Raw genomic sequence first — 110,311 nt, 5'->3', positions numbered from 1 at the left:
GGCTCGGTCAAGCTGGTCAACATCGCCAATGCCACCGTGCTGCAGTCGGGCCCGGGCAGCATGGAGTTCTCCTCCGAGGCGGATATCGATGGCCGGGCGCTCATGGTCACCGCTGCCGCCACCCGCGATACGACCTCCCTGCGGGTCACTGCGTTGAATGCGGCCATCGACATGGCGGCCATTCCACAGACAACGCCAGAGGCAGGCGGGAAAACCGGCGCGATCGCTTTGAAGCTGACGGGGACCGAAGGCTCGGGCGAAAGCGATTCCCGGCTGACGGCCTCGCTGTCGCTAACCGGCTCGGTGCTCGACCTCGGCACACGCGGGCTGTTGCCGGCCGATGTCGATGTCGACGCCACGCTTGTCTCCGGATCCAACAAGATAGATGTCGGCAGGCTGGTTTTGAAGACCGGCCGTTCGACGTTCAATTTCGCCGGTTCGATCGGGCCCAAGCCGGCGACCGGCGCAGCCGGTGAGGAGCCTTCCTACCGCTACGACCTGACCAGCGACGGCTCGACGCTGGCGCCGACGGAATCGCCCGAGCCGGCACTGAATTTCTTCGCCCGCATCGCCGGCGTCTATCAGATCAAAAGCCGCAAGCTCGTCGCCGAGCAGATCGGCATCAGGTCGGGATCGGGCAGCGAGGTGCTGGGCACAGCCGCACTTGCCTTCATCGACAACGGGCCGCCGGGCATTTCGCTGTCGCTCAACGTCCACGACATGCCGGTCTCGCATGTCAAGCAATTGTGGCCCTGGTTTTCAGCCAAGAATGCCCGGCTGTGGGTGCTGCAGAATCTGTTTGGCGGCCGTGTCGTCGACGCCAACCTGCAGTTCCAGGTCGTGCCGGGGCGGCTCGGCAACGGCGTGCCGCTTTCGGCTGACGAGGTGTTCGGCCGGTTCCAGGTCGAGGGCTCGCGCTTCGACACCGCCGGCCGCATCCCGCCGATCCGCGATGCCATTGGCGTGGTTTCCTTCCACGGCAACGATGTCGACATAGCTCTGTCTTCGGGCAGCGTCTATATGCCGAGTGGCCGCGCCGTGGCGGCAAGCAATGGCACGCTGTCGGTGAAGGCGGCGAACCGCCCGCCGGTGATAGGCGCGCTCGACATCGACGTCGCCGGCGAGGCGCCGGCCATCGCCGAACTCGCTTCCTACGAACCGATCAACGCAATGCGACATGTCGGTATTGCGCCGGACGACCTGTCCGGCACGGTGACGGGTCACGTCAAGGCCGACATTCCGCTGCAGTCCGGTGTCGACACCTCGAAGCTCGATTGGCTGGTGACGCTCGACTACAAGGACCTGTCGCTCGCCAAGCCGTTCGAAGACCAGACGATAACCGAGGCCGATGGTTCGATCGAAGTCGGGCCCGACAAGGCGGTGATCTCGGCCGACGCGAAGCTGAACGGCATTCCGGCTGAACTCGATCTGATCGAGCCGCTCGGGGATGACGGACCGCCGCGCAGCCGCAAGGTGGCGCTTGTGCTCGACGACAAGACACGCGCCACCACCATGCCTGGCCTGTCGCCGCTGATTTCGGGAACCATCAAGGTGGCGATCGACAAGAGCGGCGACGGCAGCCAGAACGTCGCGGTCGACCTGACCAGCGCCAGGCTGGACATTCCCTGGGCCGGCTGGAGCAAGGGGCCGGGCATTCCCGCCCATGCCACTTTCACCATGGCTAAGTCGGGCGATACGACAACGCTGTCCGATTTCGACCTTGATGGAAAGAGCTTTTCCGTCGAAGGCGATGTCGTGCTGGTCAAGGGCGCGCTGTCTTCGGCGCGCTTCAGCAAAGTCGCTTTGAACAGGGGCGACGACGTCGCGGTGACGGTGAAGCGGTCGGGCAAGGGCTTTGCGGTCGATGTCAGCGGCAATGCGCTCGATGCCCGCTCGCTGATCAAGCAGTTCACCTCCGACGTCGATACCGCCACCAAGACAACCGGCACGGATGCGGTTTCGGTCAGCGCCGATGTCACTTCGCTGACCGGGTTCCACGACGAGGTCCTGTCCAATCTGAAGCTCGACTACAGCGCCGCCGGCTCCAAGGTGAACGGGCTCAAGGTCAGCGCCACGGCAAGTTCAGGCGCCGCGATCACCATCAGCAACACCGCAGGCAATGGCGCGCGCGCGCTCAACATGAAGTCGGCCGACGCCGGGGCCATATTGCGCTTCCTCAACATCTACGAGCACATGGAAGGCGGCTCGATCACGCTGGCGCTCAGCGGCGCGGCCGACGGGCCGATGCGGGGTCAGGTCGACTCAAGCAACTTCTTCATCGTCAATGAACCGAAGCTCGCTTCGATCGTATCGACCACGCCGGTGGGCGACAGCCGCAGCCTGAACGAAGCGGTCAAAGGCAAGATCGACACTTCGCGGGTAAAGTTCGAGCGCGGCTACTCCGAGATCGACAAGGGTTCAGGCTATCTGAAGCTGGCCAATGGCGTCCTGCGCGGCCCGCGCATCGGCACCACCTTCCAGGGCACGCTCTACGACCAGAACAACAATATGGACATGACCGGCACATTCATGCCGGCCTATGGCCTCAACCGCATCTTCGGCGAATTGCCGCTGGTCGGCGCGCTGCTCGGCAACGGTCGCGACCGCGGCCTGATCGGCGTCACCTACCGGCTCAAGGGCAACGCCAACAAGCCGGTGCTGGACATAAACCCGCTATCGGTGATCGCGCCGGGCATTTTCCGCTCGATCTTCGAATATCGCTAGCACGAACAGTCGCCGAAAGGCCGAATTCGATTCTAGGCGGGTGCACGTTCGCCCTGACCACGTTCACGCCCAAGGCCTGGTGCGGATTTTCGCGCAGTCATCCGTCCGTCTATCGGGCGACGTTCCAGGATCACCAGTTGTTGCATCGGTCGCCGCTTGAAGAAGGAGATGATGCGCGCCATGCTTCCCATCAGATGGTTGCGCCGTACTTTTGCTGGGGCCGCCCGTACCTGGATTTGCTCGAAGCCCCATCGTGAATAGGCGTTGGCATTGGGCACGGCCGTGATCAGCCAAATGGGCTCTTGATCGTCGGCAAGCATCGTATCGATCAGCCTCGAAGCGATTCCATGGCTTCGCGCTTCCTTGGTGACGACGAGCGAGCCGAGTTCGCGCGAGCCATCACTATGTTTGCGGATTTGCACCGCACCGATGACGCGGCCCTTGGCTACCGCAACCATAAAGTTGGGCCAATTGATGCCCGTTGGGTTCAGGCGCTCAGAACGCACCAATGCGCGAATCGCCTGGTGGTCCCGCTCCGTCGCGCGACGAACGACAACAGCCAATTGATCCATGGATTCGCCTCCTGTACCGCGCTCCGGTCGCGCTCGGCGGCAGGAAGTAGCAAGAGGTGTGTTTCAGCCGAATGTCGTTACGGCCGCGCTTGTGTTTCCTCCTGATGCCGTCCGGTCACACCGGCCGCACCAGAACGTGTTTTTTCTTGCCCAATGAAAGCTTTGCGACGTTTTCCGGACTGAGATCCCGAGGTGTCACCATCCTGCGGTCATCCGATATTGACTGGTCGTTGAGGCGCACGGCGCCGCCCTGGATGTGACGCCGCGCCTCGCCGTTGGACCCGGCAAGGCCCGCGGTGACCAACAGCGACAGGATGCCGATGCCGGCTTCGAGCGCTGCGCCGTCGACCTCGACGGTCGGCAGGGTTTCGGCCGTCACGCCTTCCTCAAAAGTCTTGCGAGCCGTCTCGCTGGCCTTTTCCGCCGCCTCACGGCCGTGCAGCGTGGCGGTGATCTCGGTGGCGAGAACTTTCTTCGCCTCGTTGATCTCGGAACCACCCAGCGCTGCCAGGCGCGCGACCTCATCCAGGGCCAGCGTCGTATACAGCTTGAGGAAGCGGCCGACATCGGCGTCCTCGGTGTTGCGCCAGTATTGCCAGAATTCGTAGGGGCTCAGCATCTCGGCATCGAGCCAGACCGCGCCTGACGCCGATTTGCCCATCTTGGCGCCGGACGAGGTGGTGAGCAGCGGCGTGGTCAGCGCGTAAAGCTGCGCATTTTCCATGCGATGGCCAAGATCGATACCGTTGACGATGTTGCCCCACTGGTCGGAGCCGCCCATCTGCAGCCGGCAGCCCTGACGCTTGTAGAGCTCGACGAAGTCGTAGGCCTGCAGGATCATGTAGTTGAATTCGAGGAACGACAGCGACTGCTCGCGGTCGAGCCTGAGCTTGACCGAATCGAAGGCGAGCATGCGGTTGACGGAAAAATGCCGGCCGACATCACGCAGGAAGTTGACGTAGTTGATCTCCATCAGCCAGTCGGCGTTGTTGACCATGATGGCGTCGTTGGGTCCGCTGCCGAATGTGAGGTAAGGCGCAAAGTTGCGGCGGATGCCGGCCAGATTGTCCTCGATATCCGCTGGCGTCAGCAGCTTGCGCGCCTCGTCCTTGAAGGACGGATCGCCGATCATCGAAGTGCCGCCGCCCATCAGCGCGATCGGCCGGTGGCCGGTCTGCTGCAGCCAGTGCAACATCATGATCTGGATCAGCGACCCGGCATGCAGGCTTTTTGCGGTTGCGTCGAAGCCGATATAGGCGGTCACCGTTTCCTTCGCGAAAAGTTGATCCAGCCCGGTCTCATCCGAGATCTGATGGATGAAACCGCGCTCGCTCATGACGCGCAGGAAATCGGATTTGAAGGCAGACATTGTTTCTTCCTGAAAGCGCCGGACCCCAACTGCCCGGCGTGATACGAACGCGGGCGTTTAGCATCCAAGCGGCCGAAGCAAAAGTGGTTTCCGGTTTGCGTCCGCAGAGACGGCATATGCTGGGCTGCCGCGCGCGCTTGCTTCATCTTGCCGGCTGGCGTAATGAGGCGCCGCGCCAACGGGTTCATGCAACCTTCGATCCGCTGGAACGGCACCGCACGGCATCCGCCAAAATGCCATATCCTGTGACAGAGCCCGACGCGACATATGCCGGACGCATTGATATCCATCGTCATTCCTTGCCGCAACGAGGCGGCGAACCTGCCGCTTCTGATCGATGAGATCGAGGCCGCGATGACCGGACGCGACTTCGAAATCATCGTCGTCAATGACGGTTCGACCGACGATACGGCTTCCGTGCTTGCCGCCGAGGCAGCCAGACGCCCGTTTCCGCTTCGTCAGCTGCGCCACGAAAAATCCGCCGGCCAGTCGCTTTCGGTGCGCTCGGGCGCCTGGGCGGCGCGCGGCGCCATCGTCGCAACCATCGATGGTGATGGCCAGAACGATCCCCAATATATCCCCGTGCTGGTCGACGCGCTGCGCAAGGCCGGGCCTGATTTCGGCGCCGCGCAAGGGCAGCGGCTGAAGCGCCGCGACAGCAAGATCAAGCAACTGGCGTCGCGCTTCGCCAACTGGCTGCGTGGCGCGATCCTGCATGACGACACCCGCGACACCGGCTGTGGCCTGAAGGCGATCCACACCGATATTCTGCGCAAACTGCCGTTCTTCGACGGCACGCATCGTTTTGTTCCGGCGCTGGTCATCCAGGAAGGTTACCGCGTCGTGCACTGCGACGTCGTCGACCGCTCGCGGCGCCACGGCAAGTCGAATTACGGCATCTTCGACCGCGGCCTGCAGGGCGTGCTCGATCTCGCCGGCGTCTGGTGGCTTCGGCGCCGGCGCCGCAGGATGCCAACGGTAGAGGAAATCACGCATGGCTAACGTGTTTCAGGAACTGGCGACCTGGCTGCACCAGGTTTTCATCAAGCAGTTCGACGCCTGGATCCTGCTCGGCTTCGTCGCCCAGTTCTTCTTCACCATGCGCTTCGTCGTGCAGTGGCTCGCCTCGGAAAAGGCCAAGCGCAGCGTCGTGCCGGTCGCTTTCTGGTTCTTTTCGCTGTTCGGCGGCGGCCTGTTGCTGATCTATGCCATCGTGCGCCAGGATCCGGTGTTCATCGCCGGCCAGGCGATGGGCATGTTCATCTATGTCAGAAATCTTTGGCTCATCGCCAATGAGCGCAAAGCGGCGGCGATGACAAAGGTCGATTGAAGAAAGTCTGGGGTCGACTGAGGAAAGTCTGGTCAAGGCAGGATCCGGTGGTTGCAATGAACAGGAACTACGTCCTGCTTTTCCTGTTCAGCCTGCTGCTGACGGCCAGTGGGCTGGCTTCGCTGCCGCCGATCGACCGCGATGAATCGCGTTTCGTCCAGGCCACCAAGCAGATGGTCGAAACCGGCGATTATGTCGACATCCGCTTCCAGGACATGTCGCGCTATCAGAAGCCGGTCGGCATCTACTGGCTGCAATCGGCGGCCGTGACGCTGAGCGGCGAGGGGGCCGGGGCGCCGATCTGGATCTATCGCCTGGTCTCGGCGCTGGGCATCGCCATTGCCGTGGTGGCGATCGCCTGGACAGGCGCCAGTCTTTTCGGCGCCAATGCCGGCCTCGCGGCCGGACTGATCATGGCAGCGATCTTCGCCACCGCCTTCGAAGGCCGCGACGCCAAGACGGACGCCATGCTTCTGGCCTGCTGCGTTGCGGCGCAAGGCGCCCTGGCGCGGATCTACACCGCCTCGCGCCGCAACCAACCGGTGGCCGGCCATCTCTGGTGGATATTCTGGGTGGCGCAAGGCATTGCGATCCTGATCAAGGGACCGATCGCGCCTCTGTTGTCGGCGCTGACAGTTGCGGCACTGTTTGCTTTCGAGCGCGATGGGCGCTGGTTGAAAAACCTGAAAGTCGGCCGCGGCCTTTTGATCGTGCTCTTGATCGCACTGCCCTGGCTCGCGCTGATCACCTGGAAGAGCCATGGCGCCTTCCTGCAGCAAGCGGTCGGCAAGGACATGCTGGGCAAGGTCGCCTCAGGCGAGGAATCGCACGGCATTCCGCCCGGCTTCTATGTGCTGACCTATTCGCTGTTCATGTGGCCGTTCGGGCTGATCGCCGTCGGCGCCGGGCTGCAGGCGCTCAACCGCCTGCGCGACGATCCGCGCCTGCGCTTTTGCCTCGCGTGGTACATCCCGTTCTGGCTGGTATTCGAGCTGATCCCGACCAAGCTGCCGCATTATGTGCTGCCGGCCTATCCTGGCATGGCGCTGCTGGTCGGCTGGCTTCTGACCCTGCAGCCGGAGGACGCCAATGCGCCGCTCAAGCGCTGGCAGTCATGGCTTTGGTGGTCGACCGCCTTCGGTCTTGGCCTGGTCAGCATCGGCCTGGCCGTTGTCTCGGTTGGCGCGCCGATCTATCTCGCCAAGGCATTCTCGTGGTGGAGCATTCCGGCCGCACTTGCCGCGCTCGTCACCGGCTATCTCGCCTTTCCCCGCCGTTTGCAGGTGTCGCTTCCCCGCATCGGTGCGATCGCGGCCGGCGCCGGCATCACTCTTGGCTTGCTGTTCGGGATGATCGCCCCGTCACTGAAGCCGATCTGGCTGAGCCCGGCGATCAAGGCTGCGGTCGACGTGAACCGTCCCTGCGACACGACCGTGCTTGCCTCGGCGCCATATCACGAACCGAGCCTTGTCTTCCTGGTCGGAACCAAGACGATCCTGACCGATGTCGACGGCGTCGCCGCACACCTGCTCGGCGATTCGGCCTGCGCGCTCGGGCTGGCGCCTGTCGCCGACGAGAAGAAGCTGAGCGATATGCTGGCCGCGCAAGGCAAGACGGCCAACCGCCTCACCGAGATCGACGGCCTCAATTATTCCTCGGGCGACAGGCTGTCGCTTGGCCTCTACCGGGTGGCCAAGTGAAAACCCCCGTGACGCCATCTGTGGTGTTTCGTCGGTCGCGCGACAATCTCCTCGACACGATGCGCATCGTGCGGCGGCGCCTGGCGACGCGCCCGGCCCGCTACCCGAAAATCCTGTGGTCGGTCTGGGCTGTGGCCTGGCTTTTGCTGACGATCGCGGTCTCGATCCGTTTTGACGACGCAGCAGGGGCGATGGTGAGGCAGTGGCCGCCCGGCTTCAAACGCTTCACGGAGTTTTTCACCGTCTTCGGCCTGGGCGGCTGGTATCTCATCCCGTCGGCACTGGTGCTGCTTGCCGCGAATCTGACGGATTGGCGCAGTCTTTCCAGGCGCGCGCGGATGACCCTCTACAACTGGACCTCTTTTGCTTTCATGGTGGTGGGTTCGATCGCGGCGTCCGCTCTGGTCGTCAATGTGCTGAAATATGGCGTCGGAAGAGCCAGGCCGATGAATTTCAGCAAGCTCGGCGATCTGTCGCTGCATCCTTTTGCCATGGAGGCGAGCTTTGCCAGTTTCCCGTCGGGCCATGCCACAACGATGGGCGTCATTTTCGGACTGGCGTTGCTGATGTTACCACAGCGCAAATGGATGCTGCTGGCCGTGACCCTGGCCATCGCGTCGACCCGGATTTTTGTCGGCGCACACTATCCGAGCGACACCGTCGCCGGCTTCGGTCTCGGTTGTGCCGTTGCCATCGCTAGCGCGCTGGTCTTTACACGGCTGGGGTTTATCTTCCGCCACACGACAAACGGATTGCCGGTTCCTAAAACGACGTTCCGGCTGTTCCGGCGGGCTCGCAAACCAGACCGCAACGGTGCATCGCGGCAAACGAATCTCGGCATTGGGGCAACCCGGGCAAACCCCTGAATTGCCTGCGCCCTTGCGTCCAGCGATATATAGCCGCTGCGGCTATTGGCTGTCGATGCCGCCCCAGCTCCGCACCAGCCGGGCCATGTCGGGCGCGCCGGCGGCTTCCTTCTCCAGCCCTTCGGCGACACCGACCCGATCGGCGACAGGGCGGTTCTGGCTGACCTTCCATTTGCCGCTGATCTCGGCGATCTCGATCTCCAGCCCGATAATGCCCTTGATCTGCGACTGGATGTAGCTTGGCGGCGCATCGGTCACCGCCCAGGGTGTCTCACGCGCGCCTTCCTGCGACAGCGTCAGATCGGAAATCTGCTGTGCGATCCACTTTGCATCGTCGATCACTCTGACCATCCCGCGCACCTGGACGATGGCATAGTTCCAGGTCGGCACCACCTTGCCGGTTTCGCGCTTGGTCTCGTACCAGGACGGCGTCACATAGGCGTCGGCGCCCTGGAACACGACCAGCACGGGCGATGCCGGATTGTCGGCCAGCAGCCGCCATTGCGGGTTGGCCTTGGCAAGGTGCGCGCGCAGTTTGCCGTTCGGCCCGGCCTCGGCATCGAGCAGGAACGGAATGGCGTTGGCGATGGGGCCGTCCTGTCCATTTGAAATCAGCAGCCCAAGCGGGTGCGAGCGGATCAGGCCGTGCAGGACGTCTTGGCGCGTCTCTGCGAAATGAGGAGGTTGGTACATGATCGGTCACGCCTTCTTCGGCTGGCTGAATCGGCATTCTGCACCGTTCAGGCAGGCCGCGCCACATGTCAGGCGTGCCAGATCACATGGATCAGCGTAAAACGGCATTCGCGCCCGTCACGGGCACGAAGTGAACGATGCCGGATCCGGGGACCTTAGCGCAGCCGCTTCGGCCGCGGATCCGACAATTCGCCGGCCAGGCGCCGGTCGAGATAGTCGGCGCATTCCTCGAGCAGCAGCTCGGAATCGTTGGCGAAGAAATGGTTGGCGCCGGGCAACGTCTTCTGCGTGATGGTGATGCCCTTTTGCGTGTGCAGCTTGTCGACCAGGCCCTGCACATCCTTGGGCGGCGCCACCTTGTCGGCATCGCCATGGATGATCAGGCCCGATGACGGGCAGGGCGCCAGGAACGAGAAATCATAAGTGTTGGGCTGCGGCGCGATCGAAATGAAACCCTCGATCTCGGGACGGCGCATCAGAAGCTGCATGCCGATCCACGAGCCGAAGGAATAGCCGGCGACCCAGCAGCTCTTGGAATCCGGATGCAGCGACTGCACCCAGTCGAGCGCTGCGGCCGCATCCGACAATTCGCCGGTGCCGTGGTCGAATTCGCCCTGGCTGCGGCCGATGCCGCGGAAATTGAAGCGAAGCGTGGTGAAATCGCGCTTCTGGAACATGTAGAAGAGGTCGTAGACGATCTTGTTGTTCATCGTGCCGCCGAACTGCGGGTGCGGATGCAACACGATGGCGATCGGCGCGCTCTTTTCCTTGGAAGGCTGGTAGCGGCCCTCCAGGCGGCCGGCCGGACCGGTGAAAATGACCTCAGGCATAAAATACTCCACGTGGCATAAGAATGCGCGGCGCCCGGAACAACTCTTTCCTCTGGCCTTGACGCAGGGCGAGCGTCTTCTTAGAAGCTAGTTTAGAATTGTTCAAAACTGGATAGCCAGCCGTAACGGCTCGGCCATCCCCACCGCAAGCCGCGTAAATAGGACGTCTTGCCTTGCAATTTCAAGGAAATAACGCGCTATCCCTGCGGAATGGGTTTTGACGGGATCGATTGAGCGAAAATGGCCGCAGCACGCGCCTATCTTGACTACAATGCCAGCGCGCCGCTCGTCACCGAGGCGCGTGAGGTGATGATTGCGGCGCTCGATCTCGTCGCCAATCCGTCGTCGGTGCATGCCGAGGGCCGCGCGGCGCGCCGGCTGATCGAGAACGCCAGGCGCGACGTGGCGGTGCTGGTCAATGCGAAACCCGAACATGTCGTGTTCACCTCCGGCGCGACCGAGGCTGCCTCGACGCTTTTGACGCCGGATTGGCAGATGGGCCGCGGCACTGTGCGCATGAGCCGTCTCTATGTCTGCGAAGCCGATCATCCTAGCCTGCTCAATGGCGGCCGTTTTCCGGCCGCGCAGGTGACGCGGATCGGCGTCGATGCCAACGGCATCGCCAATCTCGCTCACCTGACAGCCGCGCTGGCCTCGCATGACAAGGCCGACGGCCTGCCGCTGGTCGCCATCCATGCCGCCAACAACGAGACCGGCGTCATCCAGCCGGTCGAGGCCATCGCCGCAATCGTCAAGGCGGCTGGCGGCATTCTGGTCGTCGACGCGGTGCAGGCAGCAGGCCGCGTTTCCATCGATATTTCAGCGGGTTACGTCGACTATCTGATTCTGTCTTCGCATAAGATTGGTGGTCCCAAAGGCGTCGGCGCGATTGTTGCCGCGGCCGATCTGATGATGCCGAAGCCGCTGATCAATGGCGGCGGCCAGGAAAAGGGCCATCGCGGCGGCACCGAAAACCTGGCGGCCATCGCCGGCTTCGGCGCCGCTGCACGGCAGGCTCTGGCCGGATTGCAGACCATGGACGGGGTGCGGGTTCGCCGCGACGAGGTCGAAACCATCATCAAAACACTGGTGCCGGACGCGGAAATCTTCGGAACCGGCGCGCCAAGGCTTGCCAACACGACATTCTTCGCTATTCCCGGCACCAAGGCCGAGACGGCGCAGATCGCTTTCGATCTGGCCGGCGTGGCGCTATCGGCAGGATCTGCCTGTTCGTCGGGTAAGGTCGGGCCGAGCCATGTGCTGAAGGCCATGGGTTACGGTGACAGCCTCGGTGCTTTGCGCGTGTCCATCGGCCACGCAACGAGTGCCGGCGATATCGAACTGTTCCATACTGCGCTGGCGGGAATAGCCCAGCGCCGGGCGGGCAGGGAACAAGCTGCCTGAGGCGGCGGGAGCATCGGACCGAAAAGTGCGCAAGCGGTTTTCGGATAATCCGATGCTCAAAGTAAAGACCAATTCAGGCCTCGTGGCCTGGTAGAGCCGTGCGTTGAGAAGTGGCCGGGTGAATTCCGGGTCGAAACGCACTATATGGAACTTACGCCGCTTCCGGTGCCTCCAGGGGCAGCCGTTGGCGATGCCATAGTTTGAAAACTGTCGGGCCTTGACCCCGGCGTGGATGGAGAACGCTTATGCCTGCTGTGCAGGACACGATCGATCGGGTCCGAAAGATCGACGTCGACCAGTACAAATACGGATTCCAGACAGAGATCGCGATGGACAAGGCCCCCAAGGGCCTGAGCGAAGACATTATTCGCTTCATCTCGGCCAAGAAGGATGAACCGTCCTGGATGCTGGAATGGCGTCTGGAAGCCTATCGGCGCTGGCTGACGCTGGAAGAGCCGACCTGGGCGCGCGTCCACTATCCGAAGATTGACTTCCAGGACCTCCATTACTACGCGGCGCCCAAGAGCACGCCCGGCCCGACATCGCTCAGCGACGTCGATCCCGAGCTGTTGAAGGTCTACGAGAAGCTCGGCATTCCGCTCAGGGAACAGGAAATCCTGGCCGGCGTGCAGAAGACCGACGCGTCCGAACTCGAGGAGCCCAGCGACAACGTCTACAAATCGGGCCGTGTCGCCGTTGACGCGGTGTTCGATTCCGTCTCCGTCGTCACAACCTTCAAGAAGGAGCTGGCGCAGGCCGGCGTCATCTTCTGCTCGATCTCGGAAGCCATTCGCGAGCATCCGGAACTGGTGCAGAAATATCTGGGCTCGGTCGTGCCGACCTCGGACAATTTCTACGCCACGCTGAATTCGGCCGTGTTCACCGACGGCTCGTTCGTCTTCGTGCCCAAGGGCGTGCGCTGCCCGATGGAGCTGTCGACCTATTTCCGCATGAACGAGAAGAACACCGGCCAGTTCGAACGCACGCTGATCATCGCCGAGGAGGGGGCTTACGTCTCCTATCTCGAAGGCTGTACGGCGCCGCAGCGCGACGAGAACCAGTTGCATGCCGCTGTCGTCGAGCTGGTGGCGCTCGACGATGCCGAGATCAAATATTCGACGGTGCAGAACTGGTACCCCGGCGACGCCGAGGGCAAGGGCGGCATCTACAATTTCGTCACCAAGCGCGGCGACTGCCGTGGCGACCGTTCGAAGATCTCGTGGACGCAGGTCGAAACCGGTTCGGCCATCACCTGGAAATATCCAAGCTGCATCCTGCGCGGCGACGATTCCTCGGGCGAGTTCTATTCGATCGCGGTGTCGAACGGCTACCAGCAGGTCGATAGCGGCACCAAGATGATCCATCTCGGCAAGAACACGTCGAGCCGCATCATCTCCAAGGGCATTGCCGCCGGCTTCTCGCAGAACACCTATCGCGGCCAGGTCTCGGCGCATCGCAAGGCGACCAACGCCCGCAACTTCACCAACTGCGATAGTCTCCTGATCGGTGACCAGTGCGGCGCGCACACCGTGCCATACATGGAAGCCAAGAACTCGACGGCGCAGTTCGAGCATGAGGCGACGACCTCGAAGATTTCCGAGGACCAGAAGTTCTACGTCATGCAGCGCGGCATTCCCGAAGAGGAAGCGATCGCGCTCATCGTCAACGGCTTCGTCAAGGACGTCATCCAGCAGCTGCCGATGGAGTTCGCGGTCGAAGCGCAGAAGCTGATCGGCATCAGCCTCGAGGGCTCGGTCGGCTGACCGGACAAGATATTCAGGAAAGAAAAGAATGCTTGAGATCAAGAACCTGCATGCCCGCATCGTCGATGACGGCACCGAGATCATCCGCGGCCTCAACCTGACGGTGAAAGCCGGCGAGGTCGCTGCCATCATGGGCCCCAATGGCTCGGGCAAGTCGACGCTGTCCTACATCCTCGCCGGCCGCGAGGACTATGAGGTCACCGAAGGTGACATCCTCTACAACGGCCAGTCGATCCTCGAAATGGATCCGGCCGAGCGCGCCACCGCGGGCATATTCCTCGCCTTCCAGTATCCTATGGAGATACCGGGCGTCGCGACCATGGAATTCCTGAAAGTGGCGATGAACGAGCAGCGCAAGGCGCGCGGCGAAGAACCGCTGAAAATCCCGGAATTTTTGAAGCGGGTGAAGGAAGCGGCCGCCTCGCTCAACATGGACATGGCGATGCTGAAGCGGCCGCTCAATGTCGGCTTCTCCGGCGGCGAGAAGAAGCGCGCCGAAATCCTGCAGATGAAGCTCCTGGAGCCGAGACTCTGCGTGCTCGACGAGACCGATTCCGGCCTCGACATTGATGCGCTGAAGATCGTCTCGGACGGCGTCAACGCGCTGCGTTCGCCGGACCGCGCCATCGTCGTCATCACCCACTACCAGCGCCTGCTCGAGCACATCGTGCCGGATAGCGTGCACGTCCTCTACAAAGGTCAGGTGATCAAGTCCGGCGACAAGTCGCTGGCGCTCGATCTCGAAGCCAATGGCTATGCCGGCGTGATCGGCGAAGCCGCGTGAGATGCCAGAGGCGAAGCTGATGAACATGCACTCGATACCCCAGCGTACCCAGGCCGAGACGGCGCTGATCGACGCCTTCGGCGAGCGGCTGTCGCTGCTGCCCGGCGACGGCGCGGTGACGCTGAAGCGCGACGACGCCATCGAGGCGATCAAGCACGGCTTGCCGACCCGGCGCATCGAATCCTGGCACTACACGGATCTGCGCCGACTGCTGACGTCGGTGCCGGCATTCGATTCTACGGCCGCCACCAAAGCGTTGCCGCCCATCGTCGAAGGCTCCGCCATCCTGGCCGTGCTGAACGGCGTCTCCGGCGCGAAATTCCCCGCGATCGAAGGCGTGACCGTCCAGCGCCTGTCGGAAAAGCTGACCGACGGCTCGATTGCGCCGGGCCTCGACTCCTATGGCAGCGATGACGCCATCGGCGCGCTGAACACCGCCTTTGTCGCCGACGGCTATTTCGTCGACATCGCCGATGGCGCCCAACTGGAAAAGCCCATCGAATTGCAGAACCTGCAGGCCGGCGGCCAGGTGCATGTGCGCTTTCCCGTGCGTGTCGGCGCAGGCGCCAAGGCGGCTATCGTCGAGCGTCAGGCCGGCGAGGGCGCGGCACTGGGCAGCTCGGTCAGCCAGCTCGTCCTGGGCGAGGGCGCCGAGGTGACCTGGCTGATCGTCCAGGAACAGCCGGAAACGGCCACGCATCTTGCGCAGTTCAAGGCGCATCTCGGCAAGAATTCGAAGTTGACCGTGTTCTTCATGAATGCCGGCGGCAAGCTCGTACGCCAGGAGATCGTGGTCAGGACGACCGGCGAAGGCGCCGACTTCAAATTGCGCGGCATCAACCTTTTGGCCGGCGACACCCATACCGACGTGACCATGGTGCTCGACCATGCCGTGCCGCACACGACCTCGACGGAAGTGATCCGCAATGTCGTGACCGGCAAGGCGCGCGGCGTCTTCCAGGGCCGCATTAACGTCCATCAATATGCGCAGAAGACCAACGCCAAGATGGCCTGCAACACGCTGCTTCTGTCCGACGACGGCGAGTTCTCGACCAAGCCGGAGCTGGAAATCTTCGCCGACGACGTCGTCTGCGGCCACGGCGCGACTGTCACCGAAATCGACCACAACCACCTGTTCTATCTGATGGCGCGCGGCATCGACGAGAAGAGCGCGCGGGGGCTTCTGGTGAAAGCGTTCGTCGCCGAAGTGATCGAGGAACTGGACGACGAGGCGATCGTCGAAGCCTTGGAAACAAGGCTGGACGACTGGTTCGTGACGCACGGGTAATTGGATGTGGCCTGGCCAAGCCACCCCTCATCCGTCTTGGCGCTAACGCGCCAAGCCACCTTCTCCCACAAGGGGAGAAGGTGAAGCGCTAGACCTTCTCCCCTTGTGGGAGAAGGTGGCCGAGCGAAGCTCGGTCGGATGAGGGGTGCGTGACGGAGTGAGGCGGCGGTGCCTCAAGAGAGCTTGTAATGGACCAGAAAATCGAAACCACCCCTTACGACGTCGAGGCGATCCGCCGCGACTTCCCGATCCTGTCGCGCGAAGTCTACGGCAAACCGCTCGTCTATCTCGACAATGGCGCCTCGGCGCAGAAGCCGCAGGTGGTGCTGGATACAATCCAGCACGCCTATTCCCAGGAATACGCCAACGTTCATCGCGGCCTGCATTTCCTGTCCAACGCGGCGACCGACGCCTATGAAAAGGCACGGGAGACGGTGCGCCGCTTCCTCAATGCGCCGAGCACCGACAACATCGTCTTCACCTCGAACACGACCGCGGCGATCAACACCGTCGCTTACGGCTATGGCATGCCCAATATCGGCGAGGGCGACGAGATCGTGCTGTCGATCATGGAGCACCACTCCAACATCGTGCCGTGGCATTTCATCCGCGAACGCCAGGGCGCCAAGCTGGTCTGGGTGCCGGTCGACGATCTCGGCGTCTTCCACATCGAGGAATTCGAAAAGCGCCTGACCGACCGCACCAAGCTTGTCGCGATCACCCAGATGTCGAACGCGCTGGGCACGGTGACGCCGATCAAGGAGATCGTGCGCATCGCGCATGCCCGCGGCATTCCGGTGCTCGTCGACGGCAGCCAGAGCGCCGTGCATATGCCGATCGACGTCCAGGATCTCGACTGCGACTTCTTCGTCTTTACCGGCCACAAGGTCTACGGCCCCTCGGGCATCGGCGTGCTCTACGGCAAGAAGGACATTCTGCAGGGCATGCGCCCCTTCATGGGCGGCGGCGAGATGATCGAGGAGGTGACGGAAGACATCGTCACCTATAACGAGCCGCCGCATCGCTTCGAGGCCGGCACGCCGCCGATCGTGCAGGCGATCGGTCTCGGTGCAGCACTGGAGTACATGGAAAAAATCGGCCGCGAGCGCATCGCCGCCCACGAGGCCGATCTCAAGACCTATGCGCATGAACGGCTGCGCGCCATCAATTCACTGCGCATCTTCGGCGATGCTCCCGGCAAGGGCGCCATCATCTCGTTCGAATTGCAGGGCATTCACGCCCATGACGTGTCGATGGTGATAGACAGGCAAGGTGTAGCGGTCCGCGCCGGCACCCATTGCGCCCAGCCGCTGTTGAAACGCTTTGGCGTAACCTCCACATGCAGGGCATCGTTCGGCATGTATAATACAAGGGCCGAAGTCGACGCTTTGGCCGAAGCGCTTGAAAAAGCGCGCAAGTTCTTTGGATGATGACCATGGATGATGCGAGCCACACCACAGAGACCGCGCCGGAAGCGGCCATCAATCCGCTGGTTTCAGCTTCGACCATTCCGGCCGATGAACTGGCGCGGCTGACCGACGATATCGTCTCGGCGCTGAAGACGGTCTACGACCCGGAAATCCCGGCCGACATCTACGAGCTCGGCCTGATCTACAGGATCGACATCGAGGACGACCGCTCGGTCAAGATCGACATGACGCTGACCGCGCCCGGCTGCCCGGTGGCCGGCGAAATGCCGGGCTGGGTCGAAAACGCCGTCGGCGCCGTCGAAGGCGTCTCCGGCGTCGAGGTCAACATGACCTTCGACCCGCCCTGGTCGCCTGATCGCATGTCGGAAGAAGCGCAGGTCGCGGTCGGTTGGTACTAGGCTGGCAGAGGCTGGCGTACTTGCGCCGGTGGTAAAACTTCACCATTTTAGGTGAGGAATCATTCGGCGGGCCTTGAACCTGCATGGAATGGAAGAGGAAAAAGAATGGGACGCTTCGCCGTCATCACGATGACCGAAAAGGCCGCCGACCGGGTGCGCGAGATCGTCGCCACCCGCGACAACGCGCATGGCATTCGCCTTGGCATCAAGAAGGGCGGCTGCGCCGGCATGGAATACACGGTCGACCTGGTGACCGAGCCCAACACCAAGGACGACCACATCGAGCGCGACGGCGCCCATGTCTATGTCGCGCCTGAAGCAGCCCTTTTCCTGTTTGGCACCGAGATGGATTTCGAGCAGACGACGCTGCGCACCGGCTTCACCTTCCACAACCCGAACCAGAGTTCGGCCTGCGGCTGCGGCGAATCGGTCGAATTGAAGCCCGCAGACCTGAAGGCGCTCGCCGAAGCACGCGCATCGGCTTGAGCTTCTTCCTTCTCCCCGTCACTATACGGGGAGAAGGTGTCACGAAGTGACGGATGAGGGGCAGCGCCAGCCTCTCCAAAGTTCGCGCCGCCCCTCATCTGCCTGCCGGCATCTTCTCCCCGTATAGTGACGGGGAGAAGAGAGCTACTTCACCCACATCTTTGTCCGCTTGTGCCAGTCGGCAATCGATTCCTCGGGATAGACGTCGAACACCTTGTCCCTTTTTCCGATCTCCGGCTCGACCCAACTCGCCTTGTATTTCAGCATCAGGTGGACCTTTTCCGGCGGCTTCGGCAGATCGCTGTCGATCGCCGAGGCGAAAGGGTGCACCAGATCCGGCCAGGTCGGATCGTAGAGCCACAGCGCCGAACCGCATTTCCTGCAGAAATTGCGCTCGCCCGACGAGATCTCGCATGTGGGATGCTCGTCATCCTCGATCTCGGCGCGAAAGACGCCAAGGCTGCGCTTGCCCGTGATTTTCAGCGTCTTGTAGTCGGCGCCGAGATTGATGGCGAAACCGCCGCCGCCTTGCTGCTTGCGGCAGATCGAGCAGTAGCAGAGCATGAACGGCACCGGTGTGTGGCTTTCCACCTCGAAGTGGACGGCATCGCAGCGGCAGGATCCTTTGAGCAGAAGCGGCATGGCAAAACTCCGACGGATGGCTCTCAACTTGTCAGCATGGTTTTGGTTGCGGCAATGACAAGGCAAGATCGCGATGACATGATTGGGCATGGACAATGAACGCATAGCCGAACTGTTCGAAGGCCTCGGCCCAGTCTCGATCCGAAAACTGTTCGGCGGCAAGGGCATCTATTTCGATGGCGTCATCGTCGCCATCGTGCTGCGCGGCGAATTGCTGCTCAAGGCCGACGAACAAAGCGCGCCCGACTTCGAAGCCGCCGGCTGCAAGCAATGGACCTACACCGGCTCGCGCCACGGCAAACTGGTTGCCATGCCGTATTGGAGCATCCCCGACAGCGCCTTTGACGATCCCGACGAGATGATTGTCTGGGCGCGCCGGGCCTATGAGGCGGGGCGGCGAGCGGGGAAGTGATTTGACTGCTGCGAGGCTCACGTCGAGGCCGCCCCCTCATCCGGCCGCTTCGCGGCCACCTTCTCCCCGCTGGGGAGAAGAGGCTTAAGTTAACGCTGGCCCGCTCCTCTCCCCTCGGGGAGAGGTCGGATTGCCCCGAATTGTTCTTTGCAATTCGGTCTCGGCAATCCGGGTGAGGGGGCCTTGGCCGCGTGAACCTACAATGCCCTGGCGATCCTCGCCGCCAGCCGCGCATTGTTCTCGACCAGCGCAATATTCGTCTTCAAACTCCGGCCGCCGGTCAGCTCAAGGATTTTTCCCAGCAGGAACGGCGTCACCGCCTTGCCGGTCACGCTCTGCGCCTCCGCCGCCTTCTGCGCGGCCTCGATGTAGCCGGCCATCTCGTCGGCCGGGATTTCGTCATCCTGCGGCACCGGGTTGGCGATCAGCATGCCGCCGCCGAGGCCCAGCGCAACCCGCGTTTTGTAGAAATGCGCGATCTCTTCGGGCTTGTGCAGGGTCAGCGGTGCGCGGAAGCGCGATTGGCGCGACCAGAAGGCCGGCATCGTCTCGCAGCCATGGCCGATCACCGGCACGCCGCGCGTCTCCAGCACCTCTAGCGTCTTTTCGATGTCGAGGATTGCCTTGGCGCCGGCCGAGACGACGATGACCGGCGTGCGCGCCAGTTCGTCGAGATCGGCGGATATGTCGAAGCTTTTCTCCGCGCCCTTGTGCACGCCGCCAATGCCGCCGGTGGCGAACACCTTTATCCCGACCATGTCGGCCGCGATCATGGTGGCGGCGACCGTGGTGCCGCCGGTGCGGCCTTGCGCCACCGCAAAGCCGAGATCGGCGCGCGACAGTTTCATGGCGTCGCCGGTCATCGCCAGCGACTCGCGCTCGCCGTCGGACAGACCGATCTTGATGCGGCCGGCAACCACGGCGATCGTCGCCGGCACCGCGCCATTGTCCAAAATGATCTTCTCGACATTGGCCGCCATGGCGCCATTGTCGGGGTAGGGCATGCCATGGGTGATGATGGTGCTTTCCAGCGCCACCACCGGCCGTCCGGCGGCGAGCGCCTCGGCCACCGGCGGGTGGATGTCGATGAAGGGGCGGGCGCTTTGCGGGGTCATGACGGTCTCCGATCCGGAGCAAGAAAGCTCCGGCTATGGCAATTGGCCGCCCTCATGCCATTTCCTGCGCCTCCGGCACAAGAGCCAGCGCCTCGGCAAAGGTCGCGGCGGTGAAGGCCGGCACGGCATCCGCACTCTCGATAGCAAGCGTTGCGGCGGCCACGCCTTCGCGCAGGGCCTGTCGCAATGCCAGGCCGCGCAGCAGGGCAGCGATGGTAGCGCCGGCCAGCGCATCGCCGGCGCCGGTGACGTCGGCAATTTTTCTCGGCGCCGGCGGCAGGATGGAGAAGGCGCCGGCTTCGTCAAAGCCGAGCACCGGGCCGTCGCCCGCCGTCACCACGCCACTGGTGAGGCCGCTGCAGCGCAAGCCGTCGACGGTCTCGCGCTCGGTGGCATTGGCGCCGACGCCGGCCAGCACCATGGCCTCACGCCGGTTCATGAAGACCTGCGCGAGCTCCTTCAGCACCGGGATCAGCCGCACCACTTTGGCCGGCGAAATGGCGATGGCGTAGACCGGCTTGCCGGCGGCGAGCGCCACCAGCCGTTCGAGTGCCGAAGACGGGAGATTGGCGTCGCACAGCACCGCATCGGCCTCGGCGACCGCCTCGCGCACCTTGGAGCGGCGGAGCTGCTTGGGAAACGCCAGGTCGTAGAGCGCCATGTCGGCAAAGCCGGTGATCAGCTCGCCGTCGCGGTCGATCAGGGCGGTGTAGCTCGGCGTCGTGCGGTCGAGGAACACCGCCGACAGGTCGGCAATGCCGGCCTCAGCGATGGCGCGCGACACCGTCTCGCCCGCCGCATCGCCGCCGCGCATTGACATGAGCGAGGCCGAAACACCAAGCCGCGCGAGGCTGCGCAGCGCATTGAAGACGCCGCCGCCGACATCCTCGCGCATCGTCCCGGGGTTGGACGCTGCCGGCACGTAGGCGCCGGACACCTGGCCGCGCCGGTCGATATGGGCGCCGCCCACCGCCAGGATTCTTGCTGATTTCACCATGCCGGCGATATGACCTTTGTTATTTGAGCCGCACAAGCGCTACGCTGTGCGGCGGAGCTTCGCAGGCAAGCCAGCGATTCGGGCGGGGCCAAACCGCCGGACCGTCTGGCCCCATGCGGAAAGCGTCCGAAAACCAAACCACGAGACAAAAAAAGAACAAATCAGGATAAAGATTGTTTTTCAGATATTTGACCCCTCTTGCCAAACGAGAACAAAAAAGGTACAAACTGGGCAGGGATTACGGATTGTCCGGCCTTCATTGACGACCAAGGGGTGATGTATCATGGCTCAGAATTCTTTGCGGCTTGTAGAGGACAAAGCGGTGGACAAATCAAAGGCTCTGGACGCGGCGCTGTCGCAAATCGAGCGCGCCTTCGGCAAGGGCTCGATCATGCGGCTGGGTGCCAATGAGCAGGTCGTCGAGATCGAAACCGTGCCGACCGGATCGCTTGGCCTCGACATCGCGCTTGGCGTCGGCGGCCTGCCGCGCGGCCGCATCGTCGAGATCTATGGGCCGGAAAGCTCGGGCAAGACCACGCTGGCGCTGCACACGGTTGCCGAAGCCCAGAAGAAGGGCGGCATCTGCGCCTTTGTCGATGCCGAACACGCGCTCGACCCGGTCTATGCCCGCAAGCTCGGCGTCGATCTCGAAAATCTGCTGATCTCGCAGCCCGACACCGGCGAGCAGGCGCTGGAGATTTGCGACACGCTGGTGCGTTCCGGCGCCATCGACGTGCTGGTGGTCGATTCGGTTGCGGCACTGACGCCGCGCGCTGAAATCGAGGGCGAAATGGGCGATTCGCTCCCCGGCCTGCAGGCGCGTTTGATGAGCCAGGCGCTGCGCAAGCTGACCGCGTCGATCTCGCGCTCCAACACCATGGTCATCTTCATCAACCAGATCCGCATGAAGATCGGCGTCATGTTCGGTTCGCCAGAAACCACCACCGGCGGCAATGCGCTGAAATTCTACGCTTCGGTGCGCCTCGACATCCGCCGCATCGGCTCGGTCAAGGACCGCGACGAGGTCGTCGGCAACCAGACCCGCGTCAAGGTGGTCAAGAACAAGCTGGCGCCGCCCTTCAAGGTGGTCGAGTTCGACATCATGTATGGCGAAGGCGTCTCCAAGACCGGCGAACTGGTCGACCTCGGCGTCAAGGCCGGCGTGGTCGAAAAGTCGGGCGCCTGGTTCTCCTACAATTCGCAGCGCCTCGGCCAAGGCCGCGAGAACGCCAAACTGTTCCTGCGCGACAATCCCGACACGGCGCGCGAGATCGAACTGGCGCTCAGGCAGAATGCCGGGCTGATCGCCGAAAAGTTCCTTGAAAATGGCGGCCCTGAGCGCGGCGAAGACGACGGCTTCGAGGAAGAATCCGGCGCCATGTAGGGCAATGGTCAGAGTTCGGCCATAAATCCAGTCTATTATCCGATGCTTAAGTACTGAGTTCTTTGGTATCGCGTTCCAAACCGCCGGCCTTCGCGCCGGCGGTTTTCGTTTTTGGATGGTCGACGCGCTGCTCGATTGGCCCAATTCCGTGTTTCTGGACAGGGTGGGGCGTGCCCGCTAAAAGGCCAAGTCGATCTTCTAAAAGCAGAGACCAGTTTCCGCCGGCCGTGCCGGCGGTTTTCGCGAAAAGGCAGCAGTGATGAGTGGCGTGAACGAGATCCGGTCGACATTCCTCGACTATTTCCGCAAGGAGGGCCATGAGGTCGTGGCCTCGAGCCCGCTGGTGCCGCGCAACGACCCGACATTGATGTTCACCAATGCCGGCATGGTGCAGTTCAAGAACGTCTTCACCGGCCTGGAGAAGCGCCCTTATTCGCGCGCCACGACCGCGCAGAAGAGCGTGCGCGCCGGCGGCAAGCACAACGACCTCGACAATGTCGGCTACACCGCGCGCCACCTGACTTTCTTCGAAATGCTCGGCAACTTCTCCTTCGGCGACTATTTCAAGGAGCGTGCCATCGAGCTTGCCTGGAACCTGATCACGAAAGAATTCGGGTTGAACAAGGACAAGCTGCTGGTCACCGTCTACCACACCGATGATGAGGCGGCTGGTTTCTGGAAGAAAATCGCTGGTTTTTCCGACGACCGCATCATTCGAATCCCGACCTCGGACAATTTCTGGGCAATGGGCGACACCGGACCGTGCGGTCCGTGCTCGGAGATATTCATCGACCGAGGCGAACACATCTGGGGCGGCCCTCCCGGCAGCCCGGAAGAGGATGGCGACCGCTTCCTCGAATTCTGGAACCTGGTGTTCATGCAGTATGAGCAGGTCACCAAGGAAGAGCGCATCGATCTGCCGCGCCCATCGATCGACACCGGCATGGGCCTGGAACGTATGGCCTCGATCCTACAGGGCGTGGAAAGCGTCTTTGAAACCGATCTGTTCCGCCACCTGATCGATGCGGCGTCGTCGGCGCTCGGGCAGGGGCCTGACAAGGAGACGGTCGCGTCCTTCCGCGTCATTGCCGACCATCTGCGCTCGTCCTCCTTCCTGGTGGCGGATGGCGTGCTGCCGTCGAACGAGGGCCGTGGCTACGTGCTGCGCCGCATCATGCGCCGCGCCATGCGCCATGCGCAGCTGCTCGGCGCCAAGGAGCCGTTGATGTGGAAGCTGGTGCCGGCGCTGGTGCGCGAGATGGGCCAGGCCTATCCCGAACTGCTGCGCGGCGAACAGCTGATCACCGAGACGCTGAAGCTCGAGGAAACCAGGTTCCGCAAGACGCTGGTGCGCGGCCTCGGCCTGCTCTCGGAAGCGACTGAAACGCTTCATGCCGGCGACATGCTGGATGGCGAGACCGCCTTCAAGCTCTACGACACCTACGGCTTCCCGCTCGATTTGACGCAGGATGCGCTGCGCCAGCGCAACATCTCGGTCGATCTTGCCGGCTTCACCCATGCGATGGAGCAGCAGAAAGCCGAGGCGCGCAAGCATTGGACCGGCTCCGGGGAGGCCGCCACCGAAACCGTGTGGTTCGCCGTGCGCGAACAGACCGGGGCCACCGAATTCCTCGGCTACGAGACTGAAGCTGCGGAAGGCCTCATCCAGGCGCTGGTCAAGGACGGCAAGACCGTCGACAGCGCCGGCAAGGGCGATGCGGTGGCGGTGGTCGTCAACCAGACGCCGTTCTATGGCGAATCCGGTGGCCAGATGGGCGACACCGGCGTCATCTCCGGCGAAGGTTTCGCGATCCAGGTTTCCGACACGCAGAAGAAGGCCGACGGTCTGTTCGTGCATCTGGGCAAGGTGGCAAGCGGCACCGTAAAAACGGGTGCCGCCGTCGAGCTGAAGGTTGATCATGCGCGCCGCACCAGGCTGCGCGCCAACCATTCCGCGACGCATCTGATCCACGAGGCTTTGCGCGAGGTGCTGGGCACCCATGTCGCGCAGAAAGGCTCGCTGGTCGCGCCGGAGCGGCTGCGTTTCGACATCTCGCACAACAAACCGATCTCGGCGGAAGACCTCGAAGAGGTCGAACGCATGGCCAACGAAATCGTCGTCCAGAACAGCCCGGTGACGACCCGCCTGATGTCGGTCGACGATGCCATTGCCGAAGGCGCCATGGCGCTGTTCGGCGAGAAATATGGTGACGAGGTGCGTGTCGTGTCGATGGGCACCGGCCTGCACGGCGCCAAGGCCAACCGGCCCTATTCGGTTGAGCTCTGCGGCGGCACCCATGTCCGGGCAACCGGCGATATCGGTCTGATCCGCGTCGTCTCCGACAGCGCGGTCGCCGCCGGCGTGCGCCGCATCGAGGCGCTGACCGGCGAAGCCGCGCGCAAACATCTCGACGAGCAGGACAGGCGTCTGAAGGCCGTCGCCTCGACATTGAAGATCTCGCCCGCCGACGTGCCGGCGCGCGTCGAGACGCTGCTCGACGAACGCAAGAAGCTCGAGAAGGAACTGAGCGAAGCGCGCAAGAAACTGGCGCTCGGCGGCGGCGCCGCGGCCGGCGCGCCCTCGGAGAACGAGACCGTCGCCGGTGTCGGCTTCCTCGGCAAAGCGGTTTCCGGCGTGTCGCCTAAGGATTTGAAGCCGCTGGCCGATGCGGGAAAAACCTCGCTCGGCTCGGGCGTCGTCGTCTTCGTCGGCGCCGGTGAGGACAACAAGGCAAGCGTCGTCGTCGCCGTCACCGACGACCTTGTCGGCCGCTTCAGCGCCGTCGATCTGGTGCGCGTGGCGTCCGCCGCTTTGGGCGGGCAGGGTGGTGGCGGGCGGCCCGACATGGCGCAGGCCGGCGGCCCGGATGCCTCGAAGGCCAATGATGCGATCGCCGCGGTCAAGGCGGCGCTGGAGGCAGCCTGAAAGCCATCCTATGCCCAATAGCCCCGGCAAGAAGGTGCTCGTCCTCGGCGGCTACGGACTGATCGGCGAAGCTGTCGTCGCCCGCCTGGTTGGCAACGGGCATCAGGTGGTCGGCCTCGGCCGTGACATCAGGGATGCCGAGCGGCGCTGGCCGGCTGTGCAGTGGATTGCGGCCGACATGGCGCTGCTGCTTGCCGCTGAAGACTGGCTGCCGATGGTCGCCGGCATGGATGCGGTGGTTAATGCGGCCGGCGCTTTGCAGAATGGCCCGCGCGACCGCCTCGACGCCATCCATCGCGGCGCGGTCGTGGCGCTGGTCGCCGCCTGCGAACAGGCCGGTATCAGCCGTTTCGTACAGATCTCCGCCATCGGTGCCGATCCCACCTCATCAGATGTTTTCTTCAGCACCAAAGGTGAGGGCGACAAGGCCGTCACAAATTCATCGCTCGAATGGACGATCCTGCGCCCGGGCCTGGTGATCGCGCCTGCCGCCTATGGCGGGACGGCACTTTTGCGCGCGCTTGCCGCCTTTCCCAGTTTCATCCCTGCCGTGATGGCGCGCCGGCCCATCCAGACCGTGGCGGTCACGGACGTCACTGAGGCCGTGTCGCGTGCGGTTGCCGGATCTCTGCCGCCGCGCCTTTCCGTCGATCTCGTCGAAGCCGAGCCGCGCCCGCTCGCCGATGTGCTGTTTGCCTTCCGGGCATGGCTTGGACTGCCGCCGGCCCGCGTCGTCCCGATGCCGGCCTTTCTCGGGCGGATCGTGGCTGTTGTTGCCGACAGCCTCGGCCTGCTTGGCTGGCGATCGCCCTTGCGCAGCGCCGCCCTTGCCGCGCTGGCACGCGGCGTGACCGGCAACGCCGCGTCCTGGAGCGAGATTTCAGATCACAAATTGCAGCCGCTGGAAGCAACGCTGGCCGCCATGCCGGCTCACGTCCAGGAGCGGTGGTTCGCCCGGCTCTGGTTGCTGAAACCGGTCGTATTCGGAGTGCTGTCGCTGTTCTGGCTGGTGTCCGGAATTGTCGGCTTTATCAAACAGGATGTGGCCGCCGACATTCTGGTCTCGCATGGCCTGTCGCCGGCGCTCGCGCTCGGGATGGTCCTTGCCGGGAGCGTGGCCGACATCGCTGTCGGGGCCGCTGTTCTCGTGCGGTCCTTGGCGCGCCTCGCACTGATGGGGATGATTGCCATCACGCTGGTCTATCTTGGCGCAGCAACCGCGCTTGCGCCCGATCTGTGGCTTGATCCTTTGGGGGCGATGGTCAAGGCTGTTCCAGCACTTTGCCTTGCTCTGGTGGCGCTGGCGATTTTGGACGAGCGATGAGCCTATGGGTCGACCTTTTGCGCTGGGCGCATATCATCGGCGCCACGGTGTTGTTCGGCACCGGTGCCGGCATCGCTTTCTTCATGCTGATGGCGCAGCGCACCGGTCGCGCCGAACTCGTTGCCCATGTCGCGGACGCCGTCGTCATCGCCGACACGATTTTCACCGCAACAGCCGTCATCGTGCAGCCGATCACCGGCGCGCTGCTGGCGCAGGCCGTGGGCTGGCCGCTTTCCGAAGGCTGGATCGTGCTGTCCCTGCTGCTTTATGTCGTGACCGGCCTGTTCTGGCTACCGGTGGTCTGGATCCAGATCCGCATCCGCCACCTGGCGCGGCAGGCAGCCAGCGAAAACGCGCCGCTGCCGCCTGAGGAAAAGCGCCTGTTTCGCATATGGTTTGCTTGCGGCTTTCCGGCCTTCGCCGCCGTGCTCGGCATTCTCTGGCTGATGGTCACAAGGCCGGCAATCGGCCTTTAAAACCTTAGCTCTGCTTCGCCGCCTTCAGCGCGCGCGTCATTCTGCTGGAGTCGCCCCAGGTGGACAGCCAGATCAGCACGTCGGTGGCGACTGAAATCAGCGACCGCAGAAGGTTCATAGCCGGACCGGGTGATTTCAGCTGCGCTTCGGCATGATGGAGGTGGGCAAGCTCTTCCTCGCGGATGGCCAGGATGATGCCGTGCAAGTCCGGGTCGCAGTTGGCCAGAAAGAAAAGCTGGTCGTCGAGATGGCGATGTACCGTCGCTTCGACAGCTGCCGTGCAAGCCCAGATGCCTTGCGGGCCGAGCAGGGCGGTCACAAAACCCAGCAGCCAGCCGCCCCAGCTCCAGAATTGCATCACCCGGCACGGTCGCGACTGCCGCTCCGGCATGGTGGAGCGGAACGCTGCGCAATGCGTGCGCTCGTGCCCGAGCATCTCCGACAAGGATGGCACGCAACCCGGCCAGAAGCGTTTGGCGACCAGAATCTGGGCCGAATAGATCCTGATCGCACCGAACTCACCGGCGTGGTTGACCCTGACTATTCTGGCAATGGTGAGCGCGTCCTGGCGAGAAAGGTCAGCCATGGGCGCCCGCTAATCTCATGTCAGCCCGCCGCCAGGCTCGGACGTTTTGCAATTCCGTCCCACCAGGCCTGGATGTCGGCGAACGCGGCAAGCAGCTTTTGCCCCTCGGGGACCTTGAGGAAATAGGCGATGATGGATGCCGCATGCAGGTCGGCCAGCGTCAGCTGATCGCCGAGCAGCCACGGCCCGGGCGCTTTGAGGGAGGTAAGCACCCTGAGCACCGTTTCGGCCTGGCGCAGTCCGTTGGCGATCAGCGCCTCGTCGGGCGCTTCCTTCTCCAGCCGCTCGACAGCGACGTCCCAGACCATCGACCTGTAGGCATAGGCGTCGAGCATGCCGATGATCTGGTTCATCCGCGCGCGGCCGTGCGGGTCGTTCGGCTGCAGCGCCGGGCCGTCGAACGCCTCATCGACATAGCGGGCGATTGCGCTGGTCTCGAACAGTCGAAAGCCGTTGTGCTCGAAGGCAGGGATGCGGCCGAACGGGTGGTGCTCCAGATACCAGGCCGGAATGCCCTCGGCCGCGAAGATATCGAGAGGCACGAGTTGGTAGCCGACGCCTTTTTCCGCCAACACGAGGCGGACGATGCGGACATAGACGCTGTAATCAGCGCCGTAGAGGGTCGGCTTGGTCATCGCTCAGCCCTTCGCTCCTGCTCGCATTGCTCGTCCAAAAAGCGAAGGCTCCTCTCGGAGCCTTCGTTGTCGGCTTATGCCATCGCCTTTTGCAGATTCTCGTCGATCTTGTCGAGGAAGCCGGTGGTCGACAGCCAGGGCTGGTCGGGGCCGATCAACAGCGACAGGTCCTTGGTCATGAAGCCGCTCTCGACCGTCTGGATGCAGACCTTTTCCAGCGTCTCGGCAAAACGCTTCAGTTCGGCATTGTCGTCGAGCTTGGCCCGGTGGGCGAGCCCGCGCGTCCAGGCGAAGATCGAGGCGATCGAATTGGTCGAGGTTTCCTCGCCCTTCTGGTGCTGGCGGTAGTGGCGCGTCACGGTGCCGTGCGCTGCTTCCGCTTCCACCGTCTTGCCGTCCGGCGTCATCAGCACCGAAGTCATCAGGCCGAGCGAACCAAAACCTTGCGCCACCGTGTCGGATTGCACGTCGCCATCATAGTTCTTGCAGGCCCAGACATAACCGCCCGACCATTTCAGGCTCGACGCCACCATGTCGTCAATCAGGCGATGCTCGTACCAAAGCTTCTTCGCCTTGAACTCGGCTTCGAATTCGGCCTCGTAGACTTCCTGGAAAATGTCCTTGAAGCGGCCGTCATAGGCTTTCAGGATGGTGTTCTTGGTCGAGAGATAGACCGGATAGTTGCGCAGCAGGCCGTAATTCAGCGAAGCGCGGGCGAATTCGCGGATCGAATCGTCGAGATTGTACATGGCCATGGCGACACCGGCGCCGGGCGCGTCGAACACATCATGCTCGATCACCTTGCCGTCCTCGCCGACGAACTTGATGGTCAGCTTGCCCTTGCCGGGGAAACGAAAATCGGTGGCGCGGTACTGGTCGCCGAAGGCGTGACGGCCGACGATGATCGGCTTGGTCCAGCCGGGCACCAGGCGCGGCACATTCTTCATGATGATCGGCTCGCGGAAGATGGTGCCGCCGAGGATGTTGCGGATGGTGCCGTTCGGCGACTTCCACATCTTCTTCAGCTTGAATTCCTCGACGCGCTGCTCGTCGGGGGTGATCGTCGCGCATTTAACCCCGACGCCCCATTTCTTGATGGCGTTGGCCGAATCGATGGTCACCTGGTCGTTGGTCGCGTCGCGGTGCTCGATGCCGAGGTCGTAATATTCAAGCTTGAGGTCGAGATAAGGGTGGATCAGCTTGTCCTTGATGAACTGCCAGATGATGCGGGTCATCTCGTCGCCGTCGAGTTCGACGACCGGGTTCGCCACCTTGATCTTCGCCATGGAAAGAATGCCTCGCTTTTGGGGAACAAAACGGCCTTGCCCGCATGGCTTTCGGCCGAGGATGCGGCCCGTATATCAAAGCCTATTTGGCGGCGCAAACGCCGATCGGCGCTGAATGGGCCGTCCGTGCGACGACCTGGTTTTTTTGCAAACGCTTCATTTTGGCGGGTGGATGTGGCAGGGAACGCTGAAAATGCCGCAAACAGCAGTTCATTGAGATCATGTCCGCCGCGCAACCTCCTGAAAACGTCTCCGCCGCCGGCCCGGCGATCATCCTCGTCGAGCCGCAGCTCGGCGAGAATATCGGCATGGTCGCGCGCGCCATGGCCAATTTCGGTCTGTCGGAACTCAGGCTCGTCAATCCGCGCGATGGCTGGCCAAGCGAGAAGGCGCGCGCTGCCGCCAGCCGCGCCGACCATGTCATCGATGCCGTCACCGTGTTTGGCGATCTGGCGTCCGCGGTGGCGGATCTCAATTTCGTCTTCGCCACCACGGCGCGTGAGCGCGACGGCTTCAAGCCGGTGCGCGGACCGGTCGAGGCGGGCAGGGCGCTGAGGGCTCGTCAGATAGCTGGCCAGCGCACCGGCATCCTGTTCGGCCGCGAGCGGTTCGGCCTCTACAATGATGAGGTCGGGCTCGCCGACGAGATCGTCACTTTTCCAGTCGATCCCGGCTTTTCGTCGCTGAACATCGCCCAGGCCGTGCTGTTGATGTCCTATGAGTGGATGAAGTCGGGCCTGGAGGACGAGACGGCGACCAATTTCTCCAGCCCGGAAATGAAGCCGGCGAGCAAGGAAGAGTTGCACGGCCTGTTTGCCTATCTCGAAGGCGCGCTCGAAGCGCGCGGCTATTTCCGCCCGGCGCCGAAGAAGCCGAAGATGGTCGACAACCTGCGCGCTGTCCTGACGCGCGCCGGGTTTGCCGAGCCGGAACTGAAGGTGCTGCGCGGCATCATTTCGTCGCTGGACCGGTTTTCGCCGGCCAGGCCGCGCGGCGACGGCTCGCCCGGAGACGATCCGAGACGGCTTCCGGCCGCCGCGCGAAACCGGAAGACAGACCAAGAAGGTTAAGCTCTGTAAGCTTCGAACGTCCGGCGTAACCGAATATTACCTGGTGCTGATCTATTGTTGTGAAAACGGTGGGTCGCTCATGTTCACCTCCAATATCGGCCGCATGCGCTTCTTCTTCTATTCCCTTGGGGTAGCTTTCCTCGAGGTTACGGCTGCTCTGGTGTGCATTGTCGGCACGATGGGCTTTGAGGGCTTCATCAACTCCGCGCCTGGTCCGTCGCGGCAAGGAATGGCCGGCGCGGTCCTCATCGTTTCGCTGCTGGCTGTGGTTATGCGCGGCAACATCGCCTGGCGGCGCAGCCGCGACGCCAACGGGAAGGGCTGGATCCTGTGGTCCTACATCGTGTTCTGCGCCATCTACGCCTTCCTGCAGGCCGGCACGCTGCTGGTCATCGATTTCAACAATCCGGAAAGCACGCCCAGTGGTTTGAACCTGCTTGCGCTGTCGATCTTTGGCCTTTGGTGCACGATCCTGGTGGCGAAACCGGTGTCGGGCAGCAATATCGATGAGCTGACATCGGTTTTCGATTTCGAGGGCGCTGTTCCGTCGGCCAGCGGCCGGATGGCCAACAGCGCTGCGCCATCCACTGCGCACGCCGCCGCACCGGCCACACGCTCGGTGCCATCCGTCCAACCGGTGGGTCGGCCAAAGCCCGCGGGCTTCGGCAAGCGTGGGCTGTAGAGCAATCGGAAAGCGGTCTTCGCCGGCTTTGCGCAAAACTTGGGTGAATTCGCCACTTCAAGACCATGATCGTTGCAGATAGAACGGCATCGGCCACATCACCGGCCAGCCCTTCTGATCTCCAGCCCCTTTCCATGGTCCGACATCAATGAGCGATCGATCAAGCCACCGCCCGATCCTGATGTTCGATTCCGGCGTTGGCGGATTGACGGTGTTGCGCGAAGCCCGCGTGCTGATGCCCGACCGGCGCTTCGTCTACGTCGCCGATGACAAGGCCTTTCCTTACGGCGCCTGGGAAGAGCCGGCGCTGCAGGCTCACATACTCGATCTCTTCGCCAGGCTGCTCGACCGTTTTCAGCCGGCGATTTCGGTCATCGCCTGCAACACCGCCTCGACGCTGGTGATCGACGCGCTGCGCGAAGCATTCCCCGGCCATCCCTTTGTCGGCACGGTGCCGGCGATCAAGCCGGCAGCCGAGCGCACCCGCTCCGGGCTGGTCTCGGTGCTGGCGACGCCGGGCACGGTGAAGCGCCAGTACACGCGCGACCTGATCGGCAAATGGGCGCAGAAATGCCATGTCCGCCTGGTCGGCAGCAACAATCTGGCCGGATTGGCCGAGGCCTACATGCGCGAGGGCTTTGTCGACGAAGAGGCCGTGCGCGCCGAGATCGCACCGTGCTTCGTCCAGCATGACGATTTGCGCACCGATATCGTCGTGCTCGCCTGCACGCACTACCCGTTCCTGGCCAACCGCATGCGCAAGACAGCACCCTGGCCGGTCGACTGGATAGACCCGGCCGAGGCGATTGCCCGCCGTGCCTTGTCGCTGCTGCCGGCGGTCGACGGGGCGTTGCCGCAAGGCGAGCCCGACATCGCCGTCTTTACCTCGGGAAAGCCGGATTTCGCCATCAGCCGGCTGATGCAGGGCTTTGGGTTGAGCGCACGCTAGGCTGGTTGGAAAACAATGAGGCGTTGATCCGGATCGGCCGAAACAAGCCTTAGCGTCAGGCTGTCGCCCTGCCTGAACCCGGAGGCCTTCACATTCGCAACGACAGGCATGTTCGAGAGCTGTACGCGCATACGCTGGTCGGCGACGTCGGTGACGACGGCCTTGAACATTTCACCCTGGCGTCCCTTCAGCATCACCGCCTCGGCAAGGTCGATGGCCGCGTGGTTGATCTGCGAGGCGCGGGCATCCGCCCGCCCCATAACCGTGGGCAGCCTGGCGAACGCATCGGTAACGGCCTGCGGCACCGGCTGGCCGTTGGCGATTGCCAGCGCGCAACGCACGACGTAGCGGTCTGCAAGCCGCCTCAGCGGCGCGGTGGCATGGGCATAGGTCGCAGCCATGGCCTCGTGCCACGGCACAACGCCTTCCTCATAGGGTTGGTAGGACGCACCGGAACCGGCACGGCGGATTTCCAGCATCAGCGCTGCCTGTTGCCTGTTGCCCGGATCAAGGGTTCGCTGATAGTCGCGCAGACTGGTCGAAGCCGGCCAGGACAGGCCGAGAGCCAGTGCCGCGTTGCGCAGTCTTTGCACCTTGGACGCATCCGGCGGCGCCATCACCCGAAACAGTCCGGTCCGGTGTGCCAGCATGGCGTCGGCAATCGCCATGTTGGCGGCGAGCGAAAGCGCGGCGTTGTCTTGTTCGGATTGCTGCAGCGGTCTGAACGAAAGCTGGAATGTGCCATCGGCAAGCTGTTCCACCTCCTGCTCGGGCGGATCGACGCGGGAAGCGCCACGGCGCTCTTCGTTTGCCGCCATCCGCCGCGCAATTTCGGCAAAGCCGGCCGGAACGTCGGCGGCCCGCACGCTGTCATAGGCGAGCTTGGCGCGGCTCTGGATGATGGCCCGCTCCGCGCCATCCAGTCTTACCTCGCCGTCCGCGGCGATCCGAATCGTGAAGACAACTGCCGCACGCGGTCCGCTGGGCAGCAAGCTCGCGGCACTCTCGGCAAGCACCTGGGGATAGAGCCCGGCCTTACCGTCCGGCAAGTAAAGCGTCTCGCCCCGCGCCCAGGCTTCCAGATCCACCGCGTCTCCGTCCTCGACGAACCAGGCCACGTCGGCAATGGCATAGTGCAACAGAAGGTCGCTGCCGCTCGCCTCGATCGAAAAAGCCTGATCGAGATCGGTGGAAGTCGCCGGATCGAGTGTCACGAAAGGCATCGCCGTTCGGTCGGCATGCTGGCTGGGCACCCGTCTGGCCGCCCTCTGTGCCAGGGCCATCACGTTGGGCGGAAACCCGTCCGGCACATGGAACTCAGTGCGGATTTTTGAAAGGCCGTTAGCGAGGGCTTGCGAGGGATCGGTCAATGATTTCATGGCGCTGTCCTACACTGGCGTTCCGGACACGGGAATGCCGATTTGCCGGCAGGCGGGCCGGCCATGGGGAGACATAAGCGCGGACCGGGAGTTGGCCGCCAGAGCTGGAACTCTCGCCGAAGCGCAACGTTTCTCCTTCTGGCAGCAAAGGAGGAACCGATATGCCTGCAAAATCACAAGCCCAGCAAAAGGCCGCCGGCGCCGCGCTTTCGGCCAAACGCGGCGAAACCAAGAAAGGCGAACTCATAGGCGCCGCACGCGAAATGTATGAATCGATGAGCGAAAAGCAGCTTGAGGAATTCGCCGAGACCAAGCGCAAGGGGCTGCCCGAGAAGAAATCGGCGGACTGAGGCCTAGATACTGTGCCGTCAAAAACAAAGCCCGCGGCCCAGACCGCGGGCTCTTCACTTCAGGCCGAAGCCGAACCTACCAGCGCCACCAGCAGCGCTTCACCTTGTAGCTGATGACCTTCTTGTGGCCGTGCCGCCAGACGACCTTCTTCTTCACCACGATGCGGCAGACCTGATGGTGCCTGTGACCCGTGCCAATGCCTGGCCATCGCCGGCTCGGGGACGGCAATCGACATCGATCCTGCCAGGACGGCTGCACTTACCAACGAAAGGAAGAATTTTTCATACGACTTTTGGCTCCTCTAGCTCCAGTCCCTTCCTTCCGCATCGACCCGAAAATCGATCGATTTTCGGAAAGTACGATGCGAAACCCAAAAAGCGTTTTGAGCGTACTTTGTGCGTCCGAATGGACGCACGTCGCTCAAATGCCGTTGGCAACGACCCCGCCACATTCGGCACCGCACTTAACACCAGAAAAGCTATAGGGTTGCCGCAGCCGGTGCCAGCCGCGAGCTTGACACCGGTTAAATCTCCGTTTAACGAGCCCACCAACACCGGGCCGCAATGCCCGGTGGTTTCTTTTGCATGGCAAGAACCCAGGAAAAACAGGTTTATCGTTTCCTTGGCCTTGTTAAACTGACGTGTCCCGTGGGTTTTCCACCGCATTGCGTGGAAAACCCTGTCAGGTCTCGAAAACGGAGGCCAGAGGAGGGCGCGTTTCCTTCACCCGGACCATGAGGTTCCGGGTGGTTTGTTTTGAAAGGGAATGCGATGAGCAAGCGCGAATCCGCGAAGTACAAGATCGACCGCCGTCTCGGCGAAAACATCTGGGGCCGCCCGAAGTCCCCGGTCAACAAGCGTGAATACGGCCCCGGCCAGCACGGCCAGCGCCGCAAGGGCAAGCTTTCCGACTTCGGCCTGCAGCTGCGCGCCAAGCAGAAGCTGAAGGGTCACTATGGCGACGTTTCGGAAAAGCAGTTCCGCAAAGTCTATGAAGAGGCCGACCGCCGCAAGGGCGACACCTCCGAGAACCTGATCGGCCTGCTCGAGTCGCGGCTGGACGCGGTCGTCTACCGCTCCAAGTTCGTGCCGACCATTTTCGCCGCCCGCCAGTTCGTCAACCACGGCCACGTCAACGTCAACGGCAAGCGCGTCAACATCGGCTCGTACCGCTGCAAGCCGGGCGACGTCATCGAAGTGCGCGAAAAGTCGAAGCAGTTGGTGATCGTTCTGGAATCGGTCGGCCTCGCCGAGCGCGACGTGCCGGACTACATTGAAGCCGATCACAACAAGATGGTCGCGACCTTCTCGCGCATCCCCGGCCTGGCGGACGTTCCGTTCGCCGTGCAGATGGAACCGAACCTGGTCGTCGAATTCTATTCGCGCTGATAGGCCTCTTTGCCGCAGATATCGAAGGCCGCCTCTCGAGGCGGCCTTTTTCTTTGTCCATCGCGCTTTGCGAAGCATCGACCAAAAACCGATTTCGATTTTCGAGCCAATGCGCTAATCCGGGCGCAACAGGGATTGGGCCGACGCGCCATGAACATGTTGCCAAACGCCGATCTGCTTGAACCGGTTGCCGATGCCGAAGGTGGCTTCCATCCGCTGTTCGCCGACGTGCCGTCCTCGGTCGAATTCAACAAACTGCGCAAGCGGCTGTTGCGGCTGACCCGCCAGGCGATCGAGGACTTCGCCATGGTCAGGCCAGGCGACCGCTGGCTGGTGGCGCTGTCCGGCGGCAAGGATTCCTACGGACTGCTCGCCGTGCTGCTCGATCTCAAATGGCGCGGCCTGCTGCCGGTCGAGCTGCTCGCCTGCAATCTCGACCAGGGCCAGCCGAATTTCCCGAAACACATCTTGCCGGATTATCTCGACGCGTACGGCATTTCCCATCGCATCGAGTACCAGGACACCTATTCGGTGGTCACCGACAAGTTGCCCCAGGGCAGCACCTATTGTTCGCTGTGCTCGCGGCTCAGGCGCGGCCATCTCTACCGCATCGCGCGCGAAGAGGGCTGTTCGGCTCTGGTGCTCGGCCACCACCGCGAAGACATTCTTGAAACCTTCTTCATGAACCTGTTCCATGGCGGCCGCCTTGCAGCCATGCCGGCAAAGCTGCTCAACGATGACGGCGACGTCATGGTGCTGAGGCCGCTGAGCTACTGCGCCGAGATAGATCTGGAAAAATTCGCCGCCGCGATGAAATTCCCGATCATTCCCTGCGATCTCTGCGGCAGCCAGGAAGGCCTGCAGCGCAACGCCATGAACGCGATGCTGGACGATCTGGAAAAGCGCATGCCGGGCCGCAAGGACACGATGCTGCGCGCGCTGTCCAACACCAGGCCGTCGCATCTGCTCGACCGCAAACTGTTCGATTTCACAGCCCTCAACGGCAGCCTTACCGCAGGACAAGACCTTTCCGATGACATTTGACGACCGTGCGATCGACTGGCTGGCCGAGCTTCTCGCCGATGCAGCCAGGGCCGAGATCATGCCGCGCTTTCGCCGGCTGGGCGAGGGAGACGTACGCCAGAAGACCTCGGCCGCCGACCTGGTGACCGAGGCCGACGTCAATGCCGAACGGCTGATCACGGCAAGGCTGCGCGAGCGCTACCCCCAGGCGATGATCGTCGGCGAGGAGGCTTGTTCCGACAATCCGGCGTTGCTCCAGGGGCTCGGCGACGCCGATCTCGCCTTCGTCGTCGATCCGGTCGACGGCACCTTCAACTTCGCCTCCGGCGTGCCGCTGTTCGGCGTCATGCTGAGCGCCGTGGTCAAGGGCGAGACCGTGGCCGGCATCATCCATGATCCCGTAGGCAAGGACTGGCTGATCGGCGCCAAGGGCGCCGGCAGCCATATCCGCCATGCGCATGGCGCGTTGGAGAAGGTGCACGTAGCGGATGCCGTGCCCGTCTCGCAGATGACCGGTTCGGTTTCCTGGCAATATCTGGCCGAGCCGCAACGCTCGCTTCTGGCGCGCAACCAGACCAAGACGCTGTCGCAGTTCGGCTATCGCTGCGCGGCGCATGAATACCGGCTGCTGGCCAGCGGCCACGCCCATTTCGTCGTCTACAACAAGCTGATGCCGTGGGACCATCTGGCCGGCGTGCTGATCCATGGCGAGGCCGGCGGTCACACCGCGCGCATCGACGGCAGCGCCTATTTGCCGTCGCATGTCGACGGCGGCATCCTGGTCGCGCCCGACAGGGAAAGCTGGCAGGAATTGCGCCGGGAGCTGTGGGCTGAGTAGGACCAATTCCTGCTCTGGCCTTTAAGTCCCAGGCGTCCGGCCTCCAGATCAAAATCAATGCAGGTCGGTGACGTGCCCTGAAATGGGTGGGTTGTGTGGCTGAAACATCTTGCCGCGCTCGGCAATCAGGATCATCAGCAACGCTGCAACCGAGACGCTGCAAAAGCCGGCGGCCAGCGGCGTCACCGTCCCATTGAAAGCTTGACCGATCAGCGCGCCGATGATGGCGCCGAGAAAGGTCTGCATGAAGCCCAGAATGGATGCGGCCGTGCCGGCGAGCTGGCCAAGCGGCTCCATGGCCAGCGCGTTGAAATTGGCGCCAAGCCCGCCGAAAGGCAGCATCGCTGAGGCAAAGAAGGTGATGAACAGCCAGAGTGGCATGTTCATCTCGAGCGAAACCACCAGCCACGCAAGGCTGATGCAAAGAAAGAGAAGCAGTGCGCCCTGCGACAGGCGGCGCATGCCAACCCGGCCGACCAGCCGCGAGTTGAGGTAGTTCGAGAAGGCGAGCACGCCCGCAACGCCGGCAAAGATCACCGGGAACAGCTCGCCGACATGGAAGATGTCGATATAGATCTGCTGCGCGGAGATGATGAAGCCGAACATCGCGGCGAAGATGAAGGTGCTGGCAAAGGCGTAGCAGAGCGTGAGGCGGTTGGTGAGCACGATGCGGAACCCACCGACGACGGAAGAGACCGTCAACGGCCGTCTATATTCTGGACGCAGTGTTTCCGGCAGCCGCAGCAGCGACCACGCCGATACGATCAGCGCTCCGACCGCCATGGTGATGAAAATCCAGTGCCAGCTTGCAAACAGCATGATGAACTGGCCGATGCCCGGAGCAATCACCGGGATAGCCATGAACACCATGAAGATCAGCGACATAACCTCGGCCATGCGCCGGCCGTCGAACGTGTCGCGCACGATCGACACCGCGATGACGCGCGTGGCCGCCGCTCCGATGCCTTGCACCAGTCGGCACAGCAGCAGGATGGCGAATGACGGGGCGATGGCGGCGGCCGCCGCCGCCACGACATAGATCGCCAGCCCGACGACCAGCGGCGCGCGGCGTCCGAACCGGTCCGAAATCGGCCCGAACAAAAGCTGCCCGCCGCCGAAGCCGAGCATGTAGGCGGTGATGACATATTGGCGGTGGTTTTCATTTTCGACGCCAAGCGTGGCGCCGATTTGTTGCAGCGCCGGCAGCATGATGTCGATGGCCAGCGAGTTCAGCGCCATCAGCGCCGCGCACAGCGCGATGAATTCCCAGCGCGGAATAGGCAAGTTGCTTGCCTGTTGCGGCGCGTCTGACTGCTGGTCCACGGCGGGTCCGATCTTCAAAACGAATATGCGCCGGCATGCCGGCGCATCGGTTCGCCCTCACCCACCAAGGGGAGGTAACATTTTGCCGGGGCGGGGCTGCCCCAGTCTCAAGCCAGAATCAGGCGCCCCAGAATCAGGCGGGAGCTTTGACGCTAATGCCCTTTTCGACGAGGAACGTCTGCAGTTCGCCCGCCTGGAACATTTCGCGGATGATGTCGCAACCACCGACGAATTCGCCCTTGACGTAGAGCTGCGGGATCGTCGGCCAGTTCGAGTATTCCTTGATGCCTTGGCGCAGTTCGGCCGAGGTCAGCACGTCGACGCCCTTATAGTCGGCGCCGATGTAATCGAGGATCTGGACAACCTGGCCGGAAAACCCGCACTGCGGAAAACCGGGCGTGCCCTTCATGAAAAGGACGACGTCATTGCCCTTCACTTCGCTGTCGATGTAGTCGTTGATGCCGCTCATGGAATATCCTTTCACGCCTGTGGGAGTCAGGCTCGAAGCATAGCCATCAAATAAACCCATAGATGGGCCGAAACAAGATGTTTGCGCCGTAGCCGCGGAAATGGCGCAAAGGATCGCCTGTCTTGGGCCAAGCATCCCGCCCGATTGCAGCCTCCGGAAGATGATGAAAAGACGATACGGCGCAGCCCTTCTGATCGCCATCCTGCTGGTGGCAATTGCCATTATCTGGTGGCCGAGACGTCCCGCGCCGCCGCCTTTGGTCATCGGTGGTGAACTGCCCGCGCCCTGCCGGAGTGTCGCCTTCGAGGCTGTGACTTATGTCGTCTGCGAGATCGATCTTCGCGCCAACAGCATTGGAGTTTTCTATGCCGGTGCCGACGGCAAGCCCTTCGGCTCGCTGGAGGCCTTTGACAAGGCGGTTGCCGGCGAGGGCAGGCCGGTGCTGCTCGCCATGAATGGCGGCATGTATCACCAGGATTTGTCGCCGGTCGGCCTGCTGGTCGAGAACGGCAGCGAAAAATCGCCGCTCAACCTTGCCGACGGCGAAGGCAATTTCTTCCTGAAACCGAACGGCGTCTTTTTGTTGGGCAAGGACGGCAAGGCCGCGGTCATGGAGAGCGCCGCCTATGCCGCCGCGAAGCCCGACGTCGCTTTCGCCACCCAGTCCGGCCCGATGCTGGTGATCGACGGCGCACTTCATCCGCGCTTCGAGGCCAATGGCACCTCCCGCTACATCCGCAATGGCGTCGGCGTGCGCGACGAAAACACCGTGGTGCTGGCTATTTCGCGCTCGGAAGTGAGTCTCGGCAGCTTCGCGCGGCTGTTCCGCGACGCGCTTGGCTGCCGCAACGCGCTGTTTCTCGACGGCGCGGTCTCGGCGCTGTCGGACGGCGAGAGGATGATCGTCGGCGGGAAATATCCGGCGGGGCCGATCATCTCAGTCTCGGCGAAGAAGCCTGCAACCGAGTAGCTTCCCAAAGAAGACCTTCGCCTACCTGTTCGTCATCGATCGGCCGCTCTCCGGAATATAGCTATAGCTAAATCTTGAAGCATACGCTATTCTCGCTGGCATATGGAGGGTGCAGGCATGAGCGAGACGAAATCCTTGCTGGAGCGAAAGCTCGATCGAAGGCTGCTTCTGGCCGGTGGCCTTATGGCTGCCGGCGGCACTGCGGTCGCGGCAAGTGCCGCTCGCGGGCAGACAAGCCACGCCGGCCACGAGATGCCTCAGGCAGCCGCTGAAGCGCCGCCAGCGCATCTGTCGGCCCATGGCGCGATGATCACGGTCGGCGAGGTCGACGACGCGCGCAACGGCTTCGATCCATCCAAACTGCTCACCGATTGGGACACCGGGACGGTGTCGACGCTGCCGGACGGGCGGACGCTTCGCACTTTCGAGGTCACGGCCGAGGACAAGGAGATCGAGATCGCGCCCGGCATCATGTTTCCAGCATGGACCTACAATGGTCGCGTGCCGGGACCGACCTTACGCGCGACCGAAGGCGAGCGCCTGAAGATCGTCTTCCGCAACCAGGGCTCGCACCCGCATTCGATGCATTTTCACGGCATTCATGCCGCGCGCATGGATGGCGTCCCCGGCGCCGGCCTGATCGGGCCAGGCGAGGAGTTCGTCTACGAGTTCGATGCCAGGCCGTTCGGCTGTCATCTCTACCACTGCCACGCGCTGCCGCTGAAGCGGCACATCCAGAAGGGCATGTACGGCGCCTTCGTGATCGATCCCGATCCGGCCCGGCATCCGGAGCACGAGGCGGTCGCCCGCTCGCGCCTGCTCGGCACGCCCGAGAATGCCGGCTGGCAGGAATTCGTCATGGTCATGAATGCCTTCGACACCAACTTCGACAACGAGAACGAGGTCTACGCCGTCAACACCGTCGCCCACGCCTATGCGAAAAAGCCGATCCGGGTGCTGAAGGACACGCCCGTCCGCATCTATCTCGTCAACGTCGTCGAGTTCGATCCGATCAATTCCTTCCACCTGCATGCCAATTTCTTCGACTACTACAATCAGGGCACGACGCTCACCCCCACGCTCAAGACCGTCGACCTGATCACCCAGTGCCAGGCTGAGCGCGGCATCCTCGAATTCCATTTCCGGGAGCACGAACCGGGCCTCTACATGTTCCATCCCCACCAGTCGGAATTTACCGAACTCGGTTGGTCCGGCATGTTCGACGTCGTGGAGGCCGTGTCGTGACCGATCTGAGCCAGCCTTCCGCCGAAACACGCGCCAACCGCTCAAGCTGGGCCTATCTGGCCTGGATCGCGTTGCCGCTGGCCGTGCTTGGGCTGGCGATCGTCTGGCTGGTCTCCTCGGACCTGCTGTCGAACTTCCGCAACGGTGCGCCGCCGGTCGAGAACCTCACCTTCGAGCGGACGATCCTGGGGGCCGACGGCATCCGGGTTCTCGTCCGGGCCGGCGGGTCGGAACCGATGACCGTCGCGCAGGTCCAGGTCGACGATGCCTACTGGCAGTTCACGCAGGATCCGCCGGGTCCGATCGCGCGCGGCGCCACGGCGTGGATCAGTCTGCCGTATCCCTGGGTGCTGGGGGAGGCCCATGCGATCAACGTCGTGACCAGCACCGGCACGACGTTCGGGCACGAGATCGCCGTCGCCGTGCCGACGCCGACGCGCGATTCGCTGAGCTTCGTCGCGCAGGCGGTGCTTGGCGCCTTCGTCGGCATCCTGCCCGTGGCGATCGGCCTCATGTTCTACCCAGCGCTTCGTGGCGTGGGGCAGGCCGGCATGGACTTTCTGCTGTCGCTGACCGTCGGGCTGCTCGCCTTCCTGTTCGTCGATGCGCTGGAGGACGCGTTCGAACTGGCCGGCGAGGCAGCCGCCCTGTTCCAGGGATCGACAATGATCGTGCTTGCCGCCGCCGCCAGTTTTCTGCTGCTGATGGCGGCGGGCCGGCGGAGCGGGACACCAACCGGTCTGGCTCTCGCCACCTTCATCGCGCTCGGCATCGGCCTGCACAATCTGGGCGAAGGGCTGGCCATCGGCGCCGCCTTTGCTTCGGGTGCGGCGGGGCTGGGCACCTTCCTCGTGCTCGGCTTCACATTGCACAACATCACCGAGGGCATAGGCATTGCCGCCCCGATCCTGAAGCAGCGCCCGCCATTGCGGACCTTCGCCGCGCTGACGCTGCTCGCGGGCGGGCCAGCGGTCGTCGGCCTATGGATCGGCAGCCTTGCTTATGCCCCGCAATGGTCGGCGCTGGCGCTGGCGGTCGGCGCGGGAGCAATCCTGCAAGTGATCGTCGAACTCGTGTCGATGCAGATGCGTCAGCGAGCCGACGGCACACGCGCAGTGTTCGCGCCGGGTGCGATGGCCGGATTGGCGACCGGTGTTGGCTTCATGTACCTCACGGCGATGCTGGTGAAGATCTGAGCCGCGCCGGCCGGGATGTTCAGTCCGGCACGCTGGTCTGCAGGGCCAGCGCGTGCAGCACGCCGCCCATATTGCCCTTCAGCGCGTCATAGACCATCTGGTGCTGCTGGACGCGACTCTTTCCCCGGAAGCTCTCGGCCACCACTTCGGCCGCATAGTGATCGCCGTCGCCGGCGAGGTCGCGGATCGTCACCTTGGCGTCCGGAATGCCGGCCTTGATCAGTTTTTCGATGTCGTGGGCATCCATTGCCATGGCAAAATCCTGTTCTGGGCGGCGGCTAGGCAGCTTGTACGATGTGACTCGGGCGTAAGCCTAAAGCCTTTCCGGCTCGGATTGAAGCCGTCCTGTCCATCAACACAGGACCTACGGGCCATCCTGCCGCGGGTGGACCACACCATCCTCGGTGATGTCGTCGCGGGTCGAGAACCCCCGGCCAAGGCTGAAGGTCAGGACATAGAGCGGAATGTTGATCACCAGGCTGACGAGGGGAAGATAGCTGGTCATCTGCCACAATGGCGAGAAGAATGGCTGGCCGTAGCCGTCGCAGGCCAGCGACGAGCCATATTCCCACAGCGCCCCTATGACCACTGCAACAATAAAAAGCTTGATGCAGGTGACGACATGTCTTGCCCGCGCCGGGTCCGGCAAAAGCCGGATCCAAAGCACCAGGCAGATGATCGGAACCGCATAAAGGAGGTTCTGCAGGACCAGCATCGGAAGCGCGCCGTTGGCCGCCTCAAGGAATTGCTCGCGCCTTTCCAGCAGCGGACAGACCTCGCTTGAGGTCGTCGACAGCAGGAAAAAGACGAACGGGCCGAGGAACCAGAAGAAGAACAGCGACGGCCAGAAGACGACAGCGATCAGCGTCCGGGCAGCCAGTCTGCTCAACTGGCGTTGTCCATGAAGCGCGGGAACCAGCCTTCATGGGCGGCGGTCAATTCGCTGACCGCGATCGCCCTGGCATCGCCGAGTTTAAGCTCGTGCCCGCCGGTCGAGCCGATCCATGGCGCAAAAATGCCGAGCTTGCTCTGCTCCTCGCGGATGGCGTCCCATTCCTTGCTCTGCGGATCGACCGACAGCGTCAGGAGGTAGCGGCCCTGGTCCTCGCCGAACCAGACCGGGATCGGGTCGGTGCCGGCAAGGCCCGGAATGGTGGCGCCGATGCCGGATGCCATCGCCATTTCGGCCAGCGCCACGGCAAGGCCGCCATCGGAAAGGTCATGCGCGGCAGTCACCACGCCCGACGCGATCAGCGCGCGCACATGGTCGCCGACGCGCTTCTCATGCGCGAGGTCGACCGGCGGCGGTGAGCCGTCGGTACGGCCATGAATGTCCCTGAAATAGGCGGACTGGCCGAGATGGCTGCCCCATGTCGCCGGCGCGCCGACCAGCACGATCATCTGGCCCTCGGCGGCAAAGCCGATGCGCGTCATCTTCGACCAGTCGGCGATCAGCCCGACGCCGCCTATGGTCGGTGTCGGCAGGATGCCCTGGCCGTTGGTCTCGTTGTAGAGCGAGACATTGCCGGACACGATCGGGAAGCCGAGCGCGCGGCAGGCATCGCCAATGCCTTTCACCGCGCCGACCAGCTGACCCATGATCTCCGGCCGCTCCGGATTGCCGAAATTGAGGTTGTCGGTCGCCCCCAGCGGCAGCGCGCCGGTGGCGGTCAGGTTGCGCCAGCATTCGGCCACCGCCTGCTTGCCGCCCTCATAGGGGTCGGCCTCGCAATAGCGCGGTGTGACGTCGGAGGAGAAGGCGAGCGCCTTGGTCGGATGGCCTTCGACGCGCACCACGCCGGCGTCGCCGCCGGGCAGCTGCAGCGAATTGCCCTGGATCAGCGTGTCATACTGCTCCCACACCCAGCGCCGCGACGACAAATCCGGCCCGCCGAGCAGCTTTAGCAGCGCATCGGCGACATCGGCCTTTGGTGCATCGCCAGCCGCCAGCGCCGCCGGCTTCTTCGGCTCGACCCACGGGCGATCATATTCCGGCGCCTTGTCGCCAAGGTCCTTGATCGGCAGATTGGCGACCTCGTCGCCCTGATGGATGACGCGGAAACGCAGATCGTCTGTGGTCCTGCCGACGATGGCGAAGTCGAGGCCCCATTTGTGGAAGATCGCCTCGGCTTCCTTTTCCTTCTCGGGGCGCAGCACCATCAGCATGCGCTCCTGGCTTTCCGAGAGCATCATCTCATAGGCGCTCATGCGCTCTTCGCGCACCGGCACCTGGTCGAGCTGAAGTTCGATGCCGAGGTCGCCCTTGGCGCCCATCTCGACCGCCGAGCAGGTGAGGCCGGCCGCACCCATGTCCTGGATGGCGATGACGGCACCCGATGCCATCAGCTCCAGGCAGGCCTCGAGCAGGCATTTTTCGGTGAAGGGATCGCCGACCTGCACGGTCGGGCGCTTCTCGTCGATCTTGTCGTCGAACTCGGCCGAGGCCATGGTGGCGCCGCCGACGCCGTCGCGGCCGGTCTTGGCGCCGAGATAGACGACCGGCAGGCCGACGCCCTTGGCTTCCGACAGGAAGATCGCATCGGTCTTGGCAAGGCCGGCGGCAAAGGCGTTGACCAGGATGTTGCCGTTGTAGCGAGCGTCGAAATTGACCTCGCCGCCAACCGTCGGGACGCCGAAGGCATTGCCGTAGCCGCCGACGCCGGAAACCACGCCGGAGACCAGATGTCGCGTCTTGGGATGGTCCGGCGCGCCGAAGCGCAGTGCGTTCATCGCCGCGATCGGCCGCGCGCCCATGGTGAAGACGTCGCGCAGAATGCCGCCGACGCCGGTCGCAGCACCCTGATAGGGCTCGATGTAGGAGGGGTGGTTATGGCTCTCCATCTTGAAGACGACGCAGTCGCCGTCGCCGATATCGACTACGCCGGCATTCTCGCCCGGACCCTGGATGACCTGCGGCCCGGTGGTGGGCAGCGTGCGCAGCCATTTCTTCGAGGATTTATAGGAGCAGTGTTCGTTCCACATCGCCGAGAAGATGCCGAGTTCGGTAAAGCTCGGCTCGCGCCCGACCAGATCGAGGATGCGCTGGTATTCGTCGGGCTTCAGCCCGTGCGCGGCAATGAGTTCCGGAGTAATTGGCACGGAATTGGAAATGGTCATGGGCAGCGATTGGTATCCATGGGAGAGGGGGATTTCTGAGTCCCCTCTTATCGCAAGCTTTGGCGTGATACACCCCATCCGCTGACGAAAAACGCCGGAAAGCCACAAGGCGAGGGGCAACGGAGCCCGTCGGGGAACGCTATGGCATTCCGGCCGTTAGGTCTCCAATCAATCAGGAGATCTGGATATGGCCACCAAGCAAGGCAAGAAAGACAATCGCCTCTCGGACAAGGAAGCTATGCATCTTGCCGAGATCACCGACGTTTCGCCGCAACAAGCCAAGGACCTGGCCGAGAAGCACGGCAAGGAAAAGGGTGCGAAGGAAGCCAAAAACTTCAAGGCAGAGGGCTGACCGAGGCCAGGGCCGCGAGCACCAATTAAGCCTCAACGGGGTTCAGGAAGACCTATCGTAGCCGGCGCGGCCTTCCTCCAGCAGCCGCCGGATCACCGCGACGCCGCCGGCAATGTCCTCGCGCCGCCTTGGCTGCGAAACGCCGAAACGAACACCGTGGAAAACCTGCTCGGAGCGCCCCGCCTTGAACTCGTCCTCGTCGTCGAGGAGCACGCCATTTTCGAGGCATGCACTACGGAAGGTGCCGGACAGCCAGGGGTCGGGCAAGGTGAGCCAGACGAAGGGCACGCTGTCGTGTGACTTGAAGGCGAAGCCGGCCAGAGTCTCGCGCACGATGGCGATGCGGGCGGCGATTTCGGCGATGCTGCGCCGGCGGATATCGCCGGCCTGCCGGGACAGCACCAGCCGCGCATTCACCTCCGCCAGCAGGAACGGCATGCCGCCGGTCATCATCTTGTGGGCGACGCGGATGCGATGGCGATAGGCGGGCGGGCAGGAGAGCCAGCCGCCGCGGACGCCGGCGGCGACCGATTTCGACAGGCCACCGGCAACGATGGTGCGCTCGGGCGCATATTCGGCGATGAGCGGCGTCGGGTCCTCGGTCAGACCGCCATAGAGATCGTCCTCGATGAGGATGACATTGTACTCGCGCGCGACGCGCGCGATCGCCTCGCGACGCGAAACCGACAGGATCGCCAGTGTCGGGTTCTGCACCGTCGGCATCAGGAAGATCATTTTCGGGTGCTTTTGCGCGCAGACACGCTCAAAATCCTCGGGATCGAGACCTTCTTCGTCCGATGCCACCAGTGCAACACGCCTCCCGATCAGCCCGGCGCTGCGGGCGATCTGCGAATAGGTGAGGTGCTCGAAGGCGACATAGTCGCCGGGCGTGGTCAGCGCCGCGATTGCTCCCATGACAGCGGCATGGGTGCCCAGCGTGGGAACGATGGTCTCGGCCGCCGGGCGGAACGAATTGCGCGACAGCCAGCGGGCGCCGGCCTCGAACCAGCGCTCCGGAAAATCCCTGGTGTAGCTGGAAATCTCATGCGGGTGATCCTGCACCGTGCGCTGCAGCATGTCGGCGACAATGGCGCCCTGGCCGATATCGGGCGCGGCCGTGCTGTCGAAGCGCAATTTGCCGGGCGGCGCATCGACATAGCGCGTGCCTTGCACGGCGGGCTCGGCGAATTCGGGGCTCGCCGCTTCCGATTGCTGGGCCAGAACATAGGTTCCGCGTCCGACCTCGCCGCTCACCAGCCCTCGCTCGCGCAGCAACTGATAGGCCCGGCCGATCGTGCCGACCGTGGTGCCGATGTCATAGGCGAGATCGCGCTGCGGCGGCAATTTTGCTCCGGCGTCGATGATGCCCTTGTCGATATCCGCCTCAATGCTGTCGGCAAGGCGCTGATAGAGCGGGCCGGAACCGGTGGTGAGGTCAGGAAGCCAATTTGTCATGGTGACAATTTTGTATATTGCACCGAATTAGGAGTCAATACATATCAGCGCCGTACCGAAATGGGTACAATTTGCAACCTTGGCAGAAAGACAATGGATACCTCAGAGACAATCCGCTGCGCGGGCATTGAACTGGTCGGGCCGCGCCCGTCGGGCCGGCGAGGCTTTGTCAGCCGCATCGTGCAGGTGGTCAGGTCGCTGGCGCATCAGATCGACGCGCTGATCGAGCGCCGTCGCGGCCGCTTGGTCCTGCTGGAAATGACCGACGAGCAGCTTAAAGATATCGGTGTATCGCGTTCCGACGCCTACCGCGAAGGGATCCGGCGCTTCTGGGACTGACCCGGGACCGTCCAGTCAGCGACGGACGCCCGGTGCCCTGAGGCGTGAGACGCCCTTGTCGGCAAGCACGGCGAGAATGCACAGCACCAGAAAAACCCCGGTGACGACCAGCGCCGCAAGCGCGACGCTGGTCACGCCGTTTTTCGCAACGTCCAGGAACGGGTAGGGCACTTCGCCCGCGATCGGCGCCCGCGCCAGCGCATAGGCGAGATAGGCGATCGGATAGGTCATCCACCAGGAGATGTCGCTCCAGTGTGTCCTGCCGTCGGCGCCCGCCACCAGCCACCACAGCACGAACAGCACCGGCGTCACATAGTGCAGCAGCACGTCGCAGAATAGAAACAGGCCCTGCGGCTGCCAGAGCTGGGCCAGAACCGTGGCATAGACAATGAAGACCAGCGCAATGGAAACCGCGACGCCTGCGCGCATCCGCGGTCCGGCAAAGGCGGGCAGCCAGGCATAGCCGCTGGGTGACAGCAGCGAGGTGTGGACCAGCACTGCGCCGATGTTGGTCAGGATGGTGAAGAAGCCGAACAGAAAGATGATCGAGCCGAGAAAACTGCGGCCAGCTTCCATCGACGCCGGGATGGTGATGCAGGCTTGCAGGACAAGCCCGGCCAGACCAATGACCAATCCCGCAATCTGCAGGAAGCGGCCCATGGCGTCAGGCGGCCGCGTTACACGAGGGATTGCCCGTCTGCCAGCGCGCAATGTCGGAGCCGATGCGAGCGCCGAGCGGATCGTCCATCAGCGGACCGAACACGTCGATGCGGCTGGAATTGCCTTGCGCCTGGACGACCAGCAAGGGCTTGCCGCCATAATGCTTGGCAGGAACCAGCAGGAAGCGTGGCGTGCCGCTGAACGAATTCAGCTCATTGGCCATCTGGTACGACTTGAAGGCCGGATCCTTGCTGGCGATCCAGCATTTGTGGGCTGATATCGCCACCTGTTCCATGGCGAGCAGCGAAGCGCTCTTGCCCGCAGGCGCCGGCGCGCTCTTCGGGCTGGACTGGCAGGACGCCAACGCCAAGCCGGCGGCGGTCAGGAGAGCCATCCGGGCAATCGTCAGTCTCATGGTCAGCCGCCCCCGCGCTTTGAAAGGAATTTCGAAAAAGGATATCAGGCGGCGATGCCGAGCGCGCCTTCGAACAGCGCGCGGCCATCGCTTCCGCCATGCGCGGCCTCGATCAGGTTCTCCGGATGCGGCATCAGGCCGAGCACATTGCCTTTTTCGCTGATGATACCGGCAATGTCGTTGATCGAGCCATTGGGGTTGGTGCCTTCGGCATAACGAAACACCACCTGTCCTTCGCCTTCGAGGCGGGCAAGCGTGTCGGCATCGGCAAAATAGTTGCCGTCATGATGCGCCACCGGCGTGCGGATGATCTGACCCGGCTGGTAGCGGCGGGTGAACATGGTGTTGGCGTTGGCGATCTCGAGCTTCACCTGCCGGCAGACGAATTTCAGGGACGCATTGCGCATCAGCGCACCGGGCAGCAGGCCGGCCTCGACCAGGATCTGGAACCCGTTGCAGACGCCAATGACCATGACGCCCTTGGCCGCCTTTTCCGCCACCGCCCGCATCACCGGCATGCGCGCGGCAATGGCGCCGCAGCGCAGATAGTCGCCGAAAGAGAAGCCGCCGGGAATGGCGATCAGATCGACATCAGGGATTTCGGTGTCGGTCTGCCAGACGGTCGCCGGCGCTGTTCCGGAAATCTTGGTCAGCGCCGCAATCATGTCGCGGTCGCGGTTGAGGCCGGGCAAGAGGACGACTGCGGATTTCATTTTGGTTCCTAGGGCCTTTGGTTCTCAGGGAATTGGTGCGGATCAAGACGTCGTTCTATGCGTTCCAGACTCGCATCTTGACGAGTCAGCACGCCACAAATGTTCTTCAAATCGGCCTCCGTGGCAATGAGGTGCCCACGAATCGAACCGAGCTCGGACGTCATTTCGGAAAAGTCCTGAGAAAGCTCACCGATTTGTTGATCTATGCTTCTGAGAAGCTCGAGCATCAGCTCGTTCGTGACTTCCGCCATAGTGCCTCCGCTACAACCTCAGGTAAGCGTCACACTATAGTTCTCAATCACCGTGTTCGCCAGCAGCTTGTCGCACATGGCTTTCAGATCTGCCTCGGCCTTGGCCTTGTCGGTCTCGGCAAGCTCGAGATCGAACACCTTCCCCTGCCGTACCTGGCCGACGCCACCGAAGCCCAATCCGGACAGGGCGTGCTCTATGGCTTTTCCCTGGGGGTCGAGCACGCCGTTCTTGAGGGTGACGGTGATGCGGGCCTTGATCATGCTGGACAGGTTCCTGTTCGAGTATGGGTTTAGTGCGGCTTGCCTTTGATGCCTTCGGTCGAGGCGACAAGCACCGGGCCGGTCGGGCGCGGCGGCTCGTTCTCGTTCATGATGCCGAGGCGGCGGGCGACTTCCTGATAGGCTTCGACGAGGCCGCCCATATCGCGGCGGAAACGGTCCTTGTCGAGCTTGTCCTGCGTTGCCACGTCCCACAGCCGGCACGAATCGGGCGAAATCTCGTCGGCAACGACGATGCGCATCATGTCGCCCTCGAACAGGCGGCCGCATTCGATCTTGAAGTCGACGAGCTGGATGCCGACTCCCATGAACAGGCCGGAGAGGAAGTCGTTGACGCGGATGGCGAGCGCCATGACGTCGTCGATCTCCTGCGGGCTCGCCCAGCCGAAGGCGGTGATGTGCTCTTCCGACACCATCGGGTCGTCGAGTGCATCGGCCTTGTAATAGAATTCGATGATCGAGCGCGGCAGAACGGTGCCTTCCTCGATGCCGAGACGCTTGGACAGCGAACCGGCGGCGACATTGCGCACCACCACTTCGAGCGGAATGATCTCGACTTCCTTGATCAATTGCTCGCGCATGTTGAGCCGACGGATGAAATGGGTCGGAATGCCCATGCGGTTCAGATGATTGAAAATGTACTCGGAAATGCGGTTGTTGAGCACACCCTTGCCGTCGATGACCTCGTGTTTCTTCTTGTTGAACGCAGTGGCATCATCCTTGAAGAACTGGATCAGCGTGCCCGGTTCTGGTCCCTCATAGAGGATCTTGGCCTTGCCTTCATAAATGCGGCGGCGATTTTTCATCTGATTTTTTCTCTGGATTTGCGGGCAGGCGGCGAGCGACCAGTTCCTGTCCGTCTGCCTAAATTAGTGCGGCGACGGGTGGGTTCAATGCCGGGTCTATCCCAATCACGGCGTTTGCTCAATCGGCAAATCCTTCTCGTTGACCGCTTTCAGGAATGAAATGCCGCAGCGCAGCAAGTGATGTAGCATATTGACCGACCCGCGCCCTTTTGGTTTGTGCTGCGGCAACACACATATCCACCGCCAACGCGAATCGATTTCACCGGAGGGAAGCCATGAGCAGCATGAAAGACCGCGAAGAGGGTTTTGAGCGCAAATTCGCCTTCGACGAAGAACTTCGCTTCAAGGCCTCCGCACGCCGCAACAAGGCCCTTGGCCTGTGGGCCGCCGAAAAGCTGGGCAAGTCCGGCGCTGACGCTGACGCCTATGCCAAGGAAGTGGTTGTTTCCGACATTGAGGAAGCCGGCGATCACGACGTGTTCCGCAAGATCCGCAAGGATTTCGACGCCGCCGGCGTCGACCAGTCCGACCATCAGATCCGTCGCACCATGGATGAATTGATGGCGGAGGCGATCGAGCAGATCAAAAACACCTGATTCCAGCCACTTCTGGACCAATCGACCGCCCGGCCCAGCCGGGCGGTTTTTCTTTGCCTTTTCAGCCTTTTCCGGCTGAAACTGTGCGCAGGCCTGCTGAAGGGCCCGTGCCAACAAGGAAAAGCGCCGATGTCCCTGAAATCACGCCTGGCGGCGGATGAAACGCTGTTCACCGCCTGGTCCGGGGTTCCGGACGCCTTGACGGTCGAAATCATCGCCAAGCAGGGTTTTGATGCCGTCACGCTCGACATGCAGCATGGCGGACACCACGAAGACTCGGTCTTGCGCGGCCTGGTGCCGGTGCTCGCCGCCAACAAGCCCGCGCTGGTGCGCATTCCGGTTGGCCGCTTCGACATGGCCAGTCGTGCGCTCGATTTCGGCGCCGAGGCGGTGATTGCGCCGATGGTGAACTCGGTGGCCGATGCAAAGCTGTTCGCCGCCGCGATGAAATACCCGCCGCTCGGCGAACGCTCCTGGGGTCCGACCTATGCCTTTCCGCGCCACGGCAAGGGCGACCATGCCGAGTGGCTGCGCGACACCAATCAGCGCACCATGGCCTTCGCCATGGTCGAAACGCGCGCCGCGCTCGATGCGCTGGACGGCATTCTCGATACGCCCGGCATTGACGGCATCTTCCTCGGTCCATCGGATTTCTCGATCGCCTGGTCGAACGGTGCCACCATCAACTCGACGCTGGAAAGCATGATGGAAACCGTCGCCTCCATCGCGGAGCGGACACGCAAGGCTGGCAAGCATGCCGCCATCTACGTCGTCGAGCCGGCGATAGCCGGCCGCGTCGTGGCGATGGGCTACCGGCTGCTGGCGATGGGCTCGGACCACGCGCTGATTTCACTCGGCGCAAAAACCCTGATCAAGAGCATGAACGATTCGATCAAGGGCTAAGGCTTAGTGCCTTGCCTCTGAGCCGGTCAGGCCTTGAGGTCGGTCAGGAACTTGGCGAAGGTCATCGATCCCTCGGGCCACGGGCCGAAGCCGGCGTCCTCATTGAGGTGACCGGTTTCGCCGGCATCGATGAACAGAGAACCCCAGGCGCCGGCAATGTCCTCGGCAACCTCGAAGGCGCAGAACGGATCGTTGCGGCTGGCGATCACGATGGACCGGAAGGGCAGCGGCTCGCGCGAATAGGGGCCGAAGGTCATCAGGTGCCTCGGCCTTATCTCCGGATTGGCGACATCGGGAGGCGCGACAAAAAATGCGCCGGCGACCGGCTTCCTGAATTGCGGAATGGCCTGCACCGCGGCTGCCACGCCCAGCGAATGGGCAACGATCACCACCGGCCGCTCGGCTTCGTTGACGGCGTTCGCCACGCTCGCTGTCCAGTCCTCGCGCACCGGCTTCGACCATTCGGCCTGCTCGACCCGGCGCGCCGTCGACAGTTTGGACTGCCAGCGTGTCTGCCAGTGTTCCGGGCCTGAATTGGTGTAGCCCGGCACGATCAAGATATCTGCGTCTTTGACTTTCATGCCGCTGAGATAGCGAGCGGCTCCGTCTCGTGCAACCATGTCGATGCAATGCGATGCATCACAATTGTGAACAACCTGTTCGATTCTTTCCGTCTTGTGTGAACGATCGGGATAGACGATCTCAGATGTCAGATCTGGACCATCGACAGAATTGCTGAGGCGCCTTGGACAGTGCGCCGAATGGAGAGTTTTATGAGCGAACTGCCTTTTGCTGCGACTACCCCCGTCAGTGTGTCACGCGTTGGCCTGAAGGCGCGCGACGCCGAGGGCCTCGCCGCCTATTACCGTGCCGTTGTCGGCCTGCAGGAGTTGAGCCGTGCCGACGGCGCGATCACGCTGGGCGCCGCCGATCGCCCGTTGCTGGTCATCGAGCCTGACGCGGCGGCCAAGCCAGACGACCAGCGCAGCGCCGGCCTGTTCCACACCGCTTTCCTGCTGCCCAGCCGCGCCGATCTCGGCCGCTGGATCAACCACGCCGCCGCCAACAAGATCCGCATCGAGGGCGCCTCCGACCATCTGGTCAGCGAGGCGCTGTACCTGACTGACTCCGAAGGCAACGGCATTGAAATCTATAGAGACCGCCTGCCGGAGGAGTGGAAGTGGAACGGCGACAAGATCGCCATGGCGACCGAGCGGCTGAATCTGGCCGCCGTGGCCGCCAGCGTGCCGGCCGGCGACGCCGGCTGGCAGGGCGCGCCGCAAAACAGCATAGTCGGCCATGTCCACCTGCGCGTCGGCAGGCCGGAGGACGCCGAGGCCTGGTGGCACCAGGAATTCGGCTTCGACACGGTCGCCAAATATGGCGGTCAGGCCGTGTTCCTGTCGTCCGGCGGCTACCACCATCATATCGGGGCCAATGCCTGGCACAGTTCAGGTGCCGGCCGCCGCGACCCGTCTCGCTCGGGCCTGGCCTGGGTCGAGATGCGGTCGGACAATGTGACCAAGGAAACGAGCCGCGAGGATCCGTGGGGCACGGTGATCAGGACGGTTCCCGGCAAGGCGTGATTAGACAACGTTGGCGGTTGGCGAAAGCGGCGGTGAAATCGTCTTTCTCCCCGTCACTATACGGGGAGTTGAGGAATGGTCCGCGAAGCGGACGAAAAGCCAATTGCTTGGCTTTTCGAATGACGAACGTCCGGCAGGGCAATGAGGGGCAGCGCAAACGTTCTGAGGTTGTCACGCGTGAGCGGTTTCGATCATCGCAAAAGTTCGCGCGCCCTCATCCGCCTGCCGGCACCTTCTCCCCGTATAGTGACGGGGAGAAGGAAGCTAAGCTTCCCCAAAAACCCGCTTGAAGATCGTGTCGACATGCTTGGTGTGATAGCCGAGGTCGAATTTCTCGCGGATCTCGGCTTCGGGGAGCGCTGCGGTGACCTCCTGGTCGGCCAACAGTTCCTCAAGGAAATCAGCGCCTTGTTCCCACACCTTCATGGCGTTGCGCTGTACCAGACGGTAGGCGTCCTCGCGTGATACGCCGGCCTGCGTCAGCGCCAAAAGCACGCGCTGCGAATGCACCAGGCCGCGGAACTTGTTCATGTTCTTCAGCATGTTGTCGGGATAGACCAGCAATTTGTCGACGACGCCGGTCAGCCGCGACAGCGCGAAATCCAGCGTCACCGTGGCGTCCGGTCCGATCATGCGCTCGACCGACGAGTGCGAGATATCACGCTCGTGCCAGAGCGCCACATTCTCCATCGCCGGCAGCGCCATGGAGCGCACCATGCGGGCAAGGCCGGTGAGGTTTTCGGTCAGCACCGGGTTGCGCTTGTGCGGCATGGCCGACGAGCCTTTTTGACCCGGCGAAAAATACTCTTCCGCTTCCAGCACCTCGGTGCGCTGCAGATGGCGGATCTCGGTCGCCAGCCGCTCGACCGACGAGGCGATGACGCCAAGCGTGGCGAAGAACGTGGCGTGGCGGTCGCGCGGGATGACCTGCGTCGACACCGGTTCCGGCTTCAGCCCCAGCTTTTTAGCCACATGCTCTTCGACATAGGGGTCGATGTTGGCAAAGGTGCCGATCGCGCCCGATATGGCGCAGGTCGCGATATCCTCCCGCGCGTGCACCAGTCGCTCGCGGCAGCGCGAGAACTCGGCATAGGCTTGCGCCAGCTTGATGCCGAAGGTGGTCGGCTCGGCGTGAATGCCGTGGCTGCGGCCGATGGTGACGGTGTCCTTGTGCTCGAAGGCGCGGCGCTTCAGCGCGGCGAGCAGGCCATCCAGATCGGCGAGCAATATGTCGCTGGCGCGGCTGAGCTGCACCGCAAGGCAAGTGTCGAGAACGTCCGACGAGGTCATGCCCTGGTGGATGAAACGCGCATCCGGCCCGACGAATTCGGCGAGATGGGTCAGGAAGGCGATGACGTCATGCTTGGTGACGGCCTCGATCTCGTCGATCTTGCCGACATCGAATTTGGCCGCATTGCCCTTTTCCCAGATGGTCTTGGCAGCTTCCTTGGGGATGACGCCCAACTCAGCCAGCGCATCGCAGGCATGGGCCTCGATTTCGAACCAGATGCGGAAGCGGGTTTCCGGCGACCAGATGGCGACCATTTCCGGCCGGGAATAGCGAGGGATCATCCGTCAGTCCTGATATGTCGGTGGTTAAGTCCGCCTCCTAACAGAGGCGGACCAAATGCTCAACGCTGCTGGTGCGCAAACCACACGCTGGCGACGGCAAGCGCGATGAATCCGAGTGGAAAATAGAGCCGCACGCCCAGCACCACGAACTGATAGAGCGCCGTCAGTGAGGTGAACACCAGTTCGAACGCCCAGAGGACGGTGAAAGCCTCGGCGTGCCATTCGGCGTAGTAGGAGCGGTATTGCAGGGCAAACAGCCCGCCAGTGAAGGCGAGTGTCGTGGCAAGCAGGCAGATGAAGGCGGCGGCAAACGCCACTTCCGACGGCCGGCCGAGCGAGAGCAGCCGCGCCGCAAACAGGCCGAAGGGGAAGGCAAGTGCTGCGCCCATGGCATAGAGCAGGACGACGAAGCGGATCTTTTCCGGCGTTTCCCAATTGTCGAGCCAAAGCCCGGTCAGTGCGCTAGCGCCCATCGCCACGGCCCACAGCAAGGCGCCGAGAAGCGCTGCGACCGTCGACGGCACCGCGCGGCGGAGGCGATTGCCGGCGCGCTGGCGCCAGCCGGGTTGATCGAGCGCTGTCACAGGCGGCCGGTCACGGCGATCCAGCGGAAATCCGGCCCCTCGAAGCCGTATTGGCGCACCGCGATCAGCACCGCATAGGCGCTGATGCTGTCCAAGGAGAATGTCTGAACCGCGCCGATCCGGTAGCCGTTCGGGCAACCGCGGCTTTTCGGGATCGATTTGTCCTCATGCAGAAGATGCGTCTGGCCGCCATCCCGGGCTTCGATACGCAGCAGGCGAAAGCCGTTGATCTCGCCCTGGCTCTCACAGCCCGCGGTATTGTTCATGCCGATCTCGTCGAGCCGGAATTCCAGCGGCGGGTCGACCGGCGAGAAGATCGGCCGCGGGTTGACCACCATGCGGAACGGGTCGGCCGACAATTCGGTCACCGGGTTGAAGCCGGCGGTGATGCCGCGGTTCGCGGCAAGTTCTGCCTGGGCAATGATGACTTCGCCCTTCTGCCTTGCCTGGAGGCGGGCCGCGTCCAGCGAGGTGTTCTCGTCCTCCAGCCGGACACGAATCGGCGTGCCTTTCAGGAAGGTGTCGTCGGCGGTGTCGATGTAGTAGCGGTTGGCATAGGGAAAGCCCGATCCATCCGCGACGCCGTATTCCTCGAAGGCGAAGACACCGCCATCCTTGGTAAAACCGAGGATCTCGAGTTCGGCGACATCGCCCGCCCGGGCGGCGATGCCAGATGCCAGCTGCACCAGCAGGCAAACGCCAATCAGGACAAGATTTCGCATCGGGGTTCCGCTCCGGCCGCCATGGTTCGATCGTTCCCTATCATGAGACAGTCAAAACATCGTGCTATGCAAAAGGCGATGCATCCAATTGCGCCTCTGTTTGTTATCGTCGATCGCTTTCAAAAGGAGAACTCCCCATGACCGAGGCCAGCAAGATTCGCGAACATATGGAAGTGGTCGGCGCCGACGGCGTTCATCTCGGCACCGTCGACAAGGTCGAGGGCGACCGGATCAAGCTGACCAAGGCCGACAGCGGCATGGGTCGGCACAAAGGCCACCACCACTACATTCCCCTGAGTCTGCTGGCCGAGGTCGATGGCCAAAAAGTTTGGCTGTCGGCGAATTCGGACGTTGCGGTCAGCTTCGAGGAAGAAAAATCCGACCCGACCTGATCTGCGGTACCTGATCGGCAATTCAGCGCGAGGACCACACCGGAAACAGATCGCCATCGGCCGGCGTCGCGGCATGGATGCCGCGGCTGATGGCACGCGCCATGGTGGCGCCGGCGGCGGCAAAGAAGTCGACGGCATCGTCGGCGCCAAGCTCGATACCACTCTTGCCGGTTGCCAGCGCGAACACCAGGTCGCCGTCGGCCGGCGTGTGCACCGGCCAGATGGCGCGCACGAAGCCGTCATGCGCCGATATGGCCAGCCGTTTGGCCGCCGCCTTGGTCAGCACGGCGTCGGTGGCAATGACGGCGATGGTGGTGTTGCCGCCGGCCTCGCCGGTCCCACCCACACGCCTGTCGCGGTATTTCAAAAGGATCCGCCTGGCGTCGCCCGGCATTGGCGAGGGATAGCCAAGTCCGCCGAACTCATCGCCGATCTCGAACGGTGCGGCCCAGAAATAACGCGTCCGCGCTATCGTCACCGAGCCGGTCGGGTTCGCGGCGGCCAGCGCGCCGATGGTGACGCCGCTGTCGAGCACGGTCGAGGCCGAGCCCAGGCCGCCCTTCAGCCCGGAACTGAGCGCGCCGGTACCGGCGCCGACGGTGCCGAGCGGAAAGTCGGTGACAGCATTTTGCGCCGCCTCATAGCCGAGGTCGCGGTAGGGCGGATAGCGACCCCAATCCTTGTCGCCGCCATTGCGCAGGTCGAACAGGATCGCCGCCGGCACGATCGGCACGCGAAAACCGCCGACATCGACGCCGATGCCCTTTTCGCGCAACGCCGCCTGCACGCCCGAGGCGGCGTCGAGGCCGAAGGCCGAGCCACCCGAAAGCACCACGGCATGCACCGCCTCGATGGAATTATGCGGCTCGAGCAAATCGGTCTCGCGCGTGCCGGGCGCGCCGCCGAGGATCTGCACGCCTCCGACCGCCGGGTCGTCGCACAGCACGGTCGTAACGCCCGATTTCAGCCTGGCATCGCTGGCGTTGCCGACCCGCAGGCCGGAGACATCGGTGATCAGATTGCGCGGCCCGGTGCGGAACATCAATTTGTCTCCGCCGGCACGAAACGCGTCCCGTCGAAGCGGAAGGCGCGATAGAGGTTTCGGGTCAGATCGCCTTTGTCGTCGAACCGCAGCGGACCGATCGCTGTGGTGAAATCATGCGCGGTCAGCGCGTCGGCCAGCGGCTTGCCAGAGGTCTCGGAGGCTGCCAAGGCTGCTTTGGCGATCTCCACCGCAGCGTAGGCTGGTAGCGTATAGCCTTCCGGCGCAAGGTTTTTGGCGGCAAAGGCGGCCAACACCTTGGGATCGGCGACATCGGCCCATTCCGGCGGCGCGATCATCAGCGTGCCGACGGCGTAAGGCACGTCACCGGGTGGCGTGCGCAAGTTCTCGCCGCCGGCAAAGGTGACGCCGGCCTCGAGCTGGCCGGCGTCACGGCCCATAATCGCGATGTCGTCGCCGTCGCCGCCGGCAAAGACATGCGTCGCGCCCGCCTTCTTCAGGCGTCCGATCAGCCCGATCTGGTTGTCGAGTTGCGGCCGGAACGTGTCGGTGAAGACCGGCTTCAGCGCCGCCTGCTCGGCTGCTGCCCGCAATGTCTCGGCGATTTCGCGGCCATAGATGGTGCCGTCATCGACGATGGCGAACAGTTCGTTCTGCCACAGCCGGGTGAGGATGGCGGCCACCGCATTGCGTTCGTCGTCGCCCCGCGGCCCCAGCCGATAGACCGGCCAGCCGGTCTTGGCGCGGCGATCGGTCAGGCTTTCGGTGCGCACGCCGACAGTGACGACTGGTATGTTGGCGTCCTTCAGGATCGGCAGCGCCGCCTGGATTGCCTCGGTGCAGAGGAAGCCGACGATGATGTTGACCTTCGCAGCGGCGAATTCCCTGGCGGCGGCAGCGCCGCCATCGGCGGTGCAGGCATCATCAACCGTCTTGATCTCGGCGCCGTTGGCTTCAGCTGCCAGGCCAGCGCCGGCCTCTATCTGCTTGCCGAGGATCGCCGACGGACCGGACAGGGGCGCGGCGACGCCGACTAGCAGCGTCTCAGCGCCTGCGCTTGCCGGCAACAGCCAGAGCAGTGCCGCTATTACAGCTGTTAGGGGTCGCATTCCTACGAGAATTCCTCCGTGCCGGTCGCATGCTTCCAGCGTCTCTTGCGCCAAGACCTAAAGGCTGCCCGCCCCAGGCGCAACACGCGAATTTGCGGATTGGCGTCAAGCACTTCGCTTGTGGCCTATTGTGTGCCGCCATATATAACGCTTGGGTTTCTGCTTATGGAAAATCATCGGTGCTGAAGTTGAACGACATAGGGCCGCAGGCCTATCGCGACGCGATGGCGCATTTTGCCGGTCACGTCCATGTGGTGACCACCGACGGTCCCGCCGGCAAGCGCGGCACGACGGTGATCGCCGCCTGCTCGGTGTCGGACACGCCGCCGACGGTTCTCGTCTGTCTCAACCGCGAAAATGCCAAGAACGAGCTCTTCGTGCAAAACGGCCGGTTTGCGCTGAACACACTGGCTTCGCACCAGCAGCCGCTATCGGTGGCGTTTTCAGGCCTGACCGGCCTGTCGTCCGGTGCGCGTTTTGCGCTCGGCGAGTGGGACGTCATATCGACCGGTGCGCCGACGCTTAAAGGCGCTCTCGCCGTTTTCGACTGCGAATTGATCGACACCAAGGATCTCGCCACCCATCGTGTGCTTTTTGGCAAGGTGACAGGTCTGCGCATGGGCGATAATTTGCGGCCGCTGATCTACCACGCCCGCGACTACCACGTGCTGGAAAACGGAGCAGAGGCGTCAACGGAGAAAGAATGACCGAGCTGAAACCGCGCCCCGCGCCGCGGACGATCGACGAAACGCTCGATCTCCTGACCGGTGCGGACTATGTCGCGGACCGCTCGCTGGCAACGGTCCTGTTCCTTTCGCTGCGTATGCAGCGGCCGCTGTTCCTCGAAGGTGAGGCCGGCGTCGGCAAGACCGAGATCGCCAAGGTGCTGGCGCAGGCGCTCGGCCGCCGGCTGATCCGCCTGCAATGCTATGAAGGCCTCGACGTCTCCTCCGCTGTCTACGAGTGGAACTACGCCGCGCAGATGATCGAGATTCGTATGGAGGAGGCGGCAGGCTCGGTCGACCGCTCCGACATGGAGCGCAATGTCTTCTCCGAAAAATACCTGATCCGCCGCCCGGTGCTCGATGCGCTGACCGGCAAGGCCGGTGCTGCCCCGGTGTTCCTGATCGACGAGCTCGACCGCACCGACGAGGCTTTCGAGGCGTTCCTGCTCGAGATCCTGTCCGACTTCCAGGTGACGGTGCCCGAGCTCGGCACGATCAAGGCGGAGGAACCGCCGATCGTCATCATCACCACCAACCGCACCCGCGAAATCCATGACGCGCTGAAGCGGCGCTGCCTCTATCATTGGGTCGACTATCCCAACGCCGAGCGCGAGCTGGAGATCGTGCGCCGCAAGGTGCCGCAAGCCAACAGCCGGCTTTCAGCCGAAGTGGTGTCGTTCATCCAGAAATTGCGCCAGGTCGAGCTGTTCAAGGCGCCGGGTGTTGCCGAAACCATCGACTGGGCCGGCGCGCTGACCGAACTCGACAAGGTGGCGCTAGACCCCGAGACCGTATCCGACACAATCGGCGTTTTGCTGAAATACCAGGACGACATTGCCCGCATCGGCGCGGGCGAGGGCCGGCGCATCCTCGACGAGGTCAAGGCCGAGCTTGCGGCGGCGGAGTAGGATAGTGAAGGCGCCGGGTGCCTACCCCAAAGTGGCCGACCCCAGAGAGGCGACGGAAGACGGGCGCATAGCCGACAACATCGTCTATTTCGCCCGCACCTTGCGCAAATCAGGCATGCGCGTCGGGCCGGCCTCGGTCAAGGATGCGATCGAGGCGGTGCTCGCCGCCGGCATCGGCTCTCGCGACGATTTCTACTGGACGCTGCATGCCGTGCTGGTGTCCAGGCACGAGGATCATCCTGTCTTCGACGAAGCCTTCCGGCTGTTCTGGAAATCGCGCGAACTGATCGAAAAGCTGCTGGCGATGTTTTCGCCGGTGGCGCCCGACACCAGGGAGAAGCAAAAACCCCGCGCGGCCGAGAACCGCGTCAGCCAGGCGATGTTCGAAGGCCATCATAAGAACCGGCCGGTCAAGGAAATCCCTGAGTTCGAAGTCGACGCTCGCTTCAGCTTCTCCGGCAACGAGGTGCTGCGCGGCAAGGACTTTGCCCAGATGGACGCCGCCGAGATGGCCGAAGCCAAGAAGGCTATCGCCCAGCTGCGACTGCCCTTCGACATGGTGCGGACGCGGCGGTTCAAGGCCGACCCGCATGGCCGCCGCATTGATCCGCGCGCCATGATGCGGTCGGCCGCGCGCACTGGTGGCGACTTGATCCTGCCGAAATTCCGCTCGGCCCGTGAGGTGCATCCGCCGCTGGTCGTGCTCGCCGATATTTCCGGGTCGATGAGCCAGTACACGCGCATCTTCCTGCATTTCCTGCATGCGCTGACCGACAAGCGCCGGCGCGTGCACACCTTCGTCTTCGGCACGCGGCTTACCAATCTGACCCGGCAGATGCGCCATCGCGACCCCGATGCCGCCCTTGCCGACTGCTCGGCGGCGGTCAAGGACTGGTCCGGCGGCACCCGCATCGGTGACACGCTGGCCAAGTTCAACAAGCAGTGGTCGCGCCGTGTGCTGGGGCAGGGCGCGGTGGTGCTTTTGATCACCGACGGGCTGGAGCGCGACGATGTCACCGGCCTGTCGGAAGAGATGGAGCGACTGCACAAATCCTGCCGGCGGCTGATCTGGCTGAACCCCTTGCTGCGCTTCGACGGCTTCGAGGCCCGCGCCCGGGGCGTCAAGGCGATGCTGCCGCATGTCGATGAGTTCCGCTCGGTGCACAATCTCGATGCGCTGGCCGACCTCTGCGCCTCGCTGGACAAGAAATCGGCTGCTTCGGTCGATCCGCGCCGCTGGCTGGAAGCTGGCATCAGGCGCGCAGCATAGCCATATGTTTACTTCTGCAAAAACAGACTCTGAGAGAAGCGATCATGGACAACAGCATCTATCTCGATGAGGCCCGCGACCCGCTGATCATCGCGGAAGGCTGGATGAAGGATGGCAAGGATGTCGCCATTGCCACCGTGGTCGAGACCTGGGGTTCGGCGCCGAGGCCTGTCGGCAGCCATCTGGTCATCGATGCCGAAGGCAATTTCCACGGCTCGGTCTCCGGCGGCTGCGTCGAGGGTGCCGTGGTGAGCGAGGCGATCGACGTCATCGATTCCGGCAAAGCCAGGATGTTGGAATTCGGCGTTGCCGACGAAACCGCCTGGCAGGTCGGCCTATCCTGTGGCGGCCGCATCAAGGTCTATGTGGAAAGACTGGGCTGACCGCTGATGGATCCCTACGCCCTCAAAACACTGAATGCAGAACGCCGCGCCCGCCGCGCCGCGATTCTGGTCACCGATCTCGGCGACGGCCGCGACCGCATCGTGCGCGAGGGCGATTCTGTCGCCGGCGAACTCGGGCAAGCGATCGCCAAGGCGTTTCGGTCGGGCAGTTCGGGCTCGATCGAGGCAGAGGGACGGACCTTCTTTCTCAACGCGCATCTGCCGCAACCGCGCCTGGTGGTGATCGGCGCCGTCCATATCAGCCAGGCGCTGGCGCCCATGGCAAAGATCGCCGGCTATCCCCTCGAAATCGTCGATCCGCGTACCGCCTTTGCCACGCCGGACCGATTTCCCGATGTCGCGCTGCATGCCGAATGGCCTGAGGATGTGCTGAAGCGCCAACCGCTCGACAGCTACACGGCGCTCGCCGCCCTTACCCATGATCCGAAGATCGACGATTTCGCGCTGAAGGCGGCACTCGATGCCAATTGCTTCTATATCGGCGCGCTCGGCAGCCGCAAAACCCACGCCAAGCGCGTCGAGCGCCTGCTGGCGCTGGGCGCCAGCGCCGACCAGATCGGCCGCATTCACGCGCCGATCGGCCTCGACATCGGTGCCGCCAGCCCGGCTGAAATTGCTGTTGCCGTGCTGGCGCAGACCATCCACGCCTTTCGCTCGCGCGGTCTTGAAGCGAAAGGCGCTGCGGCGTGAAATTCGGGCCGGTTCCGATCGACCAGGCCGAAGGCGCGGTGCTGGCGCATGCCACCACGGCCGGCGAGCGACGTTTCCGCAAGGCGCACAGGCTGAGCGCCGAGGACGTCTCGGCGCTGAAAGCAGCCGGTATTGCCGAGATCGTCGCGGCGGTGCTTGCAGCCGATGATCTCAGCGAGGATGCGGCGGCCGAGCAGATCGCCGCAAGCATGCGCCACCGCAACATCGAAGCTAAACCGGCTGCAACCGGCCGCGTCAACCTCCATGCCAAGTCGGCCGGTGTCTTCACCGTCGACGCCGCAATGATAGACGCCATCAACGCCGTCGATCCGACCATGACCATCGCCACGCTGGCGCAACACGCCCCGGTCGAGAAGGGCCAGATGGTGGCGACGGTCAAGATCATCCCGTTCGCCGTTGCCTCGGCCCTGGTCGATGCGGTGGTAAAAATCTGCGCAGGCGGCGAGATCTTCGCCGTCAATGCCTACCAGCCGGTGCGCATCGGCGTCATCCAGACGGTGCTGCCGGGCATCAAGGCCAGCGTCCTCGACAAGACGCTGCGCGTCACCGAGGCGCGGCTGGCGCGCTCCGGCGCCCGGCTGACCGCCGAGCGCCGCACGCCGCACGAGGTTGCGCCCGTCGCCGAGGCCGCGGCCGCGTTGGCGCGCGACAACGACATGGTGGTGATCTTCGGCGCTTCGGCGATGAGCGATTTTGCCGATGTCGTTCCGGCGGCAATCGAGAGGGCTGGCGGCACGGTCATCCGCGCCGGCATGCCGGTCGATCCCGGCAATCTGCTGGTGCTCGGCACGCTTGATGGCAAGCGCGTCATCGGCGCGCCGGGCTGTGCCCGCAGCCCCAAGGAGAACGGCTTCGACTGGGTGCTCGACCGGCTGATCGCCGGGCTCGACGTGACCGCCAGGGATATCGCCGGCATGGGTGTCGGAGGACTCCTGATGGAGATCCCGACCCGGCCGCAGCCGCGCGAGCCGTTGCCGGCGAGAGCCGGGCTGAAGGTCGAGATCGTGCTTCTCGCCGCCGGCCGTTCCAGCCGCATGGGCGGGTCCAACAAGCTTCTGGCGCTGTTCGACGGCAAGCCGCTGGTGCGCCGCACCGCCGAACGCGCGCTTGGTTCGAAGGCATCCAGCACCATTGTCGTCACCGGCCATCAGCGCGAGCGGGTGCGCCAGGCCCTGGCTGGCCTGGACGTGATCTTCGCCGACAATCCGGATTTCGCCGACGGCCTCTCCTCGTCGCTCAAAGCCGGCATCGCACGGGTTGGAGCCGATGCCGGCGGTGCGATGATCGTCCTCGGCGACATGCCGGGCATCTCCTCGGCCGATCTCGACAGGCTGATCGAGGCCTTCCGTAAGGCCGAGGGCCGCTCTGTCGTGCGCGCCGCGCATGACGGCCGCCGCGGCAATCCGGTGCTTTTGCCGCGCGCGCTGTTTCCAGCCATCGCCCATCTCGAAGGCGACACCGGCGCCCGCCATCTGGTCGAAGCCGAAGGGCTTGATGTGGTCGACGTCGAGATCGGCGACGGCGCATCGATCGATGTCGACACCCGCGAGGCGCTGGAAGACGCCGGCGGCGTGCTGCAGGATTGACAAACCGAAGCTGAAAAACGCATGGCTGAGGGATGGCTCTTCGCTTCCAACTCTCCCGCGCGCTGCTGAGCGCAATCGCGCTTTCGCTGTCCGCAGCCAACGCCGATGCCCTCGAATTAAAACCCTACAAGGACGACCTCTTCGCCTATCCGGCGACGCTCTCGTCCACGGACAAGGGCGCCTACACGGTCATCGACTACCGCGAGATGCGTGACATCAATGCCCGCGACGAGGTGCCGGAAAAGCGCGTGCACGCGCAGTATACCGACACCGGCGTGCGCAAGGTGCAGCAGGATTTGATGCTGAAGACCGATGCCGGCGATGTCAGGCATGTCGCCGTCGGCAGGACCGAGGGCGCCGGCATCATCGTGCTCTACCTGCACGGGCAGGGCGGCAGCCGCAAGCAGGGCGTCGACGACTTCACCTTCGGCGGCAATTTCAACCGCATCAAGAACCTGATGGCCGGCAATGGCGGCCTCTATCTGTCACCGGATTTCACGGATTTCGGCGACAAAGGCGCAGCCCAGGTCGCCGCACTGATCGCCCATTATGCCGAGGCCTCGCCGGACGCAAAAATCTTCGTCGCCTGCGGCTCGATGGGCGGCGCGCTGTGCTGGAAGCTGGCCGGCCGCAACGATACGGGACGGCGCATAAACGGGCTGCTGCTGCTCGGCTCGCTATGGGATGAAAGTTTCCTGTCGAGCCCGGCCTACAGGCGCCATGTACCGGTCTTTTTCGGCCAGGGCAGCAAGGACCCGGTCTTTCCCGTGGAGAAGCAGGAAGCCTTCTTCCGCTCGATCATCGCGAACTCGAAAGCCTATCCCTATCCGACACACTTCGTCCGTTTTGAAACGGGCACCCACGGCACGCCGATCCGCATGGTCGACTGGCGCGAAACGCTGAACTGGATGCTGTCGAAAGCGCCCTGAGCCGATGGCAATCGATCAAGGCGCGGTGTTGTAGTCGACCACCGTCTGCGGGTTTTCCTCGCCGTCATAGGACGCGTCCACGTCGTACTGGACCAGCGAAAAATCACCGTTGCGGAACAGATAGGTGCCGCTGTCGGAGGCATCGCCGACACCACGCCATTTGTTGAACGTTCGGATCGTCCTGGTTTCTTCGTCATATTCGGGATTGGTCGCCCAGCCGGTCGTGTGGAAGCCGGTGACGGTCACACCGAGCAGTTTGCCGTCGCTGTCGTTGTTCTCGTAACGGATATCCAGTTCCGGTTCGGCGAACTGCAGCTGCAGCACGCCGCCAAGCGCGTCGGTCATGTAGTAGACCGAGGCGGTATTGTAGGCAGCGGCAGAACAGGAGAATTCGAAAAGCCGTGTCTCCTTGTCGGGATCGCCTTCAGCCGCATCCTTGTCCTTGTATTTGATCGAAAAAGCGTTCGGCTCCTCGCCGAGAAATTGCTTGTCGCACTGGTCGCCATAAGTCGCCAGGAAAGCCTTCTTGGCCTGTTCGAGCGCGATATCCTTCTTTGGCGGCGGCGGTCCGTCGCCGCAGCTTGCCGGCAGCGCCTCCTCGAAATCGGCCTTGGACGGCTTCAGTGCACCCTTGTCGATGAAGAGCGGCTGGAACGGCGGGGCCTGGACCTGGGCATTGACCTGGCGCAGCGTGTAGCAGCCGGCGAACACCGCCTCGTTGCCGTCCTTGTCGGTGGCGCGGATGGCGACCGGGACGCTGTAATAGATGCTGCCGGCCGCGCCCTCATCGGAAACGTCGCCGGTTTCAACATCGACCTTGTCGGTGCCGTCATAGCCCTTGACGAAAGTGTCAAAATCCTTTGCCGGCTTTGTATCGCCATAATAGCCCCAGGCGCGCGCGAATTCGTGCCGGCTGATGGCGTTGTAGAGCGAGCGGATCACGGCCTCGGCGCTTGATCGGTCGTCGACGTAGGGCACTTCGGGTGTGTCTTCGGCTGCCAGCGCGGCTTGGCGTATCGTGGCAAGGGAGAAGAGTGCAACTGCTGCGAGAAAGATGCGCTTCATCGGGAATCTCCGCACGGTAACGAAGATTCTACCACACTGATTGCGGCGGCGCGGTGACGCATGGCTGCAGTGGCTTGAACAATCGTCGGCGAAAGCGCTAGGTCGCGCCTTCGGCGCTCGGGCCGCAGGGAGAATCAAGATGACGATATCGATGTACGAGGCCTCGGTGCCGGTGTTTTCGGCCAGGCTGAAGGCGCTCTCAACCGTGCTGTCGACTGCCGAACAGAACGCGGCCGACCGCAAGATCGACCCGCAGGTGTTTTTGACCGCAAGGCTGGCGCCGGACATGTACGCGCTGGTGAGGCAGGTGCAGGTCGCAACCGACCACGCCAAGGGCGCGCCGTCGCGCTTGGCCCGCCGCGACGTGCCGAAATACGAGGACAATGAAGCGACCTTCGCCGAGCTTCAGGCGCGCCTGGCCAAGACGCTCGAGCTTCTGGCGTCGTTCTCGGTCACCGAATTCGATGGCTCGGATGACAGGATCGTCGAATTGAAGTTTGGCCAGCGCGAGGCTTCGATGCCCGGACTGCAGTATTTGCTGCATGTCGCCATGCCCAACTTCTATTTCCACGTCACGACGGCCTACGACATCTTGCGCCACAACGGCGTGCCGCTGACCAAGGGTGCCTACCTCGGCAATCGTTGAGGAATTCGACGTTTCGAGGTTTCCCGGTCGCTGCCGGGAAACCTCGTCTTGCGCTGGTTCAGCGCATCGACATTTCGCGCGCGATGCGCGGGAAATCGGCCGGCTTGATGCCGACGTCGGCGCGGTCGGCGTTGCTCATCGAATGCAGCAAAGCCAGTGCCGAGCGGTAACGCTGATGCTCCTGCGGACGCGGACGAGCAAACATTTCAGTGAAGAACCCCATGATTCGGCCCCTTAGTTGACCCTCCACGGCACCGAATATAGGGAAAATATGAAGATTGTGCAGTGCAGCATTTGCATGGCAGCCATGCCAGGCGATTTCTTTCCGGCACAATCAGCTCATTGGTTGAAACTTTTGGCTGATGCCGACCGTATGCGTAGACGCTGGCACATGGCCGGCTTTTCCTCGCCACTCCTGGCGAATTTTCCGGGCTGCGTGAAAGTGCAGTCCGGCTTTTTGTTGAGCTTCCCGCACCATCAGGCGGCCCGCGCAAGTCTGGCGAACGCCTAAACTGGTTAAGATCAGTGGCATTCATTTTTAACGAGCCGGTTCTATGGTGCGGCTGGCTCTATTCACATGCGCAAAACGAGGGGGAGGCTGACATCGGCGCCAAGCGGGATTTCGCTTCCTTGCTCGACGATCTGTTCGTCGCCTCCGACAAGGACGAGGCTGGTGAGGAGACAGGCGCGCGGCCGTCGATCCCGTTCGACTATCTGTCCGTGGCCGACGAGCTTCATTCCGGCCGCATCAAGGTCTCCGGCGAAACCTTCACCGCCGAATATCGCGAGTCTGGGTCCGATCTTGCCGCCGAATTCGCCGCACTTCTCGACCAGGCCAAGCTGGCACTGGCCGGCGAGGAAGCAAAGCCCGAGGAAAGACTGCCGCCGATCGATCCCGAGGCGATCGCCGTCGAGCTCGGTCTCGATCATCCCGTCAAGAACGCCGATCTCGGCCGCATGCGCCGCAGCTTTGCCTTTGCCAATCATCCTGATCGCGTCGCGCCGCATCTGCGCCAGCGCGCCATGATCCGCATGCAGGTCGCCAACATGCTGATCGACGAAGCCAAGCGGCGCGCGGTGGCCGGCGCCCGGCGCTGACTTTTCCAGGGCTCGCACAAAAGTCGGTCGGCTGAGGCTTGGAGAGCGCCTCTGCTTTGCCTATGGTGTGGCTTCCTTCCCGCGCAGCCGCGCAAAAATTCCCGCCGGAGAAATTCCATGCACAAACGCCGTCTCGGTCGGACCGATCTTCTTGTTACCCAGATCTGCCTGGGGTCGATGACCTGGGGCCAGCAGAACACCGAGGCCGAAGGGCATGCGCAGATGGATCTGGCCTTTGAGCGCGGCGTGAATTTCATCGACACCGCCGAGCTCTACCCGATCCCGCCGAAAGAGGAGACGCAGGGGCGGACGGAGAGGTTCATCGGCAGCTGGATGAAGGCCAAGGGCAATCGCGACAAGGTCATCCTCGCCTCGAAAGTGGTCGGCCGCACCGCCAACCGCTGGTTTCGTGGCGACCGGCCGTCAAAACTGGTGCGCGCCGACATCTTTGACGCCATCGACAAATCGCTGGCCAAGCTCGGCACCGACTATCTCGATCTCTACCAGATCCACTGGCCGGAACGCGACATCCCCTGGGGCGCCAACCCGACCCGCGTCGGCGCCACGCCGCGCCGCGCCGACGCCGTTGGCGCGTCGGCCGGCGAGACGCCGATCGCCGAGACACTGGCCGTCTTCGAGGAGCTGGTGAAGGCGGGAAAGATCCGCCATCTCGGCCTGTCGAACGAAAGCTCCTGGGGCGTCATGCGCTTCATCGCCGAGGCCGATAAGGGCCTCGGTCCGCGCGTCGTCTCGCTGCAGAACGCCTACAATCTCGTCAACCGCACCTTTGAGGTGAACCTCGCCGAGGTCTGCGAACGCGAAGAGGTTGGCTTTCTCGCCTATTCGCCGCTGGCGCAAGGCTATCTCACCGGCAAATACGACCATGGCGCGCGCCCGCAAGGCTCGCGCTCACAGCTGTTCAACCGCGGCCAGCGTTACGAGACGCCGAATGCCGCCGAGGCGCAGCTCGAATACAATGAGCTGGCGCGCTCCTTCGGCCTCGAACCGGCGCTGTTTGCCAATGCCTATGTCGCCAGCCGGCCATTTGTTACCTCCAGCATCATCGGCGCGACGACGATTGCGCAGCTCGAGATGGCGCTGTCTTCAGCGGACGTGACGTGGACCGACGAGATGCAGAAGGCCGTCGATGCGATCCACCAGCGCGTCGGCAATCCGTGCCCATAGGCAAGCCGTCCGGGCGGAATTGCCGAGCAAAGACAAAGGGAAGGGGACAGTTATGGATTTTCCGCTAGAGACCGTCAGGAGAAAATTTCCGGCGCTGGACCTGACCGACAAAGGTCGCCGGCGCATCTATCTCGACAATCCGGCCGGCACGCAAGTGCCGCAAGCGGTCGCCGATGCGGTGGCCCGCTGTCTCTTGACCACCAACGCCAATCTCGGCGGCTATTTCGAAACGACTGTGGCGGCGCAAAAAGTGGTCGACGACGCGCATGCGGCGATGGCCGATTTCCTGGGTGCGGCAAGCGCTGAAGAAATCATCATCGGCGCCAACATGACGACGCTGACCTATCACATGTCGCGCACGCTCGGCCGCGGGTTCAAGCCGGGCGACGAGATCATCGTCACCCGCATGGACCATGAGGGCAATGTCTCGCCCTGGCTGCAACTGGCCGAAGACCTCGGCCTCGTCCTGCGCTTCCTGCCTTTCGACGAGAAGAGCTGGCAGGTCGAGGAGACGGCGCTCAGCGCTTTGCTTACCAGCAAGACAAAACTCGTCGCGCTGAACTACGCTTGCAACCTCACCGGCTCGATCAACCGGGTGAAGGCCCTGACGGCGATCGCCAAACGGGCCGGCGCGCTGGTCTATGTCGATGCCGTGCAGTTCGCGCCGCACGGCCTGATCGACGTGCAGGAGCTCGGCTGCGATTTCCTGGTCTGCTCCGCCTACAAATTCTTCGGCCCGCATATGGGCATCCTTTGGGGCCGCCGCGACGTCATCGACGCACTGAAACCCTACAAATGCCGCTGCTCGTCCAACGGCCTGCCGGAGCGTTTCGAACTCGGCACGCCGCAGATCGAGCTGATGGCCGGGCTGACCGCCGCGGTCGACTATTTCGCCGATCTCGGCGCGGCCGCCGGTGAGAGCGGTTCGCGCAGACGCAAGATTGCCAAGGCATTCGAAGTCTCGATCGCCCACGAGAATCCGCTGGCGCTGAGGCTGATTGAAGGCCTGTCGGACATCGAGGGCCTGACCATCCGCGGCATCACCGATCCTGCACGTGTCAATGAGCGCGTGCCGACCGTGTCCTTCACGGTCGACGGCATCGTGCCGGAGACGATCGTGCGGCAGCTGAATGCCGAAAACATCTTCCTGTGGTCAGGCCACAACTACGCCTGGGAGATCGTCCATCAGCTCGGCATTCCGGCCGAGCAAGGCGTCGTGCGCATCGGAATCGCGCACTACAACTCGGCAGCGGAGATCGACGAGACGCTGGAAAGCGTGCACCGGGTCGTCGCCATGCTGAGGCAACAGCGTAGCTGAATCAGCGCTGTTTGCCGCCGAAACCGGTGAGGAATGCGGCGAGGTTGTCGCCGAGCGCGTCGCAGAGATAACCGCCTTCCTGCACGATCACCGTCGGCAGGCCGAGCTTGGCGATTGCCTCGCCGATGCGCGAGAAGCCGGGTGTGGTCACCGACAGCCCGCCGAACGGATCACCCTCGAACGCGTCGAGACCGAGCGCCACGACCAGCGCGTCCGGCGCGAAGGCGCGGATACGCTGGGACGCTACACCAAGTGCTTCGAGAAACGCCGCATCGGCGGATTTGCGCGGCAGTGGCAGGTTGAAATTATAGCCGAGGCCCGGCCCTTCGCCGCGCTCGTCGGCATGGCCCCAGAAGAACGGATAGAAGCGCACAGGATCGGCATGCAGCGACACCGTCAACACGTCGGGCCGCGCGTAAAAAATGCCTTGCGTGCCGTTACCGTGATGCAGATCGACATCGAGGATCGCTACCCGCGCTGCCTGCTTGCGCAACACTTGCGCCGCGACCGCCGAATTGTTGATGAAGCAGAAGCCGCCGGCGACATCGGCAAAGGCATGGTGGCCGGGCGGGCGGCAGAGCGCATAGGCGGCAGGCGCGCCTGATATCACCGCCTCGGCTGCCTCGACCGCGCTCCAGGCGCTCCACAGCGCGCTCTGCCAGGTCTCGGCCGAAATCGGGCAAGCGGTGTCGGCCATGTGGTAGCCGGCCTGGCCGACCGCCGAGGCAGGATAGGCGCCGTCGCGCGCCAACGGATGGATGTTGGGAATGACTTCCGCCGAAGCGCCTTCAATGCGCTGCCAGCGCGCGAAAATATGTTCGAGGAAGGCGAGATATTCGGGCGTGTGCACGGCCGCCACCGGCCCGAGGCCATGATCTCTGGGCCGTTCGATCGTCAATCCGGTAGCTCTTGCGCCGGCTAACAACCGTTCGGCACGCTCTGGCTGTTCGGGATTGGGTTGCGGCGCGCCGCTGGACAGGAAGGCCTTCGGGTCGTGGCGTTTCTGCTCGTCGGCAAAGAAGGCTTTCATTCCGTTTCCCCATCCTGCACTGCATCGGCAAAAGCGAAAAAGGCCTCGCCGACGATCTTCTGCGTCTGCTCGTAATGCGCCCAGCCAATGCCGAGCTTCTCATAAAACGCCTTGGCACCGTCATTGTCGGTGTCGACCGACAGCCTGAGATAGGCGCCGCCATCGCTGCGGCAGTCGCGCGCGACCCGGCGCAGCAGCTTTTCGCCGATCTTGCGGCCGCGAAACCGGTCCTCGACATAGAGGTCCTGGATATAGACGCCGGGCCGTCCCATCCAGGTCGAGAAGATCGGGAAAGAGAGGCACAGCCCGGCAAATTCGCCGCCGATCTCGGCGATCAGGGTGGAGAAGGCAGGCCTTTCGCCAAAACCGTAACGGCGGAGATCATCGGCGGTGGAGGTGATTTCCTGATGCGCGCCGATATGGGCGCCGAGGCGAAGAAGCGCGGCGTAGATGGTGTCGACGTCCTTGATGGTGCCGCGGCGGATGACGATATCGCCGGTCATGCTGATCTCCTTCGCCATGGATCAGGCCACGGTTCCGGCTGAGCCGTTCAGGAGATCGTCAAGTTTGCCGATATCGTCTTCCGAAAAGACGCGAATGCCGTTGGCTTCCAGGAGCGCGGTGGTCGTGCCGCGGCCGGCCACGCGGTTACCCGAAAAACTGCCGTCATAGACGAAGCTGGAGCCACAGGACGGGCTGCCGTCGGTGAGAACGGCATAGCGGCATCCGGTTTCCCGGGCGAGTTCCAGCGTAATCTGACCGGCTTCGAGATAGAGTGCGGTCACATCGTTCCCTGTCTGCTCGACGACTTGGCCTTGGCCGTGTAGCACAGCGTCGCCTGCGCCGCGAATTTCCGCCGGCGGGCGCGGCGTGGAGAAGCCTGCCGCAACCTCGGGGCAGATCTGCACGACCCGCCCTTCCGCCTGCCATCGCGTCAATACCGGATGGTTGCTGAGCCGGTAAGAGCCGTTGTAGCGGACGTGGCTGCCGAGCAGGCAGGCTGAGACCAGAATCCTTTCCATGTCAGCCTCCTTTTACCACGCGATCCGGTGCGCCCCTAGAAGCCTACCCGGTCGCCACCCTTCAGCGCCAGCATGTCGCGCGCCTCCGCCGGTGTGGCGACGTCCAGCGACAGCCCGTCGAGAATGCCGCGAATACGGCGCACCTGGTCGGCGTTGGATTTCGCCAGCTGGCGGCCGTCATAGAGGCTGTCCTCCAGCCCGACACGGACATTGCCACCCATCGCCGCCGCAATCGAGATCAGCGGCATCTGGTTGCGGCCGGCGGCGAGCACCGAGAATTGGTAGCTGTCGCCAAACAATTTGTCGGCGATGCGCTTCATGTGGATGAGATTGTCGGGATCGGCGCCGATGCCGCCCAGGATGCCGAGCACGAACTGGATGAACAGCGGCCCCGACACCAGCCCGCGATCGCGAAAATGCGCCAGCGAGTAGAGATGGCCGACATCGTAGCATTCGAACTCGAAGCGCGTGCCGCAGCCCTTGCCGAGCTTTTCCAGCACGCCTTCCATGTCGGCAAAAGTGTTCTTGAAGATCGTGTCGCGGGTGGCTTCGAGCAGTTTTGGCTCCCACTCGTGTTGCCACTCCCGTGGCTTGTCGAGCATCGGGAACAGCGCAAAGTTCATCGAGCCCATGTTCAGCGAGCACATCTCCGGCTGGGCCCGCAGCGGTGCGGCCAGCCGCTGGTCAAGCGTCATCAGCGACGAGCCGCCGGTGGTGATGTTGATCACCGCATCGGTCGCCTGCTTGATGCGCGGCAGGAACTGCATGAACACATCAGGATCGGCGGTCGGCCGTCCGTCCTTGGGATCGCGGGCATGCAGATGCAGGATCGAGGCCCCGGCTTCGGCTGCCGCGATGGCGTCTGTGGCGATCTGGTCCGGGGTCAGCGGCAGATAGGGCGACATGGACGGCGTGTGCACCGAACCGGTGACGGCGCAGGTGATGATGACTTTCCTCGGCGCCATCTTTTGTCCCTCAGCCTTCGACCGGCAGGTCAAGCTCGGCAGCCAGAACCTCCAGCGAGTCGCCGATGATGGAAATGATCTCGCCGACCTGTTCAGCCGTGACGATCATCGGCGGCGCAACCATAAAATTGTCGCCGTCGACACCGCCCTTGACCCTGCGGCCATAGATGATCAGCCCGCGTTCATAGGCGAGGTCGAGCAGCCGCTGGGTGGCTTTCTTGCCCTGATCGATCGGTCGCAGCGTATCGGGATCGGCAACCATCTCGGCGCCGGTGAGCAGGCCTTTGCCGCGCACGTCGGCGATGAACGGGAATCGCTTGGCCAGCCCCTTCAGCCCGTCCATCAGCACGTCGCCCATGGCGGCGGCGTTGGCGATCAGGTCGAGCCTGTCCATTTCGCCGAGCACGGCCAACCCGGCGGCGCAAGCGAGCGGATTGCCGGCATAGGTATGGCCATGCTGGAAACCGCCCGAGGCCAGCAGCGGCTCTACCAGCCGCATCGGGGCGGCAAGCGCGCCGAGCGGCGCGTAGCCGGAGCCCAGCCCCTTCGACAGCGCGACAATGTCGGGCTTGCAGTTCCAGTGATCGCCGCCGAGGAATTTGCCTGTCCGGCCGGCGCCGCTCATCACTTCGTCATGGATGAGCAGGATGCCATAGCGGTCGCAGATCTCGCGGATACGCGGATAGTAGCTGTCCGGCGCCACCAGGGCGGAAGTTGCGGCACCGCCGATGGGCTCCATAATGAAGGCGAGCACGCTGTCCGACCCCTCGGCCTGGATTTTCTCCTCCAGCATGTCGGCGTAGCGAACGCCACGCTGCTCCATCGAAAGATTGTCGCGGTCGCGCCAGGCCGTTGGTGCCGGCACGGTGGGCATCACCCGCATCATCGGCGTGAAAGTCTCTGCCAGCGCGTCGTCGCCGGTGATCGACAGCGAACCCAGCGTGCCGCCATGATAGGAGGGAAAGCGGGTGATCACCTTCCAGCGCTTGGGCTGGCCGGTAGCGACAGCCCATTGCCGCGCCAGCTTGATGCAGGATTCCGTCGCTTCCGAACCGCCCGAGACGAAGAAGATGCGGTCCATGCCTTCGGGCAATTTGCCGGCGAGTTTCCGCGCCAGTTCTTCCGCCGGCTCGTTTTCGAAATGCAGCCGGTAGGCGAAGGTGGCGCGGTCCATCTGCCGCTTCATGGCGTCCAGCACATTGCGGTTGGAATGGCCGATATTGGCGACCATCGGGCCACTCGATCCGTCGATGAAGCGACGGCCATCCTGCGTCCACATGTAGATGCCTTCCGCACGGTCGATCAGCGGCCGGCGCAGGCTGGAGAGGTAGAACAGATGCGACGGCGCGCGCGCTTCTGATACGGGGACGAAGGGCTTCTGCATGTCAGGTCTTTCCGAGATAGCGGTCGACTACATTCCTGGTCACGCGCTCGACCATCGGATCCTGCCTTAGCAGGCCGGCGACCCATTCGCAGCTTCCGGCGTGAAAGACCTCGCCCTTGCCGCGCGGGAAATTGACGATCATGCCATTGCCGCGTTTGACTTTTTCCAGATTGGCATCGCTTGGCTCGCCAAACAGCGTTTCGGCGGTGAAGCGGCCATCCTCGTCGGTCAGAAACTGGTCCTCGATCGGGATGTCGGCGCTTTCCTCGACCTGGCTCGCCATGCCGACGGCCAGCACTTGTAAACCGTCGGGCGCGCCGCTGTCCGATGTCGGGTAGGGCAGGCCACCGCGGATCTCGAAATCGAGCCCGTCGACCTCATAGCCATAGACATGGCTGTCGGCGCCGAGCAGGTCGCCATAATAGATGCCGGTGCCGGCAAAGGCCCAATGCTCCGGACGGTAGACCGGAAAGCCGCGCACGCCGCGCGGCGCGCAACCGCCCCAGCCGGCATAGACACCGCGTGTGGCGTTGAGGCCGAAGGTCAGTGCACCGGGACGGCCGATCTCCGGTGCCTCCCAGGAATTGGTGGCGCGGGTCACGTCACCGCCCTGATAGGCGGGGTCCTCGGCGCGCGCCCGGTATTTGTAGCAGACCTGCCGGCGGCCTTCGTCCTCAAGCCTGGTCTGCCACATGAAATTGCCGGCAAAGCGCGCCGCGTGGCCGCCACGCTCGACATAGGTGTCGACAGCGTCGCGCATTTCCCAGGTCCAGTATTCGTCATGGCCGACGAAGACGACGCAATCGTAGCCGTCGAGGATTTCGGGCGCAAAATGCAAATCGTGCTGGCTGGCGAGATCGACGCTGTAGCCGGCGCGCTCGGCGAAACGGAAGAAGTGGCTGTCATAACTTGCCCAGCCGGAAGAGGTGTATTTCTTCGAATGTCCCGTGGCGAACGCCCATTCCATATGGGGATAGCGCGGCACGGTCTTTGGCGGCACCGCGACTTCCAGCGGCACGCGCGGCGCGTCCTTGGGCAGCACCACAAAACCGCGGCACCAGGGACGCTGCGTCGACACCATCGTTGCATATTGATTGCGGTTCGGCCCGGTGATGCCCTGATAGTGGTTGGAGCCGCCCCAGGTATTGTAGGAAAGCCAGGTTCCGGTCGCCGCCACCTGCAGCACCCGGCCGGGTTTTCTGCCGGGTAAGGCAGCGACAATGATGAGGTGGTGGCAAAGGATTGGCTTGCCGTCGCGCCCATCCGCCGCCAGCGTGATGCTGTAGGCGCCGGACGGCCAGTCGTCGCCGATCCGAAATTCGAACGACGCCTCCCAGCCGCAGCCTTCGACCGAGCACTGGTCCGGCGTATCCTGCCAGCGCGCCGACAGGCCGGTTTGCTCAAAGACCTTTGTCTCGGTGCCGCCGTCACGAACGACGGTGAGGCTGAAGCGCGGCGCGGTCGAACTGACATGCAGCGCCACCGTTTCACCGGCACGATACGAAAATCGGTCCGAATAGCACCAGATCTCGCCGCGCTCGCCATCCATCCCCGGCCATTCGTAATAATGACCGCGCACAGCCTCGCGGCGCTGCTCGGACGTCAGTCCGAAATCGGGAAATTCGGTCGGCAACTGGGTCATGGATACCGGAAAAGTGACAGGCCGCCATTTCGGCTATCTGCCGGCCAAGCGTCAAATGGAAACGATCGGGCCAGCAATTGCTTAGCCGCCCTTGGCCGCACCCGGCAAACCGACTATCTCAGGCGAGGCGGTATTTTCCGCCTCGGGAGCCGGCATGCTGAGAGTGCAGAAGGTCAAGGTCGACGACATCTACGTGCCGACGGCGCGCAAGAAGACGCTGCATCCCGAAACGGTCCGGCATCTGGCCGAAGACATACTGGAAAACGGCATGAAGACGCCGATCCAGGTCCGTCATGACGGCAAGCGTCATATCCTGGTCGAGGGCCTGCACCGGCTCGAAGCCGCCAAATGGCTAGGCGAGACCGAAATCGACGCCTATCTGGTGCAAGCCAAGCGCCACTGAGGCGCGCTCTTCGACCGATCAGCAACAACCGGCCGATCGTCGCTTCGCAGATTTTTTTGCGGACCGTGTCGGCGCGCGGCGCGCTCGCTCGTCCTTGGGGCGGACCCTGAGGAGACTGACACATGTCCAGATCGATTTTTTTCGCCATGCTTGCCTCGGTTGCGCCCTTGTTCGCGGCACCCGGCCTGACCAATGCAGAGGAGACAAAGACCGCCATGACGACCGAGACCAATGCCGTGCCGACGCCGGAAAGGTCCGGCCTGCTGCCTATCAATGGGTTGTTTTATTATTACGCCGTCTACGGCAAGGGCGAACCGTTGCTTCTGCTGCATGGCGGCCTCGGCACGTCTGACATGTTCGCGCCGCTGCTGCCGAAGCTGGCCGAGAATCGCACCATCATTGCGGTCGACCTGCAAGGTCATGGCCGCACCGCGCTTGGCGAACGGCCCTTCAGCCTGGAGGCGATCGGCGACGACATGGCTGCCATCGTCAAGGCGCTCGGCTATGATAAGGTCGACGTGCTCGGCTATTCGCTGGGCGGCGGCGTCGCCTTCCGCATGGCCGTCCAGCACCCCGAGACAATACGCAGGCTTGTCCTGGTATCGACCGGCTACGCCGCCGATGGCTTCTACGACGAAATGCGTCCGCAACAGGCTCAGGTGAGCGCCGCTGCCGCGCCGTTCATGAAGGACACCCCGATGTACAAGTCCTACGTTGCAGTGGCGCCGTATCCGGACGATTTCCCGAAACTGCTCGATGCGCTCGGCAATTTTATGCGCAAGGATTACGACTATTCCGCCGATGTGGCGAAGCTGAAGATGCCGGTCATGCTCGCCTATGGCGACAGCGACATGTACAAGCCCGAGCACGAGATCAAGTTCTACCAGATGCTCGGAGGTGGATTGAAGGATGCCGGCTGGATGCGCGAAAACCTGTCGCAGAACCGGCTGGCCATCATTCCCAACCGCACCCACTACGACGTCTTCTTTGCGCCGGAACTGACGGCCGCGGCGCTGCCGTTCCTCAACGGCGAAACCAAGGTAAAGACCTGGGACGAAGTCGTCAGCGAAACCGAGTAGGTCTGCCGGAAGTTGAAACCGGCCGTCTCCAGCGAGACGGCCGGTTTTTTGTGCCTGCGAAGCTACGAAGCCTTGGCGCGGCGCGGCTCGCGCAAATGCTTGATGCCGCTCATCTCGACGAAATTCATCGCCGTCTCCCAGAGATAATCACCATAGAGGAACGGCTCGAACGGCGCCGCACCTGCCAGCGGCAGCGGTGCGATCTCGGCATCGACACGCGGCTCATAGAAGAACGGGATCGAGTAGCGCGCTGTCTTCGGCGCAATCACCCGGTGCAGCGTCGCCCGTACCCGGGCGCCGGTCCAGCGCTCGAGCAACTGACCGAAATTGACCGCCAGCGTGCCGTCGGCGGGCGGCACGTCGATCCATTCGCCGGCAAGGTTCTTCGCCTGCAGGCCCTCGACGCCATCCTGCGCCAGCAGCGTGACGAAGCCGGAATCGGCATGTTCGCGCCCGATGATGGTGCGCGTCTCGCCTTTGTGGACGACCGAGAATTCCGGCCCGCTCAGGTCGAGGCCGCTGTTGGCATCGCGCAAGGGATAGCGGATCAACCGCAGCGTCGAGATGCCGCCGTCGAAATCGGCATCGAAGATGGTTTCTGGTAGGCCGAGGCCGCGCGCGATCGAGCGCATCAGTGCGTTGCCGAGCGCTTCCATCGCCAGGTAGTAGTGTGCGGCAGCTTCTCGCCAGCCGGGCAATACTGCTTCGGCGGGCAAGGGCGTTGGCTCGCGCAGAGGATCATCCGCATCGTAGACGCCGGCGGTTTTCGCATGCGCAATGTCCGGCCCCATGTCGATGCCTTCCTTGTAGGAGACGGCAGTCGGCTGCAGCGGGAACCAGCCGCGATAGACGTTCTTTTTGCTGCGGTCGAAATTCCAGCGCAGCAGCTTTGCCTTTTCGGCCTCGGGCAAGGCAAAGATGTTGAGCAGCAGCAATCGCTTGTCCCGCGTCAGCCATTCGTCGCCCGGAAAATCCCGGATTGCCATGAAGCCGATGCCGGAGGCCGCGGCCAGGATCCGCGCGTCGGTGCGCTCGCGGCTGGGAGAGGGCGGCCCGAACAAGTCCCTGACTCCAATGGTTTCAATGTCCTGCGCCATGATTTCCTCCCGGTCCCAGCCACAAGACAGGCGCGGCGGCCGGCCCGCTGTCAATCCTGCGCCGGTGCGGGAGGTTAGGCCACCTGCAGTTCATCAGTGGTATCAGGGCAATCGATGGGTTCCCATCAGGCCTTTTCAATTGACCGAAAGCTGCCCGTCGATACGTTCCGAAGATCTTCGGAGTGATGGGTTCAGATGATGGCGAAATATCAGGGTGGGTGCCATTGCGGGGCAGTGCGCTACAGTGCCGAGGCCGCACCGGTCAACCAGCGCGTCTGCCATTGCCGGCGCTGCCAGAAGGTGATCGGCGCGGCCTTCAACGCGCGTCTGCTGTTTCGCATCGACGATGTCGCGGTCGAGGGGCAAGTGGCGACGGTCAACACCTCTCCGGACCTCAAGCGCGGATTTTGCGCCGCCTGCGGCACGACGCTGTTTTCCCGGCGCGATTCCGCCGGGATCGTCGGCATCACCACCGGCTCGCTCGACGATCCCTCGCTGTTCAAGCCGGAAATGCATATGTGGACCGCCTCGAAGCAGCCCTGGCTGCGGCTCGATGACGGCCTGCCACAACATGAAGGTGCGCCGCCTCCGAACTGATGCCGACCTTACCAGAAAGTAATCCCGAAAACACGACATAGCCGGCAAAACGTCATTGGCGGGCCATGATTGCCTGCCTATCTATCGGCTGCGGGTCTGGTATTCGAGGAGACGACCGATGAGCGACAGAATCAACACCCTGGACGAGCTTTTGAGCGATCCGATGGTCCTGCTCGTGATGGAGCGTGATCGCGTGCGCCCCGAACAGGTTCGCCTGCTGCTCGAACGAGCGCGTCGCCCTGCTGTTGACGCCGTGCCCCCCGCGCATGTGGTGGCCAAAAGCTGCATGCAGCAATGGCTGGGCAGGTAGGGTTTTCCCTTCTCCCCTTGTGGGAGAAGGTGGCCGAGCGAAGCTCGGTCGGATGAGGGGTGTTCCAGGGAACGCCAACGCCTCACTCCGCCGGAACACCCCTCAACCGTCTCGGCGCTGCGCGCCGATCCACCTTCTCCCACAAGGGGAGAAGGGAAAACGGTCAAAATTATACCTAACAACTTGATTCAATCTTTGTTGGTAATTTATCGTTAGTAATCGAAGCCGGTTTGTCCGGCGGCGTCTGTTTGCCTTCGGTCTGTTGTGTTTTGCGTACAGGTCCAGATGCGGATTTCAGGCGTCGTCGGTTTTATGGTGGCATCGCTGTGCCTTGCCGCCTGCTCGTCCACAGCGGGCGTCGATGCCTTGCAGCCGTCGAACGAGACGACCAGTTCGGTCGTGCGGCCAAGAGCTCCGGTCGCGGCGGCTCCGGTGGAGACCGCCGACCTCGCGCCGATGCGGTCCGACAACACTGCGGCCGACAATGCCGTGGCCGACAATGCGCCGCCCTTCTCCATGGTCGAGGAAGAGGAGGTCATTGTCGCGGACACGCCTTCGGCCGATGGGAACACCAGGCCGCAGCTTGAGCCGGTAGCGCTGATGTCGCCGCCAAAGCGGCTGACGCGTGCGGCGCCGGCCATGCCGGCCTCGCCGGTGACCCGTTACGGCTTTCGTGATGCCAAGCCGATCAATTTTGGCAAGGCGTCGCCACGCTATCTCGCCGTGCATGGCGTCGACGTCTCGCGCTGGCAGGGCAACGTCAACTGGAGCAAGCTGCGCGCCCAGGGCGCCAATTTCGCCTACATCAAGGCGACCGATGGCGGCGATCATCTCGACCCGATGTTCATGAAGAACTGGCGCAATGCCGACGCCGCCGGGCTGAAGCGCGGCGCTTATCATTTCTTCTACTGGTGCCGCACCGCCGGCGAGCAGGCCGACTGGTTCATCCGCAATGTGCCGAAGATGGACGGCGCGCTGCCGCCGGTGATCGATGTCGAATGGAACGGCGAATCCTCCTGCAAGCGGCGGCCTTCGCGTGCCACGGTGCTGGAGAAGATGCAGGTGTTCATGGACAAGCTCGAGCGCCATTACGGCCAGCGGCCCATCATCTACACCAGCCCGGATTTCTACCGCGACAATCTCAAGGGCGCCTTTCCAGACTATCCGTTCTGGCTGCGCGCTGTGGCGCGGCATCCCTCAAAAGTCTATCCCGGCCGCAAATGGCTGTTCTGGCAGTATTCCGGTTCCGGCCTGTCGCACGGTGTGACCGGTCGAATCGACCTCAACGTCTTCCATGGCGACGAGCGCGCCTGGCGGGCATGGGCGGGCGGACAGACGACCGTCGCCGACGCCAACTGACGCTTCCCGCAGGGCTGGCGACAATGCCGCTGGAACCTGCGCCTGCGGCCATTGCGATGCCTTGGCTTGAATTTTCAGCGTCGCGCTAACGATCCGGTCACTCTGTCCTTTAGCGGTATCGCAACAGCCTTCCGGTAACGTGCCCGTGATCGGGTTTCGGAGGGGGCCATGCGCAATCCAATTGTGGTAATCGCTGTTGTCGCAGCTGTCGGCTACGGCGTTTTCAATTCGCTCGGACATATGCCGGGCGGCGCTTCGCTGGCGGAGTCGAAGCAAAACGTCGTGTCCTATTCCACCGAGGACAAGGCGATGCAGGCTGCCAAGGACAGCGGCCGCTCTACCCTCAAGCGCTTCCACGAACTGATGGCCGCCGGCACGCCCGGCACGTACACGGTAAAATTCCCGCTGACCCAGAACGGCGCCACCGAGCACATCTGGCTGCAGCTGGTCGGCTACAGCGACGGCTCCTATATCGGCCTGCTCGCCGACGTGCCGGTCAACGGCAACAAGTACAAGATGGGCGACGGGATGACGGTGACTGAGGCCGACGTCGAGGACTGGATGATCAAGAACGGCAAGGTGATCTACGGCGGCTACACCACGCGCCAGGCGCTTGCGGACATGCCGAAGGAGCAGGTCGCAAAGTTCGGGCTGACCTTCAAGGATTAGGCCTCGAGGCGGCGGGGCGAGCTTGTCACCGCGCCTTGAGCGCTATCGCCTTTCGCGTTCGCGTATGTCAGCCGTCTGCGCCAGCACCCAGTCGCGGAACACCTTGATCTTGGGCGTGTTGCGGCGGCTTTCCAGGTGCACCAGCCAATAGCCGTCGCCATCGGATCCAACGACGTCAAAGGGCTGTATCAGCTGGCCCTTCGCCAGCAGGGCGCTGTAGAGGTTCTGGGTGAGGATTGCCGCGCCCTGATCGGTCAGTGCCGCCATCACATCGTAAGCCTGCGCGCCCAGCGCCGGACCGGCGATGACGCGATCGGGATCGAAGGGCACGCCGGCTGCCTCGAACCAGGTTTTCCACCAGGGATCGTCAGGGCCGCATAGCGCCACCTTGTAGAGATCCTCGGGATGGCGGACGCCGCCGACACTCTCGGCCAGTTCTGGGCTGAGCATTGGCGTATAATCCGCCTTGAACAGATAATGGGCTGTCAGACCGGGCCATTTTCCATCGCCGGTTCGAATACCGATATCCATGTCCTCGCGGGTGAAATCGATCAGGCGGGACGATGTATCCACCTTAACGGCTAGGTCAGGATGCATCAGCTGGAATGTTCCAAGCCGCACCGCCAGCCAGTTCGACGCAAATGTCCCCATCGTCGTGACGGAAAGCACGCCGGTCGCTCCACCCTTGGTGGCGACCCATGCATCGGCCAGCGACGAGAATGCGCCGGATGCGTGCGGCGCCAGCTGCTGTCCAGCCTCGGTCAAGGCGATCTGCCTTGTTTTTCTTATGAAAAGCGGCGTCCCGGCGCGTTCTTCCAGCACCTTGATCTGATAGGAGGCGGCTGACTGGGTCATGCCGAGTTCTTCGGCTGCCTTGGTGAAACTGCCCAGTCGCGCGGCGGCTTCAAACACCCTGATAGCGCCTAATGGCGGCAGTTCCCAACTCATGACGCATCAATTCTCCTGATGCATACTACGCGACGTTCGATTGGAAACCAAGACCGGGAAACGGCATGTTGTGTCCATCAGATCAACCCTGGAGGATACGGCAATGACCACCGCAACCGCTCTCTACAACACGCTTCGCCGCCCGGTGCTCGACCTCTTCACCGCGCCGTTCAGGCCCCGCAGGCGCGGCCTGCTCGACCACCGCTCGCTGTCGGATCATTTCCTCAGGGATATCGGTATGCTTGACGGACGCGTGCCTCCCGGCACCATTCGCTGAAGCAAGCTCTTCGACCAAGGGAGGAAAGATGACCGTGCTGTCCGAGGATCTGGCCAAGAGCCGCAAAACCATCAACGCCTATGAAGACTATGCCGAACGCTACGATGCACTGGTGCGGCATGTTCCGAACCAGAGAGAACAGAAATGGCTGAAGCGCCTTGTGGCGATCGCCGGCAAAGGCGGCCGGATTCTGGAAGTCGGATCGGGACCCGGATACGATGCGGACTTCGTCGAGGGGCTCGGCGTCGAGGTCGGCGCACCGACGCAACAAAGCGGTTTCTCGAGCTGCAGGCCGCACGCGGCAAGCACGGTGAGTGTCTCGATCTCATCACCGACGATCTCGGCGGCCCCTATGACGCGGTGCTGGCCCTGTGCGTCCTGATCCATGTGCCGCGCGAGCAGACCGACCAGGTGCTTGCCAAGATAGTAGGGTCGCTGCGGCCGGGCGGCGCCTTCCTCGTGTCGATGCGCATTGGCGATGGCGAGAAAAGCGGCGAATATCATACCGTCTACTGGCGCAGGGACGACTTCGCGGCCCGTCTCGAAGGCGCCGGGCTGGTGCTTGTCGGGGACGAATTCAACGTCGGCCGCGATCGCGAGGAGTGGACCACCTTCCTGGCCGTGAGGCCATCATGACGCGCCGCGGAACGCCAGGCAATCGCCGTCAGAAGTAAGGCCTCAAATTCTCGCGAATACGGTCCAGCACCGTCTTTCCCGAAGTATCGGCGACGAAGGTTTTGCCGGTGATGGTTTCATAGGCCTGGGTATAGACCCGCGACGTCTGCTCGATCAGCTCGGCCGGGATTTTCGGGATACGATCCTTGTAGGGATCGCAACGCGCCGTGACCCAGGCGCGGATAAAATCCTTGTCGAAACTCTGTGGCCGCTCGCCAGCCTCGAAACGCTGTTTGTAGCTTTCCGCGAGCCAGTAGCGGCTTGAGTCAGGCGTATGGATTTCATCGGCAAGGATGATGCTGCCATCCTTGTTCGTGCCGAATTCGTATTTGGTGTCGACCAGGATCAGGCCGCGTTTGGCGGCCAGCGCCTTGCCGCGCGCAAACAGCGCCAGCGCATAGCGCGAGACGGTGTCCCACTGCTCTTCCGACAACAGGCCGCGCGTCAGGATATCGTCGCGCGTCAAAGGCTCGTCATGCCCGCCATCGAGCGCCTTGCTGGTCGGCGTGATGATGGTCTGAGGCAGCTTCTCATTGTCGCGCAACCCGTCCGGCAGGCGGATGCCGTACATGTCGCGCTCACCGTTCTTGTATTTCGTCAGCACTGAGGTGCTGGTGGTGCCGGCGAGGTAGTCGCGAACGACGATTTCCACCGGCAATATGTCGAGCCTCGTGCCGACAACGACATTGGGGTCGGGATAGTCGAGCACGTGGTTCGGGCAGATGTCGGCGGTTTCCTCGAACCAGTAGCGCGCCGTTTGCGTCAGCAGTTCACCCTTCAACGGGATCGCGGTCAGGATCACATCGAAGGCGCTCAGCCGATCGGTGGCGATGATGATGCGGCGGCCATCGGGCAGATCGTAATTCTCGCGGACCTTGCCTTTGTAGTGGTTCGGGAGCTCCGGAATGAAGGCATCTGAAAGAACGCGCAGTGCTGTCATCCTGGTCTCGTGGCTCCCGACAAGTTTGAGGTGGGGCGACTCTTAACAAAGTTGGCGGGGCTTCGATACCCGAGGAAGGGTGGTTGGGCTTTTGCGAATAAACAAGACAATGCCGTCGCCGTGCTATCTATTTGAAGCTTCCTGCACTCCTGGGGGATTGGGGACGCGGTGGAACTGCAATTTCTGATCGTCGGATTTTTCTGCGTGGTCGCGGCCGCGCTGTCGCTCATCACTTTCGTCAAATGGCGCGAGGTGCAGGCGATGAGCCACTGGTTGCCAACGCCGGGCAAGATCATCTCGTCGCGCGTCGAGGCGCGCAAGGTGAAGGTGTCGGGCGTCGGCGCCGACAGCGAGAAGGTCACCGAAGTCAGGAATTTTCCCGCCATCACCTTCGAATACAAAGTGGCCGGCAAGAAATATCGCGGCTCGCGTTACAGCGTGAAGGAAAATCTTGGCAATTTCGAAGTCGATGAAACCCTGGCGCAGTTTCCGACAGGCGCCGAGGTGACGGTGTTTTATAACCCGGCCGACCCCAGCAAGGCGGTGATCGAGCGCACCTTGCCGGACGGCGCCTTCAAATTCATGGTCAAGCTGTCTGCGGGGCTGGTGATCGGTTCCGCGGTGTTGGTGTTTTCCACCGGTGGTGTTCTGGAGGCGATCCGGTCGTTCCTGCCCAAGCCGGAAAAACTCGGCATCGCGATGGTTCTGTTTTTCATGGGCCTGTTCATCCTGCTCATGGGAATAGCTCAGAAGGTGCTTGCAAGGCGGGCGACAAAATGGCCGGTTGCCGCTGGCCGCATCGATGCTTCGGGACTTGAGACGATCCGGATCGATGCCGGCTACCAACGCTGGCGCCGCGCCTTTCGGTCTCGCATCGTCTACAGCTATGAGGTTGCCGGTCGGCGCTACAGTTCCAGCCGCGTCACCTTCGGCGCCGCTGTCGCCGCTTCGCTGGCCGCCCTGGTTCGGGGCCAGTCGCAACGCTACGCCGAAGGCAGCGAGGTCGACGTCCACTATGACCCCGTCAACCCGGCCTTATCAGTGCTCGAATGCAGGGTGCGCGGGCTCTGGCTGCTGTGGGTTTGTTCGATTGGCTTCATTGGTGCTGCGGCGTGGCTGGTCGGGCTCGTGCCTTCACTTTGACAGGATGCAGCAATGAATAGCGCCATGAGATCGATTGTCTGGGCCAGTGCCCTGTTTGTATCCGCTGCGATATCAGCCGTGGCACACGCGGACGAGCCGGCGCCATCGCGCCCGCCGATCGACAAATGCGTCTGGGAAAAGCTGGCCGACAAGACGATCGGGCTGGCCGCCTGGGCGCAGCGCTGCGATTTCGGCTTCCGCCAGATCCATTTCGAATTTGTCGGCAACGCGCTGGCCATCAAATACAGCGACGACGGCGCGCCCGATCCTCTGGTCGAGGTGTTAGACATCAAATCCGGCGAAACCGCCGAGGCCGCCGTGCTTCGCCTGTTGCTGGAAAAGACCGACAAGGCCGTCAGCGCCCGCTGTGAGCTCACGCCCTACACGGAGGGCACCGCGCCCGCGGGCGTCAAACGCTACACATTCAGCCCCGACGCCGCCTACGCCAAGGAGCTGAAGGCAGCCGCCAATGACGAGGTCCCCGAACCGCCCTGCGGCGACTGGGGCGAAATGCCCGACGGCATCCAGTATTTCGAGGTCCCGGCGAGTGAGGGGCGCAAAGTGCTGTTCGTCCGGGTGGGTCAGGACGAGCCGCTGTTTGATGAGCAGACGCTGCGGGTGGTGCCGTAGGGTAGGTTATGCCTCTACGTACCCCGCGAGGCTGACGCCTTTGGGCACATCCAGCCCGTCAGCGCGCAAACCTTCGATATGGAAGCGTATTGCGTCGCGAATTTCGGTTCCCACCTCAGGCACGGTCGCGCCGGTCGCGATGCAGCCGGGCAGGTCTGGCACATAAGCAGAGAAATTATCGCCTGCTTTTTCAATCACTACCGCGTAGCGCATACAGTCACTCCTTCAAACCGGATTGCTTGAAGATGCTATGGTGTTCCCGGTGCCGCTCACCCTCTCCCACAACAAGGGGAGAAGATAAGCGTTACCGGGTGACTATTAATGCCGTTTCCGGCTAGCCCCTTCGTCAGCAATTAGCCTCGCCCGAATTGACTGCCACCTGTCTGCGATCTCTTGGCATGAAGCTGCCAGCAGCTTTCTGCGCTGGCTGAAGCTTCCGGGTGCGGCGAAAATCTTCTGAGCGAACACATCAACCACAAAACAAAATTCTGCGCGTGGTTCTCCAGCAGCTTCGAAACATTCCTCCGCGTACCAGTGGAGAAGTGCCCCATGCAGCGCCGAAGTCTCTGTCGACAACGGTAGTGTTTTGCAGAGATAAGGTTTGATCAAGCCGAAGCCGACTTCTCCCTTTCCTGTCTGTGGTATCTTGACCGAGTTTGTCGGTCGAACGCTAACAGAAACACCAGCAAGAGCGAATTTTGGCTGGCTATCTGAAATGCCGGTTAATCTGGCAGCAGTAGGCAGCTTGTCCAAGCTCATAGTCCGGCAAAGCTCAATAGCGTCGTGAGCTGTAAGAAGCCTTTGTTCATCGTGCGAGGTAGCAGGTTGGCGCGATAATAAGGCCCTGTCGAGTTGAGATAGTCGGCTGTCATCCCGCCCGTGAGTTTCAATGAAATGCATCATTGCTCGCTCTATCTCGTTGTAGCGCGTGTCGAGGAGGAAGTTCTTAGGTTTGATGATGTCTTCAATGATCGCGGTTCGCCGCGTGGAGCGAGCGAAACAATATTCAACCAACTTATTAGCGCTAATTTTCGGTTCGATCTTCATAACGAAAAAGCCCTTTCCGGAGCAGTTAAAGTCACACTAGCTGCCGATGCCTTCTCGACTCTCTGATCAGAATCTCCATATAACAACCTTGCTACAGGAGATGGGATTCCGATCTCGTCGCCCCGCGTGGGCTTCGGCTTATTCGCGGCACCAAAGGCCGACCCGAAAGGGGCGGCCTTTGGTGTTTTTGAGGGATGTCACATAAAGACATCCTTATACGCTGTACCCTTTTTGTTCCCTCTACCATTTCGGCCCGATCTTACGACCGGGCCGATGATGTTACGGTTTAGCGCCCAGGTTCGCCTCAGCTGCACCCGCTCGTGGCGCCGCACGTATCGCACTTCTCGCAAGTCCCGTTCCGCACCATGGTAAAATTCTGGCACTCGGAGCAGGAGTTGCCGGTGTAGCCTTGCAGCAGTGACTTGGCGCGGCGGTCGGCGGCGAGTTTCTTCGCCTCGGCCGCCTCGTTGGCCGCGGCGTCGGTGAACAGTGCTGCGGTGGCGTCGGCCGCGTCCACAACCTCCTCGAAGGCGATGTCTTCGGCCAGTTCCTTGGCCCGCTCTTCATAGTCGCGCTTGTAGGCAACCGCCTCGTCGCTGGCCGGCTTCAGCGCCAGCACGTTGGAGCCGGAGAAGGCGGTGGGTGCGGAGCGGGCAGGGGTGCCGGCGCCGGCAAAGCCCTTCGGCTCGCTTCCGGTCACCCGCGACACCAGCTTCACCGGCGAGGCGCCACGGGTCAGGCCTTTGGAGACCGCATCCGTCTTGCCTTCGCTGATGCCGCGTCCCAGTGCCGTGTTGGAAAAGTCCGACTGGTCGACATGGGCGAGGTCGTTGCGGCCGAGATAGGAGATAGCGAGTTCACGGAACACGTAGTCGAGGATCGACGTCGCGCTCTTGATGGCGTCGTTGCCCTGCACCATGCCGGCCGGCTCGAACTTGGTGAAGGTGAAGGCGTGCACATATTCGTCGAGCGGCACGCCGTACTGCAGACCGAGCGAGATGGCGATGGCGAAGTTGTTGAGCAGGCCGCGCAGCGTTGCGCCTTCCTTGTTCATGTCGATGAAGATCTCGCCGAGACGGCCGTCATCATATTCGCCGGTGCGCAGGAAGATGGTGTTGCCACCGATCTTGGCCTTCTGCGTATAGCCCTTGCGGCGTCCCGGCAGCTTCTCCTGCTCGCGCGACACGCGCTCGATGATGCGCTCGACAATCCGCTCGGTGATCTGCGCAGCGCGCGCTGCAGCAGGTGCTGCGATCAGCTGCTCGACCGCATCGTCCTCGTCCTCCTCGCCATCGGCGAGCAGCGAGGAATTCAGCGGCTGCGACAGCTTCGAGCCGTCGCGATAGAGCGCATTGGCCTTCAGCGCCAGCTTCCACGACAGCATGTAGGCGCCCTTGGCGTCTTCCACCGTCGCATCGTTGGGCATGTTGATGGTCTTGGAGATGGCGCCCGAGATGAAGGGCTGTGCCGCCGCCATCATCTGGATGTGGCTGTTGATCGAAAGCGAACGCTTGCCGATCTTGCCGCACGGGCTGGCGCAGTCGAACACCGCCAGGTGCTCAGGCTTGAGGAAGGGCGCGCCTTCCAGCGTCATCGCACCGCAGACATGGATGTTGGCGGCCTCGATGTCCTTCCTGGAGAAGCCAAGCGCCGGCAGCATCTCGAACGAGAAATCGTTGAGCTGCTCGTCGGTGAAGCCAAAGGTCTCCTTCACCCAGTCGGCGCCAAGCGTCCACTGGTTGAAGACGAACTTGATGTCGAAGGCCGACTTCAGCGCCGCATTGAGCGCCGCGATCTTCTCATCGGTAAAACCCTTGGCCTTGAGCGAGCCGGGGTTGACCGCCGGCGCCTGGTTCATGTTGCCGTGGCCGACCGCATAGGCCTCGATCTCGGCGATCTGGCTTTCGGAATAGCCCAGCGTGCGTAGCGCTTCCGGCACGGCGCGGTTGATGATCTTGAAATAGCCGCCGCCGGCGAGCTTCTTGAACTTCACCAGCGCGAAGTCGGGCTCGATGCCGGTGGTGTCGCAATCCATGACGAGGCCGATCGTGCCGGTCGGCGCGATCACGGTCGCCTGCGCATTGCGGTAGCCATGCTCTTCGCCGAGCTCGATGGCGCGATCCCAGGCGGCCTTGGCGTGAACGGCCAGATCCTGCTGCTTCAGGTCTGAAGCGACCAGCGGCACCGGATTGACGGCGAGCTTCTCATAGCCGCCCTTTTCGCCATAGGCAGCGCGGCGATGGTTGCGCATGACGCGCAGCATGTTCTGCGCATTGCGGTCGTAGTCGGCGAAGGCGCCGAGTTCCGACGCCATCTCGGCCGAGGTGGCATAGGCAATGCCGGTCATGATGGCGGTGAGTGCGGCGCAAATGGCGCGGCCCTCGTCGGAGTCATAGGGAATGCCCGACGTCATCAAGAGGCCGCCAATGTTGGCGTAGCCGAGCCCGAGCGTGCGGTATTCGTAGGACTGCTTGGCGATCTCCTTCGACGGGAACTGCGCCATCATCACCGAGATTTCGAGAACGACGGTCCACAGCCGCACCGTGTGCTCGTAGGCGGCGATGTCGATCGTGCCGTCGGCATTGCGGTAGGGCAGCAGATTGATCGAGGCGAGGTTACAGGCCGTGTCGTCGAGGAACATGTATTCCGAGCACGGGTTGGAGGCCCGGATCGCACCGGCCGAAGCGCAGGTGTGCCAGTCATTCATCGTCGTGTTGAAATGCAGACCCGGGTCAGCCGACGCCCAGGCGGCGTAGCCGATCTTTTCCCAGAGGTCGCGTGCCTTGAGCGTCTTCAAGACCTTGCCGTCCTTGCGGGCGGTGAGGTGCCAGTCGGCATCGTCCTCGACGGCGCGCAGGAAATTGTCCTTCAGTGACACCGAATTGTTGGAGTTCTGGCCGGAGACGGTCAGGTAGGCATCCGAATCCCAGTCGGTGTCGTAGGTCTTGAACGACATCGACGTGTAGCCCTGCTTGGCGAACTGGATGACGCGGTAGATGTAGTTCTCCGGCACCGCAGACTTCTTGGCCGCCTTGATCTCGCGCTTCAGCGCGGAGTTGAGCGCCGGGTCGAAGCAATCGTCGGCATTGCCTTCGCAATTGATGCAGGCCTTCATGATCGCTTCGAGATGCTTCTTGACGATCTTGGAGCCGGTCACCAGCGAGGCGACCTTCTGCTCTTCATTGACCTTCCAGTCGATGAATTCCTCGATATCGGGATGGTCGGCGTCGACAATGACCATTTTCGCCGCGCGGCGCGTCGTGCCGCCCGACTTGATGGCGCCCGCCGCGCGGTCGCCGATCTTGAGGAAGCTCATCAGGCCGGACGAGCGGCCGCCGCCCGACAGCTTTTCGCCCTCGCCGCGCAGCAGCGAGAAGTTGGAGCCGGTGCCGGAGCCGTATTTGAACAGGCGCGCTTCGCGCACCCACAGGTCCATGATGCCGCCTTCGTTGACGAGATCGTCCTGCACGCCCTGGATGAAGCAGGCATGCGGCTGCGGATGCTCGTAGGAGGATTTCGACTTGGTCAGCTTGCCGGTGAACGGGTCGACATAATAGTGGCCCTGGCTCGGACCATCGATGCCGTACGCCCAGTGCAGGCCGGTGTTGAACCATTGCGGCGAGTTCGGCGCCACGCGCTGGGTGGCCAGCATGTAGGCAAGCTCGTCGCGGAAGGCGAGAGCGTCGTCTTCCGACTTGAAGTAGCCGCCCTTGTAGCCCCAGTAGGTCCAGGTGCCGGCCAGCCGGTCGAACACCTGGCGGGCATCGATCTCGGAACCGTAGCGCTCGGCTTCCGGCAGCTTCGCCAGTTCGGCCTCATCGGCGACAGAGCGCCACAGGAAGGAGGGAACGTCGTTCTCCTCGACCTTCTTCAGGCGCGCAGGCACGCCGGCCTTGCGGAAATACTTCTGCGCCAGGATGTCGGCGGCAACCTGCGAGAATTGCGCCGGCACATCGATGTTATCGAGACGGAACACCACCGAGCCATCCGGATTCTTGATCTCCGAAAGCGCCTTGCGGAATTCGATCTCCGCATAGGCTGATTGTCCTGGCTTGGTGAAGCGACGCTCGATGCGCATTGGTCCGGTCCCTTTTGTCTATATATAGCGCTTTTCCCCAGGGATTTCTGCCCCACAAGCTGAAAAACGCAGTCCGCCGTTTGCCGGCATTGCGAGCAGCGCCGGCACTCTCCTTTTCGCAAGTGCCGGCATGCAGACAGCAATACGCCTTCCCCAGCGTTTGCCCGGGCTGCAGACCGACCCTTGCGGGTCCTCAACTGAAACTTTGATCGATTCCCTCGTTCGAGGGAGGTTCACATTATCTAGCGTCGAGACTGCCTGCAAACACTAAATATAGTGTTAACAGATGATTTTTTCCAGTCCGACAATTCTCCCTTTCGTCACCCAAGCCCCACGGTCCCAACGCTTCCGCCAGCCTCGTAAACAGGCGGAAATCTGGGCAAAAACGCACAAAATCCGGGAAAAAAGACCGGGCTCGAAACTCTCCGGTCGCGCCCTCAACAAGAGCACATGGCACATAAAAGGCGACTCGGTTTGCGTCGTCAAGGATTCGTTTACGTAGCTTTTGTGACCCCAACATCTTGTGTGTCACATATGTGGATAACGGGGACAGAAAACCGCCTGGGCAGAATTCGCTTGGCGACGATCTCGATCGTCGTGCCCGACCTGAAGCTCAGGCAGAAAGACCCCGATCTGACCGCTCTGGTCAGGCAAAGCGCCAGCCGCATCGAGACGCGCCTGGGCTGGCGCCGCGGCGAGGGGTAAGCGCCGGCGTTCTTAGCCTTTTCATTTTAGCTGGCGTGCATTATGTCTTGCGCGTCGCGCGGGGGCGCGTCTTGTCAATTCTGAGAGCATCCGTTACGCCCCCCCCCATGACAGTTACCGTCCGTTTTGCCCCTTCACCAACCGGCCGCATTCATATCGGCAATGCCCGCACCGCCTTGTTCAACTGGCTGTTTGCCATGAACAACAAGGGCCGTTTCATCCAGCGCTTCGACGACACCGACATTGCCCGCTCGAAGCAGGAATTTTCAGACGCCATCCTCTACGACCTGCACTGGCTGGGGATTTTCCCCGATGCCACCGAATACCAGTCGCGGCGCTTCGAGGCTTATGATGCGGTGGTTGAGCGGCTGCAGGCGGCCGGCGTGCTTTATCCTTGCTACGAAACCCCTGAGGAGCTCGACCTGCGTCGCAAGGTGCGCCGCACGCGCGGCCTGCCGCCGGTCTATGGCCGCGAGGCGCTGACGCTTTCGCAGCAGCAGATCGCCGAGTATCGGTCGGATGGCCGCCGGCCGCACTGGCGTTTCCTGCTGCCCAACTTCACCAGCGACCCGCTGCAGCCGGAACGCACCGAAATCCACTGGAATGATCTCGTGCGCGGTGAGGAGACCGTTGATCTGGCCTCGCTGTCCGATCCGGTACTGCGGCGCGAGGACGGCACCTATCTCTACACGCTGCCTTCGGTGGTGGATGATATCGAGATGGGGGTCAGCCACGTCATCCGCGGCGACGACCACGTCACCAACACCGGCGTGCAGATCGCGCTGTTCAAGGCGCTGGGTGCCGAGCCGCCGGTCTTCGGCCACCACAATCTGTTGACCACGGCATCGGGCGAGGGTCTGTCGAAGCGCAGCGGTGCGCTGTCGATCGAAAGCCTGCGCGAAGACGGCATTGAGCCCATGGCGGTCGCTTCGCTCGCCGTGCTTGTCGGCACGTCGGAAAATGTTGCGGCCATGTATGACATGCCGGCACTGGCCGAGCGCTTCGACCCTGCGGCCACCTCGAAATCGGCGGCAAAATTCGACCCGGACGAGCTGTTCGTGCTCAACCGCGCGCTCATGCATCATATGCCGTTTTCCGAGGCGCAGGACCGGCTGATCGTGCTCGGCATCTCCGGCGACAAGGCCGAGCCCTTCTGGCTGGCGGTGCGCGGCAATCTCGACCGGCTGAGCGATGCGGTCGGCTGGTGGCGTATCCTTGCCGACGGACCGCAGCCGGCGCCGGAGTTTTCCGACGAGGATCGCGACTTCCTGCAGCAGGCCTTCGACCTGTTGCCGGAAGAGCCATGGACCGGCACTGTCTGGAAGGACTGGACGGCCAGGATCAGGGAAGCCAGCGGCCGCAAGGGCAAGGCTCTGTTCATGCCGCTGAGGCTGGCGCTTACCGGACTTGCTTCCGGGCCGGAGCTTGCAGATCTATTGCCGCTGCTGGGTCGGGAAGGAACGCTGGCCCGACGACCCTGACCTTGCGCTGGTCGGGCGGGATCAGCGAAACCGGCGACACCACCGGTTTGACGGCAAGTCGCTTGATGGTGTCGCGGTCGAGCCCGCCTTGCATGTTAGCCAGCGTCTCAGGATCGGCGCCCGGATCGGGCTTTGCCGCCGGCAGCGGAACGAACGGCGTCGTCTCAACATCAGGCTGCGATTGCTCGGGCGGCGGCGGGTTGCCGCCGATGATCTCGAAATTTCCAGCCTGCGCATTGCAGCCGCAGGCCGGCGGCCGCGACATGTTGGGCTGTTTGTAGAGATAGGCCGTCGGCAATTCGCTGTAGGGCCTGCCGGTTACCGACGAGGTCATGTTGGCCGAATCGTCATCCATGCCGCTTGAATAGAACACCTGCATCTCGGTGCCTGGGCAGCTCGATTCGCAGTTCTTCTGGTCGCGCTCGAAATCGCCGAGCGAGGCCGAATTCGACATCGGGAAGAAATAGCCGTCGCAGGTGCGCACGCAGCTCGTATGGAACTCCCCGCCGACCGCCGGGAAATCCGGAACGCCGGGCTGGTTGAGCACGCGGCGCACATTGCGCTCCTCGCCGGGATCGTCGGGCTCGTCGAGCGTGTCAAGCGTGTCGACCTGCCGGTTGCCGCCGAAAAGCTGGTCGAACAGATTGCCGTCATCCGGTTCGCGGCTGGCTTCCTGGACCGGCTCCTGCCGTCGCGGCGCAACCGGCTCGTCGCGGCAGCCATTGGCGTCGAGCGCGGCCAGGATGCGGCCGCGGTCGCGCCGCGAGCCGCCGCCGGCAAACTGGGCGCGCTTGGCTTGCAGCGCGTCGAGATTGGCGTTCATGCGATCGATGGATCTGTTGAGGGCTGCACATTCGCTGACGTTGCGCGAAAACAGCGAAAAGCCGCAATTCGCATCGCTCGCGCGGCCGCGCACCTTGTCGAGCTGCTCGCGCTGGCGGGCGATGGCGTTGTCATATTTCCGCACCATGCCGGACTTGCCGCCGCCATTGGATGCAGAAGCAAGCTCGGCTTCCAGCTGCCGGCAGACGCGCGAAGCGGCTTGCGGCTCGGTGGTGGCGACGGCCGAAAGCACAAGCGCGCCAAGCAGCGCAGCCATGTGCGTCAGCTTCCACCTTCCGCCGCCCGTCATTACCAGAGACCCCGCTTGCCTGCCTGTCGCGATGCTACCGGATTCGCGGTTAACTGTTCCCTCAATCTACAACCAAAGATGGTCTTAGCCCATAGACGAGGTGCACGAGACGTTCGGATAAGGCCGGCAACTGCGCCATCTCGCCGGTGCATGAAAAAGGCACAATCGCCCTGGAATTATCCCTCGATCCAGGAATGAACCGGGGACCTGGCATGACCACGATTACCGCTTTGCGCCGGCCTGAAGGCTCAGCTGAAATCGACCACCGCCTGCGCCTTGTGCGCCGCCTCGACCACGGCCAGCGCCGTCATGTTGACGACACCGCGCGAGGTCACCGATGGCGTCAGAATATGCGCTGGCTTGTCGGTGCCGAGCAGGATCGGGCCGACATGCAGCGCATCCATCATCGTCCTCAGCGCGCTGAGCGTGATGTTGGCGGAATCGAGGTTCGGGAACACCAGCAGATTGGCTTCGCCCTTCAGCCGTGAATGCGGGTAGACGCGTTGGCGAAGATGCTCCGACAGAGCGGTGTCGGCATGCATTTCGCCGTCGCATTGCAGGTCGGGCGCAACGCGCGCCAGGATTGCCGCCGCCTGCCGCATCTTCAGCGCGCTGGGTGAATCGCGCGAGCCGAAATCCGAATGCGACAACAGCGCTGCCTTGGGCTCGATGCCGAAGCGCTGGATTTCCTCCGCGGCCAGAATGGTCATTTCGGCGATCTCTTCCGCCGTCGGGTCGACCGAGACATGGGTATCGGTCAGGAAGATGATGCCGCGCTGCGAGATCAGCATCGACAGCGTCGACAGGTCGCGGTCCTTGACGCCGGGGCGCGCGCCGATGACCAGCGTCACATTGCGCAGATGCCGCTCGAAACGGCCTTCGAGCCCGCAGACCATGGCGTCGGCATCGCCGCGCTTCAGCGCCAGTGCCGCGATCACCGTATTGTCGGTGCGCACCATGGTGCGCGCTGCTTCTGTCGTGACGCCGCGCCGGCCGGCGAGCTCGATCAGGAGATCGACATAGTGGCGGTAGCGCGGATCGTCCTCCGGGTTGATCAGGCCGAAATCGACGCCCGGCTTGATGCGCAGGCCATAGCGCTTCAGCCTGACCTCGATGACATGCGGGCGGCCGATCAGGATCGGTTCGGCGATGCCTTCCTCCAGCACCACCTGGGCTGCGCGCAGCACGCGCTCATCTTCGCCATCGGCGTAGATGACGCGCTTGGCGGTCGACGCCTTGGCTGACGAAAACACCGGCTTCATCACCAGGCCGGAGCGGAAGACGAAGCGGTTGAGCTGGTCGATATAGGCGGCGAAGTCGGTGATCGGCCTTGTCGCGACGCCGGCATCGCAGGCGGCTTTTGCCACCGCCGGCGCGATGCGCAGGATCAGGCGCGGGTCGAAGGGCGAGGGGATCAGGAAGTCCGGCCCGAAGATCGGCGTCTCGCCGGAGTAGGCGCGCGCCGCAACGTCGGACGGCTCTTCGCGGGCAAGGGCTGCAATCGCCCTGACCGCTGCCATCTTCATCTCCTCATTGATGGCGCTGGCACCGCAGTCCAGCGCGCCGCGGAAGATGTAAGGAAAGCACAGTACGTTGTTGACCTGATTGGGAAAATCGGAGCGGCCGGTGCAGATCATCGCGTCAGGCCGGGCCGCGCGCGCCGCCTCCGGCATGATCTCGGGATTGGGGTTGGCCAGCGCCAGGATCAGCGGCTTCGGGGCCATATGTGCAAGCAGTTCCGGCTTCAGCACGCCGGCGGCCGACAGGCCGAGGAAGACGTCGGCGCCCGGGATCACGTCCGCCAGCGTGCGCGCCTCGGTATCCTTCACATAGGGGTCTTTCCAGCGGTCCATCTCGTCGGTGCGGCCCTTGTAGGCGACGCCGAAACGGTCGGTGACCCAGATGTTTTCGACCTTTGCGCCGAGCGAGACCAGAAGGTTGAGGCAGGCGAGCGCCGCAGCACCCGCTCCTGAGGTGACGATCTTGATGTCCGAAATGGTCTTGCCGGCGAACTCCAGCCCGTTGAGCACGGCGGCGGCGACGATGATGGCGGTGCCATGCTGGTCGTCGTGGAAGACGGGAATGCCCATCCGGGCCTTCAGTTGTTCCTCGACCTCAAAACATTCCGGCGCCTTGATGTCCTCGAGGTTGATGCCGCCGAAGGTCGGTTCCAGTGCGGCGATCGTCTCGACCATGCGCTCGATGCCGGGCGCGTCGATCTCGATGTCGAAGACGTCGATCCCGGCGAATTTCTTGAACAGCACCGCCTTGCCTTCCATCACCGGCTTGGAGGCGAGCGGGCCGATATTGCCGAGACCGAGCACGGCCGAGCCGTTGGAGACGACGCCGACCAGATTGGCGCGCGCCGTATAGTCGGCGGCGGTCGCCGGATTGTCGCGGATTTCAAGGCAGGGTGCGGCGACACCGGGCGAATAGGCCAGCGCCAGGTCGCGCTGGTTGCCGAGCGGCTTGGTTGCCTGGATCTCCAGCTTTCCCGGTCGTGGATGCTTGTGGAAGTAGAGGGCGGCTTCGTCGAGGTCCGAACGTGCCGTTTTCTTGTTCTCGCCTTCCATGCGGCCGCTCCCTCGAAACTGCTTTGACGAGTCTTTTAGCATGCGGCCAAGGTTTGTCGCGACGCTAAATGACGCGTCGTCAGCTTTCTGCCGCGGCGCGTCGAAAGTCCCGTTGCATCAGATGCTTATGCCGATTTCATCGCGAACGACTCCTGCTGCTTCGCAGGCGCGTCGGTCAAAAGGCGCTGACGTAGAGGCCGCCATCGACCGGGATGTTCTGGCCGGTGAGATAGCCGGCATGGACCGAGCACAGGAAGGCGCAGATCTGGCCGAATTCTTCCGGCGTGCCGAGCCGCTTGGCCGGGACGTCGGCGCTGATGCGGGTCTTGCGCGTGGCAGCGGCGGCCGGGTCTTCCGTCGTGCCGGCCTCATGCGGGCCGCGCAGCCGGTCGGTGTCCAGCTTGCCCGGCAGCAGGCTGTTGATGGTGACATTGCGGTCGATCACCGTGCGCGCCACGCCGGCCAGGAACGAGGTCAGGCCGGCGCGCGCGCCGGACGAAAGGTCGAGGCCGGGGATCGGCACATAGACCGACAGCGAGGTGATGTTGACGACGCGGCCGAAGCCACGCGCTGCCATTCCGTCGATGACGGCCTGCACCAGCTCGATCGGCGTCACCATGTTCTGCGTCACGCCTTCGAGGATCTTCGTGCGGTCGAGCTCGCGGAAATCGCGCAGCGGCGGACCGCCATTGTTGTTGACCAGGATATCGGGGTCGGGGCAGGCTGCCAGCAGCGCCTTCTGCACGTCGGGTTTCGAGACGTCACCGACGATCTCCGTCACCTTCACGCCGTAGCGTTCGCGCAGTTCGGCAGCGGTTTTCGCCACCAGTTCGGCATTGCGGCCGTTTACGACGAGATCGCAGCCGGCCTCGGCCAGCGCCATGGCGCAACCGCGGCCCAGCCCCTTGCTCGATGCGCAGACAATGGCCTTCTTGCCCCTGATACCGAGATCCATGCCGATTTCTCCGTTGATTGGCGCGGCAGGCTAGTACTTTGGCTGGCCCAATCGCAACCGTCATACGGTTGTTGCATGAATCGGGGCATAGCCTGCGCGAAAGCAACGGTGACGATCTGATGTCCAGCACAGAAACCCGCACTTTCCGCAGCATGTTCATTTCCGACCTGCATCTCGGATCGAAGGCGGCCAAGGCCGAGTTCCTGATCGATTTCCTGCGGTATCACGACGCCGATATCATCTATCTCGTCGGCGACATCGTCGACGGCTGGCGGCTGCGGCGCAACTGGCATTGGCCGCAAAGCCACAATGACGTTGTCCAGAAGCTGCTGCGCAAGGCGCGCAAGGGCACCTCGATCACCTACATCGCCGGCAATCACGACGAGTTCGCGCGCCAATTCCAGGGCGTGCATTTCGGCGGCATCGTCGTTGCCGATCGTGCCATCCACGAAACCGCCGACGGCAGGCGCCTGCTGGTCATCCATGGCGACCAGTTCGACACCGTCGTCCACAACCAGCGCTGGCTGGCCTATCTCGGCGACTACGCCTATGACGCGGCCATGATGGTCAATCGCGTGGTGACCAAGCTTCGCCATCTGCTCGGCCTTCCCTACTGGTCGTTCTCGTCCTGGGCAAAGGGAAGGGTCAAGAGGGCGGTCAATTTCATCGGCTCGTTCCAGACCGTGCTCTCCGACGAGGCGCGCCGCTCGCATGTCGACGGCGTCATCTGCGGTCACATCCATCATGCCGTAATCGAGAGTTACGGCGATGTGCAGTACATCAACACCGGCGACTGGGTGGAGAGCTGCACGGCTGTGGTCGAGCATTTCGACGGCCGGATGGAGATCATCAACTGGGCGAAAATCCTGCCCGAAGCGCCGGACGAGCCCTTCATCCCGATGCTGATCGACGACAGGGTCGTTGAAGCGGCGTGACCCCGGTTAATCGGTTAGTCCAGGCAGTTTCGGACCGCATTGCCTCATGTTAAGGGGTCGATCTGCGTTGCAGCCCTTTGTGCAGCGTAATTGGATCGATTCATGTCGCTGCCGCCACTGTCTCCCGAACAACTTGTCAAGCCGCGCCATTTCGAACTGCGCATGAGCCTGATATTCGCGACACTCTTCGTGTCGCTGGGAACGCATCTGCCGTATTTCCCGCTCTGGCTGCAGGCCCAGGGTTTTCATGCCGAGCAGATCGCCATCATCCTGGCCGCGCCGATGTTTTTGCGCGTGGTGACAACGCCGCTGCTCACCGCGCTTGCCGACCGCGCGAAGGACAGGGCCGATGTCTATATCGCGCTGGTGGCCGCGACCATGGTGCTTTCCGCTGGCTATTTCCTTAAGCCGACCTACGCCATGGTGCTGGCCGTTTCGCTTGCGCTGACGGTGGTGTGGACGCCGCATTCGCCAATTGCCGATTCATTGGCGCTGTCGGGCGTGCGCCGCTTCGGCTCCAACTACACCGCCATGCGCAAATGGGGCTCGATCTCCTATCTCTGCGCCAATGCCGCGGGCGGTTTCATCCTGTACTGGACAAGTGTGCAGGCCGTGCCGGTGATCATTTTCGTCTCGCTTGCGGCCGCACTCGTCGCCGGGCTGCTGGCGCCCCGCCTTGGCCGCCCACGCCGGGCCTCGCCGCTGTCCGCCACCGACATCCAGCATTCGGCGCCCAGCCTTCTCAATCCGTACTTCCTCTATTTCACCCTCGGTGTCGGCATCATCACCGCCAGCCATGCCTTCCTCTACGGCTTTGTCTCCATCTACTGGAAGTCGATCGGCATCAGCGGCTCCGTCATTGGCCTGCTGTGGGCCTGGGGCGTCGTAGCCGAAGTCTGCATGTTTTTGTTTTTCAATCGCATTTTCGCCTCCGTATCGGTCGTCAAGGTGATGCTGATCGCCGGCATCGGCTCCATCGTGCGCTGGATCGCCTTTCCGCTGATCTGGCCGCTCGGGCTTGGCGTTATCGGCTTCTTCGGCGTCCAGACCTTGCATTCGGTGTCGGTGGCGATGGTGCTGATCGGCCTGCAGAAGATGATCGGCGAGACCGTTTCGGAAGAGCGCACGGGTGCCGCGCAGGGCATCGCCTATTTCTTCAACGGCTTCTTCATGGCAGCGGTGACGCTGGCTTCCGGCCCGCTTTACGAGCGCTACGGCGTTGGCGGCTTCCTGGCGATGATCCCGATCGCCTTCATCGGCCTGGCGCTGATCGGGCTCGCCGCGCGCTCAGCCCCACAGCATCCTGTCAGGCGGTGAGACGAGCGACCCCTCGTAGACGAGCCCGGGCTGCCGGTCGCGCGCCAAAAGCAGTGGACCGTCGAGATCGACGAACTCGGCGCCTTGCGCCAAAAGCACCGCCGGGGCCATCGCCAGCGAGGTGCCGACCATGCAGCCGACCATCACCTCAAAACCCAGTTCGCGAGCGCGGTCGCGCAGGGTAAGCGCAGCAGTCAGGCCGCCGGATTTGTCGAGCTTGATGTTGACGGCGTCATAGAGGCCGACGAGGGCTTCGAGGTCCTTCGCCTCGTGCACGCTCTCGTCTGCGCAGATCGGCACGGGATGCGCGATGTGGCGCAAAATGGCATCATGGCCGGCGGGGAGCGGCTGTTCGATCAGGGTAATTCCGTACTCCGCGGCGAAGGCGAGATTCGCGACGATGCTGTCATCGGTCCAGCCTTCATTGGCGTCGAGGATGATGCGGCTGCCGGGCGCCGCTTCGGTCACGGCGCGGATGCGGGCCATGTCGTTGTCGCCGCCGATCTTGACCTTGAGCAGCGGCCGCCCGGCATTGGCGCGCGCTTGCGCGGCCATCGCCTCCGGCTCGCCCAGCGACAGCGTGTAGGCCGTCTCCAGCGCCGACAAGGACACGGCGTGGATGGCGTCCGCCACCGCCATGCCGCTCATCTTCGCCTCCAGGTCCCACAAGGCGCAGTCGATGGCGTTGCGGGCAGCACCCGCCGGCATCACATCAAGCAACGCGGTCCGGCTGATGCCGTCTTCTATCTGCCGGCGCATCGCCTGGATGGCGTCGCGCACGCCATCCATGGTCTCGCCATAGCGCTTGTAGGGGACGCACTCGCCCCAGCCGCGATTGTCCCCATCGCTGATCGTGCAGGTGATGACTTCGGCTTCGGTCTTCGATCCGCGCGAGATGGTGAAGATGCCGGCAATGGGAAAGCGCTCGGCCTCAACCGAAATGACACGCGCCATAATTTTCTGCTCCAGCTATGCGACAACGCGTCGTCGGCAAATCGACAGCTACGACCCGTCAGGCTAAACAGGACGCCATGTTGACCATCGGCAAACGCGACGCAAGCGGCAACGCCGCCAAGGAGGCCGACCACCAGCCCCGCATCGCGGTCGGCGAGGAGGGCGGCGTCCTCGGCTGCGCTTTCTCGGGAATTTGGACGACATCGACAGTTGCGCTGATCGATGCCGAGATGCGCAAGATCGAACAGCGCAAAGGCTTTCAGACGCTGGCATTGGACCTTTCCCATATCGAGAAGATTGACACCGCCGGAGCCTGGCTGATCGACCGCCTGGCCAGCGTGTTCGAGAAGAAGGGTGTCGAGATCAAGATGCAGGGGCAAAGCGATGTCGCCTCGATCCTGCTCGGCGCCGTCGGCGAAGCCGTCCGGCGCGAGCCCGAATCGGGTCGTGTAAGGCGCCCCAACATCATCATGCGCGGGCTGGAGGCGGTCGGCCGCCGCGTCTATGAGATGCGCGACGATTTCCTCGCCTCGATGAACATCCTCGGCGCGACCATCGGCGGCGCGCAGATGAAGCTCGGGCGCGGCCATGCCATCAACCCGGCGGCGATCTTCAACCAGATCGATCGCATGGGTGTCGGCGCCATACCGGTGGTGGTGCTGATGTCGGCCATCGTCGGCGCCATCGTCGCCCAGCAGGGCGCCTACCAGCTCAACTATTTCGGCGCCAACATCTTCGTTGTCGACCTGGTCGGCGTGCTAATCCTGCGCGAACTCGGCGTGCTGATGACCGCAATCATGATCGCAGGCCGCTCCGGCAGCGCCATCACCGCCGAGATCGGCTCGATGAAGATGCGCGAGGAGGTCGACGCGCTGAAGGTCATCGGCCTCAACCCGATCGGCGTGCTGGTGTTTCCACGCCTGGTGGCGCTGGTGATCGCGCTGCCCTGTCTCACGATCATCGCCAATTTTGCAGCCCTTGGCGGCGGCATCATCGCCGCCTGGCTCTATGCCGGCATTCAGCCGTCCGCTTTCATCGATCGTCTGCGCGGCGCGATCGATATCAGCACCATATTCGCAGGGCTGATCAAGGCGCCGTTCATGGCCATGATCATCGGTATCATTGCCTCCGTCGAAGGCATGAAAGTCGGCGGCAGCGCCGAATCGCTGGGCCTGCACGTCACCGCCTCGGTGGTGAAGTCGATCTTTGTCGTCATCATCCTCGACGGTCTTTTTGCCATCTTCTACGCCTCGATCGAGTTCTGACATGAAGAACTCAAAGGCGATCAAGGCTGCGCAAGGAACGGACGAGGGCGATATCGTGCTCTCCGTTCGTGACATCACGGTTTCCCTGGACGACAAACTGATCCTCGACAAACTGGCGCTCGACATCAAGCGCGGCGAGATCCTCGGTTTCGTGGGCGCCTCGGGCGCCGGCAAATCGGTGCTGCTGCGCACCATTCTCGGCCTGCTGCACAAGCAGGCTGGCACGATCAAGCTGTTTGGTCTCGACCTCGACAAGGCCAGCGACATCGAGCGGTTGCGCATCGACATGCGGCTTGGCGTGCTTTTCCAGCATGGAGCGCTGTTTTCGGCGCTCACAGTGCAGGAAAACGTGCAGGTGCCGATGCGTGAATATCTCGATTTGCCGCAGAAGCTGATGGACGAGCTGGCCTTGCTCAAGATCGAACTGGTCGGCCTGCCGCCGGACGCCGCGCAAAAATTTCCCTCGGAGCTTTCGGGCGGCATGATCAAGCGCGCCGCCCTGGCGCGTGCGCTGGCGCTCGATCCCGACATCGTCTTCCTCGACGAGCCGACGTCCGGCCTCGACCCGATCAGCGCGTCCGAGTTCGACGAACTGGTCGTCAAGCTGCGCGATACGATGGACCTGACGGTCTACATGGTGACACACGATCTCGACACGCTGTTTACCGCTTGCGACCGGGTGGCGGTGCTCGGCAACAAGAAAATCCTGGTCGAAGGCACGATCGACGACATGCTGAAGAGCGAGGAGCCGTGGGTAAAATCCTATTTCCGCGGAAAACGCGCCCGGCAACTTGATCTTGCGGCGCGCGCATAGCCATAAGTGGGGCAATGGAAACCAGAGCCAACTACGTAATTGTCGGCGTTTTTACCCTGGCTGCGATCCTGGCGGCCTTCGCGTTCGTCTACTGGACCGCTCAGATCGGCGATCGGGGCGAAACGGCGCAGTTGCGCGTGCGCATTCAGGGTTCGGCCTCAGGCCTCGGCCCCGGCAGTCTGGTGCTGTTCAACGGTGTCAAGGTCGGTGTGGTCAAGCGTGTCTATTTCGACCGCAATGACCCGAATGCCGCCATTGCCACGACCGAGATCGACAAGACAACGCCGCTTACCAAATCGACGCAGGCCGATATCGGCATCGCCAGCCTTGCCGGCCAGGTCAACATCGAATTGAAGGGCGCCAATCCCAAGGAACCGAACCTTCTTGAAGAGGCGGAAAAGGAAGGCAGAACCGCTGAGATCGTCGCTAACCCCTCTGCCGTCAACAATCTTTTGCAGACGGCGCAGAACATCTTCAGCCGTGCCGATAGGGTGCTTTCGGATCTCGAAGGTTTCACCAAGGATGTGCGCGGGCCGCTGACACAGACCGTCAAGAACGCCCAGACATTCTCCGATGCGCTGGCCAAGAATGCCGACGGCATCGACAAGTTCCTGACCGCCGTCAGCGCGCTGTCGGACGAGTTGAAGGATGTTTCCGGCAAGCTCGACGGCACGCTGAAGGCCGCCGAAGGCCTGCTCAATGCCGTCGACAAGGACAAGATCAAGAGCATCGTCGCCAATGTGGACACTGTGACGGGTAACCTGAAGGAAACGTCGAAGCAGCTCGACGGCGTGATCAAGAATGTCGATACGGCGGTCGGCTCGGTCAACGATTTCGCCAAGCGGACGCAAGGCACGCTGGCCAAGGTGGACAATGTGCTCGATGGCATCGATCCGGCGCAGGTGCGCGTAGCACTGGCCAACATCCAGAAGGCCAGCGAAAACGCCAACCAGGCCGCCGCCGACATCGCCAAGGTGACCGACAAGTTCGCCGACCGGGCCGACGATATCGACGAGACGATCAAGGACGCCAAACAGCTTGCGTCGCGCCTCAACGATGCCTCGGAGCGCGTTGACGGCATCCTGAAAAGGGTCGACACGCTGCTCGGTTCGGGCCAGGCCGACGGCGTGATGGCCGATGCCAGGGACACGCTGAAATCGTTCAAGCAGGTCGCCGACACGCTGAACGCGCGGCTTGGCACCATCACCGACAATCTGGCGCGATTCTCCGGCCAGGGCCTGTCGAATGTCGAAGCGCTGGTCCAGGACAGCCGGCGTTCGATCAGCCGCATCGAAGAGGCGGTGACCGATCTCAGCCGCAACCCGCAGCGCATCCTGACGGGTGGCGACGGCGAGGTTCGGCAGTTCGATGGCAGGGCGCGGCGTTGACTTCCGTGCCCGCCCACCGCAAGAAGTTGAACCGCGAATGCGGGTTGGTCTTACGGTCCGGGGACAACGGGGATCGCGCGTGACGTTCAGCTTGGGTGGGTATAAATCTGCTGTCGTATTGCTTGGTTTGACCCTTGCTGGTTGCGCGGCATTGGGAGGCAAGCCGGCGCCGCTCGATACGTTCGAGCTGTCCGCACCCTCAATCGACGCGCATGGCCACAGCCGCCGCCAGATCCTGATTGCCCAGCCATCCGCGCTCAAGGCGCTGGACAGCCAGAACATCGTCATCAAGCCGTCGGACCGCTCGATCCAGTATCTGAAAGGCGCGCAATGGGCCGACCGGCTGCCGCTGATCGTGCAGGCAAGGCTCGCCGAAACCTTCCAGCGCTCCGGCAGTTTTGCCGGCGTCGGCAAGCCGGGCGAGGGGCTGGCGATCGACTATCAGGTGATGGTCGAGATCCGCTCCTTCGAAGTCCGCGTCAATGGCGGCGAGCATGCCGAAGTCAACCTCTTCGTGCGCATCCTGAACGACCGCAACGGCGAGGTGTGCGCCTCAAAAAGCTTCACCGCATCCGCTCCGGTCTCGGGCAGCGGCAACCCAGCCTATGTCAGCGCGCTCGACAGCGCCTTCGGCGAGGCGGCGAAGGATATCGTGCGCTGGACGGATTCGGTGATCTGAGCCAGCCTAGGCTTCAAAGCGATCGTGCGCGCAATCAGCTTAGACAAAGCATCGACTTAAAGATCGTCGGTCGGCGCTGCCCCTCATTGCCCTGCCGGACGTTTGTCATTCGAAAAGCCAAGCAGTTGGCTTTTCGTCCGCTTCGCGGACCATTCCTCAACTCCCCGTATAGTGACGGGGAGAAAGACGCCATCATGGCCGCCTTCGCCAACTTTCAACGTTGCAAAAAGTAGCGGCATGGTCGCGGCCACCTCCTTCTCCCCGTCACTATACGGGGAGAAGGGAGCCGGCAGGCCGATGAGGGGCAGCGCCGACAGATTGTGATCTTTTCCTGCAGTGACACGAACCTGGGCCTGAACGAAAAAGGCGGGCCGTGGCCCGCCTTGGTTCAGTTGATCGTCGCACCAATCAGTGCAACCGGCCGCTCGCATGAGCCAGCATGGTGTAGACCTTGCCGGTGTCCGACGTCAGATAGGTCTGCGCCATGATGTTGTCGCGGTCGTTGCGCGAGACGTCCTTGAGCAGCTTTTCGAAGTCGTCGCAGTATCGGTCGACGGCGGCGCGGAACTCCGCCTCTCCCTGATATTTGCGGCGGATTTCATCGAAGGTTTGCTGGCCCTTCAGTGTGTAGAGACGGCGTGTGAACACGTCACGCTCGCCGCGCCTGTAGCGGTTCCACAGCTCGATCGAGGCGTCATGATCGATCGCCCGTGCAATGTCGACCGACAGCGAGTTGAGCGACTCCATGACATGCAGCGGCGAGCGCTGGGCGGGAGCCGCGCGCGGTGCTTCCGCGGGGGCTGCCGGCCTGGCGACTTCCTCCTCGCGCGACGCCCCGGTCAGAAGGTCGCGCACCCAGCCACCTTGCGGTGTGCGGGCATTGGCGTCGCGCTGGCGCGGTGCTTCGGCAGGACGTTCGATATCGAGCGTGCCGCGCAGACCGCCGAGCGGCGCCTGCGGAGCCGGACGCTCGGCCTGCGGTGCCGGCGGCGGGCGGCGTACAGGTTCGGCCGGGCGCTGGACCGGCGCCTGGGGAGCCGGGCGCAAATTACGGGGCTCAGAATTGTCGCCACCACCGCGGCCCGATTTCGCAACGATATCCGAAAGTTCCTTGAGCGCGTTGATCTGCTCGGAAACGGCACGGCGGATCGCCGAGGTCGATTCCTTGGCCTCTTCCGGCATCTCGATGACGCCCTTCTTGAGCTCGGCACGGGTGAGGTCGAGCTCGCTCTTGATCGAGCTCGCGGTGCGCCGCATCTCCTCGGTCGCATCGGCAAACCGATTGGTTGCCGAATCGACCACTTCCGCAATGGCAATGCGGATCTTGTCGGCGGATGCCAGCGTCCTGCCTTCGGCATTCTGCATCGTCTGCCCGACAAGGCTCTCGAAGGAACGCATCACTTTTTCGAGGTCTTCCGACTTCTTGACCAGGCCGACGGCGAGATCTTCCAGTGACGACTGCCTCTCCAGCGTGTGTTCCAGATTGCTCTGCGCCGAGCTCAGCAGATCGGAAGCCGAGGACAGCAGACGGCTGTGCTCGTCGAACTTGGTGGCGATCGAGGCGACTTCGCGCAAGGTCGAAGACGACAGTTCGGTAAGCCGCGTCGTGTTCGAATCGACCAGGCGGGCCGAGCTGGCGAAGGTCTGCGCCGCTTTTTCGGTGGTCGCCGCGAAGCTTTGCGTGCTGCCGCTGAGACGTTCGTCGACCTGGCCGAGATTGACTGCCGCCTGCTCGATCAGCTCACCGAGCTGCGAGCTGGAGACGCTCATGCGGCCGATGAGATCGGCGACACTGTCGGCGAGCGACGAGCGCGCGCCTTCGACGGCCGACAGCGTTTCGGCCGTGCGGCTGGCGAGCGCATTGACGAGGGCGGCGTTCTCGCTGCGCAGCTTCTCGGTCGCGCGTTCGGTGACCTCTTCCATGCTCTTTTGCAGTTCCGAGCCGCCCTGGGCGAAGCGCTCGACCAGCGGCCGTGCGGTTTCGTCGAGGATCTTCGACATTTCGGCCGAACGTGCCGCCAGCATGGTGTTGAGCTCGCGGGTGTTTGTGCCGATGGTCTTGGCCGCGTCGTTGGTGCTCTGGCCGATATGCTGGCCAACCGCCGTGAAGGTCTCCGCAATCGTGTTGGCGCGCGAGATCAATTGAGCCTCGGCGCTCGACACCTGCTCGTTGAGCTTCTGGCCCATCGTCTCGGTGGTGTAGGCGAGGCGGTTTTCGACACTCGCGACCTGTTCCTCGACGCGGGTGGTTGCGGCAGCAACACTCGCGGCCAGCCGCTCGTCGGCGCCGGCCAGAGCTTGCTCAATTTCGCGGGCGTGGACGGCAAGTTCCTCGCCGGTCTGGCGTGCGCGTTCGGCAACCCGCTGCTCGGTGTTGGCGAAGGCACCGACAATGTTGTCGGCATGCTCGCCGATCGTCGAGGTGGAGTCGGCGATGCGCGACACCAGGCGGTGATCGGCCTCGTCGAAGATGCGGCTGATTTCGGTGGCGCGGGCCGACAACGCGTCTGAACCCTCGGCAATGCGCGAGATCAGCTGCTGGTCGGCAGCATCGAAGATACGGCCGAGGTCGGAGGCGCGGGCGGCCAACGCTTCGGCCGATTCCCCGATGCGCATGCTCAGCCGCTGGTCGGCGCCCTCGAAGTTGCGCAGGATGTCGCCGGCGCGGTCGGCGAGCGACTGCGCCGTCTCGACCGCACGGGCGACGAGCTTCTGGTCGGCGGCGTCGAACGTGCCGGCAATTTCGCCGGCGCGGGCAGCCAGCCGTTCGGCCGTTTCCTCGGCGCGCGCGAGCAGCGAGTTTGACGTCTCGTCATGCCGGGCAAGCAGCGCGCTCGTCGTGTCTTCGGCGCGTGCGTGCAGGCGGCGATCCGCATCCTCGAAGGTGCGGGCGATATCCTCGGCCCGAGCCAGCAGGGCGGCCGAGGTCTGCTCGGCGCGCTCGGCGATCTTGCGGTCGGCATCGCTGAAGGCAGCACCCGCCTGTTCGTGCAGGGCGCTGGTGACTTCCATCACCTTCTCGCGAAGTGCGCCGGCAACAAAGACGGCACTCTTTTCGAGCACGTTGCGGACATTGTCGACACCCACCGACAGCGCGCGCTCCATGGTTCCGGCGCGCTCCTCGATGATGCCGGTCTGCTTGCTGAAGGCCTGCTCGATCTTCTCGACGTCGGCTGCGATAGCTGCGGAAATGTCGGTGCTTCTGGCAGCGATCTGGTCGATATGGCCCGACAGCGAGCGGTCGACATCCTTGCGGGTGTCGGCGAGCTTTGCCAGATCGTCTTCCAGCGCCTGGGTCAGCATGTTGCGGCCTTCGGCCAGCTTGCCGACATGGCTGGCGATGATGTCGTCGACCTCGCTGCGGCTTGCCGTCAGCTTCTGCAGGTCGGCTTCCAGCGCGCGCTTGAGGATGTCGCGGCCTTCGGCCAGCTTCTCGACCTGGCCGGCGACCAGCCCGTCGATGCTCGACCGGCTCTCGGCCAGCTTGGCGAGGTCGTCCTCGAGAGCCTTCGACAGCGTCGCGCGATCCTGGGCGAGCTTGTCGCTGTGGTCCTGGAGCAGGCTGTTGACATTTTCCAGATCGGCTTCCAGCACCCGTGCGAATTCTCCACGGTTTTCGGTCAGCTTCTGCGACTGGTCGACAATGGCGCTCCTGATCGTGTTGAGATCGGCTTCGAGCGCCCGCTTGAGGATGTCGCGGCCCTCGGCGAGCTTCTCGACCTGTCCGGCGACCAGCCCATCGATGCTGGAGCGGCTCTCCGCCAGCTTGGCGATGTCGTCTTCCAATGCCTTTGAGAGGGCCGAACGGTCCTGGAC

Annotated in this window: 112 protein-coding genes and 1 pseudogene (2 of these 113 only partly in view); 63 read left to right on the top strand and 50 right to left on the bottom strand. The window is 63.1% G+C overall.

Features of this window, described 5'->3' with window-relative positions:
* Window positions 1-2,724, top strand: partial view of a hypothetical protein gene (locus tag AC04SG_RS06780; protein WP_488550385.1) — the 3' portion only. 660 nt of this gene lie to the left of the window's left edge; the window shows 2,724 of its 3,384 coding nt (coding positions 661-3,384); its start codon lies beyond the left edge, outside the window; it ends in the stop codon at window positions 2,722-2,724.
* Window positions 2,725-2,756: 32 nt separating this feature from the next.
* Here the strand turns inward: AC04SG_RS06780 and AC04SG_RS06775 are convergent, their stop codons facing one another.
* Window positions 2,757-3,296: a GNAT family N-acetyltransferase gene (locus AC04SG_RS06775; RefSeq protein WP_488550384.1), complete on the bottom strand. Its 540-nt coding sequence runs from the start codon at window positions 3,294-3,296 to the stop codon at window positions 2,757-2,759.
* 115 nt (window positions 3,297-3,411) lie between these two features.
* Entirely contained in the window at window positions 3,412-4,665 is a 1,254-nt protein-coding gene (gene tyrS, locus AC04SG_RS06770) for a tyrosine--tRNA ligase (RefSeq protein ID WP_488550383.1), read from the bottom strand.
* Window positions 4,666-4,932: 267 nt separating this feature from the next.
* On the opposite strand from tyrS, the gene AC04SG_RS06765 reads away from it, so the two are divergent.
* From AC04SG_RS06765 to AC04SG_RS06750, 4 genes are read left to right on the top strand one after another with little or no spacing between them, the layout of a single operon-like run.
* Window positions 4,933-5,667 (top strand): glycosyltransferase family 2 protein, encoded by a 735-nt coding sequence (locus AC04SG_RS06765; protein ID WP_488550382.1) that lies wholly within the window; start codon window positions 4,933-4,935, stop codon window positions 5,665-5,667.
* Window positions 5,660-5,995, top strand: a complete 336-nt coding sequence (locus tag AC04SG_RS06760; protein WP_112561406.1) for a lipid-A-disaccharide synthase N-terminal domain-containing protein — start codon at window positions 5,660-5,662, stop codon at window positions 5,993-5,995. Before AC04SG_RS06765 ends, AC04SG_RS06760 begins: the two co-directional genes overlap by 8 nt.
* 56 nt (window positions 5,996-6,051) lie before the next feature.
* Complete coding sequence (locus tag AC04SG_RS06755) at window positions 6,052-7,695, top strand: ArnT family glycosyltransferase (protein ID WP_488550381.1); 1,644 nt, start codon at window positions 6,052-6,054, stop codon at window positions 7,693-7,695.
* 59 nt (window positions 7,696-7,754) lie between these two features.
* Window positions 7,755-8,561 (top strand): phosphatase PAP2 family protein, encoded by an 807-nt coding sequence (locus AC04SG_RS06750; RefSeq protein ID WP_488550380.1) that lies wholly within the window; start codon window positions 7,755-7,757, stop codon window positions 8,559-8,561.
* Window positions 8,562-8,603: 42 nt separating this feature from the next.
* Here the strand turns inward: AC04SG_RS06750 and AC04SG_RS06745 are convergent, their stop codons facing one another.
* Complete coding sequence (locus AC04SG_RS06745; RefSeq protein WP_488550379.1) at window positions 8,604-9,254, bottom strand: FMN-binding negative transcriptional regulator; 651 nt, start codon at window positions 9,252-9,254, stop codon at window positions 8,604-8,606.
* 155 nt (window positions 9,255-9,409) lie between these two features.
* Entirely contained in the window at window positions 9,410-10,084 is a 675-nt protein-coding gene (locus AC04SG_RS06740; protein WP_192253503.1) for an alpha/beta hydrolase, read from the bottom strand.
* A 240-nt stretch (window positions 10,085-10,324) separates the two neighbouring features.
* On the opposite strand from AC04SG_RS06740, the gene AC04SG_RS06735 reads away from it, so the two are divergent.
* The 7 genes from AC04SG_RS06735 (at window position 10,325) to sufA (ending at window position 17,637) form a co-directional block, all read left to right on the top strand.
* Window positions 10,325-11,488, top strand: coding sequence for a cysteine desulfurase family protein (locus AC04SG_RS06735; protein WP_488550378.1), 1,164 nt, complete (start codon window positions 10,325-10,327; stop codon window positions 11,486-11,488).
* A gap of 245 nt (window positions 11,489-11,733) precedes the next feature.
* The gene (gene sufB, locus AC04SG_RS06730; RefSeq protein WP_488550377.1) at window positions 11,734-13,251 is read left to right on the top strand and encodes a Fe-S cluster assembly protein SufB; all 1,518 of its coding nucleotides are present in this window, start codon (window positions 11,734-11,736) and stop codon (window positions 13,249-13,251) included.
* A gap of 28 nt (window positions 13,252-13,279) precedes the next feature.
* Window positions 13,280-14,035, top strand: coding sequence for a Fe-S cluster assembly ATPase SufC (gene sufC / locus AC04SG_RS06725; RefSeq protein WP_112561411.1), 756 nt, complete (start codon window positions 13,280-13,282; stop codon window positions 14,033-14,035).
* A gap of 19 nt (window positions 14,036-14,054) precedes the next feature.
* The gene (gene sufD, locus AC04SG_RS06720) at window positions 14,055-15,323 is read left to right on the top strand and encodes a Fe-S cluster assembly protein SufD (RefSeq protein ID WP_488550376.1); all 1,269 of its coding nucleotides are present in this window, start codon (window positions 14,055-14,057) and stop codon (window positions 15,321-15,323) included.
* Window positions 15,324-15,511: 188 nt separating this feature from the next.
* Complete coding sequence (locus tag AC04SG_RS06715) at window positions 15,512-16,753, top strand: cysteine desulfurase (protein ID WP_192253515.1); 1,242 nt, start codon at window positions 15,512-15,514, stop codon at window positions 16,751-16,753.
* Window positions 16,754-16,758: 5 nt separating this feature from the next.
* Window positions 16,759-17,151, top strand: coding sequence for an SUF system Fe-S cluster assembly protein (locus AC04SG_RS06710; protein WP_192253517.1), 393 nt, complete (start codon window positions 16,759-16,761; stop codon window positions 17,149-17,151).
* A gap of 105 nt (window positions 17,152-17,256) precedes the next feature.
* Window positions 17,257-17,637 (top strand): Fe-S cluster assembly scaffold SufA, encoded by a 381-nt coding sequence (gene sufA, locus AC04SG_RS06705; RefSeq protein WP_013532156.1) that lies wholly within the window; start codon window positions 17,257-17,259, stop codon window positions 17,635-17,637.
* Between the two features lie 144 nt (window positions 17,638-17,781).
* On the opposite strand, the gene AC04SG_RS06700 is transcribed toward sufA, so the two are convergent.
* Window positions 17,782-18,279, bottom strand: coding sequence for a GFA family protein (locus AC04SG_RS06700; protein WP_488550375.1), 498 nt, complete (start codon window positions 18,277-18,279; stop codon window positions 17,782-17,784).
* 88 nt (window positions 18,280-18,367) lie between these two features.
* Here AC04SG_RS06700 and AC04SG_RS06695 point away from each other — a divergent pair, with 88 nt between their 5' ends.
* Window positions 18,368-18,691, top strand: a complete 324-nt coding sequence (locus AC04SG_RS06695; protein WP_192253521.1) for a TfoX/Sxy family protein — start codon at window positions 18,368-18,370, stop codon at window positions 18,689-18,691.
* 197 nt (window positions 18,692-18,888) lie between these two features.
* Here the strand turns inward: AC04SG_RS06695 and AC04SG_RS06690 are convergent, their stop codons facing one another.
* Both AC04SG_RS06690 and AC04SG_RS06685 read right to left on the bottom strand, forming a co-directional pair.
* The gene (locus AC04SG_RS06690) at window positions 18,889-19,806 is read right to left on the bottom strand and encodes a pseudouridine-5'-phosphate glycosidase (RefSeq protein WP_488550374.1); all 918 of its coding nucleotides are present in this window, start codon (window positions 19,804-19,806) and stop codon (window positions 18,889-18,891) included.
* A gap of 52 nt (window positions 19,807-19,858) precedes the next feature.
* Entirely contained in the window at window positions 19,859-20,803 is a 945-nt protein-coding gene (locus tag AC04SG_RS06685) for a carbohydrate kinase family protein (protein ID WP_488550373.1), read from the bottom strand.
* Between the two features lie 283 nt (window positions 20,804-21,086).
* Here AC04SG_RS06685 and recA point away from each other — a divergent pair, with 283 nt between their 5' ends.
* From recA to AC04SG_RS06665, 4 genes are all read left to right on the top strand, one after another.
* Window positions 21,087-22,187, top strand: coding sequence for a recombinase RecA (gene recA, locus AC04SG_RS06680; protein WP_112561417.1), 1,101 nt, complete (start codon window positions 21,087-21,089; stop codon window positions 22,185-22,187).
* 259 nt (window positions 22,188-22,446) lie between these two features.
* Window positions 22,447-25,113, top strand: a complete 2,667-nt coding sequence (gene alaS / locus AC04SG_RS06675) for an alanine--tRNA ligase (protein WP_488550372.1) — start codon at window positions 22,447-22,449, stop codon at window positions 25,111-25,113.
* A gap of 10 nt (window positions 25,114-25,123) precedes the next feature.
* Window positions 25,124-26,437, top strand: a complete 1,314-nt coding sequence (locus AC04SG_RS06670; protein ID WP_488550371.1) for an SDR family oxidoreductase — start codon at window positions 25,124-25,126, stop codon at window positions 26,435-26,437.
* Window positions 26,434-26,913: a DUF2269 family protein gene (locus AC04SG_RS06665; protein ID WP_488550370.1), complete on the top strand. Its 480-nt coding sequence runs from the start codon at window positions 26,434-26,436 to the stop codon at window positions 26,911-26,913. Before AC04SG_RS06670 ends, AC04SG_RS06665 begins: the two co-directional genes overlap by 4 nt.
* A 4-nt stretch (window positions 26,914-26,917) precedes the next feature.
* Here AC04SG_RS06665 and AC04SG_RS06660 read toward each other — a convergent pair whose 3' ends face one another.
* The 3 genes from AC04SG_RS06660 to AC04SG_RS06650 all read right to left on the bottom strand — a co-directional run bounded on the left by AC04SG_RS06660 (window position 26,918) and on the right by AC04SG_RS06650 (window position 29,420).
* Window positions 26,918-27,499 carry a demethoxyubiquinone hydroxylase family protein gene (locus AC04SG_RS06660; protein WP_488550369.1) on the bottom strand — a complete coding sequence of 194 codons (582 nt, stop codon included), beginning with the start codon at window positions 27,497-27,499 and terminating at the stop codon, window positions 26,918-26,920.
* Between the two features lie 20 nt (window positions 27,500-27,519).
* Window positions 27,520-28,134 (bottom strand): glutathione S-transferase family protein, encoded by a 615-nt coding sequence (locus tag AC04SG_RS06655; RefSeq protein WP_488550368.1) that lies wholly within the window; start codon window positions 28,132-28,134, stop codon window positions 27,520-27,522.
* A gap of 74 nt (window positions 28,135-28,208) precedes the next feature.
* A complete protein-coding gene (locus AC04SG_RS06650; RefSeq protein WP_112561422.1) occupies window positions 28,209-29,420 on the bottom strand; it encodes an NADP-dependent isocitrate dehydrogenase in 1,212 nt (403 codons plus the stop codon).
* A gap of 221 nt (window positions 29,421-29,641) precedes the next feature.
* Here AC04SG_RS06650 and AC04SG_RS06645 point away from each other — a divergent pair, with 221 nt between their 5' ends.
* From AC04SG_RS06645 to murI, 3 genes are all read left to right on the top strand, one after another.
* Window positions 29,642-30,490, top strand: coding sequence for an RNA methyltransferase (locus AC04SG_RS06645; RefSeq protein ID WP_488550367.1), 849 nt, complete (start codon window positions 29,642-29,644; stop codon window positions 30,488-30,490).
* Between the two features lie 79 nt (window positions 30,491-30,569).
* Window positions 30,570-31,172 (top strand): DUF805 domain-containing protein, encoded by a 603-nt coding sequence (locus tag AC04SG_RS06640; protein ID WP_488550366.1) that lies wholly within the window; start codon window positions 30,570-30,572, stop codon window positions 31,170-31,172.
* Between the two features lie 148 nt (window positions 31,173-31,320).
* Window positions 31,321-32,121: a glutamate racemase gene (gene murI / locus AC04SG_RS06635; RefSeq protein WP_488550365.1), complete on the top strand. Its 801-nt coding sequence runs from the start codon at window positions 31,321-31,323 to the stop codon at window positions 32,119-32,121.
* Here the strand turns inward: murI and AC04SG_RS06630 are convergent.
* Entirely contained in the window at window positions 32,118-33,500 is a 1,383-nt protein-coding gene (locus tag AC04SG_RS06630) for an RNB domain-containing ribonuclease (protein WP_488550364.1), read from the bottom strand. The genes murI and AC04SG_RS06630 overlap by 4 nt on opposite strands.
* A 161-nt stretch (window positions 33,501-33,661) precedes the next feature.
* Between AC04SG_RS06630 and AC04SG_RS06625 the strand changes: the two genes are divergently transcribed.
* The gene (locus AC04SG_RS06625) at window positions 33,662-33,850 is read left to right on the top strand and encodes a DUF3008 family protein (protein ID WP_112561427.1); all 189 of its coding nucleotides are present in this window, start codon (window positions 33,662-33,664) and stop codon (window positions 33,848-33,850) included.
* Between the two features lie 76 nt (window positions 33,851-33,926).
* Here the strand turns inward: AC04SG_RS06625 and AC04SG_RS06620 are convergent, their stop codons facing one another.
* Window positions 33,927-34,079 (bottom strand): hypothetical protein, encoded by a 153-nt coding sequence (locus tag AC04SG_RS06620; protein WP_488550363.1) that lies wholly within the window; start codon window positions 34,077-34,079, stop codon window positions 33,927-33,929.
* 542 nt (window positions 34,080-34,621) lie between these two features.
* Here AC04SG_RS06620 and rpsD point away from each other — a divergent pair.
* The 3 genes from rpsD (at window position 34,622) to AC04SG_RS06605 (ending at window position 37,100) form a co-directional block, all read left to right on the top strand.
* On the top strand, window positions 34,622-35,239 hold the full coding sequence (rpsD, locus tag AC04SG_RS06615) for a 30S ribosomal protein S4 (protein WP_027028657.1): 618 nt from the start codon (window positions 34,622-34,624) through the stop codon (window positions 35,237-35,239).
* 150 nt (window positions 35,240-35,389) lie between these two features.
* Window positions 35,390-36,283: a tRNA 2-thiocytidine(32) synthetase TtcA gene (ttcA, locus tag AC04SG_RS06610; RefSeq protein WP_488550362.1), complete on the top strand. Its 894-nt coding sequence runs from the start codon at window positions 35,390-35,392 to the stop codon at window positions 36,281-36,283.
* Window positions 36,273-37,100, top strand: coding sequence for an inositol monophosphatase family protein (locus tag AC04SG_RS06605; protein WP_488550361.1), 828 nt, complete (start codon window positions 36,273-36,275; stop codon window positions 37,098-37,100). Before ttcA ends, AC04SG_RS06605 begins: the two co-directional genes overlap by 11 nt.
* A 54-nt stretch (window positions 37,101-37,154) precedes the next feature.
* Here the strand turns inward: AC04SG_RS06605 and AC04SG_RS06600 are convergent, their stop codons facing one another.
* Together AC04SG_RS06600 and grxD are read right to left on the bottom strand one after the other, a co-directional pair.
* Complete coding sequence (locus AC04SG_RS06600) at window positions 37,155-38,423, bottom strand: multidrug effflux MFS transporter (protein WP_488550360.1); 1,269 nt, start codon at window positions 38,421-38,423, stop codon at window positions 37,155-37,157.
* Between the two features lie 133 nt (window positions 38,424-38,556).
* Entirely contained in the window at window positions 38,557-38,892 is a 336-nt protein-coding gene (gene grxD, locus AC04SG_RS06595; RefSeq protein ID WP_192253553.1) for a Grx4 family monothiol glutaredoxin, read from the bottom strand.
* Between the two features lie 163 nt (window positions 38,893-39,055).
* On the opposite strand from grxD, the gene AC04SG_RS06590 reads away from it, so the two are divergent.
* The 3 genes from AC04SG_RS06590 (at window position 39,056) to AC04SG_RS06580 (ending at window position 42,303) form a co-directional block, all read left to right on the top strand.
* Window positions 39,056-39,862: a phosphodiester glycosidase family protein gene (locus AC04SG_RS06590; RefSeq protein ID WP_488550359.1), complete on the top strand. Its 807-nt coding sequence runs from the start codon at window positions 39,056-39,058 to the stop codon at window positions 39,860-39,862.
* A gap of 117 nt (window positions 39,863-39,979) precedes the next feature.
* Window positions 39,980-41,107, top strand: coding sequence for a multicopper oxidase domain-containing protein (locus AC04SG_RS06585; RefSeq protein WP_112561432.1), 1,128 nt, complete (start codon window positions 39,980-39,982; stop codon window positions 41,105-41,107).
* Entirely contained in the window at window positions 41,104-42,303 is a 1,200-nt protein-coding gene (locus tag AC04SG_RS06580) for a ZIP family metal transporter (RefSeq protein ID WP_192253557.1), read from the top strand. The genes AC04SG_RS06585 and AC04SG_RS06580 overlap by 4 nt, the downstream gene beginning before the upstream one ends.
* Before the next feature lie 19 nt (window positions 42,304-42,322).
* Here the strand turns inward: AC04SG_RS06580 and AC04SG_RS06575 are convergent, their stop codons facing one another.
* The 3 genes from AC04SG_RS06575 to purL form a co-directional block, all read right to left on the bottom strand.
* Window positions 42,323-42,556: a BolA/IbaG family iron-sulfur metabolism protein gene (locus tag AC04SG_RS06575; RefSeq protein ID WP_192253559.1), complete on the bottom strand. Its 234-nt coding sequence runs from the start codon at window positions 42,554-42,556 to the stop codon at window positions 42,323-42,325.
* 111 nt (window positions 42,557-42,667) lie between these two features.
* Entirely contained in the window at window positions 42,668-43,192 is a 525-nt protein-coding gene (locus AC04SG_RS06570) for a hypothetical protein (RefSeq protein ID WP_192253561.1), read from the bottom strand.
* Entirely contained in the window at window positions 43,189-45,420 is a 2,232-nt protein-coding gene (purL, locus tag AC04SG_RS06565; protein ID WP_488550358.1) for a phosphoribosylformylglycinamidine synthase subunit PurL, read from the bottom strand. Before purL ends, AC04SG_RS06570 begins: the two co-directional genes overlap by 4 nt.
* 187 nt (window positions 45,421-45,607) lie before the next feature.
* Here purL and AC04SG_RS06560 point away from each other — a divergent pair, with 187 nt between their 5' ends.
* The gene (locus tag AC04SG_RS06560) at window positions 45,608-45,772 is read left to right on the top strand and encodes a hypothetical protein (RefSeq protein ID WP_185970361.1); all 165 of its coding nucleotides are present in this window, start codon (window positions 45,608-45,610) and stop codon (window positions 45,770-45,772) included.
* Between the two features lie 42 nt (window positions 45,773-45,814).
* On the opposite strand, the gene AC04SG_RS06555 is transcribed toward AC04SG_RS06560, so the two are convergent.
* Entirely contained in the window at window positions 45,815-47,227 is a 1,413-nt protein-coding gene (locus tag AC04SG_RS06555) for an aminotransferase-like domain-containing protein (protein ID WP_488550357.1), read from the bottom strand.
* A 93-nt stretch (window positions 47,228-47,320) separates the two neighbouring features.
* Between AC04SG_RS06555 and AC04SG_RS06550 the strand changes: the two genes are divergently transcribed.
* A complete protein-coding gene (locus AC04SG_RS06550; protein ID WP_488550356.1) occupies window positions 47,321-47,566 on the top strand; it encodes a DUF1127 domain-containing protein in 246 nt (81 codons plus the stop codon).
* Window positions 47,567-47,581: 15 nt separating this feature from the next.
* Here the strand turns inward: AC04SG_RS06550 and AC04SG_RS06545 are convergent, their stop codons facing one another.
* From AC04SG_RS06545 to AC04SG_RS06515, 7 genes are all read right to left on the bottom strand, one after another.
* Window positions 47,582-48,226, bottom strand: a complete 645-nt coding sequence (locus tag AC04SG_RS06545) for a Pr6Pr family membrane protein (protein ID WP_488550355.1) — start codon at window positions 48,224-48,226, stop codon at window positions 47,582-47,584.
* A gap of 4 nt (window positions 48,227-48,230) precedes the next feature.
* Window positions 48,231-48,641, bottom strand: a complete 411-nt coding sequence (locus tag AC04SG_RS06540; protein ID WP_203279350.1) for a hypothetical protein — start codon at window positions 48,639-48,641, stop codon at window positions 48,231-48,233.
* Window positions 48,642-48,685: 44 nt separating this feature from the next.
* Window positions 48,686-49,354: a phosphoribosylformylglycinamidine synthase subunit PurQ gene (gene purQ, locus AC04SG_RS06535; RefSeq protein ID WP_352559761.1), complete on the bottom strand. Its 669-nt coding sequence runs from the start codon at window positions 49,352-49,354 to the stop codon at window positions 48,686-48,688.
* An 8-nt stretch (window positions 49,355-49,362) separates the two neighbouring features.
* Window positions 49,363-49,605, bottom strand: a complete 243-nt coding sequence (locus AC04SG_RS06530) for a hypothetical protein (protein WP_488550354.1) — start codon at window positions 49,603-49,605, stop codon at window positions 49,363-49,365.
* An 18-nt stretch (window positions 49,606-49,623) separates the two neighbouring features.
* The gene (gene purS, locus AC04SG_RS06525; protein ID WP_023715988.1) at window positions 49,624-49,866 is read right to left on the bottom strand and encodes a phosphoribosylformylglycinamidine synthase subunit PurS; all 243 of its coding nucleotides are present in this window, start codon (window positions 49,864-49,866) and stop codon (window positions 49,624-49,626) included.
* 29 nt (window positions 49,867-49,895) lie between these two features.
* Complete coding sequence (gene purC / locus AC04SG_RS06520) at window positions 49,896-50,690, bottom strand: phosphoribosylaminoimidazolesuccinocarboxamide synthase (protein WP_056594372.1); 795 nt, start codon at window positions 50,688-50,690, stop codon at window positions 49,896-49,898.
* A 105-nt stretch (window positions 50,691-50,795) separates the two neighbouring features.
* Window positions 50,796-50,918: a hypothetical protein gene (locus AC04SG_RS06515; protein ID WP_352559759.1), complete on the bottom strand. Its 123-nt coding sequence runs from the start codon at window positions 50,916-50,918 to the stop codon at window positions 50,796-50,798.
* Window positions 50,919-50,965: 47 nt separating this feature from the next.
* Here AC04SG_RS06515 and AC04SG_RS06510 point away from each other — a divergent pair, with 47 nt between their 5' ends.
* Both AC04SG_RS06510 and AC04SG_RS06505 read left to right on the top strand, forming a co-directional pair.
* Complete coding sequence (locus AC04SG_RS06510) at window positions 50,966-51,286, top strand: DUF1476 domain-containing protein (protein WP_352559758.1); 321 nt, start codon at window positions 50,966-50,968, stop codon at window positions 51,284-51,286.
* 129 nt (window positions 51,287-51,415) lie between these two features.
* The gene (locus AC04SG_RS06505; RefSeq protein ID WP_112561442.1) at window positions 51,416-52,189 is read left to right on the top strand and encodes an HpcH/HpaI aldolase family protein; all 774 of its coding nucleotides are present in this window, start codon (window positions 51,416-51,418) and stop codon (window positions 52,187-52,189) included.
* 26 nt (window positions 52,190-52,215) lie between these two features.
* Here the strand turns inward: AC04SG_RS06505 and AC04SG_RS06500 are convergent, their stop codons facing one another.
* The gene (locus AC04SG_RS06500; RefSeq protein WP_192253580.1) at window positions 52,216-52,770 is read right to left on the bottom strand and encodes an RBBP9/YdeN family alpha/beta hydrolase; all 555 of its coding nucleotides are present in this window, start codon (window positions 52,768-52,770) and stop codon (window positions 52,216-52,218) included.
* Between the two features lie 192 nt (window positions 52,771-52,962).
* Here AC04SG_RS06500 and AC04SG_RS06495 point away from each other — a divergent pair, with 192 nt between their 5' ends.
* Entirely contained in the window at window positions 52,963-53,775 is an 813-nt protein-coding gene (locus tag AC04SG_RS06495; protein WP_488550353.1) for a VOC family protein, read from the top strand.
* 264 nt (window positions 53,776-54,039) lie between these two features.
* Here AC04SG_RS06495 and purB read toward each other — a convergent pair whose 3' ends face one another.
* From purB to AC04SG_RS06480, 3 genes are read right to left on the bottom strand one after another with little or no spacing between them, the layout of a single operon-like run.
* Window positions 54,040-55,347 carry an adenylosuccinate lyase gene (gene purB, locus AC04SG_RS06490; RefSeq protein ID WP_488550352.1) on the bottom strand — a complete coding sequence of 436 codons (1,308 nt, stop codon included), beginning with the start codon at window positions 55,345-55,347 and terminating at the stop codon, window positions 54,040-54,042.
* Between the two features lie 59 nt (window positions 55,348-55,406).
* Window positions 55,407-55,871, bottom strand: coding sequence for a hypothetical protein (locus AC04SG_RS06485; protein ID WP_352559834.1), 465 nt, complete (start codon window positions 55,869-55,871; stop codon window positions 55,407-55,409).
* 56 nt (window positions 55,872-55,927) lie between these two features.
* Window positions 55,928-56,653 carry a DUF2259 domain-containing protein gene (locus AC04SG_RS06480; RefSeq protein ID WP_488550351.1) on the bottom strand — a complete coding sequence of 242 codons (726 nt, stop codon included), beginning with the start codon at window positions 56,651-56,653 and terminating at the stop codon, window positions 55,928-55,930.
* A gap of 137 nt (window positions 56,654-56,790) precedes the next feature.
* On the opposite strand from AC04SG_RS06480, the gene AC04SG_RS06475 reads away from it, so the two are divergent.
* On the top strand, window positions 56,791-57,045 hold the full coding sequence (locus tag AC04SG_RS06475) for a DUF2171 domain-containing protein (protein ID WP_488550350.1): 255 nt from the start codon (window positions 56,791-56,793) through the stop codon (window positions 57,043-57,045).
* Window positions 57,046-57,067: 22 nt separating this feature from the next.
* On the opposite strand, the gene AC04SG_RS06470 is transcribed toward AC04SG_RS06475, so the two are convergent.
* Together AC04SG_RS06470 and AC04SG_RS06465 are read right to left on the bottom strand one after the other, a co-directional pair.
* Window positions 57,068-58,087 (bottom strand): P1 family peptidase, encoded by a 1,020-nt coding sequence (locus tag AC04SG_RS06470; RefSeq protein WP_488550349.1) that lies wholly within the window; start codon window positions 58,085-58,087, stop codon window positions 57,068-57,070.
* Window positions 58,087-59,157 (bottom strand): branched-chain amino acid ABC transporter substrate-binding protein, encoded by a 1,071-nt coding sequence (locus AC04SG_RS06465; RefSeq protein ID WP_488550348.1) that lies wholly within the window; start codon window positions 59,155-59,157, stop codon window positions 58,087-58,089. Before AC04SG_RS06465 ends, AC04SG_RS06470 begins: the two co-directional genes overlap by 1 nt.
* 179 nt (window positions 59,158-59,336) lie before the next feature.
* On the opposite strand from AC04SG_RS06465, the gene AC04SG_RS06460 reads away from it, so the two are divergent.
* Genes AC04SG_RS06460 through AC04SG_RS06430 form a run of 7 tightly spaced genes read left to right on the top strand, consistent with a single transcriptional unit; the run spans window position 59,337 to window position 65,690 of the window.
* Complete coding sequence (locus tag AC04SG_RS06460; protein WP_488550347.1) at window positions 59,337-59,864, top strand: flavin reductase; 528 nt, start codon at window positions 59,337-59,339, stop codon at window positions 59,862-59,864.
* Window positions 59,861-60,790, top strand: a complete 930-nt coding sequence (locus tag AC04SG_RS06455; protein WP_023711480.1) for an AAA family ATPase — start codon at window positions 59,861-59,863, stop codon at window positions 60,788-60,790. Before AC04SG_RS06460 ends, AC04SG_RS06455 begins: the two co-directional genes overlap by 4 nt.
* A 4-nt stretch (window positions 60,791-60,794) precedes the next feature.
* Window positions 60,795-62,060: a vWA domain-containing protein gene (locus AC04SG_RS06450; RefSeq protein WP_488550346.1), complete on the top strand. Its 1,266-nt coding sequence runs from the start codon at window positions 60,795-60,797 to the stop codon at window positions 62,058-62,060.
* Window positions 62,061-62,104: 44 nt separating this feature from the next.
* On the top strand, window positions 62,105-62,443 hold the full coding sequence (locus AC04SG_RS06445; protein ID WP_203279346.1) for an XdhC family protein: 339 nt from the start codon (window positions 62,105-62,107) through the stop codon (window positions 62,441-62,443).
* 6 nt (window positions 62,444-62,449) lie between these two features.
* Window positions 62,450-63,154 carry an XdhC family protein gene (locus AC04SG_RS06440; protein ID WP_352559747.1) on the top strand — a complete coding sequence of 235 codons (705 nt, stop codon included), beginning with the start codon at window positions 62,450-62,452 and terminating at the stop codon, window positions 63,152-63,154.
* Window positions 63,151-64,761 carry an NTP transferase domain-containing protein gene (locus AC04SG_RS06435; protein WP_488550345.1) on the top strand — a complete coding sequence of 537 codons (1,611 nt, stop codon included), beginning with the start codon at window positions 63,151-63,153 and terminating at the stop codon, window positions 64,759-64,761. The genes AC04SG_RS06440 and AC04SG_RS06435 overlap by 4 nt, the downstream gene beginning before the upstream one ends.
* A gap of 32 nt (window positions 64,762-64,793) precedes the next feature.
* Window positions 64,794-65,690, top strand: a complete 897-nt coding sequence (locus tag AC04SG_RS06430) for an alpha/beta hydrolase (protein WP_488550344.1) — start codon at window positions 64,794-64,796, stop codon at window positions 65,688-65,690.
* Window positions 65,691-65,705: 15 nt separating this feature from the next.
* On the opposite strand, the gene AC04SG_RS06425 is transcribed toward AC04SG_RS06430, so the two are convergent.
* Complete coding sequence (locus AC04SG_RS06425) at window positions 65,706-66,755, bottom strand: DUF1176 domain-containing protein (protein ID WP_488550343.1); 1,050 nt, start codon at window positions 66,753-66,755, stop codon at window positions 65,706-65,708.
* A gap of 139 nt (window positions 66,756-66,894) precedes the next feature.
* Between AC04SG_RS06425 and AC04SG_RS06420 the strand changes: the two genes are divergently transcribed.
* Window positions 66,895-67,401, top strand: a complete 507-nt coding sequence (locus AC04SG_RS06420; protein WP_488550342.1) for a DUF1993 domain-containing protein — start codon at window positions 66,895-66,897, stop codon at window positions 67,399-67,401.
* Between the two features lie 58 nt (window positions 67,402-67,459).
* On the opposite strand, the gene AC04SG_RS06415 is transcribed toward AC04SG_RS06420, so the two are convergent.
* Window positions 67,460-67,624 carry a hypothetical protein gene (locus AC04SG_RS06415; RefSeq protein ID WP_192253608.1) on the bottom strand — a complete coding sequence of 55 codons (165 nt, stop codon included), beginning with the start codon at window positions 67,622-67,624 and terminating at the stop codon, window positions 67,460-67,462.
* Window positions 67,625-67,672: 48 nt separating this feature from the next.
* Here AC04SG_RS06415 and AC04SG_RS06410 point away from each other — a divergent pair, with 48 nt between their 5' ends.
* From AC04SG_RS06410 to AC04SG_RS06395, 4 genes are all read left to right on the top strand, one after another.
* Window positions 67,673-67,912, top strand: coding sequence for a hypothetical protein (locus tag AC04SG_RS06410; protein ID WP_488550341.1), 240 nt, complete (start codon window positions 67,673-67,675; stop codon window positions 67,910-67,912).
* 119 nt (window positions 67,913-68,031) lie between these two features.
* On the top strand, window positions 68,032-68,499 hold the full coding sequence (locus AC04SG_RS06405; protein WP_112561460.1) for a hypothetical protein: 468 nt from the start codon (window positions 68,032-68,034) through the stop codon (window positions 68,497-68,499).
* 117 nt (window positions 68,500-68,616) lie between these two features.
* Entirely contained in the window at window positions 68,617-69,684 is a 1,068-nt protein-coding gene (locus tag AC04SG_RS06400; protein WP_488550340.1) for an aldo/keto reductase, read from the top strand.
* 52 nt (window positions 69,685-69,736) lie between these two features.
* A complete protein-coding gene (locus tag AC04SG_RS06395; RefSeq protein ID WP_488550339.1) occupies window positions 69,737-71,002 on the top strand; it encodes a cysteine desulfurase-like protein in 1,266 nt (421 codons plus the stop codon).
* Between the two features lies 1 nt (window position 71,003).
* On the opposite strand, the gene AC04SG_RS06390 is transcribed toward AC04SG_RS06395, so the two are convergent.
* Genes AC04SG_RS06390 through AC04SG_RS06365 form a run of 6 tightly spaced genes read right to left on the bottom strand, consistent with a single transcriptional unit; the run spans window position 71,004 to window position 77,045 of the window.
* The gene (locus tag AC04SG_RS06390) at window positions 71,004-72,032 is read right to left on the bottom strand and encodes a histone deacetylase family protein (protein WP_488550338.1); all 1,029 of its coding nucleotides are present in this window, start codon (window positions 72,030-72,032) and stop codon (window positions 71,004-71,006) included.
* The gene (locus AC04SG_RS06385; RefSeq protein WP_488550337.1) at window positions 72,029-72,535 is read right to left on the bottom strand and encodes a GNAT family N-acetyltransferase; all 507 of its coding nucleotides are present in this window, start codon (window positions 72,533-72,535) and stop codon (window positions 72,029-72,031) included. Before AC04SG_RS06385 ends, AC04SG_RS06390 begins: the two co-directional genes overlap by 4 nt.
* Before the next feature lie 21 nt (window positions 72,536-72,556).
* Window positions 72,557-73,054, bottom strand: coding sequence for a 2-thiouracil desulfurase family protein (locus tag AC04SG_RS06380; RefSeq protein ID WP_488550336.1), 498 nt, complete (start codon window positions 73,052-73,054; stop codon window positions 72,557-72,559).
* A gap of 35 nt (window positions 73,055-73,089) precedes the next feature.
* Window positions 73,090-74,019 (bottom strand): 3,5-dioxohexanoate:acetyl-CoA acetone transferase, encoded by a 930-nt coding sequence (gene kce, locus AC04SG_RS06375; RefSeq protein ID WP_488550335.1) that lies wholly within the window; start codon window positions 74,017-74,019, stop codon window positions 73,090-73,092.
* Window positions 74,020-74,029: 10 nt separating this feature from the next.
* A complete protein-coding gene (locus AC04SG_RS06370) occupies window positions 74,030-75,403 on the bottom strand; it encodes an aminotransferase family protein (protein WP_488550334.1) in 1,374 nt (457 codons plus the stop codon).
* A gap of 1 nt (window position 75,404) precedes the next feature.
* Window positions 75,405-77,045: a N,N-dimethylformamidase beta subunit family domain-containing protein gene (locus AC04SG_RS06365; protein WP_488550333.1), complete on the bottom strand. Its 1,641-nt coding sequence runs from the start codon at window positions 77,043-77,045 to the stop codon at window positions 75,405-75,407.
* A 154-nt stretch (window positions 77,046-77,199) separates the two neighbouring features.
* Between AC04SG_RS06365 and AC04SG_RS06360 the strand changes: the two genes are divergently transcribed.
* Together AC04SG_RS06360 and AC04SG_RS06355 are read left to right on the top strand one after the other, a co-directional pair.
* On the top strand, window positions 77,200-77,448 hold the full coding sequence (locus AC04SG_RS06360; protein ID WP_008875526.1) for a ParB N-terminal domain-containing protein: 249 nt from the start codon (window positions 77,200-77,202) through the stop codon (window positions 77,446-77,448).
* A gap of 122 nt (window positions 77,449-77,570) precedes the next feature.
* Entirely contained in the window at window positions 77,571-78,527 is a 957-nt protein-coding gene (locus AC04SG_RS06355) for an alpha/beta fold hydrolase (protein ID WP_488550332.1), read from the top strand.
* A 62-nt stretch (window positions 78,528-78,589) separates the two neighbouring features.
* Here AC04SG_RS06355 and AC04SG_RS06350 read toward each other — a convergent pair whose 3' ends face one another.
* Window positions 78,590-79,624 carry an isopenicillin N synthase family dioxygenase gene (locus AC04SG_RS06350; protein WP_488550331.1) on the bottom strand — a complete coding sequence of 345 codons (1,035 nt, stop codon included), beginning with the start codon at window positions 79,622-79,624 and terminating at the stop codon, window positions 78,590-78,592.
* Between the two features lie 198 nt (window positions 79,625-79,822).
* Between AC04SG_RS06350 and AC04SG_RS06345 the strand changes: the two genes are divergently transcribed.
* The 4 genes from AC04SG_RS06345 (at window position 79,823) to AC04SG_RS06330 (ending at window position 82,559) form a co-directional block, all read left to right on the top strand.
* Window positions 79,823-80,221, top strand: a complete 399-nt coding sequence (locus tag AC04SG_RS06345; RefSeq protein ID WP_488550395.1) for a GFA family protein — start codon at window positions 79,823-79,825, stop codon at window positions 80,219-80,221.
* Window positions 80,222-80,339: 118 nt separating this feature from the next.
* Window positions 80,340-80,531 (top strand): hypothetical protein, encoded by a 192-nt coding sequence (locus AC04SG_RS06340; protein WP_112561471.1) that lies wholly within the window; start codon window positions 80,340-80,342, stop codon window positions 80,529-80,531.
* A 285-nt stretch (window positions 80,532-80,816) separates the two neighbouring features.
* Window positions 80,817-81,890, top strand: a complete 1,074-nt coding sequence (locus AC04SG_RS06335; RefSeq protein ID WP_488550330.1) for a glycoside hydrolase family 25 protein — start codon at window positions 80,817-80,819, stop codon at window positions 81,888-81,890.
* Window positions 81,891-82,058: 168 nt separating this feature from the next.
* Window positions 82,059-82,559, top strand: a complete 501-nt coding sequence (locus tag AC04SG_RS06330) for a DUF2314 domain-containing protein (RefSeq protein ID WP_488550329.1) — start codon at window positions 82,059-82,061, stop codon at window positions 82,557-82,559.
* Window positions 82,560-82,601: 42 nt separating this feature from the next.
* Here AC04SG_RS06330 and AC04SG_RS06325 read toward each other — a convergent pair whose 3' ends face one another.
* Window positions 82,602-83,507 (bottom strand): LysR substrate-binding domain-containing protein, encoded by a 906-nt coding sequence (locus AC04SG_RS06325; RefSeq protein WP_488550328.1) that lies wholly within the window; start codon window positions 83,505-83,507, stop codon window positions 82,602-82,604.
* A 103-nt stretch (window positions 83,508-83,610) separates the two neighbouring features.
* Between AC04SG_RS06325 and AC04SG_RS06320 the strand changes: the two genes are divergently transcribed.
* Together AC04SG_RS06320 and AC04SG_RS06315 are read left to right on the top strand one after the other, a co-directional pair.
* Entirely contained in the window at window positions 83,611-83,784 is a 174-nt protein-coding gene (locus AC04SG_RS06320; protein ID WP_488550327.1) for a hypothetical protein, read from the top strand.
* Window positions 83,785-83,812: 28 nt separating this feature from the next.
* Window positions 83,813-84,420, top strand: a pseudogene (locus AC04SG_RS06315) (class I SAM-dependent DNA methyltransferase).
* Between the two features lie 28 nt (window positions 84,421-84,448).
* Here AC04SG_RS06315 and AC04SG_RS06310 read toward each other — a convergent pair.
* Entirely contained in the window at window positions 84,449-85,390 is a 942-nt protein-coding gene (locus AC04SG_RS06310) for a phosphoribosylaminoimidazolesuccinocarboxamide synthase (RefSeq protein WP_477408175.1), read from the bottom strand.
* A 177-nt stretch (window positions 85,391-85,567) separates the two neighbouring features.
* Here AC04SG_RS06310 and AC04SG_RS06305 point away from each other — a divergent pair, with 177 nt between their 5' ends.
* A complete protein-coding gene (locus AC04SG_RS06305; protein ID WP_488550326.1) occupies window positions 85,568-86,542 on the top strand; it encodes a DUF3592 domain-containing protein in 975 nt (324 codons plus the stop codon).
* Window positions 86,543-86,620: 78 nt separating this feature from the next.
* Window positions 86,621-87,172, top strand: a complete 552-nt coding sequence (locus AC04SG_RS06300) for a hypothetical protein (protein ID WP_488550325.1) — start codon at window positions 86,621-86,623, stop codon at window positions 87,170-87,172.
* Between the two features lie 6 nt (window positions 87,173-87,178).
* Here the strand turns inward: AC04SG_RS06300 and AC04SG_RS06295 are convergent, their stop codons facing one another.
* The 3 genes from AC04SG_RS06295 to AC04SG_RS06285 all read right to left on the bottom strand — a co-directional run bounded on the left by AC04SG_RS06295 (window position 87,179) and on the right by AC04SG_RS06285 (window position 92,297).
* Window positions 87,179-87,385 carry a type II toxin-antitoxin system HicB family antitoxin gene (locus AC04SG_RS06295; RefSeq protein ID WP_488550324.1) on the bottom strand — a complete coding sequence of 69 codons (207 nt, stop codon included), beginning with the start codon at window positions 87,383-87,385 and terminating at the stop codon, window positions 87,179-87,181.
* A gap of 105 nt (window positions 87,386-87,490) precedes the next feature.
* Complete coding sequence (locus AC04SG_RS06290) at window positions 87,491-88,219, bottom strand: hypothetical protein (RefSeq protein WP_488550323.1); 729 nt, start codon at window positions 88,217-88,219, stop codon at window positions 87,491-87,493.
* A gap of 304 nt (window positions 88,220-88,523) precedes the next feature.
* Complete coding sequence (locus AC04SG_RS06285) at window positions 88,524-92,297, bottom strand: vitamin B12-dependent ribonucleotide reductase (RefSeq protein WP_488550322.1); 3,774 nt, start codon at window positions 92,295-92,297, stop codon at window positions 88,524-88,526.
* A gap of 576 nt (window positions 92,298-92,873) precedes the next feature.
* On the opposite strand from AC04SG_RS06285, the gene AC04SG_RS06280 reads away from it, so the two are divergent.
* Both AC04SG_RS06280 and gltX read left to right on the top strand, forming a co-directional pair.
* Complete coding sequence (locus AC04SG_RS06280; protein ID WP_488550321.1) at window positions 92,874-93,002, top strand: hypothetical protein; 129 nt, start codon at window positions 92,874-92,876, stop codon at window positions 93,000-93,002.
* A gap of 107 nt (window positions 93,003-93,109) precedes the next feature.
* Window positions 93,110-94,483, top strand: a complete 1,374-nt coding sequence (gltX, locus tag AC04SG_RS06275) for a glutamate--tRNA ligase (protein WP_488550320.1) — start codon at window positions 93,110-93,112, stop codon at window positions 94,481-94,483.
* Here the strand turns inward: gltX and AC04SG_RS06270 are convergent.
* The 3 genes from AC04SG_RS06270 to AC04SG_RS06260 all read right to left on the bottom strand — a co-directional run bounded on the left by AC04SG_RS06270 (window position 94,401) and on the right by AC04SG_RS06260 (window position 99,143).
* Window positions 94,401-95,615 carry a DUF2865 domain-containing protein gene (locus AC04SG_RS06270; RefSeq protein WP_488550319.1) on the bottom strand — a complete coding sequence of 405 codons (1,215 nt, stop codon included), beginning with the start codon at window positions 95,613-95,615 and terminating at the stop codon, window positions 94,401-94,403. The genes gltX and AC04SG_RS06270 overlap by 83 nt on opposite strands.
* A 248-nt stretch (window positions 95,616-95,863) precedes the next feature.
* Complete coding sequence (locus tag AC04SG_RS06265; RefSeq protein ID WP_488550318.1) at window positions 95,864-98,188, bottom strand: NADP-dependent malic enzyme; 2,325 nt, start codon at window positions 98,186-98,188, stop codon at window positions 95,864-95,866.
* A 175-nt stretch (window positions 98,189-98,363) separates the two neighbouring features.
* Entirely contained in the window at window positions 98,364-99,143 is a 780-nt protein-coding gene (locus AC04SG_RS06260; RefSeq protein WP_488550317.1) for an SDR family oxidoreductase, read from the bottom strand.
* A gap of 119 nt (window positions 99,144-99,262) precedes the next feature.
* Here AC04SG_RS06260 and AC04SG_RS06255 point away from each other — a divergent pair, with 119 nt between their 5' ends.
* Window positions 99,263-100,078: a UDP-2,3-diacylglucosamine diphosphatase gene (locus AC04SG_RS06255; protein ID WP_488550316.1), complete on the top strand. Its 816-nt coding sequence runs from the start codon at window positions 99,263-99,265 to the stop codon at window positions 100,076-100,078.
* A 102-nt stretch (window positions 100,079-100,180) separates the two neighbouring features.
* Window positions 100,181-101,395 (top strand): MFS transporter, encoded by a 1,215-nt coding sequence (locus AC04SG_RS06250; RefSeq protein WP_488550315.1) that lies wholly within the window; start codon window positions 100,181-100,183, stop codon window positions 101,393-101,395.
* Here the strand turns inward: AC04SG_RS06250 and dgcA are convergent.
* Window positions 101,366-102,349 carry an N-acetyl-D-Glu racemase DgcA gene (dgcA, locus tag AC04SG_RS06245; RefSeq protein ID WP_488550314.1) on the bottom strand — a complete coding sequence of 328 codons (984 nt, stop codon included), beginning with the start codon at window positions 102,347-102,349 and terminating at the stop codon, window positions 101,366-101,368. The two genes, AC04SG_RS06250 and dgcA, sit on opposite strands and share 30 nt — an antisense overlap.
* A 77-nt stretch (window positions 102,350-102,426) precedes the next feature.
* Here dgcA and AC04SG_RS06240 point away from each other — a divergent pair, with 77 nt between their 5' ends.
* Genes AC04SG_RS06240 through AC04SG_RS06225 form a run of 4 tightly spaced genes read left to right on the top strand, consistent with a single transcriptional unit; the run spans window position 102,427 to window position 106,495 of the window.
* On the top strand, window positions 102,427-103,614 hold the full coding sequence (locus AC04SG_RS06240) for an MlaE family ABC transporter permease (protein ID WP_488550313.1): 1,188 nt from the start codon (window positions 102,427-102,429) through the stop codon (window positions 103,612-103,614).
* A gap of 1 nt (window position 103,615) precedes the next feature.
* Window positions 103,616-104,428, top strand: a complete 813-nt coding sequence (locus tag AC04SG_RS06235; protein ID WP_488550312.1) for an ABC transporter ATP-binding protein — start codon at window positions 103,616-103,618, stop codon at window positions 104,426-104,428.
* 14 nt (window positions 104,429-104,442) lie between these two features.
* Complete coding sequence (locus tag AC04SG_RS06230; protein WP_488550311.1) at window positions 104,443-105,816, top strand: MlaD family protein; 1,374 nt, start codon at window positions 104,443-104,445, stop codon at window positions 105,814-105,816.
* A 37-nt stretch (window positions 105,817-105,853) separates the two neighbouring features.
* Window positions 105,854-106,495 (top strand): ABC-type transport auxiliary lipoprotein family protein, encoded by a 642-nt coding sequence (locus AC04SG_RS06225; RefSeq protein WP_488550394.1) that lies wholly within the window; start codon window positions 105,854-105,856, stop codon window positions 106,493-106,495.
* Window positions 106,496-106,903: 408 nt separating this feature from the next.
* On the opposite strand, the gene AC04SG_RS06220 is transcribed toward AC04SG_RS06225, so the two are convergent.
* Window positions 106,904-110,311, bottom strand: the 3' portion of a protein-coding gene (locus tag AC04SG_RS06220; RefSeq protein WP_488550310.1) for an apolipoprotein A-IV repeat region-like domain-containing protein. It continues 2,652 nt past the right edge of the window; 3,408 of the gene's 6,060 nt are visible here — the last part of the coding sequence; its start codon lies off the right edge, out of view; the stop codon is at window positions 106,904-106,906.

Source organism: Mesorhizobium sp. CNPSo 4684, from assembly GCF_057784315.1.
This window is presented reverse-complemented; position numbering and strand designations above follow the sequence as displayed.

Coding starts and splice junctions, on each gene's coding strand:
- AC04SG_RS06775 (WP_488550384.1), bottom strand. CDS start 3,296: ATGGATCAATTGGCTGTTGTCGTTCGTCGCGCGACGGAGCGGGACCAC.
- tyrS (WP_488550383.1), bottom strand. CDS start 4,665: ATGTCTGCCTTCAAATCCGATTTCCTGCGCGTCATGAGCGAGCGCGGT.
- AC04SG_RS06765 (WP_488550382.1), top strand. CDS start 4,933: ATGCCGGACGCATTGATATCCATCGTCATTCCTTGCCGCAACGAGGCG.
- AC04SG_RS06760 (WP_112561406.1), top strand. CDS start 5,660: ATGGCTAACGTGTTTCAGGAACTGGCGACCTGGCTGCACCAGGTTTTC.
- AC04SG_RS06755 (WP_488550381.1), top strand. CDS start 6,052: ATGAACAGGAACTACGTCCTGCTTTTCCTGTTCAGCCTGCTGCTGACG.
- AC04SG_RS06750 (WP_488550380.1), top strand. CDS start 7,755: ATGCGCATCGTGCGGCGGCGCCTGGCGACGCGCCCGGCCCGCTACCCG.
- AC04SG_RS06745 (WP_488550379.1), bottom strand. CDS start 9,254: ATGTACCAACCTCCTCATTTCGCAGAGACGCGCCAAGACGTCCTGCAC.
- AC04SG_RS06740 (WP_192253503.1), bottom strand. CDS start 10,084: ATGCCTGAGGTCATTTTCACCGGTCCGGCCGGCCGCCTGGAGGGCCGC.
- AC04SG_RS06735 (WP_488550378.1), top strand. CDS start 10,325: ATGGCCGCAGCACGCGCCTATCTTGACTACAATGCCAGCGCGCCGCTC.
- sufB (WP_488550377.1), top strand. CDS start 11,734: ATGCCTGCTGTGCAGGACACGATCGATCGGGTCCGAAAGATCGACGTC.
- sufC (WP_112561411.1), top strand. CDS start 13,280: ATGCTTGAGATCAAGAACCTGCATGCCCGCATCGTCGATGACGGCACC.
- sufD (WP_488550376.1), top strand. CDS start 14,055: ATGAACATGCACTCGATACCCCAGCGTACCCAGGCCGAGACGGCGCTG.
- AC04SG_RS06715 (WP_192253515.1), top strand. CDS start 15,512: ATGGACCAGAAAATCGAAACCACCCCTTACGACGTCGAGGCGATCCGC.
- AC04SG_RS06710 (WP_192253517.1), top strand. CDS start 16,759: ATGGATGATGCGAGCCACACCACAGAGACCGCGCCGGAAGCGGCCATC.
- sufA (WP_013532156.1), top strand. CDS start 17,257: ATGGGACGCTTCGCCGTCATCACGATGACCGAAAAGGCCGCCGACCGG.
- AC04SG_RS06700 (WP_488550375.1), bottom strand. CDS start 18,279: ATGCCGCTTCTGCTCAAAGGATCCTGCCGCTGCGATGCCGTCCACTTC.
- AC04SG_RS06695 (WP_192253521.1), top strand. CDS start 18,368: ATGGACAATGAACGCATAGCCGAACTGTTCGAAGGCCTCGGCCCAGTC.
- AC04SG_RS06690 (WP_488550374.1), bottom strand. CDS start 19,806: ATGACCCCGCAAAGCGCCCGCCCCTTCATCGACATCCACCCGCCGGTG.
- AC04SG_RS06685 (WP_488550373.1), bottom strand. CDS start 20,803: ATGGTGAAATCAGCAAGAATCCTGGCGGTGGGCGGCGCCCATATCGAC.
- recA (WP_112561417.1), top strand. CDS start 21,087: ATGGCTCAGAATTCTTTGCGGCTTGTAGAGGACAAAGCGGTGGACAAA.
- alaS (WP_488550372.1), top strand. CDS start 22,447: ATGAGTGGCGTGAACGAGATCCGGTCGACATTCCTCGACTATTTCCGC.
- AC04SG_RS06670 (WP_488550371.1), top strand. CDS start 25,124: ATGCCCAATAGCCCCGGCAAGAAGGTGCTCGTCCTCGGCGGCTACGGA.
- AC04SG_RS06665 (WP_488550370.1), top strand. CDS start 26,434: ATGAGCCTATGGGTCGACCTTTTGCGCTGGGCGCATATCATCGGCGCC.
- AC04SG_RS06660 (WP_488550369.1), bottom strand. CDS start 27,499: ATGGCTGACCTTTCTCGCCAGGACGCGCTCACCATTGCCAGAATAGTC.
- AC04SG_RS06655 (WP_488550368.1), bottom strand. CDS start 28,134: ATGACCAAGCCGACCCTCTACGGCGCTGATTACAGCGTCTATGTCCGC.
- AC04SG_RS06650 (WP_112561422.1), bottom strand. CDS start 29,420: ATGGCGAAGATCAAGGTGGCGAACCCGGTCGTCGAACTCGACGGCGAC.
- AC04SG_RS06645 (WP_488550367.1), top strand. CDS start 29,642: ATGTCCGCCGCGCAACCTCCTGAAAACGTCTCCGCCGCCGGCCCGGCG.
- AC04SG_RS06640 (WP_488550366.1), top strand. CDS start 30,570: ATGTTCACCTCCAATATCGGCCGCATGCGCTTCTTCTTCTATTCCCTT.
- murI (WP_488550365.1), top strand. CDS start 31,321: ATGAGCGATCGATCAAGCCACCGCCCGATCCTGATGTTCGATTCCGGC.
- AC04SG_RS06630 (WP_488550364.1), bottom strand. CDS start 33,500: ATGAAATCATTGACCGATCCCTCGCAAGCCCTCGCTAACGGCCTTTCA.
- AC04SG_RS06625 (WP_112561427.1), top strand. CDS start 33,662: ATGCCTGCAAAATCACAAGCCCAGCAAAAGGCCGCCGGCGCCGCGCTT.
- rpsD (WP_027028657.1), top strand. CDS start 34,622: ATGAGCAAGCGCGAATCCGCGAAGTACAAGATCGACCGCCGTCTCGGC.
- ttcA (WP_488550362.1), top strand. CDS start 35,390: ATGAACATGTTGCCAAACGCCGATCTGCTTGAACCGGTTGCCGATGCC.
- AC04SG_RS06605 (WP_488550361.1), top strand. CDS start 36,273: ATGACATTTGACGACCGTGCGATCGACTGGCTGGCCGAGCTTCTCGCC.
- grxD (WP_192253553.1), bottom strand. CDS start 38,892: ATGAGCGGCATCAACGACTACATCGACAGCGAAGTGAAGGGCAATGAC.
- AC04SG_RS06590 (WP_488550359.1), top strand. CDS start 39,056: ATGAAAAGACGATACGGCGCAGCCCTTCTGATCGCCATCCTGCTGGTG.
- AC04SG_RS06585 (WP_112561432.1), top strand. CDS start 39,980: ATGAGCGAGACGAAATCCTTGCTGGAGCGAAAGCTCGATCGAAGGCTG.
- AC04SG_RS06575 (WP_192253559.1), bottom strand. CDS start 42,556: ATGGCAATGGATGCCCACGACATCGAAAAACTGATCAAGGCCGGCATT.
- purL (WP_488550358.1), bottom strand. CDS start 45,420: ATGACCATTTCCAATTCCGTGCCAATTACTCCGGAACTCATTGCCGCG.
- AC04SG_RS06560 (WP_185970361.1), top strand. CDS start 45,608: ATGGCCACCAAGCAAGGCAAGAAAGACAATCGCCTCTCGGACAAGGAA.
- AC04SG_RS06555 (WP_488550357.1), bottom strand. CDS start 47,227: ATGACAAATTGGCTTCCTGACCTCACCACCGGTTCCGGCCCGCTCTAT.
- AC04SG_RS06550 (WP_488550356.1), top strand. CDS start 47,321: ATGGATACCTCAGAGACAATCCGCTGCGCGGGCATTGAACTGGTCGGG.
- AC04SG_RS06545 (WP_488550355.1), bottom strand. CDS start 48,226: ATGGGCCGCTTCCTGCAGATTGCGGGATTGGTCATTGGTCTGGCCGGG.
- AC04SG_RS06540 (WP_203279350.1), bottom strand. CDS start 48,641: ATGAGACTGACGATTGCCCGGATGGCTCTCCTGACCGCCGCCGGCTTG.
- purQ (WP_352559761.1), bottom strand. CDS start 49,354: ATGAAATCCGCAGTCGTCCTCTTGCCCGGCCTCAACCGCGACCGCGAC.
- AC04SG_RS06530 (WP_488550354.1), bottom strand. CDS start 49,605: ATGGCGGAAGTCACGAACGAGCTGATGCTCGAGCTTCTCAGAAGCATA.
- purS (WP_023715988.1), bottom strand. CDS start 49,866: ATGATCAAGGCCCGCATCACCGTCACCCTCAAGAACGGCGTGCTCGAC.
- purC (WP_056594372.1), bottom strand. CDS start 50,690: ATGAAAAATCGCCGCCGCATTTATGAAGGCAAGGCCAAGATCCTCTAT.
- AC04SG_RS06510 (WP_352559758.1), top strand. CDS start 50,966: ATGAGCAGCATGAAAGACCGCGAAGAGGGTTTTGAGCGCAAATTCGCC.
- AC04SG_RS06505 (WP_112561442.1), top strand. CDS start 51,416: ATGTCCCTGAAATCACGCCTGGCGGCGGATGAAACGCTGTTCACCGCC.
- AC04SG_RS06500 (WP_192253580.1), bottom strand. CDS start 52,770: ATGAAAGTCAAAGACGCAGATATCTTGATCGTGCCGGGCTACACCAAT.
- AC04SG_RS06495 (WP_488550353.1), top strand. CDS start 52,963: ATGAGCGAACTGCCTTTTGCTGCGACTACCCCCGTCAGTGTGTCACGC.
- purB (WP_488550352.1), bottom strand. CDS start 55,347: ATGATCCCTCGCTATTCCCGGCCGGAAATGGTCGCCATCTGGTCGCCG.
- AC04SG_RS06480 (WP_488550351.1), bottom strand. CDS start 56,653: ATGCGAAATCTTGTCCTGATTGGCGTTTGCCTGCTGGTGCAGCTGGCA.
- AC04SG_RS06475 (WP_488550350.1), top strand. CDS start 56,791: ATGACCGAGGCCAGCAAGATTCGCGAACATATGGAAGTGGTCGGCGCC.
- AC04SG_RS06470 (WP_488550349.1), bottom strand. CDS start 58,087: ATGTTCCGCACCGGGCCGCGCAATCTGATCACCGATGTCTCCGGCCTG.
- AC04SG_RS06465 (WP_488550348.1), bottom strand. CDS start 59,157: ATGCGACCCCTAACAGCTGTAATAGCGGCACTGCTCTGGCTGTTGCCG.
- AC04SG_RS06455 (WP_023711480.1), top strand. CDS start 59,861: ATGACCGAGCTGAAACCGCGCCCCGCGCCGCGGACGATCGACGAAACG.
- AC04SG_RS06445 (WP_203279346.1), top strand. CDS start 62,105: ATGGACAACAGCATCTATCTCGATGAGGCCCGCGACCCGCTGATCATC.
- AC04SG_RS06440 (WP_352559747.1), top strand. CDS start 62,450: ATGGATCCCTACGCCCTCAAAACACTGAATGCAGAACGCCGCGCCCGC.
- AC04SG_RS06430 (WP_488550344.1), top strand. CDS start 64,794: ATGGCTCTTCGCTTCCAACTCTCCCGCGCGCTGCTGAGCGCAATCGCG.
- AC04SG_RS06425 (WP_488550343.1), bottom strand. CDS start 66,755: ATGAAGCGCATCTTTCTCGCAGCAGTTGCACTCTTCTCCCTTGCCACG.
- AC04SG_RS06420 (WP_488550342.1), top strand. CDS start 66,895: ATGACGATATCGATGTACGAGGCCTCGGTGCCGGTGTTTTCGGCCAGG.
- AC04SG_RS06415 (WP_192253608.1), bottom strand. CDS start 67,624: ATGGGGTTCTTCACTGAAATGTTTGCTCGTCCGCGTCCGCAGGAGCAT.
- AC04SG_RS06410 (WP_488550341.1), top strand. CDS start 67,673: ATGAAGATTGTGCAGTGCAGCATTTGCATGGCAGCCATGCCAGGCGAT.
- AC04SG_RS06400 (WP_488550340.1), top strand. CDS start 68,617: ATGCACAAACGCCGTCTCGGTCGGACCGATCTTCTTGTTACCCAGATC.
- AC04SG_RS06395 (WP_488550339.1), top strand. CDS start 69,737: ATGGATTTTCCGCTAGAGACCGTCAGGAGAAAATTTCCGGCGCTGGAC.
- AC04SG_RS06390 (WP_488550338.1), bottom strand. CDS start 72,032: ATGAAAGCCTTCTTTGCCGACGAGCAGAAACGCCACGACCCGAAGGCC.
- AC04SG_RS06385 (WP_488550337.1), bottom strand. CDS start 72,535: ATGACCGGCGATATCGTCATCCGCCGCGGCACCATCAAGGACGTCGAC.
- AC04SG_RS06380 (WP_488550336.1), bottom strand. CDS start 73,054: ATGGAAAGGATTCTGGTCTCAGCCTGCCTGCTCGGCAGCCACGTCCGC.
- kce (WP_488550335.1), bottom strand. CDS start 74,019: ATGGCGCCGAGGAAAGTCATCATCACCTGCGCCGTCACCGGTTCGGTG.
- AC04SG_RS06370 (WP_488550334.1), bottom strand. CDS start 75,403: ATGCAGAAGCCCTTCGTCCCCGTATCAGAAGCGCGCGCGCCGTCGCAT.
- AC04SG_RS06365 (WP_488550333.1), bottom strand. CDS start 77,045: ATGACCCAGTTGCCGACCGAATTTCCCGATTTCGGACTGACGTCCGAG.
- AC04SG_RS06360 (WP_008875526.1), top strand. CDS start 77,200: ATGCTGAGAGTGCAGAAGGTCAAGGTCGACGACATCTACGTGCCGACG.
- AC04SG_RS06355 (WP_488550332.1), top strand. CDS start 77,571: ATGTCCAGATCGATTTTTTTCGCCATGCTTGCCTCGGTTGCGCCCTTG.
- AC04SG_RS06350 (WP_488550331.1), bottom strand. CDS start 79,624: ATGGCGCAGGACATTGAAACCATTGGAGTCAGGGACTTGTTCGGGCCG.
- AC04SG_RS06345 (WP_488550395.1), top strand. CDS start 79,823: ATGGCGAAATATCAGGGTGGGTGCCATTGCGGGGCAGTGCGCTACAGT.
- AC04SG_RS06340 (WP_112561471.1), top strand. CDS start 80,340: ATGAGCGACAGAATCAACACCCTGGACGAGCTTTTGAGCGATCCGATG.
- AC04SG_RS06335 (WP_488550330.1), top strand. CDS start 80,817: ATGCGGATTTCAGGCGTCGTCGGTTTTATGGTGGCATCGCTGTGCCTT.
- AC04SG_RS06330 (WP_488550329.1), top strand. CDS start 82,059: ATGCGCAATCCAATTGTGGTAATCGCTGTTGTCGCAGCTGTCGGCTAC.
- AC04SG_RS06325 (WP_488550328.1), bottom strand. CDS start 83,507: ATGAGTTGGGAACTGCCGCCATTAGGCGCTATCAGGGTGTTTGAAGCC.
- AC04SG_RS06320 (WP_488550327.1), top strand. CDS start 83,611: ATGACCACCGCAACCGCTCTCTACAACACGCTTCGCCGCCCGGTGCTC.
- AC04SG_RS06295 (WP_488550324.1), bottom strand. CDS start 87,385: ATGCGCTACGCGGTAGTGATTGAAAAAGCAGGCGATAATTTCTCTGCT.
- AC04SG_RS06290 (WP_488550323.1), bottom strand. CDS start 88,219: ATGAAGATCGAACCGAAAATTAGCGCTAATAAGTTGGTTGAATATTGT.
- AC04SG_RS06285 (WP_488550322.1), bottom strand. CDS start 92,297: ATGCGCATCGAGCGTCGCTTCACCAAGCCAGGACAATCAGCCTATGCG.
- gltX (WP_488550320.1), top strand. CDS start 93,110: ATGACAGTTACCGTCCGTTTTGCCCCTTCACCAACCGGCCGCATTCAT.
- AC04SG_RS06270 (WP_488550319.1), bottom strand. CDS start 95,615: ATGACGGGCGGCGGAAGGTGGAAGCTGACGCACATGGCTGCGCTGCTT.
- AC04SG_RS06265 (WP_488550318.1), bottom strand. CDS start 98,188: ATGGAAGGCGAGAACAAGAAAACGGCACGTTCGGACCTCGACGAAGCC.
- AC04SG_RS06260 (WP_488550317.1), bottom strand. CDS start 99,143: ATGGATCTCGGTATCAGGGGCAAGAAGGCCATTGTCTGCGCATCGAGC.
- AC04SG_RS06255 (WP_488550316.1), top strand. CDS start 99,263: ATGTCCAGCACAGAAACCCGCACTTTCCGCAGCATGTTCATTTCCGAC.
- AC04SG_RS06250 (WP_488550315.1), top strand. CDS start 100,181: ATGTCGCTGCCGCCACTGTCTCCCGAACAACTTGTCAAGCCGCGCCAT.
- dgcA (WP_488550314.1), bottom strand. CDS start 102,349: ATGGCGCGTGTCATTTCGGTTGAGGCCGAGCGCTTTCCCATTGCCGGC.
- AC04SG_RS06240 (WP_488550313.1), top strand. CDS start 102,427: ATGTTGACCATCGGCAAACGCGACGCAAGCGGCAACGCCGCCAAGGAG.
- AC04SG_RS06235 (WP_488550312.1), top strand. CDS start 103,616: ATGAAGAACTCAAAGGCGATCAAGGCTGCGCAAGGAACGGACGAGGGC.
- AC04SG_RS06230 (WP_488550311.1), top strand. CDS start 104,443: ATGGAAACCAGAGCCAACTACGTAATTGTCGGCGTTTTTACCCTGGCT.
- AC04SG_RS06225 (WP_488550394.1), top strand. CDS start 105,854: ATGCGGGTTGGTCTTACGGTCCGGGGACAACGGGGATCGCGCGTGACG.